Annotated in this window: 89 protein-coding genes and 1 pseudogene (1 of these 90 only partly in view); 44 read left to right on the top strand and 46 right to left on the bottom strand. The window is 61.0% G+C overall.

Annotation, left to right across the window (positions count from 1 at the left end; genetic code table 11):
- Positions 1-144: 144 nt before the first annotated feature.
- The 12 genes from catA to JJN09_RS12590 all read right to left on the bottom strand — a co-directional run bounded on the left by catA (position 145) and on the right by JJN09_RS12590 (position 11,664).
- Positions 145-1,059: a catechol 1,2-dioxygenase gene (gene catA, locus JJN09_RS12645; protein ID WP_249490432.1), complete on the bottom strand. Its 915-nt coding sequence runs from the start codon at positions 1,057-1,059 to the stop codon at positions 145-147.
- 41 nt (positions 1,060-1,100) lie between these two features.
- Positions 1,101-1,391 carry a muconolactone Delta-isomerase gene (gene catC, locus JJN09_RS12640; RefSeq protein WP_249490431.1) on the bottom strand — a complete coding sequence of 97 codons (291 nt, stop codon included), beginning with the start codon at positions 1,389-1,391 and terminating at the stop codon, positions 1,101-1,103.
- 18 nt (positions 1,392-1,409) lie between these two features.
- Positions 1,410-2,531 carry a muconate cycloisomerase family protein gene (locus tag JJN09_RS12635; RefSeq protein WP_249490430.1) on the bottom strand — a complete coding sequence of 374 codons (1,122 nt, stop codon included), beginning with the start codon at positions 2,529-2,531 and terminating at the stop codon, positions 1,410-1,412.
- A gap of 22 nt (positions 2,532-2,553) precedes the next feature.
- Entirely contained in the window at positions 2,554-3,315 is a 762-nt protein-coding gene (locus JJN09_RS12630) for a 1,6-dihydroxycyclohexa-2,4-diene-1-carboxylate dehydrogenase (protein ID WP_249490429.1), read from the bottom strand.
- Positions 3,316-3,341: 26 nt separating this feature from the next.
- Complete coding sequence (gene benC, locus JJN09_RS12625) at positions 3,342-4,349, bottom strand: benzoate 1,2-dioxygenase electron transfer component BenC (protein ID WP_249490428.1); 1,008 nt, start codon at positions 4,347-4,349, stop codon at positions 3,342-3,344.
- Positions 4,350-4,395: 46 nt separating this feature from the next.
- Positions 4,396-4,884 (bottom strand): benzoate 1,2-dioxygenase small subunit, encoded by a 489-nt coding sequence (gene benB / locus JJN09_RS12620; protein ID WP_011333747.1) that lies wholly within the window; start codon positions 4,882-4,884, stop codon positions 4,396-4,398.
- The gene (benA, locus tag JJN09_RS12615) at positions 4,881-6,239 is read right to left on the bottom strand and encodes a benzoate 1,2-dioxygenase large subunit (protein WP_249490427.1); all 1,359 of its coding nucleotides are present in this window, start codon (positions 6,237-6,239) and stop codon (positions 4,881-4,883) included. The genes benB and benA overlap by 4 nt, the downstream gene beginning before the upstream one ends.
- Before the next feature lie 142 nt (positions 6,240-6,381).
- Complete coding sequence (locus tag JJN09_RS12610; protein WP_249490426.1) at positions 6,382-7,338, bottom strand: AraC family transcriptional regulator; 957 nt, start codon at positions 7,336-7,338, stop codon at positions 6,382-6,384.
- Between the two features lie 201 nt (positions 7,339-7,539).
- Positions 7,540-7,917, bottom strand: coding sequence for a fe2+ zn2+ uptake regulation protein (locus JJN09_RS12605; protein ID WP_249490425.1), 378 nt, complete (start codon positions 7,915-7,917; stop codon positions 7,540-7,542).
- A 78-nt stretch (positions 7,918-7,995) separates the two neighbouring features.
- The gene (locus JJN09_RS12600; RefSeq protein ID WP_249490424.1) at positions 7,996-10,200 is read right to left on the bottom strand and encodes a TonB-dependent siderophore receptor; all 2,205 of its coding nucleotides are present in this window, start codon (positions 10,198-10,200) and stop codon (positions 7,996-7,998) included.
- A gap of 159 nt (positions 10,201-10,359) precedes the next feature.
- A complete protein-coding gene (locus tag JJN09_RS12595; RefSeq protein ID WP_085708451.1) occupies positions 10,360-10,761 on the bottom strand; it encodes a ParB N-terminal domain-containing protein in 402 nt (133 codons plus the stop codon).
- Positions 10,762-10,776: 15 nt separating this feature from the next.
- On the bottom strand, positions 10,777-11,664 hold the full coding sequence (locus tag JJN09_RS12590; protein WP_249490423.1) for a CoA ester lyase: 888 nt from the start codon (positions 11,662-11,664) through the stop codon (positions 10,777-10,779).
- Between the two features lie 610 nt (positions 11,665-12,274).
- On the opposite strand from JJN09_RS12590, the gene JJN09_RS12585 reads away from it, so the two are divergent.
- The 12 genes from JJN09_RS12585 (at position 12,275) to JJN09_RS12530 (ending at position 27,408) form a co-directional block, all read left to right on the top strand.
- The gene (locus tag JJN09_RS12585) at positions 12,275-13,669 is read left to right on the top strand and encodes a Y4yA family PLP-dependent enzyme (RefSeq protein WP_249490422.1); all 1,395 of its coding nucleotides are present in this window, start codon (positions 12,275-12,277) and stop codon (positions 13,667-13,669) included.
- A 14-nt stretch (positions 13,670-13,683) separates the two neighbouring features.
- Positions 13,684-14,727, top strand: coding sequence for a PLP-dependent cysteine synthase family protein (locus tag JJN09_RS12580; protein WP_096820696.1), 1,044 nt, complete (start codon positions 13,684-13,686; stop codon positions 14,725-14,727).
- Positions 14,728-14,755: 28 nt separating this feature from the next.
- Positions 14,756-15,904, top strand: coding sequence for an NAD/NADP-dependent octopine/nopaline dehydrogenase family protein (locus tag JJN09_RS12575; RefSeq protein WP_249490421.1), 1,149 nt, complete (start codon positions 14,756-14,758; stop codon positions 15,902-15,904).
- Positions 15,905-15,949: 45 nt separating this feature from the next.
- Positions 15,950-17,803 (top strand): IucA/IucC family siderophore biosynthesis protein, encoded by a 1,854-nt coding sequence (locus JJN09_RS12570; RefSeq protein WP_249490420.1) that lies wholly within the window; start codon positions 15,950-15,952, stop codon positions 17,801-17,803.
- Between the two features lie 13 nt (positions 17,804-17,816).
- Entirely contained in the window at positions 17,817-19,061 is a 1,245-nt protein-coding gene (locus JJN09_RS12565; protein WP_249490419.1) for an MFS transporter, read from the top strand.
- A 14-nt stretch (positions 19,062-19,075) separates the two neighbouring features.
- Entirely contained in the window at positions 19,076-20,260 is a 1,185-nt protein-coding gene (locus tag JJN09_RS12560; RefSeq protein WP_249490418.1) for an aminotransferase class V-fold PLP-dependent enzyme, read from the top strand.
- 84 nt (positions 20,261-20,344) lie between these two features.
- Positions 20,345-20,860, top strand: a complete 516-nt coding sequence (locus tag JJN09_RS12555; RefSeq protein WP_096820691.1) for a sigma-70 family RNA polymerase sigma factor — start codon at positions 20,345-20,347, stop codon at positions 20,858-20,860.
- Positions 20,861-21,838 carry a FecR domain-containing protein gene (locus JJN09_RS12550; protein WP_249490417.1) on the top strand — a complete coding sequence of 326 codons (978 nt, stop codon included), beginning with the start codon at positions 20,861-20,863 and terminating at the stop codon, positions 21,836-21,838.
- A gap of 93 nt (positions 21,839-21,931) precedes the next feature.
- Positions 21,932-24,349: a TonB-dependent receptor gene (locus tag JJN09_RS12545; protein ID WP_249490416.1), complete on the top strand. Its 2,418-nt coding sequence runs from the start codon at positions 21,932-21,934 to the stop codon at positions 24,347-24,349.
- 64 nt (positions 24,350-24,413) lie between these two features.
- Positions 24,414-25,601 carry an ABC transporter substrate-binding protein gene (locus JJN09_RS12540; protein WP_249490415.1) on the top strand — a complete coding sequence of 396 codons (1,188 nt, stop codon included), beginning with the start codon at positions 24,414-24,416 and terminating at the stop codon, positions 25,599-25,601.
- Positions 25,598-26,659 carry an iron ABC transporter permease gene (locus tag JJN09_RS12535; protein WP_249490414.1) on the top strand — a complete coding sequence of 354 codons (1,062 nt, stop codon included), beginning with the start codon at positions 25,598-25,600 and terminating at the stop codon, positions 26,657-26,659. The genes JJN09_RS12540 and JJN09_RS12535 overlap by 4 nt, the downstream gene beginning before the upstream one ends.
- Entirely contained in the window at positions 26,653-27,408 is a 756-nt protein-coding gene (locus tag JJN09_RS12530) for an ABC transporter ATP-binding protein (RefSeq protein WP_249490413.1), read from the top strand. Before JJN09_RS12535 ends, JJN09_RS12530 begins: the two co-directional genes overlap by 7 nt.
- 133 nt (positions 27,409-27,541) lie before the next feature.
- Here the strand turns inward: JJN09_RS12530 and JJN09_RS12525 are convergent, their stop codons facing one another.
- Together JJN09_RS12525 and JJN09_RS12520 are read right to left on the bottom strand one after the other, a co-directional pair.
- The gene (locus JJN09_RS12525) at positions 27,542-27,928 is read right to left on the bottom strand and encodes a hypothetical protein (RefSeq protein WP_249490412.1); all 387 of its coding nucleotides are present in this window, start codon (positions 27,926-27,928) and stop codon (positions 27,542-27,544) included.
- 60 nt (positions 27,929-27,988) lie between these two features.
- Positions 27,989-30,115 carry a TonB-dependent receptor gene (locus tag JJN09_RS12520; RefSeq protein WP_249490411.1) on the bottom strand — a complete coding sequence of 709 codons (2,127 nt, stop codon included), beginning with the start codon at positions 30,113-30,115 and terminating at the stop codon, positions 27,989-27,991.
- 143 nt (positions 30,116-30,258) lie between these two features.
- Here JJN09_RS12520 and JJN09_RS12515 point away from each other — a divergent pair, with 143 nt between their 5' ends.
- Complete coding sequence (locus JJN09_RS12515; RefSeq protein ID WP_249490410.1) at positions 30,259-30,687, top strand: hypothetical protein; 429 nt, start codon at positions 30,259-30,261, stop codon at positions 30,685-30,687.
- Positions 30,688-30,744: 57 nt separating this feature from the next.
- Here JJN09_RS12515 and JJN09_RS12510 read toward each other — a convergent pair whose 3' ends face one another.
- Both JJN09_RS12510 and JJN09_RS12505 read right to left on the bottom strand, forming a co-directional pair.
- The gene (locus JJN09_RS12510; protein WP_249490409.1) at positions 30,745-31,017 is read right to left on the bottom strand and encodes a DUF4189 domain-containing protein; all 273 of its coding nucleotides are present in this window, start codon (positions 31,015-31,017) and stop codon (positions 30,745-30,747) included.
- Between the two features lie 64 nt (positions 31,018-31,081).
- Complete coding sequence (locus JJN09_RS12505; RefSeq protein WP_249490408.1) at positions 31,082-31,852, bottom strand: AraC family transcriptional regulator; 771 nt, start codon at positions 31,850-31,852, stop codon at positions 31,082-31,084.
- A gap of 235 nt (positions 31,853-32,087) precedes the next feature.
- On the opposite strand from JJN09_RS12505, the gene JJN09_RS12500 reads away from it, so the two are divergent.
- The 5 genes from JJN09_RS12500 to JJN09_RS12480 all read left to right on the top strand — a co-directional run bounded on the left by JJN09_RS12500 (position 32,088) and on the right by JJN09_RS12480 (position 38,583).
- Entirely contained in the window at positions 32,088-33,719 is a 1,632-nt protein-coding gene (locus JJN09_RS12500; RefSeq protein WP_249490407.1) for an APC family permease, read from the top strand.
- A gap of 22 nt (positions 33,720-33,741) precedes the next feature.
- Positions 33,742-34,668, top strand: a complete 927-nt coding sequence (locus tag JJN09_RS12495; RefSeq protein ID WP_249490406.1) for a 4-hydroxyproline epimerase — start codon at positions 33,742-33,744, stop codon at positions 34,666-34,668.
- A 55-nt stretch (positions 34,669-34,723) separates the two neighbouring features.
- Positions 34,724-35,671, top strand: coding sequence for a dihydrodipicolinate synthase family protein (locus JJN09_RS12490; RefSeq protein ID WP_249490405.1), 948 nt, complete (start codon positions 34,724-34,726; stop codon positions 35,669-35,671).
- Between the two features lie 67 nt (positions 35,672-35,738).
- Positions 35,739-37,316, top strand: coding sequence for an aldehyde dehydrogenase (NADP(+)) (locus tag JJN09_RS12485; protein ID WP_249490404.1), 1,578 nt, complete (start codon positions 35,739-35,741; stop codon positions 37,314-37,316).
- Between the two features lie 4 nt (positions 37,317-37,320).
- Positions 37,321-38,583: an FAD-binding oxidoreductase gene (locus tag JJN09_RS12480; RefSeq protein ID WP_249490403.1), complete on the top strand. Its 1,263-nt coding sequence runs from the start codon at positions 37,321-37,323 to the stop codon at positions 38,581-38,583.
- Between the two features lie 55 nt (positions 38,584-38,638).
- Here JJN09_RS12480 and ycaC read toward each other — a convergent pair whose 3' ends face one another.
- Positions 38,639-39,271: an isochorismate family cysteine hydrolase YcaC gene (ycaC, locus tag JJN09_RS12475; protein WP_085708478.1), complete on the bottom strand. Its 633-nt coding sequence runs from the start codon at positions 39,269-39,271 to the stop codon at positions 38,639-38,641.
- 225 nt (positions 39,272-39,496) lie between these two features.
- Between ycaC and JJN09_RS12470 the strand changes: the two genes are divergently transcribed.
- On the top strand, positions 39,497-41,059 hold the full coding sequence (locus tag JJN09_RS12470) for a sensor domain-containing diguanylate cyclase (protein ID WP_249490402.1): 1,563 nt from the start codon (positions 39,497-39,499) through the stop codon (positions 41,057-41,059).
- A 12-nt stretch (positions 41,060-41,071) separates the two neighbouring features.
- On the opposite strand, the gene JJN09_RS12465 is transcribed toward JJN09_RS12470, so the two are convergent.
- Entirely contained in the window at positions 41,072-42,514 is a 1,443-nt protein-coding gene (locus JJN09_RS12465; protein WP_249490401.1) for an aldehyde dehydrogenase family protein, read from the bottom strand.
- A 124-nt stretch (positions 42,515-42,638) separates the two neighbouring features.
- Between JJN09_RS12465 and JJN09_RS12460 the strand changes: the two genes are divergently transcribed.
- Together JJN09_RS12460 and JJN09_RS12455 are read left to right on the top strand one after the other, a co-directional pair.
- A complete protein-coding gene (locus JJN09_RS12460) occupies positions 42,639-43,541 on the top strand; it encodes a LysR family transcriptional regulator (protein WP_249490400.1) in 903 nt (300 codons plus the stop codon).
- 69 nt (positions 43,542-43,610) lie between these two features.
- Positions 43,611-43,949: a hypothetical protein gene (locus JJN09_RS12455; RefSeq protein ID WP_249490399.1), complete on the top strand. Its 339-nt coding sequence runs from the start codon at positions 43,611-43,613 to the stop codon at positions 43,947-43,949.
- Between the two features lie 95 nt (positions 43,950-44,044).
- Here the strand turns inward: JJN09_RS12455 and JJN09_RS12450 are convergent.
- Both JJN09_RS12450 and JJN09_RS12445 read right to left on the bottom strand, forming a co-directional pair.
- A pseudogene (locus JJN09_RS12450) lies at positions 44,045-44,940 on the bottom strand (LysR family transcriptional regulator).
- Positions 44,922-45,116 carry a hypothetical protein gene (locus tag JJN09_RS12445; protein ID WP_249490398.1) on the bottom strand — a complete coding sequence of 65 codons (195 nt, stop codon included), beginning with the start codon at positions 45,114-45,116 and terminating at the stop codon, positions 44,922-44,924. Before JJN09_RS12445 ends, JJN09_RS12450 begins: the two are co-directional and overlap by 19 nt.
- Between JJN09_RS12445 and JJN09_RS12440 the strand changes: the two genes are divergently transcribed.
- Together JJN09_RS12440 and JJN09_RS12435 are read left to right on the top strand one after the other, a co-directional pair.
- Positions 45,106-46,095 (top strand): zinc-dependent alcohol dehydrogenase family protein, encoded by a 990-nt coding sequence (locus tag JJN09_RS12440; protein ID WP_249490397.1) that lies wholly within the window; start codon positions 45,106-45,108, stop codon positions 46,093-46,095. The genes JJN09_RS12445 and JJN09_RS12440 overlap by 11 nt on opposite strands.
- A gap of 41 nt (positions 46,096-46,136) precedes the next feature.
- On the top strand, positions 46,137-46,601 hold the full coding sequence (locus JJN09_RS12435; RefSeq protein WP_249490396.1) for a thiol-disulfide oxidoreductase DCC family protein: 465 nt from the start codon (positions 46,137-46,139) through the stop codon (positions 46,599-46,601).
- Here the strand turns inward: JJN09_RS12435 and JJN09_RS12430 are convergent.
- Both JJN09_RS12430 and JJN09_RS12425 read right to left on the bottom strand, forming a co-directional pair.
- Positions 46,584-47,075, bottom strand: coding sequence for a DUF2269 domain-containing protein (locus tag JJN09_RS12430; protein ID WP_249490395.1), 492 nt, complete (start codon positions 47,073-47,075; stop codon positions 46,584-46,586). The two genes, JJN09_RS12435 and JJN09_RS12430, sit on opposite strands and share 18 nt — an antisense overlap.
- Positions 47,076-47,077: 2 nt before the next feature.
- A complete protein-coding gene (locus JJN09_RS12425; protein ID WP_249490394.1) occupies positions 47,078-48,205 on the bottom strand; it encodes a saccharopine dehydrogenase family protein in 1,128 nt (375 codons plus the stop codon).
- Between the two features lie 184 nt (positions 48,206-48,389).
- Here JJN09_RS12425 and JJN09_RS12420 point away from each other — a divergent pair, with 184 nt between their 5' ends.
- Entirely contained in the window at positions 48,390-49,298 is a 909-nt protein-coding gene (locus tag JJN09_RS12420) for an alpha/beta fold hydrolase (protein WP_249490393.1), read from the top strand.
- Between the two features lie 22 nt (positions 49,299-49,320).
- On the opposite strand, the gene JJN09_RS12415 is transcribed toward JJN09_RS12420, so the two are convergent.
- The 8 genes from JJN09_RS12415 to JJN09_RS12380 form a co-directional block, all read right to left on the bottom strand.
- Positions 49,321-49,962, bottom strand: a complete 642-nt coding sequence (locus JJN09_RS12415) for a LysE family translocator (protein ID WP_249490392.1) — start codon at positions 49,960-49,962, stop codon at positions 49,321-49,323.
- 200 nt (positions 49,963-50,162) lie between these two features.
- Positions 50,163-51,365 (bottom strand): FAD-dependent monooxygenase, encoded by a 1,203-nt coding sequence (locus tag JJN09_RS12410; protein WP_249490391.1) that lies wholly within the window; start codon positions 51,363-51,365, stop codon positions 50,163-50,165.
- Positions 51,365-51,883 carry a MarR family winged helix-turn-helix transcriptional regulator gene (locus JJN09_RS12405; protein ID WP_249490390.1) on the bottom strand — a complete coding sequence of 173 codons (519 nt, stop codon included), beginning with the start codon at positions 51,881-51,883 and terminating at the stop codon, positions 51,365-51,367. The genes JJN09_RS12410 and JJN09_RS12405 overlap by 1 nt, the downstream gene beginning before the upstream one ends.
- Before the next feature lie 159 nt (positions 51,884-52,042).
- Positions 52,043-52,549: a peptide-methionine (S)-S-oxide reductase MsrA gene (gene msrA, locus JJN09_RS12400; RefSeq protein WP_249490389.1), complete on the bottom strand. Its 507-nt coding sequence runs from the start codon at positions 52,547-52,549 to the stop codon at positions 52,043-52,045.
- 122 nt (positions 52,550-52,671) lie between these two features.
- Entirely contained in the window at positions 52,672-53,232 is a 561-nt protein-coding gene (locus JJN09_RS12395) for a fasciclin domain-containing protein (RefSeq protein WP_249490388.1), read from the bottom strand.
- A 122-nt stretch (positions 53,233-53,354) separates the two neighbouring features.
- On the bottom strand, positions 53,355-53,810 hold the full coding sequence (locus JJN09_RS12390; protein WP_249490387.1) for a VOC family protein: 456 nt from the start codon (positions 53,808-53,810) through the stop codon (positions 53,355-53,357).
- A 76-nt stretch (positions 53,811-53,886) separates the two neighbouring features.
- Positions 53,887-56,091: an OsmC domain/YcaO domain-containing protein gene (locus tag JJN09_RS12385; protein ID WP_249490386.1), complete on the bottom strand. Its 2,205-nt coding sequence runs from the start codon at positions 56,089-56,091 to the stop codon at positions 53,887-53,889.
- A gap of 105 nt (positions 56,092-56,196) precedes the next feature.
- The gene (locus JJN09_RS12380; protein ID WP_249490385.1) at positions 56,197-57,126 is read right to left on the bottom strand and encodes a LysR family transcriptional regulator; all 930 of its coding nucleotides are present in this window, start codon (positions 57,124-57,126) and stop codon (positions 56,197-56,199) included.
- Positions 57,127-57,211: 85 nt separating this feature from the next.
- On the opposite strand from JJN09_RS12380, the gene JJN09_RS12375 reads away from it, so the two are divergent.
- The 12 genes from JJN09_RS12375 to JJN09_RS12320 all read left to right on the top strand — a co-directional run bounded on the left by JJN09_RS12375 (position 57,212) and on the right by JJN09_RS12320 (position 71,712).
- On the top strand, positions 57,212-59,179 hold the full coding sequence (locus tag JJN09_RS12375; RefSeq protein ID WP_249490384.1) for an alkyl/aryl-sulfatase: 1,968 nt from the start codon (positions 57,212-57,214) through the stop codon (positions 59,177-59,179).
- Positions 59,180-59,301: 122 nt separating this feature from the next.
- The gene (locus JJN09_RS12370) at positions 59,302-60,171 is read left to right on the top strand and encodes a GyrI-like domain-containing protein (RefSeq protein WP_249490383.1); all 870 of its coding nucleotides are present in this window, start codon (positions 59,302-59,304) and stop codon (positions 60,169-60,171) included.
- A 90-nt stretch (positions 60,172-60,261) separates the two neighbouring features.
- Positions 60,262-61,026 (top strand): hypothetical protein, encoded by a 765-nt coding sequence (locus JJN09_RS12365; protein WP_249490382.1) that lies wholly within the window; start codon positions 60,262-60,264, stop codon positions 61,024-61,026.
- Between the two features lie 28 nt (positions 61,027-61,054).
- Positions 61,055-61,492, top strand: coding sequence for a hypothetical protein (locus tag JJN09_RS12360; RefSeq protein ID WP_249490381.1), 438 nt, complete (start codon positions 61,055-61,057; stop codon positions 61,490-61,492).
- Positions 61,493-61,578: 86 nt separating this feature from the next.
- Positions 61,579-62,244, top strand: a complete 666-nt coding sequence (locus JJN09_RS12355; protein WP_249490380.1) for a response regulator — start codon at positions 61,579-61,581, stop codon at positions 62,242-62,244.
- Positions 62,220-63,569: an ATP-binding protein gene (locus tag JJN09_RS12350; RefSeq protein WP_249490379.1), complete on the top strand. Its 1,350-nt coding sequence runs from the start codon at positions 62,220-62,222 to the stop codon at positions 63,567-63,569. Before JJN09_RS12355 ends, JJN09_RS12350 begins: the two co-directional genes overlap by 25 nt.
- A gap of 195 nt (positions 63,570-63,764) precedes the next feature.
- Entirely contained in the window at positions 63,765-63,857 is a 93-nt protein-coding gene (gene kdpF, locus JJN09_RS12345; RefSeq protein ID WP_249490378.1) for a K(+)-transporting ATPase subunit F, read from the top strand.
- On the top strand, positions 63,854-65,626 hold the full coding sequence (kdpA, locus tag JJN09_RS12340) for a potassium-transporting ATPase subunit KdpA (protein WP_249490377.1): 1,773 nt from the start codon (positions 63,854-63,856) through the stop codon (positions 65,624-65,626). Before kdpF ends, kdpA begins: the two co-directional genes overlap by 4 nt.
- A 10-nt stretch (positions 65,627-65,636) precedes the next feature.
- Positions 65,637-67,715 carry a potassium-transporting ATPase subunit KdpB gene (kdpB, locus tag JJN09_RS12335; RefSeq protein ID WP_249490376.1) on the top strand — a complete coding sequence of 693 codons (2,079 nt, stop codon included), beginning with the start codon at positions 65,637-65,639 and terminating at the stop codon, positions 67,713-67,715.
- 12 nt (positions 67,716-67,727) lie between these two features.
- Positions 67,728-68,300 (top strand): potassium-transporting ATPase subunit KdpC, encoded by a 573-nt coding sequence (kdpC, locus tag JJN09_RS12330; RefSeq protein ID WP_249490375.1) that lies wholly within the window; start codon positions 67,728-67,730, stop codon positions 68,298-68,300.
- A 26-nt stretch (positions 68,301-68,326) separates the two neighbouring features.
- The gene (gene kdpD / locus JJN09_RS12325) at positions 68,327-71,026 is read left to right on the top strand and encodes a two-component system sensor histidine kinase KdpD (RefSeq protein WP_249490374.1); all 2,700 of its coding nucleotides are present in this window, start codon (positions 68,327-68,329) and stop codon (positions 71,024-71,026) included.
- Complete coding sequence (locus JJN09_RS12320) at positions 71,023-71,712, top strand: response regulator (protein ID WP_249490373.1); 690 nt, start codon at positions 71,023-71,025, stop codon at positions 71,710-71,712. The genes kdpD and JJN09_RS12320 overlap by 4 nt, the downstream gene beginning before the upstream one ends.
- A gap of 15 nt (positions 71,713-71,727) precedes the next feature.
- Here the strand turns inward: JJN09_RS12320 and JJN09_RS12315 are convergent, their stop codons facing one another.
- Complete coding sequence (locus JJN09_RS12315; RefSeq protein ID WP_249490372.1) at positions 71,728-73,569, bottom strand: potassium transporter Kup; 1,842 nt, start codon at positions 73,567-73,569, stop codon at positions 71,728-71,730.
- 299 nt (positions 73,570-73,868) lie between these two features.
- Here JJN09_RS12315 and JJN09_RS12310 point away from each other — a divergent pair, with 299 nt between their 5' ends.
- On the top strand, positions 73,869-74,762 hold the full coding sequence (locus tag JJN09_RS12310; protein ID WP_249490371.1) for a LysR family transcriptional regulator: 894 nt from the start codon (positions 73,869-73,871) through the stop codon (positions 74,760-74,762).
- A 6-nt stretch (positions 74,763-74,768) separates the two neighbouring features.
- On the opposite strand, the gene JJN09_RS12305 is transcribed toward JJN09_RS12310, so the two are convergent.
- The 8 genes from JJN09_RS12305 to JJN09_RS12270 all read right to left on the bottom strand — a co-directional run bounded on the left by JJN09_RS12305 (position 74,769) and on the right by JJN09_RS12270 (position 82,915).
- Positions 74,769-75,911 carry a carboxymuconolactone decarboxylase family protein gene (locus JJN09_RS12305; protein WP_249490370.1) on the bottom strand — a complete coding sequence of 381 codons (1,143 nt, stop codon included), beginning with the start codon at positions 75,909-75,911 and terminating at the stop codon, positions 74,769-74,771.
- A gap of 19 nt (positions 75,912-75,930) precedes the next feature.
- Positions 75,931-76,986 carry an alpha/beta hydrolase gene (locus JJN09_RS12300; protein ID WP_249490369.1) on the bottom strand — a complete coding sequence of 352 codons (1,056 nt, stop codon included), beginning with the start codon at positions 76,984-76,986 and terminating at the stop codon, positions 75,931-75,933.
- Positions 76,987-77,163: 177 nt separating this feature from the next.
- Positions 77,164-78,486, bottom strand: coding sequence for a cytosine permease (locus JJN09_RS12295; RefSeq protein WP_249490368.1), 1,323 nt, complete (start codon positions 78,484-78,486; stop codon positions 77,164-77,166).
- 111 nt (positions 78,487-78,597) lie between these two features.
- Positions 78,598-79,572, bottom strand: a complete 975-nt coding sequence (locus JJN09_RS12290) for a biotin-dependent carboxyltransferase family protein (protein ID WP_249490367.1) — start codon at positions 79,570-79,572, stop codon at positions 78,598-78,600.
- Entirely contained in the window at positions 79,569-80,441 is an 873-nt protein-coding gene (locus JJN09_RS12285) for an allophanate hydrolase subunit 1 (protein WP_249490366.1), read from the bottom strand. Before JJN09_RS12285 ends, JJN09_RS12290 begins: the two co-directional genes overlap by 4 nt.
- The gene (locus JJN09_RS12280; RefSeq protein ID WP_249490365.1) at positions 80,438-81,811 is read right to left on the bottom strand and encodes an acetyl-CoA carboxylase biotin carboxylase subunit; all 1,374 of its coding nucleotides are present in this window, start codon (positions 81,809-81,811) and stop codon (positions 80,438-80,440) included. The genes JJN09_RS12285 and JJN09_RS12280 overlap by 4 nt, the downstream gene beginning before the upstream one ends.
- A 10-nt stretch (positions 81,812-81,821) precedes the next feature.
- Complete coding sequence (locus tag JJN09_RS12275; protein WP_249490364.1) at positions 81,822-82,067, bottom strand: acetyl-CoA carboxylase; 246 nt, start codon at positions 82,065-82,067, stop codon at positions 81,822-81,824.
- Between the two features lie 89 nt (positions 82,068-82,156).
- Positions 82,157-82,915, bottom strand: a complete 759-nt coding sequence (locus tag JJN09_RS12270; RefSeq protein WP_249490363.1) for a 5-oxoprolinase subunit PxpA — start codon at positions 82,913-82,915, stop codon at positions 82,157-82,159.
- A 125-nt stretch (positions 82,916-83,040) separates the two neighbouring features.
- Between JJN09_RS12270 and JJN09_RS12265 the strand changes: the two genes are divergently transcribed.
- The 7 genes from JJN09_RS12265 (at position 83,041) to JJN09_RS12235 (ending at position 89,302) form a co-directional block, all read left to right on the top strand.
- A complete protein-coding gene (locus JJN09_RS12265) occupies positions 83,041-83,958 on the top strand; it encodes a LysR family transcriptional regulator (protein ID WP_119429207.1) in 918 nt (305 codons plus the stop codon).
- Positions 83,959-84,056: 98 nt separating this feature from the next.
- The gene (locus JJN09_RS12260) at positions 84,057-85,103 is read left to right on the top strand and encodes an NAD(P)-dependent alcohol dehydrogenase (RefSeq protein ID WP_249490362.1); all 1,047 of its coding nucleotides are present in this window, start codon (positions 84,057-84,059) and stop codon (positions 85,101-85,103) included.
- 193 nt (positions 85,104-85,296) lie between these two features.
- Positions 85,297-85,713, top strand: coding sequence for an NAD(P)/FAD-dependent oxidoreductase (locus tag JJN09_RS12255; RefSeq protein WP_249490361.1), 417 nt, complete (start codon positions 85,297-85,299; stop codon positions 85,711-85,713).
- A 450-nt stretch (positions 85,714-86,163) separates the two neighbouring features.
- Entirely contained in the window at positions 86,164-86,961 is a 798-nt protein-coding gene (locus JJN09_RS12250) for a hypothetical protein (RefSeq protein WP_249490360.1), read from the top strand.
- Between the two features lie 94 nt (positions 86,962-87,055).
- Positions 87,056-87,571, top strand: a complete 516-nt coding sequence (locus tag JJN09_RS12245) for a GNAT family N-acetyltransferase (protein WP_249490359.1) — start codon at positions 87,056-87,058, stop codon at positions 87,569-87,571.
- Positions 87,572-87,609: 38 nt separating this feature from the next.
- Positions 87,610-88,644, top strand: a complete 1,035-nt coding sequence (locus JJN09_RS12240) for a GSCFA domain-containing protein (protein WP_249490358.1) — start codon at positions 87,610-87,612, stop codon at positions 88,642-88,644.
- Positions 88,613-89,302 (top strand): hypothetical protein, encoded by a 690-nt coding sequence (locus JJN09_RS12235; RefSeq protein WP_249490357.1) that lies wholly within the window; start codon positions 88,613-88,615, stop codon positions 89,300-89,302. Before JJN09_RS12240 ends, JJN09_RS12235 begins: the two co-directional genes overlap by 32 nt.
- Before the next feature lie 43 nt (positions 89,303-89,345).
- Here the strand turns inward: JJN09_RS12235 and JJN09_RS12230 are convergent, their stop codons facing one another.
- The 7 genes from JJN09_RS12230 to JJN09_RS12200 all read right to left on the bottom strand — a co-directional run.
- Complete coding sequence (locus JJN09_RS12230) at positions 89,346-90,215, bottom strand: TauD/TfdA family dioxygenase (protein ID WP_249490356.1); 870 nt, start codon at positions 90,213-90,215, stop codon at positions 89,346-89,348.
- Positions 90,216-90,231: 16 nt separating this feature from the next.
- Positions 90,232-90,447 (bottom strand): MbtH family NRPS accessory protein, encoded by a 216-nt coding sequence (locus JJN09_RS12225; protein ID WP_249490355.1) that lies wholly within the window; start codon positions 90,445-90,447, stop codon positions 90,232-90,234.
- Complete coding sequence (locus tag JJN09_RS12220) at positions 90,440-91,108, bottom strand: hypothetical protein (protein WP_249490354.1); 669 nt, start codon at positions 91,106-91,108, stop codon at positions 90,440-90,442. The genes JJN09_RS12225 and JJN09_RS12220 overlap by 8 nt, the downstream gene beginning before the upstream one ends.
- Before the next feature lie 14 nt (positions 91,109-91,122).
- A complete protein-coding gene (locus tag JJN09_RS12215; protein ID WP_249490353.1) occupies positions 91,123-100,218 on the bottom strand; it encodes a hybrid non-ribosomal peptide synthetase/type I polyketide synthase in 9,096 nt (3,031 codons plus the stop codon).
- On the bottom strand, positions 100,215-104,327 hold the full coding sequence (locus JJN09_RS12210; protein WP_249490352.1) for an amino acid adenylation domain-containing protein: 4,113 nt from the start codon (positions 104,325-104,327) through the stop codon (positions 100,215-100,217). The genes JJN09_RS12215 and JJN09_RS12210 overlap by 4 nt, the downstream gene beginning before the upstream one ends.
- On the bottom strand, positions 104,324-113,332 hold the full coding sequence (locus JJN09_RS12205) for a non-ribosomal peptide synthetase (RefSeq protein WP_249490351.1): 9,009 nt from the start codon (positions 113,330-113,332) through the stop codon (positions 104,324-104,326). The genes JJN09_RS12210 and JJN09_RS12205 overlap by 4 nt, the downstream gene beginning before the upstream one ends.
- Positions 113,333-114,393: 1,061 nt before the next feature.
- A protein-coding gene (locus JJN09_RS12200) for an Ig-like domain-containing protein (RefSeq protein WP_249490350.1) crosses the window boundary here: on the bottom strand, positions 114,394-115,343 show its end. The gene runs 4,090 nt beyond the window's last position; the window shows 950 of its 5,040 coding nt (coding positions 4,091-5,040); the start codon falls outside the window, past its right edge; its stop codon occupies positions 114,394-114,396.

The following is a 115,343-nucleotide window of genomic DNA, read 5'->3' as shown; positions in this document are numbered from 1 at the left end:
AAGTTGCGCAGTACTGTGCAACTTCTTGCGCACTTGGCTGGAGGCCTTGATCGGCAAGGCCTGTAGCGGTTTTGACCGTGGTTTTATTACGGACAACTGCGCAACTTCTTGCGCAGCTCAACCAATCCGGTCAGCGCTCCGGAATCAGGATTCCTGCAACGCCCGTGGCCGTTGACTGCGCTGTTCGGCCGCCGAATCGGGCGCCTGTTGCAACTGGAAGTCAAACTTCAATTCGGCACGACGTCCCGCTGCATCCTCACGAAACTCGACTTCCCCGACCAACCCTTCACGGGTCGCGTAGGCGAAGTCATCCCACAGGTATTTGTCCCCCGACAGATTGATCTGTGTCGTCAAGTGTCGATGCCCGGGTGCGGAGATGAAGAAGTGAATATGAGCCGGGCGCTGGCCGTGGCGGCCGAGCAGGTTCAGGCATTCCTGGGTCGGGCCCTGGGGATCACAGCCATAACCGGAGGGCACGATGCTGCGGGCGCGATAGCGGCCTTCGGCGTCGGTGATGATCCGACGGCGCAGGTTGTAGTCAGACTGGCGCTGATCGAAGAATGAGTAGGTGCCCTTGGTGTTGGCGTGCCACAGGTCGACCGTGGCGCCGGCGAGCGGCTGGCCCTGCGGGTCGAACACCTGGCCTTCAAGAAACATCACCGTGGCGACGCCTTCCTCGCTGCCGTCGTCCATCCGACACTCACCTTCATACAGCGGCGCGCCGGCCACGTACAACGGACCTTCGATGGTGCGCGGTGTGCCGCCGGTCAAACCGATCTGCGCATCCTTGGCGTCCTGCAACAGGTCGAGGAAATGTTCGAGGCCGAGGCCCGCGACCAGCAGTCCGGCTTCGGAGCGGCCGCCCAGGCGGTTGAGGTAATCGACGGCCTTCCAGAATTCGTCTTCGCTGATGTCCAGGTCTTCAATGATTTTCGCGGTGTCCTGCAACACGCGCAGGATGATGGTTTTAAGGCGAGAGTTGCCGCCATCGTTGGCAAAACCAGCGGCTTCTTCGAAAAACTTCCGCAATTCGGCAGTGTGGGCAATGTTCACGGTCATGATGTTCACCTCATCTTGTTGTTGTGGGGTTGAGTCCGCGCTCAGCGGTCGTCGGCGTGGATCGACGAGGGATGACGGCAGAGGCCGTCGATCTCGATCTCCATGTAGGGAAACAGCGGCAACAGCATCAGGGTGTCGTGCAACGCCTCGACGCTGGGCACGTCGAACACGCTGTAATTGGCGTAGTGCCCGGCGATGCGCCAGAGGTGTCGCCACTGGCCTTCGCGTTGCAGGCGCTGGGCGAGTTCTTTCTCGTCGGCCTTGAGCTTTGTGGCAACGGCCGAATCCAGGTCGGCAGGCAATTTCACGGTCATTTTTACGTGGAACAGCATGGCGTTCTCCTTGGGGAATCAGTGCCGGCGAAAACGCGCCAGGCGCTCTTCATCCAGCGTCAGGCCCAGGCCTGGGGTACGTGGAATATGCAGGTGAAAGTCGAGGTACTGCGGGCGCTCGGTGACGATGTCTTCGGTCAGCAGCAACGGGCCGAACAGCTCGGTGTCCCACGTCAGTTGCCTGAGCGTGAGAAACGCGTGGGCCGAGGCCAGTGTGCCGATGGAGCCTTCGAGCATGGTGCCGCCGTACAGGGCGATGCCAGCGGCTTCGGCAATTTGCGCGGTGCGCAACACGGCACGCGGGCCGCCGTTCTTGGCGATCTTCAGGGCGAAGACGCTGGCGGCGCCGTCGGCAGCGAGGCTGAACGCGTCCTCCACGCTTTCGATCGATTCGTCGGCCATGATGGGTGCCGGGCTGCGCTGGTTCAGACGAATCTGCCCGGAACGATTGACCCGCGAGATCGGCTGCTCGATCAGGTCGATACCGTTATCGCCCAACACCTGACAGCCACGAATCGCCTGGGATTCGTCCCAGTACTGGTTGACGTCGACCCGAACGCTGGCGCGATCACCCAAGGCTTTTTTGATCGCAACCACGTGTTTCAGATCCTGCTCCAACGGGTTGGCGCCGATCTTCAGTTTGAAGATCCGGTGCCGCCGCGCTTCCAGCATCTGCTCGGCCTCGGCGATGTCGCGGGCAGTGTCGCCGCTGGCCAGTGTCCAGGCGACTTCGAGGCTGTCGCGCACCCGGCCGCCGAGCAGTTCGCTCACTGGCAGGCCGAGGCGTTTGCCTTGGGCATCCAGCAATGCGCTTTCGATTCCGGACTTGGCGAAGGTGTTGCCCTTGGCGATCTTGTCGAGCTTCTGCATCGCGACGTTGATGTTGCTCGCGTCCATGCCGATCAGCGCCGGCGCCAGGTGCGCGTCGATGTTGACCTTGATGCTTTCCGGGCTTTCGTAGCCGTAGGCCAGGCCGCCTATGGTGGTGGCTTCGCCGATGCCTTCGATACCGTCGCTGCAGCGCAGGCGCAGGATCACCAGCGTCTGGTTCTGCATCGTGTGCATCGCCAGTTTGTGCGGGCGGATGGTCGGCAGGTCGACGATGATCGTCGACAGGCTTTCAATCAGGGTTCGGTTCATTGAGGTGTCCATTCAATAGGGGTCAGCCGAGATCGCCGCCACCGACCGGCAGCGTCACGCCGGTGATGTAGGAGGCGTCGTCCGAGGCCAGAAACAGGATCGCACCGACCTGTTCGTCGAGGGTTCCGTAGCGTTTCATCAGGCTGCTATCGAGGGTTTGCGCGACGATTTCCTGATACCAGGCTTGCTCCTGCGCGGACTGTTCGGTGGTGTTTCGCGGAATGCGCCGGGGTGGTGCTTCAGTGCCGCCGGGCGCGGTGGCGTTGACCCGGATCCCGCGCTCGGCATTCTCAAAAGCCAGGCACGCGGTCAGTGCGTTAATGCCGCCCTTGGCTGCGCCGTACGGAACACGGTTCAGGCTGCGGGTTGCAATCGACGACACATTGATGATCGCGCCGCGCCCCTGCTTGAGCATGTACGGCAATGCGGCGTGGCAGCACCACAACGTCGGGAACAGCGAGCGGCGCACTTCGGCCTCGATCTGCTCGACGTCGTAGTGCTCGAACGGTTTGGCCCAAATGGTGCCGCCGACGTTGTTGACCAGCACATCCAGGCGCCCGAAAGCATCGATGGCGGCGCTCATCACCCGAGTGCAATCGGCGTATTGCTCAAGGTCGGCGGTCAGCGACAAAACGCCTTCGCCTTGCAGTTCGTGAACCAGTGCGGAGCGGTCGACGGCGACGACGTGTGCGCCCTCTTCCAGCAATCGCTCGCACACCCGGCGACCGATGCCCTGCGCCGCGCCGGTGACCAGCGCGACCTTGTTGGCGAATCTGTTGTTCATGACAACCTCTACATTCAGAAAGAAACTCAGGCCGCCGCGAACTTCTCGTAGTAGAAATTCGCCGGCGTGATGCCCTGCTCGCGGATGTACTGGCTGACCGCCTCGACCATCGGCGGCGGGCCGCACAGGTACACGTCGACATCGCCTTCATTAAGGTGGCGCGGCTCGATGTGCTGGGTGACGTAGCCCTTGAGCGGGTGCTGGCTCTGCGGGTTGGCCACACAGGCGCCGAAGCTGAAATTCGGGATGCGCGCGGCGAAGGCTTCGAGACGGTCAAGTTCAACCAGATCGAAATCGTTGGTCACGCCGTAGATCAGGTGAACCGGGTGCTCGCTGCCCTGCTCGGCGATCTTCTCCAACATCGCCGTAAATGGCGCCAGCCCGGTTCCGCCAGCGAGCAACAGCAACGGCCGCTTGATCTCCCGCAGGTAAAAACTGCCCAGCGGCCCGGCGAGATTCAGGCTGTCGCCGGCCTTGGCCAGCCCCGTGAGGAAGCTGCTCATCAAGCCGCCGGGGACATTGCGGATCAGGAAGCTGACCTCGCCGTTCTTCTGCAACGAGCTGAAGGAATACGCGCGGGATTGCTCGCTGCCCGGCACTTGCAGGTTGACGTATTGCCCCGGCAGGAACGCCAGTCTGCTCAGGGATTCGTCCTTGAGCGACAGCGCGATGGTGCTCTCGGAGAGCTGACGAACATCGCTGATCGACGCCTGGAAACTCGCCTGTTCGGTCTTGCACACCTGCGAGCCGACCGGCACTCGCACCACGCAATCGCTTTCGGCGCGCATCTGGCAGGTCAGCACATAACCCTGGGCCAGTTCATCTTCACTCAAGGCGTCTTCGATGAAGTTGTCGCCCATGTCGTATCGCCCGGACTCGGCGAAACATTTGCAGGTGCCGCAGGCGCCGTCGCGGCAGTCCAGCGGAATGTTGATGCCCTGGCGATACGCCGCGTCGGCAACGGTTTCGTGGCCAGAGGCCTCGATGAAACGGGTGACCCCGTCTTCAAAATTCAGTGCGATCTGGAAACTCATGGTGCACCTCGCTCACAGCGTCGAGCCCGGCTCGCCGCCGTCTCGATCAGATGTGGTAGATGTCGATGACCTGACGGACGTAATCGTTCTTCAGCACGACTTTCTTGGCCTTGATCAGCGGCTGTTCGCCGCGCAGGTCGAGGGTGTAGAAACTGGTGCCGAAGTAGCTGTCGGTGACCTGATAGCGAAAGCTCAGGGTGTGCCAGTTGAAGCGCACCTGGCATTGCCCCTCACCCTGCTCGACGATCTCGATGTTGCTCAGGTTGTGCGAGGTGCGGGTGTCGGGGATGGTCGCGCTGGAGCGCTCGGTCTTGATCCGGAATACCCGGTCTTCGAGGCCACCACGGTTGCCGTACCAGATCAGCGAGATTTCGCTTTGCGGGTCTTCGGTCAGGGTGTCGTGATCGTCCCAGGCCGGCATCCAGAAACTGGCGTCGGCAGCGTAGAGCTCCAGCCACTGATCCCACTGTCCGTCGTCCAGATAACGTGCTTCGCGGTAGAGAAAATCGCGCACGGTGTCGTAGAGGTTGCTCATTGCACAGCCTCCACGGGGATCAGGTTTTTATCGCTGGCGGCGGCCTTGAGCATGGTTTCCTGCCAGTACTTGTGTTGCAACACGAACAGCCCTTCGTCCTCGGTGCGCATGCCGGACAGCAAGGGCTTGAGGTCGATTTCCTCGGCCGCCGCGTCCGCGCCTTCGACCCAATGGGTCGCGCCACGGGACATGTCGTTCCAGCCGCGCCCGGCACCGTAGCCGGTCTGGCACGAGCGGAATTCTTCAAGGTCATCCGGGGTGGCCATGCCGCTGACGTTGAAGAAGTCTTCGTATTGGCGAATGCGTTTGGCCCGAGCCTCGGCGCTCTCGCCTTTGGGGGCGATGCAATAGATGGTGATCTCGGTCTTGTCGACGGAGATCGGCCGGGCGACGCGGATCTGCGAGCTGAACTGATCCATCAGGTAAACGTTGGGGTACAGGCACAGGTTGCGCGAGTTCTCGATCATCCAGTCGGCGCGAGCCTGGCCAAAGTCCCGGACCAGTTCATCGCGACGCTCGTACGCCGGACGGTCCTCGGGGTTGGCCCAACGGGTCCAGAGCAGCAGATGGCCGTGCTCGAACGAGTAGAAACCACCGCCCTTCTTCGCCCAGCTGCCGGCGCTCATGGTCTTGATTTCCCCGCCCGCGTCGCGCTGCTGGCGTTGGTTCTGGGTGGCGGCGTAGTTCCAGTGCACGGAGCTGACGTGATAGCCGTCGGCGCCATTTTCGGCAGTGAGTTTCCAGTTGCCTTCATAGATGTAAGAGCTGGAACCGCGCAGCACCTCCAGGCCTTCGGGGGACTGATCGACGATCATGTCAATGATCCTGGCCGACTCGCCCAGGTGCTCGGCGAGAGACTTCACGTCGGCATTCAGGCTGCCGAACAGGAAGCCGCGATAGGATTCGAAACGCGCGACTTTGGTCAGGTCGTGGGAGCCTTCGCAGTTGAAACCTTCGGGGTAGCCGGCCTCGCTCGGGTCCTTGACCTTGAGCAGTTTGCCGCTGTTGTTGAACGTCCAGCCGTGGAACGGGCAGGTATAGCTGGAACGGTTGCCGGACTTGTGCCGGCACAGCATGGCGCCGCGATGGCTGCACGCATTGAGAAAAGCATTGAGCACACCGGCCTTGTTGCGGGCGATGAAGATGGGTTGGCGACCCATGGTGGTGGTCAAAAAGTCATTGACGTTGGGGATCTGGCTTTCATGGGCGAGGTAGATCCAGTTGCCTTCGAAGATGTGCGCCATCTCCAGTTCGAACAGCCGCGGATCGGTGAACATCTCCCGTTTGCAGCGGTAGGCCCCCTTCTCGGGGTCCTCTTCAAGCATGGCATTGAGGTAGTCGATTCCCAGGGACATGGCCGGGGCCTCCATTGTTATTGTTCAGGCCAGGTCAGATTAGGGAGGCAACGCGGGAGGCAATATCCGAATCCTGCAGAGCGCTATCCGTTTTGTGCAGGACGGCGCGGCAGGTGCTTCAGATTGTTTCGGGGCGGGAATTTCAGGGGCGGCGTTTGAAGGTCACAGACGGCAACTCGCCGAACTGCTGGCGATAGCTTTCGGAGAAACGACCGAGGTGCAGGAAGCCGTAGTCCAGCGCCAGTTCAGTGAGGTTGCGCACCGGACAGCTCGGATCGCTGAGGCAGGCATGAATACGTTCCAGCTTGCGCTGGCGGATGTATTGCATCGGGGTCACGCCGAGTTGGCGTTCGAACAGCGCGTACAGGGAACGCAGGCTCATGTTCGCCTGTGTGGCCAGGTGTTCGGCAGGCAGATCCTGTTTCAAGTTGCGCTCTATATAGTCGAGGATTCGCTCGAAACTGACGCTTGGTGAACTCAGGCATTCACGGCTGACGTTGGTGCTCATCAGCGAAATCAGTTTGCTGCCGATGATCTGCGCGTAATGCTCCTGCACCCGCAGCAACGGATCGCTGGCTTCGGCTTCCTGGCAGATCATGCCCAACAGGTTGGTAAAACCTTCCAGTTCGTCGAGCCGGTAATGATTGCGCAGAAACCGGATGCCACCAGCAGGATGCAACCAGCGCTGCTCGTCGCACACCGACTCTAGGACGCTGACCGGCACCTTGAGGATGAATTTCTCGCAATCGTCGGAATAGGTCAGGTCGACCGGATCGTCCGGGTTGATCAACAACAATTCGCCCGGCACCAGATGATGTTCACGCTTGGGCCCGCGCCACAGGCAATTGCCTTGCAGCAGAACTTGCAGGTGATAGACCGTTTCCAGCGCCACTGAAGTGACGCGAACGCTGCCGCCATAGCTGATACGACACAGATCGAGGTCGGCGAGTTTGCGATGGTTGAGGCTGGCTTGGGGATGGGTAGCCCGGGACAGGCCGATGAAATGCTGGCCGACGTGCTGGTTCACATAGTCGGAGACGGCATACGGGTCAGCGTGGCGAAACACGCTGCTGCGGTCGCTCAGCAGGCGGTTGTCCATGGGCAAGGCACTCGATCTTCTATTTATTGTGTGATCACGGGTGGTTCACCGGTCACAGTACGCCGGAGTGTCGGGGTGGGCAATTGGACGAAGGTTTGGCTGTCCGGTGATCGAACGCTTTCATCGAATCGGGATTGACGGCCTCAAACGAAAAAACCACCTGCGAACAGGTGGTTTGATCCGGACAGCAAACGCAGTCATTCAGCGGTCGGCATGCTGCTCCAGCAAGGCATAGGCTTCACCGGTAAACCGGTAGCTCTTGTCAGGCTGAAACACGATGACGCCCTCCTCGCACAAACGCTTGAGCACTTCCCTGACGCTGATGAACTGAATGCCGCTGACAAACGCCTGCAGATACCCATGCACCCCGCGCCCGCCAACGGCGCGTCCATCGCGTGCTGCAACCAGCAAGGCATCGATCACCTTGATCCGGATCAGACTGGTGCGCAGCCCGTAATAATGCAGCAGCTCACGGATATGCTCATTGGTGCTGCGCTCGAAATCAAAGGCCCGCTGCCCCTTCGCCAACGGGAACTGCGATTGCTTGCCAGAGGACGTCGATGCCGGGCTGGTTAACATGCGAATGCTCCTTTTTATGATCAGCCGCTGTGCGTAGCTCTATATAGAAGAAGGCGCACTCAGCAGTGCGCCCCCCGATCAGAAGTCGACGGTCGCCGACAACTGCAACGTGCGCGGATAGCCCGGGGAGAACGCGCCGTAGGACGCCACACCCGACCAGTACTCACGATCAAACACGTTCTGCACCGTGGCGCGGAACGTCGTCGGCCGACCTTCGATCTTGGTGGCGTAGCGAGCGCCGGCGTCGATGCGGGTCCAGGAAGGCAGCTCCTGGGTATTGGCCTGATTGACGTATTGGCTGTCGGTGTAGATCGCGCCGCCGGTCAGGGTGAAACCTTCGACCCACGGTGTATCCCACTCCGCCCAGAGGTTGGCCTGAACATCCGGCACGCCCACCGGTTTGTTGCCACGGTTGGCGGCGGTGGCCGAGTCCGTCAGTTCGCCGTCCAGCAAGGTCACGCCGCCCATCAGGCGAGTGCCCGGCGCGACTTCACCGAACATGCTCAACTCGACGCCACGGTTACGTTGTTCGGCCTGCACCGAGAACACGTTGCCAGCGCCGATTTCGCCGCTCGGTTTCTCGATCTGGAACAGTGCCAGAGTCGTCATGAACGTACCGTGTTCGTACTTCACACCGATTTCATGCTGCTTGGATTTGTAGGGTGCGAACGTTTCGCCAGAGTTGGCTGCAGTGCCGGGGGCGATGTCGCCTTTGCTCAGGCCTTCGACGTAGTTGTAGTAAAGCGAAACGTCTTCCCATGGTTTGACCACCACGCCCGCCAGCGGTGTGGTCGCGCTGTCGTCATAACGAGAACTGACCGAGCCCGAGGCGTTGTAGTTACGCGATTCGATGTCCTGTCGGCGTACGCCGAGGGTCAACTGAATCCGGTCATCGAGAAAGCCGAGGGTATCGGTCAGTGCGACGCCAGACAGTTCCGATTCGGAAATGCGCAGCACTTTCGGCGAGCTGATGTACTGCTTGGGCACGTCCACCGGGTGGTAGATGTTCGAGCGGATTTCCGTGCCGTTGTTGATGCCCCGCGACAATTCGTCCTGATAACGGGTCGCCATGACCGTGGTCGTGTGGGTGACCGGGCCGGTGGCGAACAGTGCACGCATCCCCACGTCGGCCGTCGAACGGTCGACGTTGAATTTGTAGTAACCGGGAATGTTGCTGGTGTCGCCGGCGTCGTTGAGGATTCGCGGTACCTGGTCGGACATGCGCTTGACGTCGGAGCGACCGCCGCCCGCGTGGGCGAACACGGTCAGGTTTTCGCTGAGGTCATACTCGCCGCCGAGCAATGCCGACTGTTCCTTGGTGTCCGACCAGCCCCAGTCCTGCGGCAGGTTGGTGCGGCCGTTCGGCGCCGATGGAACCTTCACACCCGGTGCAATGGTGAACGGTCGCGAGGCTGCGTCGAAGCTCTCTTTCTGGCTGATGTAATCCAGGTTCAGGCGCAACCGCTCGCCCTTGTAATCGAGTGCGATGGCGCCGATGTTCAGCGCGCGTTCCTGATCGTTGATCGCGGTGTCGCCGCCCTGGGTGCTGCCGTTGAAACGGATGCCAAACTGGTTCTCGCTGCCGAAACGTCGACTGACATCCAAGTGGCCACCGACTTGCGAGTCAGACGCGTAAGTGCCGGTGAAGCGGGTCAGGTCTTCGTCCAGTGGCCGTTTGGGCACGATGTTGATCACGCCGCCGACGCCGCTGTTGGGGGAAATGCCATACATCAACGCGCCCGGCCCTTTCAACACTTCAACGCGTTCGGCGTATTCGGTAAACACCCGATAATTGGGCGCTACGCCGTACACGCCGTCGTAGGCCAACTCGCCGAGGTTGCCCTCGCCTATCGCAAATCCACGGATGAAAAACGAATCGACGATGCCGCCGGTCTGCCCGGTGGAACGTACCGAAGGGTCGCGTTCCAGCGCATCGGCCACGGTCACCGTTTGCAGGTCAGCGAGGGTTTTCGCGGTGTAGCTGGTCACGCTGAATGGCGTGTCCATGACGTCCTTGTTGCCCATCATCCCCAGCCGCGCGCCCCGTGCGACCTGGCCTCCGGCGAGTACTTCCGGCAAGGCAGTCGCGCCGTTGTAGCTGCCGGTGACGTTGGTGGTGTCCAGCGTCAGCCCTTCCGTGGCGGCGACGTCCTGTTGCTCGGATTGCTTGGGGTCTGCTGCCCAGGCAGTGGCGCTTCCTGCGGCCAGAATAGAACTCAGCATGGCGGTGCGAATAGCCAGCGTTAACGCGCGTTCACTGCAAGGTCGACGTGCAACAGACATGACGATGGGGTCCTTCTCGAATGGCTGAAAATGGTAATGACTCCTATTTGCCAGTCGACAATCGAAAAAGTATCAGCGTCGTTGAAATTTTTTTGCGAGCGGATTGCTCGGGAGAGAACGTCCGGAGGATGGGCTGCGAAACCCACCCTCCGGCGCCGGTCAGTCGTACAGGCATTGCAGCGGAATGGAGATCACCGGCAGCGCGGGGTCGAACGCGTGCCGGGTGGTCTTGTAGGGGAACAGTTCGCCGCGCTCGATGGTGGTGAAAATCCGCGCCACTTCGAACGCCTGCCCGGTTTGCCAGTGCCGTACACAGACACGTGGATCGGCGTAGTCGAGCTGGATGCACGGCACCCGTTTCAACCCCAGCGCCCGCGCCGCGTTGAACCGGTGATTGCCGTCCATCACGATGCCCCGGGAGCGCTCGACGATGATCGGTTCCAGCCAGTGCCCGGCCTGGATGATCGCCTCGCGCAGCCGCTGCACGTTGAGCGGATCGACCTGCTCGGATTGCCGCACGTCGCACAGTGGCCGCAGGGCAATCTGGTAACCATGTCCCATGATTCGTCCCCCGTTTCAGCAGGCATCCGCGTTGGCGACCAGCGCGTACTGGCTGGCCATGTCCCGCAGGCGTTGCGCCTGCTCGATCAGCGGCAGATCGACCATTTCACCGTCGACTTGCACCGCGTGGCTGCCCCCGGCCACGGCGTTCAGGACCCGATCCGCCCAAGCCAGTTGGCGGGCGTTGGGCAGGTAGGCTTTCTGCACCGTGGCGAGCTGCGAAGGATGGATACACAACTTGGCGCCGAACCCCAGCGACCGGGCGTAACGTGAGTCGCGCTCGACCACCGCCATGTCGCTGATGGCCGGGGTCACGCCATCGATCGGTGCCGGCAAACCGGCAACGCGTGACGCCAGCACGATGCGATTGCGGGCGAACAGAAACGCCTCAGGAATCTGGCTGCAATCGATGTCCAGGGAAAAATCCAGCGAGCCGAATGCCAGCCGTGCCAGGCCCGGAATCGCGGCAATTGCCTCGACCTGATGCAAGCCTTTGGCAGTCTCGATGATGGCGACGATTTGCAGGTCGGGGTTCCACGCCAGCAGGCGTTCGACCACGCGGGTCAGGCTTTCGGGACATTCGGCCTTGGGCAGGAAAATCCCTGCGCAGCGCTCGGGGTAGCGCATGTCGCCCAGCCAGGTCATGTCCTGGCGAAACAGCGAACTGCCGACGCTGTTCAACCGGATGTAACGCTGGCAGGCGGTTTCGGGCGTGCTCTGCTGCCAGGCCCAGATCGACGCCCGGGCCACGGCTTTGCTGTTCGGATGAACGGCATCTTCGAGGTCGAGGATGATCGCATCCGGCCCGGCTTCGACCGCTTTGGAAAAGCGCTCCGGCCGGTTGCCGGGAACGAACAGGTAGCTGATGGGAAGCGTGGCGTTGGTGCTGTGACGAACAGTCATCGGGACTCTCCTGAGCGTGCTTCAGTCGTGGGTTTTCAAAAAAAATTCGAACACCTGTTACAGGGGAAAAACCGAGTTGAATCCGGGTGTCTTGAATCAACCGCCAACACCTTGAATAACAAGGCGTTGACGGTTTTTAAAATCAACACGCGAGCGCTTACTTGAGCATGCGAATAAGCGGCTTCGCACTCCCCTGTTGTGTGTGTTCATTCAAAAATATTTGAAAACCTTACTTGATAATCGTTCCTGTTCGCAATATTGTTCGAGCCGCTGACAGGGTCAAGACTCAAATCAAGTCCTGAGATTTTGTTCACGGAAAGTTCGGCGCAATGATGTCATTTACATGTCAGGTAATGGCACTTCAAAAGAGGCAAGGCCATCAGTTATTGGCCTTCTCCTTGCCTGCCTGAGCCTTAAGGAGTGGGGTTCTCATGAAACAGTTTTGTGAAAATTTTATGAAAGAACATACCCCGTGTTTATTTGCAGAGCGGATCTGTCATCCGCCTCCACCTCTTTAAACACTCGTATCTGACGAGCAGCAAGAACACACAAATCGATAACGATTAGTTGTCGACCTGCACATGGCGATTATCGACGCCAGAGGTTTTCTATGCCTGAATTAATTGCGCCGCCAATTAAAGAAACAATCGAAACCCAATACCCAAAAGTGCTGAAACCGCTAATTGACCCTATTATCGATAATTTACTTCAACATTCCCCGGAAAAACTTGTTGAACTTATTAAACAACACGGATCCCCGCTGAATCTAGTATGGCCACATTCATTTGAGGCCAACGTCCAGGCGCTGCAATCGGTGTTGAAACGACACGACGTTGACTACGCGATTTTCTACGGTGCCAAAGCCAACAAGTCCCAATGCTTGCTGGCTGCGGCATCGGCTTCGGGCATCGGCACCGACGTGTCGAGCCTCTTTGAGCTGCAAGCTGCACTGCGCGCCGGAACTCCGGCGGAACATCTGTGTGCAACCGGGCCGGCCAAAACGGCAGAGTTTCATCGTGCGCTGGTACAAGGTGGATCGCTGATTTGTGTGGACTCACTGGAAGAGTTCAGCCATCTCAAAGCGCTGCTCGACACTTCGCAACCACCGGCCAAAGCCCGGATCCTGCTGCGTTACAGGCCGACAAGTTGCCCCTCAAGTCGCTTCGGAATGGGCGCGGATGATTTGTTTCAGTGCCTGCAATTGCTGACCGAACAGCGTGAGTCGTTGCACTTCGAAGGTTTCCATTTCCACCTCGGCGGTTACGGCTACGAAACCCGGGTACAGGCTTTCCGCGAAGTCACTGGCTTCATCGATGCAGCAAGGGAAATGGGGCTGGACCCGGTCATGATCGATATCGGTGGTGGCCTGCCGATGCGGTATGTAGACCCGCAGGATTACAACAGTTTTTTGCAGAACGACAACAATCCTGGTCATTATCAGAATCGTCGAGTGCCCAACGCTTATTACCCTTATGGCAGCAGTCTGACAGCTTGCCAGTGGCTGGAGTTATTCCTGGAGTCGGATCACTCTCCGGGAAAAACCATTGCGAGTTACTTGAAGGATAGAAATATAAAACTGGCACTGGAGCCCGGCCGAAGTCTGGTTGACCAAGCCGCCATTACCGTCTTTCGCGTAACCCAAACCAAACAACTGTCCGACAAAAAAGTTGTGATCTTTGCCGAAGGCAGCAGTTTCAGCGCGTGCGAAACATGGTTTTCATCTGAATACCTTGTCGATCCAATATTGATCACTTCGAAAGAGTCGAAGACTGTTCCGATACAAGCCTATATCGCCGGGCATAGTTGCCTGGATGATGATGTGATCACTCATCGACTGATCAACTTCGAAACCACACCACAAACCGGCGACTTATTGATCTACGCCAACACCGCTGGTTATCAGATGGACTTGCTGGAAAACGAATTTCATCGCCACCCGTTGCCGCAGCGGCTGATGGCGACGTGTTGTACGGAAGGTAACTACGCATTCACACCTGACTATTAAGGGAAGACGTCCAGATGATACTGAATAAAGTTTCGGATCTTATTGGCAATACACCAATGTTGGGCATTGATGTTCCGGATACCAACGCCCGGCTTTTGCTGAAGATAGAGAAGAACAACCCCGGCGGCAGTATTAAAGACCGTATGGCGCGAAACATGGTATTGGCGGCGCTCAAGTCCGGAAAGTTGAAACCCGGTGGCGTGGTTGTGGAATCGTCCTCCGGCAATACCGGCATCGGCCTGGCGATGGCGGCCGTGGAGTTCGACCTGCATTTCATTGCCGTGGTCGATCATCACGCAGCTCAGGACAAGATCGCGGTGATGAAGGCACTGGGGGCGGAAATCCGCTTCGTCGCCGGCACTTACCGGGAAGACGAAGTGGCCGTGGTCGAGCGCCAACGGCTGGCTGCCGAACTCGCGTCGCAGATCCCCGGCGCGGTGTTCATGAACCAGTCGGACAACGCAGCCAACGCCGGCGGTTACAGCGATTTTGTCCGTGAAACCATCGCCCAGGCCGGTGGCCACATCGGTGCCTATGTCGGTTGCGTTGGCACCGGCGGCTCGATGACCGGCATCGCCCGCGGTCTGAAACTGCACAACCCGGATATCGTGACAGTAGCCGTCGAGCCGGCCGGCTCCATCGTCTTCGGCCATCCCGGCTATCCGTATTACCAGTCGGGAACCGGCACCCCGGCCGGCGACACCGTCGGCCTGGTGCTCGACTACAGCTGCATCGACCTGGGCTTGCAGGTAACCGACTCTCAGGCGTTCGAAACCGCCCGCTACATCGCACGCAACCTGGCGCTGCTGGTCGGCGGCTCGACCGGCGGTGCGATCTTCAAGGCGCTGGAGCTGATCCACAAAGGCACGTTGACCGGCAACGTCGTGGTGCCGATTGCCGACGGCGGCGAGAAATACCTGCACACCGTATTCGATGACAACTGGCTGGAAGAACGGGACCTGCTGGACCCGGGCGTCGCACCGCAACTGGATCGCTGGCTGGGTAAGACTCGCTGGCTGGAATCCGACGCCACTCCCCTGCAATTGAGCGTCGCCTGACGCGTCTCCCACACAGGAAAGTCTCTGTATGAAACCGCTGAAAGTCGCCATCTGCGGCGCAGGCCGGACCGGGCATCTGAATGCCATCCTGTTTAAACAGTTGCCCAATGTTCAGGTCTCGATGCTCACCAATAACCAGGAAGTGGTCGACCGGCACCTCGCCAAGCTGCCGATGCAGGCGCTGATGCCGGACGGCTCGACGCTGAGCGCACGACCGGATCAGGTCAGCACCGATGCCAGCGTCGTGGTTGCCGACGCCGACATCGTGATCATCACGGTGCCGGCCCACGCACGACCGCAAACCCTGCAAGCCATCGCGCCGCATTTGAGTTCAAGCAAACCGGTGTACGTCGGCGCCATTCCGGGCTTCTGCGGCTTCGACTGGCTGGCGGAAGCCACACTGGGCGAACGTTCGAACGTGGTGATCTGGGGCATGAAGGACGTGCCACACACCGCGTTCGATCTGAAGCCGGGGGTGTCGGTGAAGATGGGCGGCGGCAAGAGCCAGCTATATGTGGCGATGCATGACCGGGAATCATCGCAGTCGCGGCAACACCTGGAAGAAATCCTCACCACGCTGTACGGCCCCTGCGTGACGATGCTCGACCACTACCTGGAAATCACCCTGACACCGGGCAATCCGATCATGCACAGTTCGGTGATTTACGGGTTGATCGGTCCCTACGGCCAGTGGCATCGCAAGATCTTCCCGCAACGCATGTGCTGGTGGACCGAGTGCCCGGAGCTCGGCGCCTATTTCCTGGAACGCATGGATCAGGAAAGTCAGGAGCTGTGCAGCGTGATCAGCCAGCGCATGGGCATCGACCTGTCGTCGGTCAAATCCCTCAAGCAGGAAATCGTCGAGGCCTACGGCGAGCAGATCCGCGATCAGAGCAGCATGTTGTCGATCCTGCGCACCAACCAGGCCTACAACGACATCCTCGCCCCGATGATTCCAGCCGATGACAACCGCGCCGGCTACGTGATCGAACGTGAAAGCCGCGCCTTCAATGAAGACGTCGCCTACGGCCTGGTGCTGCTGGTGGAAATGGCTCGGCGCTTCCAACTGAAAGTCCCCTACATCGAAGAAGTCCTGCAATGGAGCGTTTCCTACATGCAGGGCCTGCGCAACTCGGCGCTCGACTACTTCCCCAGCCAATGGCCGCGCACGGCGTGAGCGGGTTCAACACTTCATTAATTTCTCGACGAGCAGATAGCTGATATGGATGACTTCAAGACACTCATCGCCTACTCCCGCAAGAACGCCCTGCGACGGATGATCCGTTGCCTGTTTGCCGAAAACATTCTGGATCGCTCGGGTCTGCGCTTCTCCGCCGCAGGCAACGAGGCCACGTACGCGCTGAAAGACGGCCGTTCCCAAGTGTTCTTTTCCAACATCACCAAGGGCCCGGCGGACACCGTGGTCAATGACGGCGACGTGATTCTGATGACCGATGAAGGCGTACGCCAGGTGATCTATACCCATCAGGACCTGTTGGATGTGCTGCGCGACAGCTTCGATTTCGAACCGACCGATGAAGGCATCGCCGGGCTCAAGTCGGACATGGAAAACAGCCTGATGAACGACGCCCACGCTCGTCAGCATCGCCAGCAATGGAACGCACGACTGGCCGCTGCCGCCCAGGAACAGGGCCTCGACAGCCTGACCGATTACCTGCGCCAGCACGCCAGCACCAAGGACGCCGCGATCCTCCTCGACCAGTGGGGCTCGCTGGAAGGTCACCCGTATTATCCGACGTGGAAAGCCCGACCGGGCCTGAGCGATGAAGAAGTCGAGCAACTGTCGCCGGAGTTCAACGCCCAGGTGCCACTGCGCATTGCCGCGTTGCGGGCCGACATGGCGAAAAGCGAAAGCATGCCCCACGTCACCGACTACCACACCTGGTTCGCCAGCAACTTCCCGACTCAATGGGAGCAATGGAAAGCGTCGCTTAACGACAAGGGCCTGGACGAATCCCAATGGTTGCCACTGCCGATTCACTCATGGCATTTGCAGGCTTACGTGCAGAAGCACTTCGCGGCGGAAATCGCAGAAGGCATCCTGATCACCGACGGCCCGGACATCCAGACCCTGCCGACCATGTCGTACCGCACGATGATGCCGGTGCTCAAGGAAAGCGCGCCGCTGATCAAGTTACCGATTGCCGTGTGGATGACCAGCGAGCTGCGCAGCCTGCAAGCCAAGTCGATCCACATGGGCCCGCGCATCAGCACCGTCATCACAAAAATCCTCGAGGTCGAAAACGGTTTCGGGCAGCGTCTGGAAATCTTCCCGGAAGAGATCGGCGTGCGCTACAAGAACGCGATCACCCAGGACGACCACCCCGGCCGGCATCTGTCGGTGGTGTTCCGCGCCAGCCAGCAAGCGTTCGAGCGCACCGATGAGTGTCTGCCGATCACCGTGGCTTCTCTGTTCACTCGCTTGCCGGGCAGCGGCCGCCCGTTGTTCACCGACTTGATCGAGCGCGATGGGGTTCGGGCCAATGTCGCCCAGGTCGAAGACTGGTTCCGTCAGTACGCCAAAGTGGTCACCCATCCGGTGATTGCAATCTACTTGATGTACGGCATCGGGCTTGAGGCGCACCAGCAGAACACGATGGTGCTGTTTTCCCCGGATGGCAAAGCACGTAGTCTGCTGATCCGCGATTTCGGCGACGGCAGAACCTACGCGCCTTTACTGGAAGGACGCGGTTACACCCTGCAACCGCACGTGCAGCCGGGCATTCTGCCAACGGTGTTCGAGGGCGATATCGAACCGGTGCGCATGTTCGTGCTCGACGCGGCGTTCCTCACGCACCTGCATGAAATGGCTTTGTGGCTGACCAAGGAGTACGCGCTGGACAACAATCGGATGTGGGACATTCTGCGTGAAGAGACCGAGCAGGCTTTCGCAGCGGTGCGCGAGCGTGTCGCGCCGGATCTGTGGGAAGTCGAACGCAAGGCCTTCCTCAATGACCCGTGGCCGACCCGCTCGTTGTTGCGCATGCACATGATGCAGTACTCCAACTATCGGATTCAGCACACGCTGACCAACCCGCTCAATGTCGTTCAATAACCGAGGCTGACTCATGACCCATGCAGGTTCCATCGCGGGTTCGCGCGTAAGAGTCCTGATTTATCTTCTGTTCGCGACCCAGCTCATTTCGATGGGCGCGATGGAAATGAGCGGGCCGTTCTGGCCCGTCCACCTGCGTGGGCTGACGTCTTCGGACTCGCTCTTCAGTTTCGCCAGCATCGCCGTGTACGTCGGGCCGATGCTGGGCATTATTCTGACCAGTGCATTCTGGGGCCGTATCGGCGATCGCTACGGCCACAAGTTGATGATGATCCGCGCCCTCGCCGGCCTGTCATTGACCCAGCTTGGGCTGGCCCTGTGCAGTGACATCTGGGTGATCCTGATCCTGCGCTTCCTGCAAGGCGCCTTCGCCGGCTACATCGCCCCGGCCCAGGCGTATGGCGTGAGTATCGAAGCGCCTTCGCGGCGAGCGCGGCTGTTCGCGATCCTGCAGATTTCCACCAACGTCGGCTCGTTGCTCGGCGCCGTGGTCGGCGGCCTGATCCTCGATTACGCGACGTTCTTCTGGATCAACATGATCGCGGCGGTGCTGTGCGCCATCTGCACCGTGGTCGCGGCCGTGACATTGCCGGACGTGCCGCCAGTGAAGAAAGCACCGGTTGCCGATAAAGAAGCTCCGGTCAGCCACAACACCAGCGTCTGGCAAGGCACGCCCCTGCTGTCGCTGCTGGGTGTCATGGGCATTTTGCTGCTGGCGCGGATGCTGCCGCAGACGTCGTTCTCGCTGTATGTCAGCTCGGTGTTCGAGGTCAGCAACTCGGTGGTCGGGCTGTGTTATGGCTTGCTGGCGCTGGGTTTCATTCTGTCGGCAACCGCGTGGTCGCGTTACTTCGAACACCGTAGCCAGCAGGACACTCTGCAACGCATTACTTATGTCGTCCTCGGCTGTATTGCGCTGACGGCACTCGCCGGCGTCACGCGTAATCCGATCGTATTCGTCGGCGCTTACTTCATCTGGGGCGTATTGCTGGGCGCCACGACGCCGGTGCTGATGGCGCTGATCTCCAAGACCGCCGACAGCTCACGCCAGGGCTACGTGTTGGGCATTGCCCAGAGCACCGCACAGTTTGCGTCCATCGCCGGCATCTCGGCCGGTGGGCTGCTCAGCCAGGTCTACGGTTTGCAGTACACCTACCTGTTTGTCTGCCTCGCCTACATCCTCGCGCTGATACCCATCGTTGCGTTGCGCTACCGGCCCATGGTCATGCAACCGAGCCAGATCCCGCCGGGCGACTGATCAAGGAGTTTGCTTTGCACATTGAACAACTGCGCGCCGACACACCGGGTGTCGAGCAACTGATTCATTTCAACAATGCCGGCGCAGCGCTGATGCCAGACCCGGTGATCGAGGTGATGACCCGTCACCTGCAACTTGAAGCCCGGATCGGCGGTTACGAAGCCGCCGGGCAGCAATCCGTTGAAGTGGAAAATGTCTACGAGCAGATCGGTCAACTGATCAACGCGCGGCCCGAAGAAATCGCGGTGATCGAGAACGCGACCCGCGCCTGGGACATGGCCTTCTACTCATTGCCGCTGCGGCCCGGCGATGTGGTGCTGACGTCGTCCACCGAATACGCCGGCAACTACATTCCCTACCTGCAACTCAAGCAGCAGCGCGGGATCGAGATCAGGGTCATTCCCAACGATGAACTGGGTCAGGTGTCATTGCCGGCGCTGCGGGACATGCTCGGCGATGACCGGGTCGCCCTGGTGTCGCTGCCAGTGATCGCTACCAATGGCGGCCCGGTGCAGCCCATCGAACAGATCGGCGCCCTCGCCCGCGCGGCCGGGGTTCTGTTTCTGCTGGATGCCTGTCAGGGCGTCGGACAGATGCCGATCGATGTGCAGAAAATCGGCTGCCATATGCTCGCTGCCACCAGCCGCAAATACCTTCGTGGCCCTCGGGGCATGGGATTTCTCTATGTCGAAAAGACTTTGTGCGAAAACCTTGAGCCGGCGTTTCTCGACCTGCATGCCGCTTCATTGCTGACACCGGACACCTTCAGGATTCGTGGCGATGCCCGGCGCTTTGAAAACTGGGAATGCAACGTGGCAGCGAAACTGGGCATGGGCGCCGCGACCCGTTACGCCCTGACGCAAGGCATCGAGCCGATGTGGCAGCGCATTCAAGGATTGTCAGCTCACCTGCGCAATCGCCTGAACGACGTACCCGGCGTTACGCCGCAGGATCGGGGCGCGGTCAAGTCAGGCATCGTCACCTTCACCTGTAAGGACGCCAGCGCAGCACAAGTCCAGGCATGGCTGGCGCAGCAGGAAAAACGCATCAACGTCACCACCTCGACCTTCCGTTCGACCCTGCTCGACATGCAGCAACGGGACCTGCTGGAAGTCAGCCGCGCATCGCTGCACGCCTACAACACCGAGGCTGAAATCGACGCCATGGTAAACGCGTTGTTGAGAATGCCACGCGCCTGAAAACGGATGCTGATTCGCGCTTGCGTCGCGGGCTCTTTGTACACTAGCATTGGGAATACTTCTCAATTGCAAAACACTGCAGCCATGAGCGAAACCCTTCCCGCGAACAACGACAACCACCTGCGCGTGATCGAAGCGCTGTACAGCGGTCATCACGGCTGGCTGTACAACACGCTGAAGAAAAAACTGGGTAACGCCATGGATGCGGCGGATCTGGCGCAGGATACCTTCACCCGGATCCTCGCCTCCCAGGTCACGACCATCGAGCAGCCCCGGGCGTACCTGAGTTGCGTGGCGAAGGGCATCCTCATCAACTGGTATCAGCGCAAGGCACTGGAACGCGCCTACCTTGATGCCCTCGCACATTTGCCTGCGCCGGAAGTGCCCTCGCCCGAACTGCGTTTCGTGGTGCTGGAAACCCTGCATGAAATCGACGCCATGCTCGACACCCTTCCGCCACTGGTCAAACGCGCGTTCCTGCTGTCGCAGATCGGCGGTTTGAAATACGCCGACATCGCCGAGCAGCTGGACGTCTCGCTGATCACCGTCAAGCGCTACATGAAACAGGCTTTCGTGCAGTGCCTGATGCTGGTGGAATGAATGCTCACGCGTCGCAGTGAACCGCCGCTCGATCCGAAAATCCTCGAAGAAGCCGCCGAGTGGCTGATGCGCCTGAGTGAAAACGACCTCAGCGAAACCGAGCGCGCGGAATGGGAATACTGGAAAGTCAGTAGCCCCGAACGCAATCGGGCGTGGGCCCGCGCGCAGTTGCTGCAAAGCAAGTTCGGCGGCCTGCCACCGTCGCTGGCGATGTCGGCGCTGGATCGCCCAAGCAACCCGGAACGCCGCGCCGCCCTGGGCAAACTGGCCTTGTTGCTGGCAGCGGTGCCCGCCGGTTGGGGCAGCTGGAAACTGGCGCAATCGCAGCAATGGTCCGCCGATTACCACACCGCCGTGGGCCAGCGCCGCGAACTGACCCTGGCCGACGGCTCGCAAATCACCCTGAACACCGACACGGCCATCGACGTCCTGTTCGATACCCGTCAGCGGCTGATCAATCTGCGCGAAGGCGAAATCCTGGTACAGACCGCGCCGGACACCGCCACGCAACCTCGGCCCTTTCTGGTCAGCACCCGTCAGGGCCGGATGCAGGCGCTGGGCACGCGCTTCACCGTTCGTGAATGGCAGCCGCGCACCCAACTCGCAGTGCTCGAAGGCGCCGTGCAAGTCGAGTTGGCCGACAGCCCTCAGCGCACGCCGATCATCGTCAACGCCGGGCAACGCACCGACTTTTCATCTCAGGCCTTTGGCTCACTGAACCCGACCGACCGCAACGTCGGCGCCTGGACCCAGGGCATGCTGATGGCCGACAAGATGCGCCTGGCGGATTTCGTCGTCGAACTGGCGCGCTATCGCCGGGGTTTCGTGCGCTGCGACCCGGCCATTGCCGACTTGCGCATTTCCGGGGCCTTTCCCATCAGCGATACCCAACGTTCGCTGAACATGCTGGCGCAGACCTATCCCGTGCACGTCTCCGGGCACTTGAGCGGTTACTGGGTGACGCTCTCACCCGCCTGAGCAAAAAAATCACCTCGCAGGTGATACTTTTTTTGATCTCGGCTGGCAATGAAAGGAACAACCATTCCACCTCGTCCATAGGGTCACTCCCTCATGCTCGTTGCACGACCCTTGCCTTCGGATCGTCTGCTACTAAAGCCCGTTCTACGCAGTGTGTTGCTCAGCGTTGTGCTGGGCCTGGCCGGTGGCACGTTCGCTCTGGCTGCCGGACCGACGCAACTGGACGCGGTCACCGTTCGAGCCTACAACATCGCTCCCGGCCCGCTCGGTGTGACCCTGTCGAGTTTTGCCGTGGACGCCGGGATTGCCCTGTCGTTTCAGCCATCGATCACTGAAGGCCTCGTCAGCCCGGGATTGTCCGGCAGCTACTCGGTACAGGAAGCGGTAACCCGCCTGCTGGAGGGCAGCGGCCTGGAAATGGTCGCCCGCAGCGACGGCACCTGGACGCTGGTGGTGCGCCGGGTCACGTTGTCGGACACCACGATCGAAGGCACCGACAAGCGCACCGACAGCCTGCCATCGGTGCTCCCGGGCGGTCAGGTCGCTCGCGGCGGACGCCTCGGCATGCTGGGCAACCGCGACTCGATGGACACCCCGTTCAGCGTCAGCAGCTACACCTCGACGTTGATCAAGGATCAACAGGCTGTCACCGTCGGCGACTTGCTGGAGCGTGACTCTTCAGTGCGCTCCACGGGACAGGCCGGAGGGATTGTCGATTCATTCTTCATCCGTGGCTTTCCGGTCGGTGAAGGCAACCTCGGTGAACTGGCGTTCGACGGCGTGTACGGCGTGGCCTCCAACTACCGGGTGTTCACCGAGTACGCCGAACGCATCGAACTGGTCAAAGGCCCTGGCGCCCTGCTCTACGGCATGTCGCCCAACAGCGGTGTCGGCGGCGTGATCAACGTGGTGCCCAAGCGTTCTCTGGACGAAGACCTGACCCGCTTTACCACCAGTTATGCATTGAATACCCAGCTCGGCGGGCACCTCGATGTCAGCCGCCGCTTCGGCGAAGAACGCCGGTTTGGGGTGCGAATCAATGGCAGCGTCCAGCAAGGTGAAACGGCCATCGACAAGCAATCGAGGGAAGTCGGCATCGGCGCGATTTCCCTCGACTATCAGGGCGACCGCCTGCGCACCACCCTGGATCTGATCAACCAGAAAGAGAGCTTCGACGCCGCGTCCCGACCGTTTCTGATCGCCCCCGGCGTGGAGATTCCTTCGGCGGCCAACGGGCGCACCAGCGTCAGCCAGGAATGGGGCTGGTCGGAAACCCGCGACAAATCGGCGTTATTGGGTGGCGAATACGACCTCAACGACAACCTGACGCTGTTCGCCCATGCTGGCGGTGGCCGATCGGATGTCGCGCGCATGTCCGACCAGACACCAACCATCATCAATGAAGCGGGCGACACCTCGTCGATCCCCGGCTATTACAAGTTCGAAGTCCAGCGCTACACCGTCGATGCCGGCGCGCGGCTGCGGTTAGACACCGGGCCGATCAGTCACAGCACCGCCCTGCAGGTCACCCGTTACCGCGATAACTTGTCCCGGGGCATTATTTCCGGGCCGGCGATCCTGTCGAACATCTACCACCCGATCGACCGTCCGAAACCCGCGATCGCCAAACCGGATACGCCAAAGGTCTCCGAAAGCGAACTGTCGGGCGTGGCCCTCGCCGACACCCTGTCGATGCTCGACGAACGCCTTCAAGTCACGCTCGGCGTGCGTCAGCAAAACATCAAATCGGACAACTACAACCCGGCCGGCTTCGTCACCACACATTACGACAAGAGAAAATCCACACCGCTGTTCGGGGTCGTCGTCAAACCCTGGGATCATGTCGCGTTCTACTACAACTACGTCGAAGGCCTGAGCAAGGGTGACATCGCGCCGTCCGCCGCCTCCAACGCGGGCGAGATCTTTTCCCCTTATGTGTCCCGGCAGCAGGAAGTCGGAGTCAAGCTCGACTACGGCCGTTTCATGTCCACCATCGCCCTGTTCCAGCTTGAAAAGCCCAGCGGCGAATTGGCCTCCGGAGTGTTCGCGGTCAATGGCGAACAGCGCAACCGGGGCGTCGAACTGAACATGGCCGGCGAGATTGCATCGGGCACGCGCCTGCTCGGTGGCGTGACGCTGCTCGACGGCGAACTGACCCGTACCGGCGTTGCCGCCAATCGCGGCAATAAACCGGTCGGCGTTCCCGAGGTGCAAGCCAACCTCTGGGCCGAATGGGACGTCCCGAAAGTCGAAGGCCTGACGTTGACCAGCGGTGCGATCTACACCGGCAACCAATACGTCGATCAGGCCAACACCCAACAACTGGACGCCTGGACCCGTTTCGATGTCGGCGCCCGCTACGCCACGCGCATCGCCGAACGACCGACCACTTTCCGGGCCACCGTGCAGAACGTGTTCGACCGCGAATATTGGTCGGGCGTCGCCTCCTACGGTGCGTTCTCTCAGGGCGCGCCTCGTACCTTGTTGCTCTCGGCCACTGTCGATTTCTGAAACGTCCGGCCCGGTGCGGCGCCTGGCGTCGTGGTCCGATCCGGCTTTTGCAAAGGCATACACCATGGTTAACGTTTTTCGCCGCCGCCAGACCTTCGCCGCTCTGTTGTTCGCAGGGCTGCTGGGCTTGTCGTTTTCTTCATTGATGCCAAGCAGCGCGCAGGCTGCCGAGCCGGATCCGGCGCTGGGCACCGTGACTGACTTGCAGGGCCGCACGGTCAAGGTACATTTGCCGGTGCGCCGGGTCATTCTGGGTGAAGGTCGCCAGTTGTATCTGGTGGCCGCGTTGGATACGCAAAACCCCATCGAACGCATCGTCGGCTGGCGCAAGGATTTGATCCAGTCCGACCCGGACACCTATAACGCCTACCTGCGCAAATTCCCCGACATCGCGAAAATCCCGACCTTCGGCGGTTTCGAGAGCGGAACCTTCGACATCGAGCAGGCGATCTCGCAGAAGCCTGACGTGATCATCCTCAACATCGAAGCGCAGCACGCGACCGAGGATGCGCGCTACATCGAGAAACTCGACGCTTTGGGCATCCCGGTGGTGTACGTCGACTTTCGCAACAACCCGATGCAGAACACCGAGCCAACCATGCGACTGTTCGGCAAGTTGTTCGGCAAGGAACAACGCGCCGAGGCCTTCATCGATTTTCGTAACCAGCAGATCCACCGCGTCACCGACGTGATCGAGAAGCGCCACCCTGCCCGCCCCAGCGTGTTCATTGAACGCATCGGCGGCTACACCGACGATTGCTGCCTGAGTTTCGGCAACGAGAACTTCGGCCTGTTCGTCGACATGGCCGGCGGCAATAACATCGCCCGCCGGATCATTCCGAGCACCTTCGGGCAACTGAACCCAGAGCAAGTGATCGTCGCCAATCCCGACCATGTCGTGGTCACCAGCGCCGACTGGGAAGCCTTTGCGCCGGGCGGCCATTGGGTCGGCGTCGGCCCGGGCGCGGACTTGGCCGAAGCCCGGCGCAAACTGGCCTGGTACACCCAGCGCCCGGCCTACGCCGGCATCAAGGCGCAGAACACTCAGGCGTTTCATGCGATCTGGCACCAGTTCTACAACAGCCCTTACCAATTCGTGGCCATTCAGCAATTGGCGAAATGGTTCCACCCGGAACTGTTCGCCGATCTTGATCCGGATACCGCGTTTCGCGAGTTGCATGAGCGGTTTCTGCCAGTACCTTACGAACCGGGCTATTTCGTCAGCCTGCAAAAAACCGAGGCCAAACCATGAGTTCGCTGGGCGAAGCACCGATCGTGCAGAGCGTCACCTACCGTCGGCTGGTGCTGCGTAAACGGCTGATCTTGCTCGGGCTGAGCGTGTTGCTGATCTTCAGCGTGCTGCTCGATCTGGCCCTCGGCCCGGCGCAATACAGCCTTGGTGAAGTACTCAAAGCGTTGTTCTCACCGGACACCGCTTCGGCACAAGTCCGGGTGGTGATGTGGGACATCCGTCTGCCGGTGGCGCTGATGGCGGTCGCTGTCGGCGCGGCGCTGTCGCTGGCCGGTGCGCAGATGCAGACCATCCTCAACAACCCGCTCGCCAGTCCCTTCACCCTCGGCATTTCTGCGGCGGCCGGTTTCGGTGCGGCGCTGGGGCTGGCCTTTGGCGTGGCGCTGTTTCCACTGGCGGCGCAATACATAGTGCCGCTCAACGCGTTCATCATGGCGATGCTCTCGGCGCTGCTGATTCACTTCATGAGCATGCGTCGCGGGGTGACGGCCGAGACCATCGTGCTGCTCGGCATCGCGCTGGTGTTTACCTTCAATGCGCTGCTGGCGCTGGTGCAGTTCTTCGCCACCGAGCAAGCCGTGGCGGCCGTGGTGTTCTGGACCATGGGCAGCCTGACCAAAGCCACGTGGCCAAAACTCGGGGTGGTCTGCGTGGTGATCCTCATCACCCTGCCGATCTTCGCCAAACGCGCTTGGGCAATGACAGCCCTGCGACTGGGTGATGACAAGGCCGCCAGTTTTGGTATCAACGTGCGCAGCCTGCGCTTTCAGACGCTGATCATGGTCAGCCTGCTCGCGTCGTTTCCGGTGGCGTTCGTCGGCACGATCGGTTTTATCGGGCTGGTCGGGCCGCACATTGCGCGGATGCTGATCGGCGAGGATCAGCGGTTTTTCCTGCCGGCCTCGTTGCTGACCGGTGCGCTGATCCTGTCCGCCAGTTCGGTGGTCAGCAAGACGCTGATCCCGGGGGCGATTTTCCCCATCGGCGTGGTCACGTCACTGATCGGCGTGCCGTTCTTCATTTCTCTGATTCTCAACGGAAAGAAAAACTCATGGTGAAGATCCGGCTCGACAACCTCGGCGCCCGCTACGGGCAGCGCGAGATCATTTCCGGTGTCAGCACCGCGACGTTTACCGGCGGCCAGGTCGTGGCGGTGGTCGGGCCCAATGCGGCGGGCAAATCGACGTTGTTCAAACGCATGGCCGGGCTGATCGACGGCCCGGGCGAAGTGATTCTCGAAGGTTCGAAGAAAGGTACCCAAGGCATCAGCTATATGCCCCAGGGCCTGAACGCCAGCGCCCGGTTGACGGTGTATGAATCGGTGCTGCTGGCGCGAAAGCAACTGACGCCCAACTGGTCGGTTCACGACGATGAGTTGCAACTGGTGGACGAGATTCTGGAAGCGCTCGGGATCACCGAACTGTCGTTCCGCAACCTCGGTGAACTGAGCGGCGGTCAGCAACAGTTGGTGTCAATCGCCCAAACTTTGGTGCGCGAGCCGGAAATCCTGCTGATGGACGAACCCACCAGCGCACTCGACATGCACCGGCAGGTTCAGGTGTTGAACTTCATGAAAGCCCTGGCGCGCCGCCGTGAAGTGATCGTGTTCATCGCCATCCACGACTTGAACCAGGCGCTGCGATTTGCCGATCAGGTGCTGGTCATCGCTGGTGGCACGGCCCATGGCAGCGGGCCGAGCCATGAGGTCATCACCGAGCCGATGCTGCGCACGGTCTACAAGGTCGAGGCACGGATCGAGCAATGCAGTCGCGGGCAGCACCATATTCTGATCGACGATATTGTTTGAGGGTTACCCCGTCAGAGCGCAAAGGCAGGGATGCCGAAGCTGTTGGGTGACGGGTAAAAACTTCAGGCAAGCGAAAGCGGTCTTGGTACGCCATTGCTGGATGGCTGAACACTCTCCCGATCGCCGGCCCGGCTCAAATGTCCAGCTCTCGTGTCGCCTCTTTATCGGGTGGCAACACAATAAAATCCCGCCATGCCATCAAGGCTTTTTCAAAGGCTTCCAGACTTAGAAATTCACAATAATCGTCTTCCATCAGGAAATAGATCTTTACGGAGTCCTTTGAAAACTCTGATCCCCAATCTTCACGACCCCAGCTATCGAATTCGACCTTTGACTCCTTCACCGATTTGATCCGCGCCAGACCCACGTCTATCCACTCCAGCGAATGTATATGCCCGCAGCCCCCATCATCGGTCAGGATGCAAGACAAAGGGCTCGCACCATCGTCCTTCATGACGCTTGAACTACAGTGCGGAAACAAGTCGTCGAACGCTTCTTCCCAGGAGAATCGCAATTTCATTTTTTGGTTCCATGCACCAGAGATTACTGATCGATAGGGTTTGACACTCAAGCACCAGCCTCAAAGCAAACTCCACGACACCCCGACATACATCGCCATGCCCTCGCCCGGCGTTGAGCGTGCGGCATCCAGTCCTTTATCGTCATAGCCCGGCGTAACGGTAGCGGCGTAGTGCTTGTCGGTCAGGTTGCGCATGTCCAGCCAGGTCTGCCAGTCGCCTTTGGGTGCGTTGTAACCGAGGGTCGCGCCGAAGGTAGCGTAGGGATCGGCGTAGTAGCTGTTGGCGTAATCCACCGCCACTTTCGATACCAGTTGCGTGTTGACGGCGGCGAAGAAGCCCTGCGGGAAGTCGTAGCGCAGTTCGCCCTGGTAGTAATGCATCGGCAGGCCGGGCAAGCGGTTGTCGCCGAAGCGATCGTCGTCGCGGTAGTGGAAATCGCTGAAGGTATAGGCCTGGCGCAAGCTCAACTTGCCGCCATCGTTCGCTGACCACAGGTTGCTGTTGAGGCTGGCTTCAATACCTTGGTGCACGGTCGGGCTGGCATTGAGTTCATAAGGCGTGGTGGCGTTGGCGTCCGGCAATACCGAGAGCAATTCGTGGCGCACCTGGGCGTAATACCAGGCCAGGCTCCATTCGCCGAGTGAGCTGTCGCCACGGCCGCCGAGTTCCAGGGTGGTTGCGGTCTGGTTTTGCAGTTTAATGGGGTCGCGCTGGGTGCCGGTGGCGGCGCCGCTGCCGGCCGGGAAGCGAATGTTCGAGCTGTAGATCAGCGACCACGGATGCGGCGCTTCGACCGAGCGGCTGAGGTTAGCGAACAGTTGCAGGTCCGGCGTCACCTGATAACGCAGACCCAGACGTGGCGCGTAATCCCAGTCGCCGAGGCTGGTCTTGCCGCCGCCTTCCGGATAGGTCACGGCACTTTCGCGGCGGGTGTAGATCGCGGCGAGGCCGGTGGTCAGCCACAGGTCGTCGGCGATCTCCAGGTCATTGCCAAAGTGCAGAACGGTGTCCGAGCCTTGATAAGTGAAGTCGCGCATGTGCGTGCCCGGCGCGTAACCGGCGGTGTTGCCGGTGGGAATCCGCACCAGCTCGCTGGCCCCATCGTTGGGCAGGTGTTTGGTCACCCGCAGGCCCACGGTGCTGTTGCTCTCCATCCCCCAGAGGGTGTCGCGGCGCTTGTAGTCGAATGTGCCGCTGACATCGGTGTACGCGACCTTCAAACGGTTCGGACCTTCGCGCAGGTCCATCGGGTAATCGTGATAAACGAGACCGGTCTGGATGCTCGAATCGTCGTCGATGTAGTACGTGGTCTTGTTGCCGATGAAGGTGCTGCCGGGTTGATCGCGGCTGTCGTTGCGCGTCACGTAGGCCGGGTTGGCAGCACGCGGATCGTGTTCGATGGAGTGCTTGGTCACCCGTCCGGCGAGGTCGTTGTCGGTCTCGCGGTGGCGGATGTAGAAGCGGGTTTCCAGATTCGGATTGAAGCGATAGCCGAAGTTGGCAATCACACCCTGGCTCTTGCTCGCGGTGTGATCCTGATAACCGTCGGAGTGCGCATCGGTCATCGACAGGTAGTAATCGAAGTCGCCGAGCACCTGCCCCGAGCTGACTTGCCGCTGGGCATAGCCGTGGCTGCCCATGACGTAACGCACATTCAACAGAGGCGCGTCGTAGCCGGTGTGGCTGACGTAATCGACCGCCCCACCGAGGGCCAGCGCGCCGCGGTCGAAACCGTTGGCACCGCGCAGCACTTCAACATGATCGAGCCACAGTGGTTCCAGCAACTCATAAGGCGTACCGCCGGGGCCGGTCAGCGGCAGACCGTCGAGCATCGTGTACAGCCCCGACGCGTGAGCGCCAGGCGCCCGATTGATGCCCGAACCACGAATCGAGATTTTCACCCCTTCGTTGCCCGCCGACTGGGCATACACCCCCGGTTGATAGGCGAGTACATCCTGATTGCTTGCCACCCTCCCCTGCATCGGGCGGCGCATATCGACCACGTTGGTGCCGCCGGGCACCTGTGCCAACCGGGCCTTGGCCTCCTCCAGCGAAAGGTCTTCACCGTTCTGGTCCTCAGCCCCGATCAACACCTGCCCCAACTCCATGCCCTGAGAATCGGCTTCGACCGGACAAGCAAGGGCCAGCCCCAGCAATGCAGCGGGCAGTGTTTTGAGCGAGGGCATCGAGGGAACTCCAGACAGACAGTAACGGGCAGTGAGAACTGCGACGTATGAATGAACGAAGTAAACACATGGCGATTTTGTTTTTTGTCAGGTAAACAGGCGGCTGAAATTCTGGATTTTGATTAAACAAAGGAGATGCAGGGATGGCCGAAGCCGTATTGAAGTCGAAGATGGCCAATTTTCTGGTGACCGACGCCGAAGTGAACTACGAGGATGTGGGCGAGTTCTACGAAGTCGTCGGCAGCGGCAATGTCGGCGTGCTGGCCGGCGTGCTTGAAGGGTTCAGAAATCATTACGGTGGGTTGTGGGTGGGCGGCAAAGTGACCGTGACCCAGAACGCTGTTCACTTGAATGCCAATGCCATGAATCGCATGGCTCAGGACGGGACACTGGACGTCGAAGTGCCGATGACATCGATTCGCAAGGTCGTCGTTGAAGGCGGTTTCGTGACGAAAGTCGTTCGTCTGGACACCGACACGTACAGCGTTAAGTTTCGCTGCTACGGTGCCAAGGACGTTGCCTCGTTGATCGCCAAGCAGGCCCTTTCGCAGTCGTTGAAACGCGCGCGGTAACCCTGTCCTAAAGCCACCAGCGCCACTGATCTTCAATGTGGCGACTGGATCCCCTCGTCAATTCTTGCACTTGGACACCACCACCTGACAGGTACTGGGCGTGCCGCCGGAGCGGCCGGCGTAGCGCATGCAGTTGTTCATGGATTTTTTCTGTGCCTGGCCCAGGGTCGATCCCCAGGCCAGGCCACCCTCGCCCATCGTCGGCACCGCTTTGGCATAGCAGCGATCACCGGTGGTCGCGTAGTGAGCCTTGCTCGAACAGGACGCCGTCAACGTCAGCAGGATCGCGAACAGGCCATACGAGCATCGGCGTACCCAGGTTTCGCTCATCTCGTTTCACCTGCAGCAAGGGGAGTTGATGTGTTCAGTCTAGCCGCCATGACCCGGGAGCCGCTCATTGTTCCGTCGCCTGTCGATACTGACGCGGCGTGAATCCGGTCGAGGCCTTGAACTGGCGGGTGAAAGCACTGTGATCGGTATAGCCACATTGCAGTGCAACCTCGGTGATCGGCATGTCGGTGTGCAACAAGCGATGGGCATGCTCCAGCCGTACTTTCTGGATCATCTGCCGTGGCGTCAGGTGGAACACGCGTTTGCAGTAACGCTCCAGCTGCGCCACCGAGATACCGGCGATCCGGGTCAGTTCACCCAGCGTCACCCGGCGATTGAAATGCGCGCGGATGTGTTCGTCGACAGCGGCCAGTCGCTCGAAGGCCGGGTGAGTTTCGCTGGCTGATTGCAGATCCACCGAAATCCCTGCCAGGCCAATGATCGCGCCGTCGCGGCTGTACAGCGGTCGTTTATGCGTCAGGCACCAGCCCGGTTCGCGACTGCCGTAGAGGTGCAACTCCAGCTGATCCTCCAGCACCCACCCTTCTTCCAGCACCCGACGATCCTGCTCGGTGTAGCCCGGCCCCAGTTGCGCCGGGAATACCTGCGCACTGGTTTTACCGAGCAACGGTTTCAGGTCTTTCAACCCGCAGCGTTGCACCAGCGTGCGGTTGGCCATGACGTACCGCGCTTCGACATCCTTGATGAAAATCGCCGCGTTCGGAATCACATCCAGCATCGGCAACAGCGCCGCCACGCCGGCCAGCAGCGCTTCGAGGGTTTCGGGGCGATGACGTTCATCGCCCTGACACAGGATCGCAAACGCGCTCTGCATCGTCAGTTTTTCCTTCGCGGGTGGATCGGCCAACGACCTGCCGTGTGGCGTTCGCTTGCAGATTGCAACAACGTCCCCTGCCTGTCGAGGGCTGCCATCGCTCAGCGCAATTGTGCTGATTTCGTCATCCAGACCTGCGCAAAACATCAATCGCCCGACGCCTGATGAGTTCACTGTTTAGCCGTTCCAGTGACTTCACACCTGCCTATCCAATAACTCACAAGAAGGCGATGCCATGTCAGGCCAAGGCAAGTTCAAAAAACAACTTTCACTGATCGACCTCACCTTTATCGGGCTCGGGGCGATCTTCGGTTCGGGCTGGTTGTTCGCGGCCAGTCACGTCTCCGCGATTGCCGGGCCGGCGGGGATTTTCTCCTGGCTGCTGGGCGGTTTCGCCGTGTTGCTGCTGGGCATCGTCTACTGCGAACTGGGCGCGGCGTTGCCCCGGGCCGGCGGTGTGGTGCGTTATCCGGTCTACAGCCACGGCCCGCTGCTGGGTTATCTGATGGGTTTTATCACGCTGATCGCGTTTTCCAGCCTGGTGGCGATCGAAGTGGTTGCCTCTCGCCAATATGCGGCGGCGTGGTTTCCCGGCCTGACCAAAACCGGCAGTGGTGATCCGACGTTGCTGGGCTGGCTGGTGCAGTTCGGCCTGCTCTGCGTGTTCTTCCTGCTCAACTACCGCAGCGTGAAAACCTTCGCCAAGGCCAACAACCTGGTCAGCGTATTCAAGTTCATCGTGCCGCTGCTGGTGATCGGTGTGCTGTTCACCTTCTTCAAACCCGAGAACTTCCAGGTTCAAGGCTTCGCCCCCTTCGGGCTCTCGGGCATCGAGATGGCTGTTTCCGCCGGCGGCGTCATCTTCGCCTACCTCGGCCTCACCCCGATTATCTCGGTGGCCAGCGAAGTGAAAAATCCCCAGCGCACCATTCCGATCGCGCTGATCCTGTCGGTGCTGCTGTCCACCGCAATCTACGTGTTGCTGCAAACGGCGTTCCTCGGCGGCATTCCTACCGAACTGCTCGCCAATGGCTGGGCCGGAGTTTCCAAGGAATTCGCCCTGCCGTATCGCGACATCGCCTTGGCACTTGGCGTGGGCTGGCTGGCTTATCTGGTGGTCGCGGACGCGGTGATCTCGCCAAGCGGTTGCGGCAACATCTACATGAACGCCACACCTCGGGTGATCTACGGCTGGGCACAGACCGGCACCTTCTTCAAGGTCTTCACCCGCATCGATGAGAAGTCCGGCATCCCGCGCCCGGCGCTGTGGCTGACCTTCGCCCTGTCGGTGTTCTGGACTCTGCCGTTCCCGTCCTGGGAAGCGCTGATCAACGTGGTGTCTGCCGCACTGGTGTTGAGCTACGCCGTGGCGCCGGTGACCGTCGCCGCACTGCGTCGCAATGCGCCCGACATGCCGCGCCCGTTCCGGGTCAAGTGCATGGGTGTGCTGGGGCCGGTGTCGTTCATCATCGCGGCGCTGATCGTCTATTGGTCGGGTTGGGACACCGTGTCCTGGCTGCTCGGCCTGCAAATCCTGATGTTTGTCGTGTACCTGCTGTGTGGTCGTTTCGTGCCGACCCAACATCTGAGCCTTGCCCATCAAGTGCGCTCATCTGCGTGGCTGATCGCGTTCTATGCCGTGACCATCGTCCTGTCGAAACTCGGCACCTTCGGTGGTCTGGGCATCCTCGCCCACCCTTTCGACACACTGGTCGTCGCCGCTTTCGCCACCGGCATTTATTACTGGGGCGCCGCCACTGGCGTACCGGCGCATCTGCTGCGCCTGGAGTCCGAAGAGGATGAAAGCGAAGTCACTTCGACGTCCCCGGCCTCCGCTGCCAACCCGCGCGCTGCCGGCGCTTATTGAAATCTCTTGAAGGGACACGATCATGAAACGAGTACACGTCATTGATTCGCACACCGGCGGCGAACCCACGCGTCTGGTGATGAAAGGCTTCCCCGATCTGTCCGGCAACACCATGGCCGAAAAGCGTGATGCCCTGCGCAATCAGCACGACCGCTGGCGCCGAGCTTGTCTGCTAGAGCCGCGCGGCAACGATGTACTGGTCGGCGCGCTGTATTGCGAGCCGGTGTCGGCGGACGCCACCTGCGGCGTGATCTTCTTCAACAACGCCGGCTATCTGGGCATGTGCGGCCACGGCACCATCGGCCTCATCGCCTCCTTGCAGCACCTGGGGCTGATCGCGCCGGGCGTGCACAAGATCGACACGCCGGTCGGCCCGGTCAGCGCGACGTTGCATGAGGACGGCGCCGTGACCCTCGGCAACGTGCCGGCTTATCGATTGCGCAAACAAGTGGCGGTTGAGGTGCCGGGATACGGCCGCTTCCTCGGTGATATCGCCTATGGCGGCAACTGGTTTTTCCTGGTTTCCGAACACGGCCAGACGCTGACGATGGACAACGTCGAAACCCTGACCGACTTCACCTGGAAAATGCTCAAGGCCCTCGAAGACCAAGGCATTCATGGCGACGACGGCGCGGTCATCGACCACGTCGAACTGTTCGCCGATGACGACCACGCCGACAGCCGCAACTTCGTCATGTGTCCCGGCAAAGCCTACGACCGCTCCCCTTGCGGCACCGGCACCAGCGCCAAACTCGCGTGCCTGGCCGCCGACGAAAAACTTGCGTCTGGCGAGCGCTGGGTGCAGGCCAGCATCACCGGCAGCCAGTTCAAAGGTCGCTTCGAATGGGAAGGTGAACGCGTGCGCCCGTTCATCACCGGCCGCGCCTACATGACCGCCGACAGCACGCTGCTGATCGACGAAACAGATCCGTTCGCGTGGGGCATCTGAGCCGCCGCGCTGCTTTTCCAAACCTATCTGAATGACCGTTCCAAGGAGAACAATAATGAGCGACAACATCTTCACCGGCTGCATGCCCGCCTTGATGACCCCGTGCACCGCCGCACGCAAACCGGACTTCGACGCCTTGGTGGCCAAGGGTCGCGAGTTGATCGATACCGGCATGAGCGCCGTGGTCTATTGCGGTTCCATGGGTGACTGGCCGCTGCTCACCGAGGCCGAGCGTCAGGAAGGCGTGGCGCGGCTGGTGGCTGCCGGTATTCCGACCATCGTCGGTACTGGCGCCATCAACACCCGTGAAGCGGTTTCCCATGCCGCCCATGCCGCAAAAGTCGGTGCTCAGGGCTTGATGGTGATTCCACGGGTACTGTCCCGTGGCGCTTCGCTCGCCGCGCAAAAGGCCCACTTTTCCGCGATTTTGCAGGCCGCGCCGAACTTGCCGTCGGTGATCTACAACAGCCCTTACTACGGCTTCGCGACCCGCGCCGACCTGTTCTTCGAACTGCGCCGCGAATATCCGAACCTGATCGGCTTCAAGGAATTCGGCGGTGCCGCCGACCTGCGTTACGCCGCCGAAAACATCACCTCCAAGGACGATGACGTAACGCTGATGGTCGGTGTCGACACTCAAGTCGTGCACGGTTTCGTCAACTGCAACGCCACCGGTGCGATCACCGGCATCGGCAACGCCCTGCCCCGCGAAGTGCTGCAACTGGTGGCGCTGAGCAAGCAAGCGGCCAAGGGCGATGCCAAGGCCCGGCGCCAGGCGCGGGAGCTGGAATCGGCGCTGGCGGTGCTGTCGTCCTTCGATGAAGGCGCGGATCTGGTGCTGTATTACAAACACCTGATGGTGCTCAACGGCGACAAGGAATACACCCTGCATTTCAACGAGACCGATGCCCTCAGCGACTCGCAACGTCGCTACGCGGAAGCCCAGTACACGCTGTTCCGTCACTGGTACGAAAACTGGTCGGCGGAACAGAACTTCGCCTGACCGGCTGCTCGCTTCAGCCCGCCGCCCACACCCGCGGCGGGCCTTCATTCTTCTCCAGGAACCTGCCATGTCTCTTACGGGCAAACTGCTGATCGGTCAGCAAACCATCGCGGGCGATCGCGACATCATCCAAGGGATCAACCCGGCCACCGATACACCGCTGGAACCCGCTTACGCCGGCGGCTCCGCCGAGCATGTCAAACAAGCCTGTGCTCTGGCCTGGGCTGCGTTCGACCGCTATCGCGAAACCGCGCCGGACGCACGCGCCGAATTTATCGAAACCATCGCCAACGAAATTGAAGCCCTCGGCGATGAGTTGATCGAACGCGCCATGGCCGAAACCGGCCTGCCGCGCCCTCGCCTGTTGGGCGAACGCGGGCGTACCTGCCAGCAATTGCGGCTGTTCGCTCGCACTGTACGAGCCGGTGAATGGCTGGATGTGCGCGTCGACAGCGCCCAACCACAGCGTCAGCCAATGCCACGCTCGGATCTGCGTCAGCGTCAGATAGCACTGGGACCGGTGGCGGTGTTCGGCGCGAGCAATTTTCCCCTCGCCTTCTCCGTCGCTGGCGGCGATACGGCTTCGGCATTGGCCGCCGGATGCCCGGTGATCGTCAAGGCCCACGGCGCCCACCCCGGCACCAGCGAACTGGTCGGCCGCGCAGTGGCTCGGGCCGTCAAGGCGTGCGGTCTGCCTGAGGGCGTGTTCTCGTTGCTGTACGGTTCCGGGCGCGAAGTCGGCATTGCGCTGGTCAGCGACCCACGCATCAAAGCGGTGGGTTTCACCGGTTCGCGCAGTGGCGGCCTCGCGCTGATCAAAGCGGCTCAGGCTCGCCCCGAACCGATTCCGGTGTATGCGGAAATGAGTTCGATCAACCCGGTGTTGCTGTTTCCCGCCGCGTTGCACAATCGCCCGCAAGCGCTGGCCGAAGGATTTGTCGCCTCGCTCACGCTGGGCGCCGGGCAGTTCTGCACCAATCCCGGCCTGGTGATCGCCCTCGAGGGGCCGGCGCTGGACACCTTCATTGGCGCCGCCGCCGAACTCATCCAGCGCAGCCCGGCCCAGACCATGCTCACGCCCGGCATCTTCAATGCCTACGAGTCCAGCGTGAATGCACTGGCGGAAAACCCGCGCGCACGCCTTGCAGTGGTCGGTCAGAGAGGAACCGGTCCGAACCAGGGTCAGGCCCATGTCTTTGTCGCCGATGCTGCGGATTTTCTTGCCGATCACGCGCTGCAAGCCGAAGCCTTTGGCGCGGCGTCGTTGGTCGTGCAATGCGCCAGCCACGATGAGCTCAGTCAGGTGCTCGAACAGCTGGAAGGTCAACTGACCGCCACCCTGCATCTCGATGACGAGGATCTGGATCAGGCCCGTTCATTGCTGCCGACGCTGGAACGCAAGGCCGGACGCTTGCTGGTCAACGGCTGGCCGACAGGTGTCGAAGTCTGCGATGCGATGGTGCATGGCGGGCCGTTCCCGGCCACGTCCGATCCGCGCACCACGTCGGTCGGCACGGCAGCGATCCTGCGTTTCCTGCGCCCGGTCTGCTATCAGGACTTCCCCGACGCCTTGCTGCCAGCCGCACTCAAACAGGCAAATCCACTGGCACTGCGACGCCTGCTCGATGGCCAGAGGGAAGCCTGAAACCATGCCGAACATCACCCATGACATCGCCGTGGTCGGCGCCGGCATCATCGGCGTTGCCTGCGCACTGCGTCTGGCGCGACAGGGTTTGCAGGTGGTCGTGATCGACCCGCAGGAGCCGGGCCACGGCGCATCGTTCGGCAACGCCGGGCACCTGGCGACCGAGCAAGTGTTTCCGATTGCCGATCTGTCGATCCTCAAACGCTTGCCGACCATGCTCATAGACCCGATGGGGCCGCTGCGCCTGGACTGGAAATACCTGCCCCACGCCATGCCCTGGTTCATTCGACTGTTGCTGAATCTGCGATCGGCGCCGTTCCAGCGCACGGTGGCGGGTCTGCGAGCGCTCAATGAAAGCTCGCTGGAGGCCTGGCACCGGTTGCTCGGTGACATCCAGCGCCCCGACCTGCTGAAAGTGGAAGGTTCGCTGCTGGTGTTCGAACGTCCCGACTCGCGCCCGGCCATTGACGCGTTGCAGGCACGCTTGCGTCAGCAGCAGGTCCCAGTCGATTTATGGCAGGCAGCTGCGGTGCGTGACAGCGCACCGCAACTGAGCGAACACCTTCAGGGCGGGTTGTTTTTCCCGAGCACCGGGCACTTCATCGATCCGTACCGGGTGGTGTGTGAACTGGTCAGCGCCGCGAAGGCCAGCGGCGTGCAGTTTGTGAAGCAACGGGTCGAGGGCGGGCAACTGGATGCACAGGGCGTTTCGCTCAATACCGGAACCGGCAACATGAGTGCCCGTCGGGTATTGATCGCCTGCGGTGCCCACTCGGCAAAGCTGACGACAGCGCTGACCGGCAAGAAAGTGCCGCTGGACACCGAACGCGGTTATCACCTGATGCTGCCTCAGGAACACAACCGGCTGCCCTTCCCCGTCACATCACTGGAACGCAAGTTCATCATGACGCCGATGTCCGAAGGCTTGCGGCTGGCGGGCACCGTCGAGTTCGCCGGGCTTGAGGCGCCGCCGACCATGGCGCGCGCCTGGCAGTTGCATCGGTTGAGCAAGGGATTGTTCCGTAATGAGTTGAGTGCCGAGGCGGCCACACCGTGGATGGGCTTCAGGCCGTCGCTGCCGGACTCGCTGCCGATCATCGATCAGACAAACGACGGCAAGGTACTGCTCGCTTTTGGTCATCAGCATCTGGGGCTGACCCAGGCGGCGGTAACGGCGGAGATGATCGAGCGGATGGTTTCACCGCTGGCTGCGACTCGGAGTGTGGAACTGCCGAGTGTCGAGCCTTACAGGCTGGATCGTTTCTGAAAAAAAGAAAGGCCTGCTTTTGAGGGCAGGCCTTTCGATTTTTTGCAGTATTCGATCAACCCTGACGAGCCGTCAGCGCCGCGTAGCCATTCATCAAATTGCGGTAGTTCGGAATCCGCTGCGACAGCAGGTTGCCCAGCCCTTCAATGTCGTTGCGCCAGTCGCGGTGCAGCTCACAGGCCACCGAGAACCAGTTCATCATCTGAGCCCCGGCCTGGGTCATGCGGTTCCAGGCGGCTTGTTGCACGGTGGTGTTGAAGGTGCCGGAGGCATCGGTCACCACGAACACGTCAAACCCTTCCGCCAGCGCCGACAAGGTCGGGAACGCTACGCACACGTCGGTCACGACACCGGCAATGATGATCTGCTTGCGACCGGTGGCCTTGATGGCCTTGACGAAGTCTTCGTTGTCCCAGGCGTTGATCTGGCCCGGGCGGGCAATGTACGGCGCATCCGGGAACATTTCCTTGAGCTCCGGCACCAGCGGGCCGTTCGGACCTTGTTCGAAACTGGTGGTGAGGATGGTCGGCAACTCGAAGAATTTGGCCAGGTCGGCCAGTGCCAGCACGTTGTTCTTGAACTCGTTCGGCGAGAAGTCCTGAACCAGCGATATCAGACCGGTCTGGTGATCGACCAGCAGAACCACGGCGTCGTCTTTGTTCAGGCGGTTGTAGGTTGCAGTGCTCATGTTGAATCCCTTTTTAGTTGTGGAAGTTCGCTTGCGTTCAAGATGGGCACAGATTAATGACTCGCCTGAAAGTGATAAATCGCCTGCAAAGCGTTTAACCGTCAACTCAAACGAGACAATTCAGCCAAAGTAATGAGCAATGACAAGGCTGCTCCGAACTTCTTGCCGATCCTTGTCATAATATTCGCCAGCATTACGTTCAGAACGACATCCAAGGAAAAGTTGATGCTCGGACGCAACACGCAAGAGCCAACTGCAAACAAGGCGCAGCGCCCCGCCAGCAAGGCCGTGAAGGCCGGCACGACCTTTCGGCTGACCGTCAGCTTCATGCTGGTTGTGGTCGTCGCGTTTCTGGCGGTCGAGAGCTGGCGGACGTGGCGTGACTATCGGTCGGTCTTTGCATCCGCGCGCGATTCGGTGACCAACCTGGCCCGCGCCACCGCCCAACACGCCGAAGACACCATTCGCCAGGTCGATGTGGTCACCGCCGGGCTGGCCGAGCGCGTCGAAGGTGACGGTCTGCAGAACCTCGATGTCCCGCGCATTCACAAGCTGCTGGTGCAGCAATCGAAAATCATGCCGCAGCTGCACGGCCTGTTCATCTACGGCCCGGACGGCCACTGGATCGTGACCGACAAAGAGGTCACCCCGGACACGGCCAACAACGCCGACCGCGATTATTTCCAGTACCACCGCACTCATGAAGATCGACAAGTGCGCATCGGCCAGGTGGTCGAGAGCCGCTCGACCCATGACCTGATCATTCCCATCTCCCGCCGCTTGAACAACCCCGACGGCTCGTTCGCAGGCGTGCTGTTGGGGACGGTCAAGGTCAGTTATTTCGTCGATTATTACGGCGATTTCCGGATCGATGACAAAGGCGCGCTGGTACTGGCCATGCGTGACGGCACGATTCTGGTTCGCCGTCCTTTCATCGCCTCCGTGGTGGGCAAAAGCCTGGCGAACAGCGAGATCTTCAAGACTTACCTGCCCGCCTCCAACGAAGGCATCGCCCAGATCAGGGCCGTCGTCGATGACACCGAGCGCCTGTATGGCTATCGCGCCTTGACCACCTATCCGCTGGTGGTGGAAGCCGGCCTGTCGAAAGATTCCATCACCGCGCCGTGGCGTCGGGACTTGCTGAAAAACGGCTTCGTGCTGATTTTCCTGATTCTGGTCCTCGCCGGTTTCGGGCTGATCGTACTGAGCCAGTTGCGCCAGCGTATCGCGATGGAGCGGGAAATCCGTTCCGCGCACCAGGCCATGCGCGACATGGCTCTGACCGATAGCCTCACCGGCCTCGGCAATCGTCGGCGCCTGGACAACGCACTGGCGGACGAGATTCGCCTGGCCCGCCGACAGGGCTCGTCGCTGTCGTTGATCATGCTCGATGTCGACCACTTCAAACGCTACAACGACCGTTATGGCCACGCCGCCGGCGACGACTGCCTGAACGCCGTCGGACGCGCGATCCAGCAAGCGGTCAAACGCCCCGGCGACCTCGCCGTCCGCTATGGCGGCGAAGAGTTCACCGTGCTGCTGCCGAACACCGACAACGCCGGCGCCATTCAAGTCGCCGAAGACATCCTGCAAGCCATCCGCTCGCTGGAACTGGAACACACCGGACATCCCCTTGGTTACGTCACCGCCAGCGCGGGCATTGCGACCCGCCATCCGGTGGACGACGCGGTGACGCCGGCCATGCTGCTGAAATCGGCGGATACCTGCCTGTATCAGGCGAAGCGGTTGGGGCGTAATCGCTGGTGTTCGGCGGATGAGTCTGCGTGATAGAGGTAGCGGTCAGTCTTCGCGGTCAGATTTCGGAGCATTCGCGATTAGCGTCTTTGGTTCCAGATACGCGCTCATTCCCCACTTACCCATTTCGCGTCCCAGGCCCGAGTGTTTGAAACCACCAAAAGGGGCGCGCGGTTCATGGGCCAGAGTGTTGATAAGCACGCGTCCCGAATCGATCTGACGGGCGATATTTACACAGCGTTCGTGGCTCTTCCCGAGCACCAAAGCGCTCAGCCCATAATCCGTATCGTTGGCAATGCTGATTGCATCGGCGTCGTCCTCGTAGGGGATGATCGTCAGCACCGGGCCGAAGATTTCCTCCCGCGCGATACGCATCTGGTTGTTGGCGTCCGTAAAAACTGTGGGTTTGACGAACCATCCGGCGTGCAGGCCTGCCGGACGACCTTCGCCACCCGCCAGCAACCTCGCCCCCTCCTCCTGGCCGATTCGGATGTAGTGCTGTACCCGCTCCCATTGTTTCTGGCTGACCATCGGGCCGATATCGGTGTCGGCGTTGCGCGGATCGCCCGATTGAAACTGTGCGACGCCCTCCTTCGCAGCCTGCTCGAACTCTGCCAGCCGTGAGCGCGGTACCAGAATGCGCGTGCCCGCGATGCAGGCCTGGCCGCTGTTGAGAAATCCGGCGTGCAGTGCCAACGGCATGATCGCCTGGAAATCCGCGTCATCGAGTACCACGGTGGGCGATTTGCCGCCCAGTTCCAGGGTCACGCGCTTCAGGGTGTCGGCGCCGGTTCTGACCAGATGTTGACCGACAGCGGACGACCCGGTGAACGAAATCTTGGCAACGTCGGGATGGCGGGCGATTTCCTCGCCAACCACATCGCCCCGCCCGTTGACGATGTTGAAGACACCCGGTGGCAGCCCCGCTTCGTGCAACGCCCGGATCACGACCTGCGTCTGCAACGCGCTCATCTCGCTGGGTTTGATGACGGCGGTGCAGCCAGCCGCCAGTGCGGTGGCCAGCTTGTTGCAGATGAAGCCGGCATTGCTGTTCCACGGCGTGATCAGGCCAGTCACGCCCACGGGCGTCAGAATGACCTTGGCCATCCCGGCCTGCTCTTCGAAGTCGAACGCCTCCAGTGCCTCGATCGCTTGCGCAATCACATCCGCCGGATACGTCGCCATCCAGCGCCCGCGAACCGCAGGCGAGCCGTACTCCTCAAGGATGGCTTCCAGCAATTCTTCCTCTCTGGCCGCCACGGCCTTATGCATGCGCTGCAGGGCGGCGATGCGCTCCTCGCGCGAGGTACGAGACCAGGCCGGGAAGGCAGCCTTGGCGGCGGCGATGGCGCGCTGGGCGTCGAGTGCATCGCCCAGTCGCACCTGACCGATGACTTGCTCGGTGCTCGGGTTATGGAGGTCGAACCATTCCTGACCGTGTGGGAGGACGTACTCGCCGTTGATGTAGATGTGTTCAATGCGCTGCATGGCAATTCCTCGCTCAAAATGACTCGCTTGAAGCGAGCCTCGATGAAGCGAAGTCTAAGAAGGGTTGATTGTTCCGATAAGCTATCCTTTTGCTGATGAAGCATCCCTATTTTCAGGACAATCCATGCACAGAACAGGAATGACCGAGCTGGAAGTGGTTCTGGCCGTTGCCCGGCGCAACAGTTTTCGCGGCGCAGCACAGGAGCTGGGCATGTCCACCACGGCCGTGAGCAGCGCAGTGGCCGGCCTCGAAGCGCGCCTGAAGGTGCGCCTGTTCAATCGCTCCACACGCAGCGTTGCCCTCACCGACATTGGGCAGCGCTATGTGGAGCGCATCGCCCCGGCACTGGCGCAGATCAAGAGTGCCGGCGAAGAGGCCAGCGTCGGTCTCGACGAACCCAGCGGCACACTGCGCATCAACGCACCACACGGCGCGGCCTACCTGCTGCTGGAGCCGCTGCTGTATCAGTACGCTCGGCGCTATCCCGAGGTGCGCATCGACGTCGTCAGCGAGGCAAGCATGGTCGACATAGTCGCTGGGGGCTTCGACGCCGGGATTCGCCTGGCCGAGTCCGTACCACAAGACATGATTGCAGTGGCGCTGTCAGCCGACATCCGGATGCTCATGGTGGCAACGCCGGAGTACCTCGAACGCCATGGCGTGCCCGAGCACCCGCGGGATCTGCTGACCCACCAAAGCATCGGCATGCGCATGGCCCACGGTGGCCTCTATCACTGGGAATTGGAGCGCGACGGCGAGAAACTGCAGATGGATCTGCCGGCGCGCCTGGTATTCAACGAATTGCTGGCGATCAAACAGGCCGTGGTGCTGGGCCTGGGCATCGGTTTCATTTCCGAGTGGTTCATTCAGGAAGAACTGGCAAGCGGCGTGTTGGTGCCGGTGCTGATGCCGTGGTGTCCATCGTTTGGCGGATTGCGGCTTTATTACTCGGGCCATCGCTTCGTGCCGGCGCGATTGCGTGCGCTGATTGATCTGGTGCACGAGTTGCGGCCCAATCTGGTTTGATTCAGGCGATGAGTCGACACGGGGCAATGCCTGCCTCATTTAACGTAGAAACCGTATCTGGAATGCCTGATGGAAACTCGTCACCTGCGTCGTTTGCTCCAAGGACCCGCCCAGTGTGAATCCAATATCGAATCACTCATCCTCATACTTGAGGCCGCCGTCGAACTGGTGTCGATTCCGGATAACGACTTCTGCTGGTCGTCCTGGGCTGATGAGCTCGAAGCGAAAACGGAACTGCAAGCCCTGATTCACACCTTGAAGGCCGGCACTCTGCCGGAGCGATTGACGGTCGCCCTGCTGTTCGCACCGACCGGACCTTTGCAGGAACTCGGTATGAGCAGCGGATGGGCGGATACCTGTTTGAGGGTCGCCGATAAATTTGATGAAGTTGAAGCGTTGCTGTGGTGAGGCTGGCCAGAGGGTTTTCGGCTCGTGTGTCTCTTCTTTGCTAAATAAATCTGTCCCCTTTCTTTTGCTTTCTTTGCTTTCTTTGTCCTGCCCTATCACGCATCAGCGCCAAACGCTGCCCTGGCAAAATCCACGAAGCTTCGCAGCTTGGGCGTCAGCCGAGGGTCCGGTGCATACAGAAGATTCATCGGGGAGACCGGAACGTTGTAGTCCGGCAGAAGCCCGACCAGCGTTCCACTTCTCAGCGCATCCTTGACCAGCTCCAACGGCAACAGCACGACCCCCAGCCCAGCCCAGCCACCGCCGCTGACAGCAACGGGTCGGCCTGATTGATCGTCAATCTGCTTTTAATCGGCACGTCGATGCAACCGTCCGGCCCTTCGAGGCGAATGTGAGAGCGACCGTCCGAATAGGCAAACGCCAGGCATTCATGCTCCTGCAGATCCAGCGGCGTCGAGATGGGTGGCCGTCTGGCCAGATAGGCAGGCGCCGCGCACAGCACCATTTGATAAGGCTTCAAAGGCAATGCCTTCAGGCCGCTGTCGGACAGCTCACCGATTCGAAACACCACGTCATACCCGCCCTCCACCAGATCAACGAGTTCGTTGGACAGGGTCAGATCCACCGACACCTGCGGATACCTGACCATGTACTCCAGCAGCCGAGGCGACAGCGTGCTGACGCCAAAGGTGACCGGCGCGTTGATTCTGAGCCGGCCGCTGGGTACGCCTCGGGTCATCGCGGCCATTTCTTCCGCGGCGTCCATATCGGCCAGGATCAGCTTCGCCCGTTGATAGAACGTGCGGCCGAAATCGGTGAGGCTCTGTTTGCGGGTCGTGCGATTGAGCAGCGAGACGCCCAGATGCTGCTCAAGCATCTTGACCTGTTTGCCCACCAGTTGCGGGGACAGATTGAGCTCATCCGCCACTGCACTGAAGGAGCCAAGCTCCACCGCTTTGACGAAGACGGCCATCAAGGTGAGGCGATCCATTGGAAACCCTGTGTTTCTAGTGTTGCGCTATCGTAGGTCTTTATCTGGCGCAGGCCAAAGCCTAAATTGACGGCCATGGCAACGCCGCGCACGACTGCAACAAGCGCAATTTCACTCGAATTCCGGCCGGTCACACCGGCCTCATTGATCACAGAAGAGGTAAACATGGCACGCATTGTCAGGATTCATGAATACGGCGACGCAAGCGTTTTGAAACTGGAATCGGTCGATGTGCCGGCTCCGGCATCCGGCGAGGTGCAAATCGAGGTCAAAGCCTTCGGATTGAATCGTGCCGAGGTCATGTTCCGCAATCATGCTTATTTGCAGGAAGCGCAGTTTCCCAGCCGTCTGGGCTATGAAGCGGCTGGTGTGGTGGCTGCCGTCGGCGCCGGTGTCAGCGAGTTCAAGGTCGGCGATACCGTCAGCCTGATTCCGCCGCTGGACATCGCCAAATGGGGCACCTACGGCGAGCTGGCCAACGTGCCCGCCGAGCTGACGGTTAAACACCCGTCGAACCTGTCCTTCGAACAGGCCGCCGCTTCCTGGATGCAATACGTTACCGCGTGGGGCGCGCTCGTCGAACAAGCCAAACTGACGAAGAATGATTTTGTGCTGATCACTGCCGCTTCCAGCAGCGTCGGCCTGGCGGCCTTCCAGATTGCCCGAATGGTCGGTGCGACTTCGATTGCCGTGACCCGCACCCGAGCCAAGAAACAGGCCTTGCTGGACGCCGGCGCCGCGCATGTCATCGTCAGCGATGAAGAGGATATCGTCGCCGCCGTCATGGCCCTGACCGATGGCCAGGGCGCACGCGTGGTGTTCGATCCGATCGGCGGCCCCGCTTTCGAACAGCTCACCCAGAGCATGGCCAGGGGCGGTATTCTGCTTGAGTACGGCGCCTTGAGCTCCGAGCCCACGCCGTTCCCATTGTTCACCGTGCTGGGCAAATGCCTGACCCTCAAGGGCTACCTGTACGCGGAAGTCGTCGCGGATCCTGCCGCTCTGGCCCGAGCCAAGGCGTTTATCAGCGACGGCCTCGCATCCGGCGCGCTGCAACCGATCATCGCGAAGACGTTCGCCCTCGAAGACATTCAAGACGCGCATCGCTTTCTTGAAGCCAACCAGCAGGTCGGCAAGATTGTCGTGACCGTTTAAGGATATGATCCGGGAAACCAGGCCTCAATGGACCGATGTCTATGCCCGTTTCCCGGATTCGCCCTTCACCGGCTCCCCTGCTGAAACCCGGCGAGACAGTGGTGTTGTTCGATGGCGTCTGCAAGTTGTGCAATGGCTGGGCGAAGTTCCTGATTCGCCATGACCGCCATCAGCGAGTCCGGCTGGCAGCGGTGCAGTCTCCCGAAGGGCAGGCGCTGCTCGCCTGGGCAGATTTACCCCTCGATCAGTTCGACACCATGGCGGTCATCCGCGGCCGACACTATTGGGAACGCTCCGACGCCTTTTTCGAAGTCGTTGCCCAGTTGCCCGCCCGCTGGCGTCCATTGCAGTGCTTGCGCATTTTTCCGCGCGGGCTTCGGAACTGGGCCTACGATCGTATTGCACTGAATCGCTATCGGCTGTTTGGACAATATGACACCTGTCTTCTGCCTGATCCCGATCATGAGCAACGTTTTCTGAAGGCTTCGTTACAGCAACAGCCCTAGCACCTGCACGGGCGTCATCTTCGTCACCATCATCAAGACGATCACGAACATCCCCAGAAAACCGGCCACCCCCATCCAGAACCATTTCCGGTACACCGACCGATATTCATCCTCAAGCCGTCCTCCGGTCTCGATCGCACTCGAAGCCATCATGTACAGGCGCTTCTGAAGCACCAGCACCGGCAGCCAGAGCGATCCCACGCAAAGAAAGATGATCAACGACGTCAGCACCCACTCTGTGGTCAGCGGAAGGCCGACCAGCTTGATCAGCCCATAGCCCGATGCGATCTGAATGAAGCCTGCCGGGGTGGTGATCCAGGCGTCGAAGCGCACGACCATTCTCGCCACATGAGCAATCACCTGAGGGTTGGCGGTGCGGCTGGCGGCGATCAGGTAAAGGTAGGAACCCATGCCGAATCCGAACAGGAAAACCGCGGCGATCACATGAATGTACTTGAGGCACAGGTAAAGCATGGTCAGCGCTGCTCGTCAGAGAATTGCACAGACAGGCTGAGGTTTTCAGGGTCGTTGATCGCGGCCATGTATTCGTCGACGGTGATTTCGCCGACGCAGGGCCGGGCGCCGGATTCAGGCACATAGCCCTGGGCCATTTTGGCGGCCAGGGCAACAGCGGCGCAGCTCGGTATTTCCGGGCCCTTGTCATTCCACGCCGTCAGCTGAGCGGTCATGGACAGCGGTTGTCCTTCAACCCCGCTGCCTTGCACGTCGATGTACATCGCGCTTTTGCCGTCGCCGAGTCGCTCGAACCAGGTGCCCAGGCGATGCAGTCGCGCGGCCCAGGGCGCATGGTCGCGAATCAGCCCCGTCTTCTGGGCCTGGGCGAACAATGCATTGGCGACACCGCCGAGCTTGAGCCCGGCACCGGCCTTGAAGCTCAGTGTCCGGGCGCCATAACGACCGGCGAAAATGTCCATGTCCGGCACGTCGACGTTAGCCAGCAAGCGAGTGCCCAAGTGCGGCATCTTGCGCAGTGTCAGATCCTGCCAGCCCGGCACCTCGTGAACCCGGCCATCCTTGAGTTGCCTGATCGGTTTGCCCGCGTAGGCAAGCACACCCTCGACCGTAGAAAGCCCCGGCATCTTCGCGGAAGAGGAAATGCCATGCTCGATCGAGTCGATGCGCTGAAAGCGATACCGCTGCTGATCGATGATGGCTGACGATAGCGTCGGCACCGAACTGCAACCACTGAGAATCGCCACGCCCGCCTCTTTCGCGCGCGCATCGAGTACAGCGATACCGTTGACGAAGGTTCGGCAGTCGGACAGGTCGCAATAGTTCACACCGGCCTCGATGCAACTCTCGGCCACCGCATAGGACTGCCCCTGAAACGGGCCGCCGGTGTGGATGACCAGCTCAATCCCCATCGTACTCAATGCGGATTGGAACCCCGGCCCCATGGCATCGCCGCACCAACTTGCGCACGTTTTGCCTGACGCGGCTTGCAACGCCTCGACCTTGCGCTGCAACTTGTGCGGATCGCGACCCGAGATCGCCAGATCAACATCATGCATCGACGCCAGATGCCGGCAGACGATGCTACCGAAGTTTCCATACCCACCGACCACCAACACCTTGAACGCCATTCAACGCTTCCCTAACGATTCGATCGTACAGCCAACTTGCCCGAGACAGGATTCGCGGGAGCTTCCCCGATATCGGCGGGTCAGGCAAGTCGGGAACGAATGCCGATGCAAAATGCCCGGCGGCAAACGGCACCGCTCTCAAACCGGTCTACGCTCCACCCACCACACCTCTGGAGTCACCGTGATGATCCGCGCCTTGCTGACCGCTTCCTTGCTGGTGGCCCTGAGTGTTCCGGCCCATGCTGACGTAAAACCGTTCCCCGCGTCGTTCCGCACGCAAGACATTGCCGTGGACGGCGCGAAGATCCACACGCGCATCGGCGGCAAAGGCCCTGCGGTGGTGCTGTTGCATGGTTTTGGTGATACCGGGGACATGTGGGTGCCACTCGCCACCGATCTGGCGAAGGATCACACCGTGGTGATCCCTGATCTGCGCGGCATGGGGTTGTCGTCGATTCCCGACGGTGGCTACGACAAGAAGACCCAGGCGGGAGACATCCGCGCAGTACTGGCTTCGCTGGGCATTGAGCATTCGGTCGTCATCGGTCACGACATCGGCACCATGGTCGCGTTCGCCTATGCCTCGCGGTATCCACAACAGACCGATCGCCTGGTGGTGATGGATGCGCCGGTTCCGGGCATTGCGCCGTGGAACGACATCGTGCGCTCGCCGATGCTCTGGCACTTCGATTTTGGCGGCGCGGACATGGAGCGGCTGGTCGCCGGCCGTGAGCGCATTTATCTCGATCGGTTCTGGAACGAGTTCGCCGGCGACCCGAAAAAAGTCGACGAAGCCACCCGCCAGCATTACGCCAGACTCTACGCCCGCCCCGGCGCGATGCACGCGGCCTTCGCTCAATTCCGCGCGATTCGCCAGGACGCTGTGGACAACGAAGCGTCGTCAAAGAGCAAACTGACGATGCCGGTCCTCGCCGTCGGCGGTGAAAAGTCCTTCGGCAACAACGAAGCCATCGTGATGCGCAACGCCGCCGATAACGTCACCGAAGTGGTGATCGCCGGCGCGGGTCATTGGCTGATGGAAGAAGCGCCGGTGGAAACCACACAGGCGATTCGCAGCTTTATAACCCGCTGAGGCTGGAGGCGGACGCTGCCTCTCAGGCAGCCTGCCGGCGCATGGTCAGAATGGCGGCGCCGAAGCCGATAAACGTCGACCCCACCACCCGGCTGACCCAGCGCGAAAACGCCGGTCGGGTCAACACGCCCTTGGCCCGGGAGGCGAGCGCGGCGTATAGCGTCAGGGACGTCACCGACAGCGCCATGAAAATCGACGTCAGGATCAGGAACTGTGGCAGCAGCGTCGCGCTCTGGTCGATGAATTGCGGAAACAGCGCGGTGAAAAACATCGTCGCCTTGGGATTGGTCACGGCCGTCAGGAATGCCGACTTGTAAAGTTTCAGGCGCGTGGGCCGGGCTTTCTTCGAATCGTCCTGAGGACTGTCCTGAAGCATCGCGTCCTTTTTGAACAGTTGCTTGATCCCGAGATAGAACAGATAACCGGCGCCAATGATCTTCACCGCGTTGAACAGCATTTCGGAACTGGCGAGCAATGCCCCGAGCCCGAGCATCGCGGCAGCTGAAAGGCAGAACAGACCACTGGCATTGCCGAGCGACGACCAGATCGCGCTGCGCTGACCATGGGCCAGGCTGTTGTTGATCGCCATCAGCGTCGCGGGGCCTGGGCTTGCGATGGCAATAGCGGCGACCAGGGTAAAAGCCAGAATCGAGTGAGAATCCATTTTCCATGCTCGTTGGAGTGAGAGGCTGAATGGTACAGGAGCCGCTACCAATGATAATAAATCTGTCCCCATTGAATGCTCTCGCTCTACGTCCACTTTAAAAATGGGGACAGATTTATTTTTTATAATAAATTTGTCCCCTTTGAGTGAGTCCAAATCTGACGCTTGTCACGATCAGCAATCCCCACAAGCTGACACACCTACCCCCACTGCGGCTCGTCATACTCCGGCAATTCGATAGCATCTGCCTTCGGCGAAAGGAGCTTCCCGAACAGACGCTTGAACCCCGGCGCACTCGCCAGTCTCAATACAGCGTGACCAAGGGCGATGCCAAGGCGCGAATGCGGCGATGCCAGTCGGGGGGCAAACCCAGGCACGCTTTGGGCTTGGGCGACAAATGGCCGCATCAGTTTTTCGTAGGCCGCGAACGCCTCGGCGTGGTCAGCGTGGCGTCCCAGTTCACCGGCCAGCACATAGGCGCCGCACAGCCCCAGGCTGGTGCCCATGCCGCTGATGGGCGATGCGCAATAAGCCGCGTCCCCGACCAGCGCGATGCGCCCCCTGGACCAACGGGGCATCTTCACCTGCCCCACCGCGTCCAGATACAGGTCGGTGGCATCCTCCAGCGCAGCCAGCACGCGAGGTGTCTCCCAACCGGCGTCGGCGAATATTTGCCTGAGCAAGGACTTCTGTTCGTCCTGCGCGAGTTTTTCGTATCCACACGGTGCCTGCTGAAAAGACAAAAAGGCGCGGGTGGTGCCCAGATTGTCAGGCCGCAAACAGACACAGCGACCACCAGGAATATTGTGCCAGCGCATGACCTGGCCATCGCTTGGCTGTCGAGGCACGGTGAAATAAGCCGTATACAAATTGAGGGGACGACGCTGGACCTCGTTGCCGAACACCCGGTTGCGGGTCGTCGAACCAATCCCTTCAGCCACGATCACCAGATCGTAAACCTGCTTGCCACCCTGTTCGAAACGCACGTGAACCTGCTCGCCATCGTCTTCCATGGCTTCAACACTATCGCCGAATCGGTACAGGACACGGTCCTGGCTGTGCTGGATCAATAATTTGGCGAGTTCACCCCGCAGAATCTCAAGCTCAGCTATCGGCCCCTTCCCATCGAATGCATCGACACCCAGAAACGCCTTGGTCCGGTTGTTCTGGTCAACGAAGGCGATGCCCTGTTCCTGGGTCGTGTTCGCCCGAATCAAATCTTCCAGACCCATGCGCCGGACGACCTCACGCCCGGCGCCCCGCACGTCAATGGTCTGTCCGCCATCGCGAAACGCAGGCGCCCTCTCCACCACCGTGACGTCCATGCCTTGTCGGGACAGCCAATACGCCAGCGCAGGTCCGGCGATGCTTGCACCAGTCACCAGTACTTTTTTGGGGTTCATCATGCGTCCTGACTTTCAGACGTGGCCACAGCGCTGCCCGGCAACGTGGTGCGGTAGACCTCGATCACTTGACCAAGGAATGTTTCAACCACTGCGCGATCCTTGCCGTCGAGTGCTGCGAGTACGGCGCTCAGGCCATTGAGCATTGGCGCAATATGCCGATACGCCTGCGCCACCGAATCAGGAACCGGACACACCAACACCCGGCGCTTGTCATTGAGCTGCCGCTCGCGGACCACATGCCCCGCGCGTTCCAGCCGATCGATGACCAGCGTGATGCCGGCGGTGGTCACTGAAAGGCGCGTCGCAAGTTCAGTCGGCGGAAGAGGCCCGTCAGTGATCAAGTGCTCAAGCGCCGCCACGTCCGTCTGATTGATGCCCAGCACCGCGCCCAGATGGCTGGCAGACTTGCGCGTCAGGATGGCGATCTGTTGCAACTGTTGGCCGACAACATCACTGGCGATCTGCAGGTTGCGGGGGTCTTCGGCTGGATTTGGCGGTGATGAAGGTGACGTCATGTGCAGGATCGGTCCGGGCTGGTCGTGAAGAGGACGCGAAACTAACATATAGCTAACTTGCTTAGCTACCTTTCTGGAATTCGGTTAAAAAAGGGAACAGATCTACTTTTCAGATAGCAGACCTGTTCCCTTCGCTTTCGTACTGAAAGCTACTGAACCTCAGCCGCGCTTCGGAAGCTTCCAGTTCGGGCGGATGAAGTGGCAGGTGTAGCCATTCGGAATACGCTCCAGATAATCCTGGTGCTCCGGCTCCGCCTCCCAGAACGGCCCGGCCGGTTCGATTTCAGTCACCACTCGTCCAGGCCATAGGCGTGAGGCCTCGACATCGGCGGCGGTGTCTTCAGCGACGTCACGTTGCTGGTCATTCAGGTAATAGATCGCTGAACGATAGCTGGGGCCAAGGTCATTGCCCTGACGGTTGGGCGTGGTCGGGTCGTGAATCTGAAAGAAGAACTCAAGGATCTGCCGATAGCTGATAACGGCCGGATCGAAGACGATTTCGATGGCTTCGGCGTGATTGCCATGATTGCGATAAGTGGCATTCGGCACATCGCCACCGGTGTAACCGACGCGCGTTTGCAGGACGCCGGGATAGCGCCGCAACAGATCTTGCATGCCCCAGAAGCAGCCGCCGGCGAGGATGGCAGTTTCGGTTTGGCTGGTCATGGTCTGTCCTTCCCCTCGGGGATGTTGGAGGTAACCCTTGTTATAAGGGCACACTGGCCAATTCCAAGCCCCTTATTGGGGACAGATTTATTTTAAAAATAAATCTGTCCCCAATAAAAAGACTACTTCGGCATCAGCACCGTATCCACTACATGAATCACGCCATTGGACTGCATCACGTCCGCAATGGTGATCGCAGCCTTCCCGCCTTTGGCGTCCACCACCCACAACTTGCCGTCGTGCAGCATGACGGTCAGGGATTCGCCCTGAACGGTTTTGAGCATGACTTTGCCGCCGTGCATTTTGGCGTCATCCATCAGCTGTTTTGCCGTGTGAGTGCCAGCAACCACGTGATAGGTGAGGATCGTAGTCAGATCGGCCTTGTGCTCCGGTTTGACCAGCGTATCGACAGTACCAGCGGGCAATTTGGCGAACGCTTCATTGGTAGGCGCGAAGACCGTGAACGGCCCCTTGCTGTTGAGGGTGTCGACCAGCCCGGCCGCCTTGACCGCTGCAACGAGGGTCGTGTGGTCCTTCGAGTTGACGGCGTTTTCAACGATGGTCTTGTTCGGGTACATGGCCGCACCGCCTACCATCACAGTATCGGCGGCAAAAATCGATCCCGTACCGAAGCAGAGCAGCGTGAAGCAGGCGATGGCAATGCGTTTGATGAGCGAGTGCATGGTGTGTCTCCTGAATTCTTCGACCCTTCGAATGAGGGTGATGAATTTACGGAGCAGGCGGGCAATCGGATGCAAAAGGGGACAGATTTATTTTAAAAATAAATCTGTCCCCATTAAAAAACTCAGGAAAACGCCGATGCGATGAAAGCCTCCAGCGTCTGCTCTTCGAGGATCTCGATAGAGAAATGCCCGAAGCGCTTGGGCAGCCAGATGATGCGTGTCCCGGACGGTGATTGCAGGTTGGCGCGTTCCAGTGGCTGGCCGTTTTCGTCTTCGGGCTGCACGCCGGCGATCACCAGTTCGTCGTAGGCCTTCTCGATGTCCGGTGTCGAATAGCAGTGGCGATAGATCATCCCCTCCCCCGACGCGTCCAGCAGTTCCTTGAGGTTGCCCGCCAACGGCTGGACCAGCATGAAACGCTCCTGCCCGATCAGCGCAACCGCGTAGCGAACGTGCAGACCACCCCGTTCCCAGACGAGGGTTCTGGAGATTCTGGCTTTCAGAATCTGCGCATAGTAGGCGCAGGCTTCTTCGAGGTTATTGACCAGTACATCGACATGACTGAACTTCAAATCCATTGCATCGCTCCCTCTGACAGGCGTCCATCTTAAAAACAAAAAAGCACCCGAAGGTGCTTTTTTGTTGTCAGCGCTGTCAGCGAACCGAAGCCGTCACATTGGCCCGGGCCGCGTGCAGTTTCTTGTAGCTGTCGATCAGGCGCAGATGGCGGTCGAGTCCTTCCAGCTTCATGCTGGTCGGCGTCAAGCCGTAGAAGCGTACGCTGCCGTCCACCGAGCCGATCGCGGCGTCCATCCGTTCGTTGCCGAACATGCGGCGGAAGTTGGCTTCGTAGTCGGCCAGCTCCAGATCTTCGTCCAGTTGCATCTCCAGCACCCCGTTGACGGCCTGATAGAACAGCCCCCGCTCGACGGTGTTGTCGTTGTACTGGAGGAACATTTCCACTGCTTCCTTAGCCTCCTCGATTTGTCCCAGGGCGAGCCAGATCAGCAGTTTCAGTTCCAGAATCGTCAGTTGCCCCCACACGGTGTTGTCATCGAACTCGATGCCGATCAGCGTGGTGATGTCGGTGTAGTCATCCAGCTCGCTTTCGACCAGACGCTCGACCAGCGACTGGAGTTCTTCTTCGTTCAAGCGATGCAGGTTGAGGATGTCTTCGCGGAAGAACAGCGCCTTGTTGGTGTTGTCCCAGATCAGGTCGTCCACCGGGTAGATTTCCGAGTAGTCCGGCACCAGGATGCGGCAAGCGGTTGCACCGATGTGCTCGTAGACCGCCATGTACGATTCCTTGCCCATGCCCTTGAGGATGCCGAACAGGGTTTCGGCTTCCTCGACGTTGGAGTTTTCACCCTGGCCGGTGAAGTCCCATTCCACGAACTCGTATTCCGCCTGGGCGCTGAAGAAGCGCCACGACACCACACCGCTGGAGTCGATGAAGTGCTCGACGAAGTTGTTCGGTTCGGTGACCGCCTGACCTTCGAAGGTTGGCTGCGGCAGATCGTTCAGGCCTTCGAAACTGCGGCCTTGCAGCAACTCGGTCAGGCTGCGCTCCAGCGCCACTTCGAAGCTCGGGTGCGCGCCGAACGAAGCGAACACACCGCCGGTACGCGGGTTCATCAGCGTGACGCACATCACCGGGAATTCGCCGCCCAGCGACGCATCCTTCACCAGCACCGGGAAGCCCTGGGCTTCCAGGCCCTGAATACCGGCCATGATCGCCGGGTACTTGGCCAACACTTCCTGCGGCACGTCCGGCAGGGCGAATTCGCCTTCGATGATTTCGCGCTTCACCGCACGTTCGAAAATTTCCGACAGGCACTGCACCTGGGCTTCGGCCAGGGTGTTGCCGGCGCTCATGCCGTTGCTCAGGTACAGGTTTTCGATCAGGTTCGACGGGAAGTACACCACCTCGCCGTCCGACTGACGAACGAACGGCAGCGAAACGATACCGCGCTGTTCATTGCCGGAGTTGGTGTCGATCAGGTGCGAACCACGCAGTTCGCCGTCGCGGTTGTAGATCTTCAGGCAGTACGGGTCGAGGATTTCGCTCGGCAGCTCGTCATTGCTGCCCGGCTTGAACCAGCGCTCGTCCGGGTAATGCACGAACGGCGCATTGGCGAGGTCCAGACCCCAGAACTGATCGTTGTAGAAGAAGTTGCAGTTCAGCCGCTCGATGAACTCGCCCAGCGCCGACGCCAGCGCGCCTTCCTTGGTCGAGCCCTTGCCGTTGGTGAAGCACATCGGCGAGTGCGCGTCGCGGATGTGCAGCGACCACACGTTGGGCACGATGTTGCGCCACGAGGCGATTTCGATCTTCATGCCGAGGTCGGCGAGGATGCCCGACATGTTGGCGATGGTCTGCTCCAGCGGCAGGTCCTTGCCCGGAATGTAGGTGCTCGCGCTGGCGTTCGCGCCTGGCATCAGCAGTGCCTGGGCGTCGGCGTCGAGGTTTTCCACTTCCTCGATCACGAACTCAGGGCCGGCCTGCACCACTTTTTTCACGGTGCAGCGGTCGATGGAACGCAGGATGCCCTGGCGGTCCTTGTCGGAGATGTCTGCCGGCAACTCGACCTGAATCTTGAAGATCTGGTTGTAGCGGTTCTCCGGGTCAACGATGTTGTTCTGCGACAGGCGGATGTTATCGGTCGGGATATTGCGGGTTTCGCAATACAGCTTCACGAAGTAAGCCGCACACAGCGCCGACGAGGCCAGGAAGTAGTCGAACGGACCCGGTGCCGAGCCGTCGCCCTTGTAGCGGATCGGTTGGTCGGCCACCACCGTGAAGTCGTCGAACTTGGCTTCAAGTCGAAGGTTGTCGAGAAAGTTGACCTTGATTTCCATGGGGGACTACCAGAATAGCGAGCTGAACAGAATGGCCGCCATTATCCGGTTTTTCAGCGGGAAGTCTCGTGCTTTGGCGCATTGGCCGCTGACCGGAGCACCGGTTCAGGTCGAGACGTTGCGCTGCGCCATCTCGTCGACGATGGCGTCGATCACGCAGCGGGCGGTTGGTGACTGGCTTCTGTTGGGCAGGCTGACGACGCCGATTTCGGAATGCAGCCCGGGTCTGTCCACGACCTGCAGTTCGATCAGGTTACCGATGCGTAGGTCTTCAGCCACGGCGCCGTGAATCACGCCGAGGATGGTATCGGTCGAACAGGCCACCGTTCTGAGCAACGCCACATCGTCGCACTCAAGCGCAAGCGGCAAGGCCTGGCGAGTGGAAATGCCCAGGGTATGCGCAGTCTCTTCCTTCACCACGGCCGGCAGGCGCGTCGTTGCGATACCGTACTTTTCCAGGTCTCTCATCGTCACCGCGCGCCCGGCCAACGGGTGTTGTGGCCGGACGAAGAACCCCGCCGAGGCCTGACCCAGCGAGCGGATCAGCAGATCGGTGTCGGCCGAGAAGTTGCGAATGTCCGCGACGAAAAACTCGATCGCTTCATCCCGCAAACGGGCTTCAAGAATCTGCCAGTTGTTGATTTCTACCCGCAGGGTGACTTCCGGATATTCCCGACGCAACCGAGGCACCACCTGATGCATCAACATCGCCGCCGGAAACGGACCGACGCCGAACGCGAGGTTGCCGAGCCGGCCATCGCCGTAAAGTGCCAGATCACGCTCCAGCGAGCGTGCATCGAACAGCAGACGCCGGGCCCGCTCGATCAGGAACTCCCCGGCCGGCGTCGGGCGAACGTCGCCGGTGTCCCGGTCAAACAGACGCTGACCCGTTTCGCTTTCCAGCGCCTGAATGCTGCGGCTCAAGGCCGGTTGGCTGAGGTGCACGCGTTCGGCGGCGCGGCCGAAATGGCGTTCATCGGCCAGCGCCAGAAGATGTGTCAGTCGTTTGAGGTCCATGTCGCCGATGCTAGCCACGCATTGTCTGGATGTAAACAATGCATTGGATACATCACCCTCCTCTCCCTACTCTCTGCTGATTGATCATCGGAGAACAACAAGAATGAGATCGACCTGCCACACACTCATCGCGCTGGCGCTGGTATCCCTCGCCGGTTGTGACAAACCACCGAGCGTTGCCAATGGCGAAGCAACGCCAGCTACCGCAGCGGTGATCGAAGCCTCGGTCAAGGGCCTGGACCTCAATGACACGCGGGACATGGAAGACGCCCAACGCGGCCTCATCGCCCGGCCGACAGGCCAGATCCTCGGTTCCGACGGTTCTGTGCTGATCGATTTCGATGCGTTCCGATTTGTCGAAGGCAAGGCCCCCGCGACGGTCAACCCGAGCCTGTGGCGCCATGCGATGCTCAACGCCCAGATCGGTTTGTTCAAAGTCACCGACGGCATCTACCAGTTGCGCGGTTTCGACATCGCCAACATGACGCTGATCGAAGGCCAGACCGGGTGGATCGTGGTCGATCCGCTGACTTCAAAAGAAACCGCCGCCGCAGCCCTGGCATTCGCCCGCGCACAACTGGGCGACAAACCCGTGACCGCCATCATCTTCACCCATGACCACGCCGACCACTTCGGCGGTGTGCTGGGCATTACCTCGGTCGCGGAAGTGACTGAACGCAAGATTCCCGTAGTGGCCCCTGTCGGTTTCATGGAAGAAGCCACCAGCGAAAACGTGTTGGCCGGGCCGGCGATGTCTCGCCGTTCGATGTATCAGTTCGGCAAGAACCTGGCGCCGGGCGCAACCGGCATGGTGGATACCGGGCTGGGCAAAAACGTCGCCTACGGCAGCATCGGCATTCTGCCGCCGACGCAGATCATCGATCAGCCGACGCAGGAACTGGTCATCGACGGCGTGACCTTCGTGTTCCACAACATTCCAGGCGCAGAGGCGCCGGCCGAACTGACCTTTTCCATCCCCGAACGCAAGGCCTACGGCGGCGCCGAGCTGCTGGCGCAGACCATGCACAATCTTTTGCCGATCCGTGGCGCCAAGGTGCGCGACGCATTGCTTTGGTCTGACTACGCCCAGATCGCTCTCGATGAACTGGGCGACACCGAAGTCTATTTCGGCCAGCACAACTGGCCGATCTGGGGCAATGAGCGGATCCGCGAGTTCATCACCAAACACCGCGACGTCTACAAGTACATGCACGATCAGACCGTACGGCTGATGAACGCGGGCTACACGCCCAACGAAATCGCCGAGAAGATCCAGCTACCTGACTCGCTGGCCTCGTACTTCGGCACCCGCGGCTATTACGGCGACGTGCGACACAACGTCAAAGCGATCTACCAGATGTACCTCGGCGCCTATGACGGCAACCCGGCGCATCTGAATCCGCTCCCCCCCAGGGAGTCCGCCAGACGCTACGTCGAGATGATGGGCGGCAACGCCAAAGTGATCGAAGCCGCGCGCGTGGCCTATGACAAAGGCGAATATCGTTGGGTGGCCGAGCTGTTGGATCAAGCCGTCCTTGATCAGCCCAACGATAAGGCAGCCAAGGAACTGCTGGCCCAGACTTACGAACAATTAGGCTACCAGTCGGAATCCGCGACCTGGCGCAACAGCTACCTGACCGCCGCCCAGGAACTGCGCAACGGCCCGCCGGCCAAAGGCGTGAGACGTTCGGACCTGATCGAACTGATGCAGCAGACGCCCACCGAACGCTTCCTCGAAGCCATGGCTGCGAGCCTCGACGGGCCGGCGGCGGACGGCAAGAACTGGACCTTCAACCTGCAACTGACCGATACCCGCGAATCCTTCGTGCTTTGGATCGAGAACGCCGTGCTGCACTACCGAAAAGACCCGCCGGCAGCGAATGCCAACGCAACACTGACTGTCACCAAAGACTTGTTCGTCCAACTACTGGGCGGCACGGCGGGGTTCAAGGATGCCCTCACCTCAAAAGACTTGAAAGTCGATGGCAGCACGGTCGATCTGGTGAGATTCCTCGGATTGCTGGAGAAAGCACCGGGCAACTTTGCGATCGTCGCCCAGTCGCGCGATTGATTCGTGCACGGTCGTTCGGATGTAATGCCTGAAGAGGTCAAACCCTGAGCAAGTCCGGCTAGGTATCTGTACGCCGCTTTCGACGATTCTAGGGCCGACCGTTACTCCAGGAGCTTCATTCCGTGCCAGACGCACCGACGCAAACTGCCTACGCGAAGCGCTTCACCGTCGTACTCGCCTACATCGACGCCAATCTTGAAGGCGACCTGTCGGTGAAAGCGCTGAGCCAGGTGGCGAACTTTTCCGAGTTCCACTTTCACCGGCAGTTCACGGGATACGTCGGCGTGCCCGTCTCGCGCTATGTGCAGCTGATGCGCCTGCGCCGTGCCGCGCACCGTTTGAGCACCCTGCCCGACCATTCAGTGATGGAAGCGACGCTCGACGCCGGGTTCGAAAGTCCCGAAGCGTTTTCCAGGGCATTCAAGCGAGCCTTCGGCACTTCGCCGGGGGCGTTTCGCAAGGCTCCGGACTGGAGCGTCTGGCACACGGTCTTCGCCATTCCTCACTTTTCAAGGAGCATTACCATGCAGGTACGAATCGTCGACTTCCCCGGAATCCAGGTCGCAGCACTCGATCACCGTGGGCCACCGGGCCTTGTCAATCAAAGCGTGCAACGCTTCATCCAGTGGCGCCAGCAAAGCGGGCAGTCACCGGTGGCATCGAGCCGCACGTTCGGGATTCCTTACGGCAATCCTGACACGACGCCGCCGGAAGACTTTCATTTCGCGATCTGCGGCGAAATCCGTGAAGCGGTGGCGCCGAATGAATTCAACGTCCACGAGCTGAGCATTCCTGCCGGCCGCTGCGCCGTGGTGCGTCACACAGGTTCCACCGATCACATCGGTGAAACCATCTACCCGGTCTACCGCGACTGGCTGCCCGCCAGCGGCGAAGAACTGCGCGATCACCCGCTGTTTTTCGAGTACTTGAGCATCAGTCCCGAGATCCCGAAGGAGCAGTGGCAAACGGATATTTACGTGCCGCTGCGCTAACCATCGCGTGCCCCTCAGGCTCAGCTAAGTTTCCCTGGGTACCTTCTCTCCTGCGCACTTCCAGCGCTGCTCAGGAGAGGCATCCCATCCATGAAACCCGCCATAGCCGACTGGCTCAACAAAGTGCCCGAAGTGACGCTGTCCTTCTGGGTGATCAAGATCCTGTCCACGACCGTGGGTGAAACCGGTGCCGACTTTCTGGCCGTGGATGCCGGTTTCGGCGCGGGCCCGACCAGCCTCGGCATGGCCGCGCTGCTGGCCATCGCGCTGTTCACCCAGTTGCGTACCAAGGCTTACACCCCTTGGATCTACTGGCTGACCGTGGTGCTGGTGAGCATCGTCGGCACGCAGATCACCGACATCCTGACCGACATGCTGGACGTCAGCCTCTATACCAGCACCGCTGTGTTCTCCGTATTGCTGGTGGTGAATTTCCTGGTCTGGTACCGGACGGAACGCAGCCTGTCGATCCGCGAAATCGTAACCCCGCGACGGGAACTGTTCTATTGGGCCACGGTGCTCTGCACCTTTGCCCTCGGCACGGCCGCCGGCGACCTGGCGACCGAAGCACTGGGGCTGGGCTTCACCGTCGGCGCCGTCATCTTCGGCGCGCTGATCGCCGCCACCTTCATTGCCTGGCGATTGGGCGGCAACACGGTGCTGACGTTCTGGATCGCCTACATCCTGACCCGCCCCTTCGGCGCGTCCCTCGGGGACCTGCTGACCCAGGCCAAAACCTACGGTGGCCTCGGCATGGGCGCGACCTGGACCAGCGCGATCTTCCTCTGCGTCATCGTCCTGCTGGTCACCGTCGCGCAGATCAGCACCGGCAATCGCAAAGCAATCACTCAGTAAACCTTCAGACTTTCATCAAGGAATTATCATGCGCCAGATTCAAAACATCATTCGTCACGTCGCCATCGTCTCGTCCATCTGCCTGCTGAGCATTGCTGCCGGTTGCTCGAAACCTGCCGACAAGCCTGCTGCAAACGCCGCTGCGGGAGCAGTCAGCACACAAGGCCAAACCGCTTCAAAACTGGGTGATCTGTCCGAGTTCCGCAACATCGCCGCCGACGTCGCGGCGCTCGTCGACAAAAACGACCTGCCCGGCGCCAAGGCCCGGATCAAGGATCTGGAAACCGCCTGGGACTCTGCCGAAGCCGGGATCAAGCCGCGCGCCGCCGGCGACTGGCACATGCTGGACAAGGCCATCGACCGCTCGCTCGACACCTTGCGTGCCAGCACCCCGCAACAGAAAGACTGCAAGGCACGGATGGACGAGTTGCTCAAAGCCTTTGACTCGCTGAAGGGCAACGCCTGATCCGGGGCCGGACAAACCCTTGCACAGATGCTTCAATACAAGCGCGACGGCCCTGCCCGTCGCGCTATTTTTTTGGGGAGCGGGTCATGCGGATATTACTGGTGGAAGACGATCCGATGATCGGCGACGCCATCCAGGGTGCGCTGAACGACGCCAGTTACGCCACTGACTGGGTGAAAAACGGGCTCACCGCACTGGCCACGCTGGACACCCAGCACTACGACCTGGTGCTGCTGGACCTCGGCTTGCCCGGCAAGGACGGGCTGGACGTGCTCGACAGCATTCGCAGGCGCAACAACCCGGTGCCGTTGCTGATCATCACCGCCCGGGACGGTCTCGACGACCGCTTGCGCGGCCTCGACGGCGGTGCTGACGATTACCTGCTCAAACCTTTCGACATGGCCGAGCTGCTGGCGCGGATGCGCGCGGTGTTGCGGCGCAAGGGTGGCAGCGCCCTGTCGCTGCTCGACAACGGCGTGGTTTCGCTGGATCTGGTGTCCAAACAAGCCACCACTGCGGAAAACGCGGAGGTGCAATTGTCCAGCCGCGAGTTCGCCCTGTTACAGGCCTTGCTGATCCGGCCAGGGGCGATTCTCTCGCGCAGTGAACTCGAAGACCGGCTCTATGGCTGGGGCAACGAAGTGGAAAGCAATGCGGTGGAATTTCTGATTCACTCCCTGCGACGCAAACTCGGCAGTCACGTCATCAAGAACGTCAGGGGAATGGGATGGATGGTTTCAAAAGGCGCCTGAGGGATTCGGTGCAACTTCGGCTGTCGGTCACGCTGTCGCTGGCCATCCTGATCGTCGCGCTGCTGGCGGCGGTTTTTGCGTTTGTCTCGGCGCTGGACGAAGCCCACGAAATGCAGGACGAAACCCTGCGCCAGGTGGCGGCCCTCTACGACCGCCAGCAAATGACCCTGCACTACCCCGCCGCTCAGGCCGTGGACGACGACAACGAAGAATCGCGAGTCATCGTGCAATACCTGGCCGACGGCAGCCAAGCGGTCGGCAACGATGACGCCCTGCTGCCGCTGCCCTTCCCCACAACCCTGTCTGATGGCCTGTCGACCTTGAAGGTGAGCGGTGAAGACTTTCGCGTGCTGGTCAGAACCACGGCCCGTGGCGAGCGCATCGTCGTCGCCCAGGAAACCGGCGTGCGCGACAAGGAGGCCCGCGAAAGCGCCTGGCGCAGTCTGCTGCCGTTTCTGATTCTGTTTCCGGTGCTGTTGCTGGTGGTGGGTGATCTGGTGCGCAAGATGTTCCGCCCCATCGCCACGCTTTCGGCTGACATCGATCAGCGTGGCGAACAAGCCCTGCACCCGGTCGACGAAAGCCATGTGCCGAGCGAGATCCGACCGTTTGTAGTCGCCATCAATCGCCTGCTCGGTCGCGTATCCCAATCCGTGGACAACCAGCGGCGTTTCGTCGCCGATGCCGCGCATGAACTGCGCTCACCGATGACCGCCCTCTCACTTCAGGCCGAACGCCTTGCCGCCACGGAAATGCCGGCAGCCGCCCGCGAACGCCTGTTGCCGTTATCCCGAGGCATTGAACGCAGCCGAAACCTGATCGATCAACTGCTGAGCCTGGCCGCCGTGCAGTCGAGCTCAAGTGCAGCGCCGACCACTGTGTCAGTCCTGCACATCTATCGGCGGATTCTGGAAGACCTGCTGCCTCTGGCAGACCGCAAGAATATCGATATCGGCGTCGAGAGCAGCGAAGACGTGCAGGTCGACATCAATGAAACCGACCTGCTGATCCTGATCCGCAACCTGGTGGACAACGCCATCCGCTACACCCCACCCGGCGGACGCATCGACCTGTCGGTCAAACGGAAGCAAGCGACGGTCGTACTGCAAGTCAGCGACACCGGCCCCGGGATTGCCTTGGAAGAACAGGCGCGTGTCTTCGACCCGTTCTATCGCAGCCTGGGCACCGATGAGTCGGGCTCGGGGCTGGGTTTGTCCATCGTCAAGGCGATTGCCGATCGTACGGGGCTCATGGTTGATCTGGGGTTTACCGACGTCATCGAGAACAGCGGTCTGTGTGTCACCGTCAGCATCAAGCAACCCTGAGCCGCTTCCCGTCTTTATAGAACTTTTATTCTTTCGCTTCACATCCTTCTGACAACTTATTAGCGCACTCCCTAGGCTTCCCTCATTAGCAGGAGGGAATGCCATGGACATCGTTTTTGTTGTGCTGGGTGCGTTGTTCGTTTTCTGTCTCATTGGTCTGGCGCGCGGTTGTGCAGCGCTGAACAGGAGGCGGTCATGACTGGTTTCTATCTGATCGGCAGCCTGATCGCGGCGGCCTTGCTGGTCTATCTCGTCTGCGCGTTGCTGTTTCCGGAGGACTTCCTATGACTATTCAAGCCTGGGTCCTGCTGGCAGCCTTCCTGGTGGCGCTCGGCCTTTTGGCCTGGCCTCTGGGGATCTGGCTGACCAAGGTCATGGAGGGCCGCTTCAGCCTCGGATCGCGCATCGAGTCGCCGCTGTACCGACTGGCCGGCATCAAGGCCGAAACGCCGATGAGCTGGCTGCAATACGCGCTCGCGGTGATCGTGTTCAATGCGCTGGGTTTACTGGTGGTTTACGCGTTGCAACGGCTGCAGGGTGTGCTGCCTTTCAACCCGCAAGGCATGGTCGCGGTCACGCCGGATTCGGCGTTCAACACCGCCGCCAGTTTCGTCACCAACACTGACTGGCAGGGCTACAGCGGCGAAGCGACGATGAGCTACCTGACCCAGATGCTCGCGCTGACCGTGCAGAACTTCCTCTCCGCCGCCACCGGCATCGTGGTAGCGGTGGCGCTGATCCGTGGTTTCGCCCGGCACAGCGCGGACAGCATCGGCAACGCCTGGACCGACCTTACGCGCATCACCTTGTGGGTGCTGCTGCCGCTGTCGCTGATTTTCGCGCTGTTCTTTGTCAGCCAAGGGGTGATCCAGAACCTTGACCCGTACAAGGACGTCTCGACACTGGAGGTCCTGCAATACCAGGCGCCGGTGCTCAATGACGCCGGCCAGCCGACCCTCGACGCCCAGGGCAACCCGGTGCTGCAAAGCCTCAGCACCGACAAGCAGACCCTGGCCATGGGCCCGGTGGCCTCGCAGGAAGCGATCAAGATGCTGGGCACCAATGGCGGTGGATTCTTCAACGCCAACTCGGCGCACCCTTACGAGAACCCCACCGCCCTGACCAACTTCTTGCAGTTGATCGCGATTTTCCTGATCCCGACCGCGCTGTGTTTCGTGTTCGGGCACATCGTCGGTGACCTGCGACAAGGCTGGGCGCTGCTGGCGACGATGACCGTGATCTTTGTGATTGCGGTGGTGGCCGTCACCCACTACGAACAGCTCGGCAATCCGCAGTTTGCCTCGCTGGGCATCGATACGGCGGCGGGCAACCTGGAAGGCAAGGAGGTGCGCTTCGGCATCAACGCCTCCAGCCTGTTCGCCGCCGTGACCACGGCCGCCTCCTGTGGCGCGGTCAATGCAATGCATGACTCGTTCACCCCACTCGGCGGCGCGGTGCCGTTGATCCTGATGCAATTGGGCGAAGTGGTGTTCGGCGGCACTGGCTCGGGGCTGTACGGCATGTTGGTGTTCGCGATCCTCGCGGTGTTCATCGCCGGGCTGATGATCGGCCGCACGCCGGAATACCTCGGCAAGAAAATCGAGGCCTACGAGATGAAAATGGTCGCCATCGCCATCCTCGTGACGCCGCTGCTGGTGCTGTTCGGCACGGCCATCGCGGTCATGGCCGAGGCCGGAAAATTGGGGATCGCCAATCCCGGCGTCCACGGTTTTTCGGAAATCCTTTACGCCTTCACCTCGGCGGCCAACAACAACGGCAGCGCCTTCGCGGGTCTGTCGGCCAACACCCCGTTCTACAACACGATGCTGTCGATCATGGTCTGGTTTGGCCGGTTCGGCGTGATCGTGCCGGTGCTCGCCGTGGCCGGCAGCCTGGCCGCGAAGAAACGCCTGACGGTCAACGCCGGCACCATGCCGACCCACGGTTTGCTGTTCGTGGTGCTGTTGATCGGCACGGTGTTGCTGGTCGGTTTGTTGAACTACGTGCCGGCGCTCGCACTGGGCCCGGTCGTTGAACACTTCATGATGATCAAGTGAGATCACGGACATGACACGCAAAGCGTTCTCCTTGTTCGACCCGAAACTCATCCGCCCTGCCATCGTCGAGTCCGTGCGCAAGCTCAGCCCGAGGATTCAGTGGCGCAACCCGGTGATGTTCGTCGTCTACATCGGCGCCATCATCACCACCGCGCTGTGGGGCCAGGCCCTGAGTGGCAAGGGCGAAGCCAGCACCGGTTTCATCCTCGCGATTGCCCTGTGGCTGTGGTTTACCGTGCTGTTCGCCAACTTCGCCGAAGCCCTGGCCGAAGGCCGCAGCAAGGCTCAGGCCGCTTCCCTGCGGGACCTGAAAAAGGAGACCTGGGCCAAGAAACTGCGCGAACCGCACTACGGCGCCGAGTGGCAACTGGCGCAATCGAGCGACCTGTGCAAAGGCGACATCGTGGTGGTCGAGGCCGGGGATCTGGCCAATTCGGTGATCCCCGCCGACGGCGAAGTGATCGAAGGCGCGGCCTCGGTGGACGAATCGGCGATCACCGGCGAATCGGCCCCGGTGATCCGCGAGTCGGGCGGTGACTTCTCGGCGGTCACGGGCGGGACCCGGGTGCTGTCGGACTGGATCGTCATCCGCGTCACCACCAACCCCGGCGAAACCTTCGTCGACCGGATGATCGCCATGGTCGAAAACGCCAAGCGGCAAAAGACCCCGAACGAAATCGCCCTGTCGATCCTGTTGGTCGCCCTGACGATCGTGTTCCTCGGCGTCACCGTGACCCTGCTGCCCTTCTCGCTGTTCGGCGTCGCAGTGGCGAAATCCGGCGTGCCGGTGTCGATCACCGTGCTGATCTCGCTGCTGGTGTGCCTGATTCCCACCACCATCGCCGGCCTGCTGTCCGCCGTGGGTGTGGCGGGCATGAGCCGCATGATGGAAGCCAACGTGATCGCCACCTCGGGCCGGGCCGTGGAAGCGGCCGGTGACGTCGATGTGCTGTTGCTCGACAAGACCGGAACCATCACCCTCGGCAACCGCCACGCCTCGGCATTCCTGCCGGCGCCGGGCATCAAGGAAGCCGAGCTGGCGGACGTCGCGCAACTGGCGTCCCTCGCCGACGAAACCCCCGAGGGTCGCAGCATCGTGGTCCTGGCCAAGCAGCGGTTCAATCTGCGGGAACGGGACATCGGCGCACTCGACGCGCACTTCGTGCACTTCTCGGCGCAAACCCGCATGAGCGGCGTCAACCTCGGTGAGCGGCAAATACGTAAGGGGGCCGGTGAGGCGCTGCTCAAGCATGTACAGAGTCTGGGCGGCAGTTTTCCCGAAGCGGTGCAGACCGTTATCGAAGAAGTGGCACGCCGTGGCAGCACGCCGCTGGTGGTCTCCGACGGGGCCAAAGTGCTCGGCGTCATTGAACTGAAAGACATCGTCAAGGGCGGCATCAAGGAGCGCTTCGTCGAGCTGCGGCGCATGGGCATCAAAACGGTGATGGTCACCGGTGACAACCGGGTCACCGCTGCGGCCATCGCGGCGGAGGCCGGGGTCGATGACTTTCTGGCCGAAGCGACCCCTGAACAGAAACTGCAACTGATCCGCGACTATCAGGCCGAAGGCCGGCTGGTGGCGATGACCGGTGACGGCACCAACGACGCCCCGGCGCTGGCCCAGGCCGATGTGGCGGTGGCGATGAACTCCGGGACGCAGGCCGCCAAGGAAGCCGGGAACATGGTCGATCTGGACAGCAACCCGACCAAACTGATCGAGGTAGTGGAAACCGGCAAACAGATGCTGATGACACGCGGCTCGCTGACCACGTTCTCCATCGCCAACGACATCGCCAAGTACTTCGCCATCGTGCCGGCCGCGTTCGTCAGCACCTACCCGCAACTGGCGGCACTCAACATCATGGGCCTGACCAGCCCGAATTCGGCGGTGCTTTCGGCGGTGATCTTCAATGCGTTGATCATCATTTTCCTGATTCCGCTGGCACTCAAAGGCGTGAAGTACCGCCCGGTCGGCGCCGCTTCGCTGTTGCGCCGCAACTTGCTGATCTACGGGCTGGGGGGCGTGATCGTGCCCTTCATCGGCATCAAAGTGATCGACATGGCGCTGCTTGCCATCGGTCTGGCTTGAAGGAGCACTGACATGATTTCCCTACTTCGCCCCGCCTCGACGCTGTTGATCGCCCTGTCGCTGATCACCGGCCTGGCGTATCCGCTGCTGACCACCGGCATCGCCCGGCTGGTCTTTCCCTCACAGGCCGCCGGCAGCCTGATCGAACGCGATGGCAAGGTCGTCGGTTCGTCGTTGATCGGCCAAGGTTTCAGCGATCCCCGGCACTTCTGGAGTCGCCCGTCCGCCACCAGCCCGATGCCTTACAACGGCGCCTCGTCTTCCGGGTCAAACCTGGGCCCGCTGAACCCGGCGCTGGCCGATGCGATCAAGGGGCGCGTCGATGCGCTGCATGCTGCCGACCCCGGGAACACCGCCACGGTGCCCGCCGACCTGGTCTACAGTTCGGCTAGTGGTCTTGACCCGCATATCAGCGTCGCTGCCGCCCTGTATCAGGCAGACCGGATCGCCCGGGTACGCAACCTGCCCGTGGCGCGTGTTCGCCAGCTCATCGACGAACACGCCGAAGGCACGCTGCTCGGGTTTCTTGGCGAGCCACGGGTCAATGTCCTGGCACTGAACCTGGCACTCGATGCCACACATTGAGCAGCAATCCACATAGGGTGGGTTTGATGACCGACCAACGTCCCGATCCCGATCAGCTCCTGGCGCAGATTCGCGAAGACGAAGCGCAGGCCGCTCGCGGCCGGCTGAAAATCTTCTTCGGTGCCAGTGCCGGGGTCGGCAAGACCTACGCGATGCTGAGCGCAGCCCAGACCGCGCAGCAACAGCACATCGACGTCGTGAGCGGCGTGATCGAAACCCATGGCCGCGCCGAAACCCAGGCCCTGACCGCCGGCCTCGAGCAATTGCCCCTCAAGCAAGTCATCGACAAGAACCGCACCTTGACCGAATTCGATCTGGACGCGGCGCTCACCCGTAAACCCTCGCTGATTCTCATCGACGAACTGGCGCACTCCAACATCGTCGGCTCACGCCACCCGAAACGCTGGCAGGACGTCGAAGAACTGCTGGGTGCCGGCATCGATGTCTGGTCGACCATGAACGTCCAGCACCTTGAAAGCCTGAACGACATTGTCGGCGGCATCACCGGCATTCGTGTCTGGGAAACCGTGCCGGATCATGTGTTCGACACGGCCGATGAGGTGGTCATCGTCGATTTGCCGCCCGACGATCTGCTGCAACGGCTCAAGGAAGGCAAAGTCTATCTGGCTCACCAGGCCGAACGTGCGGTGCAGAACTTCTTCCGCAAGGGCAACCTGATCGCCTTGCGCGAACTGGCGCTGCGTCGCACCGCCGACCGGGTCGACAGCGAGATGCTGCAATACCGCACCAGCAGCGCGGTGAAACCGGTGTGGGGCACCCGCGACTCGCTGCTCGCCTGCGTCGGTCCCCATGAGCCGGGCGAAAAAACCGTTCGCTCGACCGCACGCCTCGCCGCGCAACTCAACGTGCCGTGGCATGCCGTGTACGTGGAAACACCCGCATTGCAGCGCCTGAACGAAACCCGGCGACGGCGCGTTCTGGCGACCCTGAAACTGGCTCAGGAGCTGGGCGCGCAGATTTCGACCCTGGCCGGTCAGGACATTGCCGAAACGCTGGTCAAGTACGCCCGCCAGCACAATCTTTCGAAAGTCGTGCTGGGCCGCGACGAACGTCCGCGCCGCCGCTTCTGGCATCGACCGCTGGCGGATCGAATGGGTGAGCTGGGGGCCGATCTGGATGTGATTCAGGTCTCCCAGCCGACCCACCCGCGAACACCCGCCGAAACCCATGCCGACAAAACCGAGAGTCCGCTGGAGTGGCGCGCCTACCTGTGGAGCACCGTGTTGTGCGGGTTGACGACGGTGCTGGTCATGCCGCTGGAGCATGTGCTGGAACAGGCCAACATCGTCATGATTTTTCTGTTGGCGGTGCTTGTGGTCGCTGTTCGTCTGGGTCGCGGGCCGGCGATTCTGGCGGCATTTCTGTCGGTGGCGTCGTTCGACTTCTTTTTTGTCTCGCCGCGTTTTTCGTTTGCCTTCACCGATGCCCAATACCTGGTGACCTTCAGCGTAATGCTGGTGGTCGCCCTGGTGATCGGCCAGATGACCGCCGGCCTGACTTATCAGGCGCGCGTGGCGCAACGGCGTGAAGACCGTATCCGGGCGCTGTACGACATGTCGCGACTACTGTCCGCCGCGCTGATGACCGAGCAAGTCGCCGACATCAGCGCACGTTTTCTCTCAACCGAGCTCAGTGCACGGTCGGCGCTGCTGGTGGCCGATGACCACAACAAACTGCTGGCGCCGATGTTCACCGGCGATGCGCCGCAGGTAGACATGGCCATCGCCCAGTTGTCCTTCGACAAGACCGAGCCGGCCGGTTACGGCACCGACACCCTGCCCTCCAGTACAACGCTTTATCTGCCGTTGTCCGCACCGATGCGGGTGCGCGGCGTGCTGGCCGTTCAACCCCGTGACACCAGTCGGCTGGTGGTGCCAGAACAACGACGTCTGCTCGATACCTGCGCATCCTTGCTGGCCATCTCGCTTGAGCGAATTCATTACATCCACATTGCCCAGGACACCACGGTGCAAATGGAGTCCGAGCGTCTGCGCAACTCGTTGCTGTCGGCCATTTCCCATGACCTGCGCACGCCGTTGTCGGTGCTGGTGGGTCTCGCCGAGGCACTCAAACTGACGACGCCGCCCCTGACCGACGAAGCCGCCGACATCGCCACGGCCGTGGGGGAATCGGCGCTGCGCATGAATACGCTGGTCAATAACCTGCTGGACATGGCCCGGCTCGAATCCGGCAAAGTGGTACCGAACCTGCAGTGGCAACCCATCGAGGATGTGGTGGGCAGTGCGCTGCGGGCCATTCAGCCGATTCTCGGTACGCGTTCGGTGCAGGTCGCTCTGGAGGAGGATCTGCCCCCGGTCAACATCGATGCGGTGCTGATCGAACGGATCCTCATCAACCTGATCGAGAACGCCATCAAATACACCCCACCCGGCACCCCGATCAGCCTGGGCGCCGGGGTGACACCTGACCATTTCGAGCTTTGGGTCGCTGACCAGGGCCCGGGGTTGCCCCACGGCCACGAAGCCGAGATTTTCAACAAGTTCATGCGCGGCAAGAAAGAAAGCACGATCCCCGGCGTCGGGCTTGGCCTGGCCATCTGTCGCGCCATCGCCCACATCCACGGCGGTTCCCTTTCGGGTGTCACACAGTCCGCGGGCGGTGCACGTTTCACGCTGCGCCTGCCCCGTGAGGACCCGCCAGACATCGACCCCTTTGCCCAACAAACAGACGAGGAGCAGCCATGACCGAATCGGTGCTACACGTCCTGATCATTGAAGACGAGAAGGAAATACGACGTTTCGTGCGCATGGCCCTGCAAGCCGAAGGCCTGGAGGTGCATGAAGCCGATACGTTTCACCGTGGCTTGATCGATGCCGGAACCCGCCACCCGGACCTGATCGTGCTCGACCTCGGCCTGCCCGATGGCGACGGCGTCGACCTTATCCGCGATGTCCGCAGCTGGTCAGCGGTGCCGATCATCGTGTTGTCTGCCCGAGGTGCGGAGTCGGACAAGATTCTCGCCCTGGACACCGGCGCGGACGACTATCTGGTGAAACCGTTCGGCACCGGTGAACTGCTGGCCCGGGTCCGCGCCTTGCTGCGCCGACATGTTAAGGACACCGAGCACCATGCGGTGCTGGCGTTCGGCGAGGTGCGGATCGACATGGAGCGGCGTGTCGTGGAGCGCTCCGGCGCCCCGCTGCACCTGACGCCGCTGGAGTATCGGCTGCTGATTCACCTGTGCTCGCACCCGAACCGGGTTCTGACACATCAGCAGTTGCTCAAATCGGTCTGGGGGCCTTCGCACACCACCGACACGCCTTACCTGCGCGTGTTCATGGGTGGCCTGCGCAAGAAAGTCGAAGTCGACCCCTCCCAGCCACGCCACCTGATCACCGAGACCGGCGTTGGTTATCGGTTTATACCTTGAGCGCCGGAGCGATCATCACATTTCGACCTGCGTCCCCAGCTCGATGACCCTGTTCAGCGGCAACTTGAAGTACTTCAGGTTGCTGTTGGCATTCTTGAGCAGGAACGCGAACAGGTACTCGCGCCACTTGGCCATGCCGATGCGGTGGGTCGGGATGACCGTTTCACGACTGAGGAAATACGTGGTGCGCATCGGGCTGAAATCCAGCTCGGCCAGGTGACACAGGCTCAGCGCCAACGGCACATCCGGCTCTTCGGTAAAGCCGAAATGCAGGTTCACCCGGAAGAAGCCGTCGCCGTAGGACTCGACGGCGAAACGACGATCCACCGGCACTCGCGGGCTGTCTTCAGAGACAACGGTCAGCAACACAACCTGCTCGTGCAGCACCTGGTTATGCAGCAAGTTGTGCAGCAGCGCGTGAGGAACCGCGTCGGCCCGCGCCGTCAGGAACACCGCCGTGCCCTGTACGCGATGAGGCGGCTGCGCACGAATGCTGCTGATGAACAACGGCAGCGGCAACGCGGTTTCATCCAGCCGCTCGACCATGATTTTGCGACCACGCTTCCAGGTGGTCATCAGGATGAACAGACCGATACCGGCGATCACCGGGAACGCACCGCCCTGCAGAATCTTCGGCGCATTGGCTGCGAAGTACAGGCCGTCCACCAACAGAAAACCGCACAACATCGGGATCGCCAGCCAGCGCGGCGTCTTCCACAGCAACAGGACAACGGCGGCGGACAGGATGGTGGTGATCAACATGGTGCCCGTCACCGCCACGCCATACGCGGCAGCCAGTGCGCTGGAAGATTCAAAACCAATCACCAGCAGCACAACGCCAACCATCAACGCCCAGTTGACCGTGCCGATGTAGATCTGGCCCTGCTCCTGAGTTGAGGTGTGCTGGATGAACATGCGTGGGACGTAGCCCAACTGGATGGCCTGACGCGTCAGGGAGAACGCACCGGAAATCACTGCTTGCGAAGCAATGATCGTCGCCAGTGTGGAAAGCGCGACCATCGGCAGCAGCGCCCATTCGGGAGCCAGCAGATAGAACGGGTTACGCACCGCTTCCGGGTTGCCGAGGATCAACGCGCCCTGACCAAAATAATTCAGGACCAGACCCGGCAGAACCAGCATGAACCAGGCACGGGCAATCGGCTTGCGCCCGAAGTGGCCCATGTCGGCGTACAAGGCTTCCGCACCGGTCAACGACAGGACGACCGCGCCCAGAATCGCCACGCCCATGCCCGGATGGACCGTAAAGAAGCGCACCGCCCAGATCGGGTTCAGCGCCTGCAACACCTCGGGGCGCTGCAAAATGCCATAAACCCCGAGCGCCCCCAACACCACGAACCACAGCACCATGACCGGGCCGAACAGGATGCCGATCCGCGCCGTGCCATGTTTCTGGATCAGAAACAGCGCCACCAGCACCACCACCGACAGCGGCACCACCCAGTGCTCGATGCCGTCGAACGCCAGCTCCAGGCCTTCTACCGCCGAGAGCACCGAAATCGCCGGAGTAATCATGCTGTCGCCGTAGAACAGCGCCGCACCGAACAGTCCGAGCAACACCAGCACTTTGCTCATGTGCGGGTAAGGCGCCGACGCGCGACGGGCCAATGCCGTCAGCGCCATGATGCCGCCCTCACCCTGGTTGTTGGCCCGCAGGATGAACAGCACGTACTTGATCGACACCACCCAGATCAGCGACCAGAAAATCAGCGACAGAATGCCCAGCACGCCGTCGTGGTTGAGTTGGACGCCGTAGTGGCCGGAAAAGACTTCTTTGAGGGTGTAGAGGGGGCTGGTGCCGATATCCCCGTAAACCACACCGACAGCGGCCACCAGCATGGCTGCGCCCGAGGATTTGGTTGGGGAATTTTCGTTGGTTTTACTCAAGGGTCGCGGCTCTCGAACGGCGGAAAGAAGTGGCATGCCATCCTTGGGCAATACGCGGACCGGGGCCTTCAGCAATACAAGGCTCAGGTGCGGTCAAAAAAACGCGGCCAGTATCGATGTGAACCCAATCCTCCACCGTAAAGAATGCGTAAAAAATCGAACTGACCCGAGCCGTCGCGCACGTTTTTAAGGTCGGCTGATTGTTATGGCTGATGGCATAATCGCCAGCAGTTCATGACAGGGGCGCATCAATGTCCGTTGAAAGCTACGATCTGCTCGCGATCTTTTCGGCGGTGGCGCAAGAGCGCAGCTTCACCCGTGCGGCGGCGAAACTGGGCATGTCGCAACCGGCCTTGAGCCGGGCGATGCGTCAACTGGAGGAACGTCTGGGCGTGCGGCTGCTCGCGCGCACCACGCGCAGTGTTTCCCCGACCCAGGCCGGCGAACACCTGTTGCGAGTGATCGCCCCCCGGTTCGAAGAAATCGATCACGAGCTCGCCTTGCTCAGCGAGTTTCGCGACAAACCGGCCGGCAAGTTGCGCATCACTGCTGGCGAACATTCCGCAATCACGATCCTGCAACCCGCCCTCGCCCAACTGCTGCCCGACAACCCCGACCTGAATGTCGAGATCATCGTCGACTACGGCCTGACCGATATCGTCGCAGAAGGCTTTGACGCCGGTGTGCGACTGGGCGAACAGGTGGCCAAGGACATGATCGCGATGCGCATCGGGCCGGACATGCGCATGGCGGTAGTCGGCTCCCCGGCGTACTTCGCCCGCCACCGTAAACCGCTGATTCCACCCGATCTCATGGAACACAACTGCATCACCCTGCGCATGCCGACCCATGGCAGCCTGCTGCTGTGGGAGTTCGAGAAGGACGGGCAAACCCTGAATGTGCGAGTCGAAGGGCAACTGGTGTTCAACAACATTGCCATGCGCCTGCAATCCGCACTCCAGGGACTGGGGCTGGCCTACATGCCGGAAGATCTGGTGCAGGAGCATGTCGCGCAGGGCCGGTTGATTCGGGTACTTGCCGACTGGTGCGAGCCGTTTTCCGGCTATCACCTCTACTACCCCAGCCGGCGTCAGAGTTCACCCGCCTTCACTTTGCTACGCGATGCACTGCGGTACGGTGGCTGACGCTGCTCAAGGTTGGGCCAGGTGTTTTTCCAGTGCTTCGCCGGCACGCCCCGCCGCTTCGACTTCTCCGTGCTGGGTCAGCACCTGCGTCAACTGACGCAATTGCGCGTTGCTCAAGCCCACCCGCAGGCTGGCCGCAATATGCGAACGCAGTTGCGATTCGGCGCCGGGCGTAGCGGCCAGGGCTGAAACCGTGGCCAGTTCGCGACTTTGCCAGTCCAGGTTGTCGCGTTCGAAGATGTCGCCGAACAGGTGCGTTTGCAGAAACTGGTTGATGACCGGCGCGAAGTCGAACAACGGCCCCTGAACCGGCGCCCCGGCGATACGGGTCTGATTGGCCTTGCCCGCTGCCAACAAGGCGTCCCCTGTCGCCACGGCGTGACCGGGTTCGCGCCCTGCTTCATCGTGGAGGCCGCGTTGTTTGCGCGCCTCGACCACTTTCATCAATTCGCCGAGCGCATTGAGGCTGCGTGGAAAACCGGCGTAGGCATACAACTGCACCAGGATTTCTTTTGCTTCGCTGACGGTCAGCCCGGCATCCAGCCCTTCGTTTAAAGCGCTGTTGAGACGCGGCATGTTGCTGCTGGCCATGGCCGCGCCGATCGGCACAATTGCCTGCTGCCTCGCGGACAGCACGTCGGAGACGACGACTTCTGCCGGCGGCACCGGCCGGTCTTCGGCGACTTTCTCCAGCCACTCCACATTCTTGCCGTTCACCGAGCCGGTCACGGCCAGATGGGTCATGGTGCTGTTGGGCGCGGCGCCGTGCCAATGCTTGACGCCCGGCGGGCAAACGATCACATCGCCGGGGTGAATATCCTGCACGGGCTTGCCCCATTCCTGGGTCTGCCCGACGCCGGAAATCACCACCAATCGTTGACCGGCAGGATGGGTGTGCCAGGCAGAACGGGCGCCCGACTCGAACGTCACGTAAGCGCCGGACGCATTGATTTCGCCCGTTTCATTGAACAATGGATCGACGCGCACACGACCGGAGAAATAATCTTCAGGCCCCACGAATGAAGCCTGAGAACCCGCACGACGGATCTGCTGCGCGCTCGACGTCTCACTGCCGCCGCCCGCGACTTCAGCAGCGCTGGCGAAAGGTGTGGCCGCGCACATGGCGAGGCCCAACAAGGTTTTGTTCACGGTGATGGTTTCCTTCGAGTCAGAGGGTTCGGGCGTAAAACGCCGTCAGCTGTTCCATGGCGACGTCGACGTAGGCCGGCACCCAATAGGTTTCGATGTGCGTGGCACCTTCGATCTTGAACAGGGTTTTGTCCTGAGTCCCGCTGGCCTTGGCAAAGGCCTGCTCCGACATGTACAGGCTGTCGGCCTTGCTGCCGGCGATCATCAGCAACGGCTTGTCGATCAGTTCGATCTGGTCGGTGGCGTCGAAACTCATCAGGTCCAGCAGGCTGCTGAGGGTGTAACGAAAGGTCGAGTTGGGATGTGCGTGGGTCTTGCCGTAATACTCGAAGCCCTGCCGGTACAGGTCGAACGGCAATTTGGCGATCTGCTCGTCGGTCAATTTGGCATCGCCGACGTAGAGGACTTCGCCGCCGGCGGCTTCCTGGGCGCGGGCGGCCGAGGCTTGCTGCAAGCGCTGCTGGATGGTGTCGCGTTGCGAGTCCTGATAACCGTTGCGGCGCACCAGCCCGGAATTGAACATGCTCACCGTGGCAATCGAGCGGAAGCGTTTGTCGGTCTGCGCGGCCTTCAACGAATAACCGCCACCGCCACAGATGCCGAGCAAACCGAGATGCGCACTGTCGACGCCGGGGTAGCTGGCGATGAAGTCGGCCATGCCATGAATGTCTTCGACACGGTTGGCCGGTTTGTCGATGTTGCGTGGTTCGCCACCGCTCGCGCCTTGATAGGCCGCGTCCGCCGTGATCGTGATGTAGCCCTGATCGGCCAGACGCTGAGCGTACAAACCGGCGACCTGCTCTTTCACACCGCCATTGGGATGCGCGACGACAACGGCAGGATAGTGCCGGGCCGGATCGTAGTTCGCGGGGGTGTAAACGTTGGCGGAAATGGCCAGGCCATTGAGCGTGTAGGTCACCGGGTGAATGTTGACCTTGCCCGGCTCGTTTCGGGTGATCGCGCCACCGTAGGTCAAGGTGAACGGGTTCTGCCGGTAATCGGCCGCTTCGACTTCAGCGCCGGACATTCCGATCATCGCGGCCAGCACCGCAGCCTTCATCGTGGTTCGCGTCATTTGCATTCTCCATTCCATCAATACGGTATGGAGATGCAAACTACCCTTCGGCGATTGATTGATAAACGGCACTAATTGGATAGCACTGATACCAGAATCACATAAGTCTAGCGCTCGACTTCGTAACTGTGGACTCGCGACGTTGGCCCGCAGTCGAGCGGGCCAACACCGATCCTCTTAAACTGCCCTCTGCCCTACCCACCGGTGCCGATAAGCCAGCCCCGCCTGCAAGCCGAACGCGAGCACCACCGTCGCCGGCGCAGAAAAACTGCCGGGAACACCGCCCACCCACATCAGCAACAACCCCAGCGCCGTGGCGGCGAACCACGCCATCAGGCCGACCGGGTTGAACGCCGGGCTGCGTTGGAGTGCGCCTTCGTCATTGCTGCCATAGACAATCTGCGCCAATGCCACACCGACCCAGGCGACCACAAAAATGCCCTGATAAGCCAATGCCTTGAGCAGGTAGGAAAACACGTCGGCGAGCATCAAGCCGTAGACGATCACCCCGACCACCAATGCCCACAGCAGATAGGAACCGCGTACGCCGAAACGGCCGAAGAATGCCTGCATGTTGAGGGTCGCCAGGTAGTAGTTGGCGGTGTTGATCCGGGTTTGTGTGGCCCAGACGAACAGCAGGCCCCACAACCCCATCAACTGCAGAATTGCCATCACCACAGAGACTTCGTTCAGCGTGCCTTCATGAGGAATACTGCTGACCAGATAGATGCCTGCCGCGCCGTTGAGCAGAAAAGTCACGGCATAGAACGGCATGCCGAAGTTCCAGCGACCGTGATACTCAGCATCCTGCGGCTTGCCGAAACGGGCGTAGTCGAAGGTAAACAGCATCAGGATCCAGACGCCCATGTACGCCACAAAGCAATCCCACCAGCCGAAGGTCGCGGGGGTTGCCGGGCCGAAATCGAGCCATTGCGGCTGGTAGCCATAACGGCTGATCGACAGCCCGACCGCCACCAGCAAACCGCCCAGGTACACCGGCAACAACACGCCGTTGAGCTTGTCCAGCCAGTGTTGCACGCTACCCAGAATCATCGGCACGCTGTACAGCACCACCAGCAGGGCCGCCAGTGGATAGACCAGTTCCGGGTACAGGTGATTGAGCGCCACGGCGATCACCGACCCTTCGAACACGGCGTAGTAAATCGCCGTCGAAAAGAAAATCAACGTGGCCAGGCATGCCCCCGTCCGGCCGAACAGCACGCTTGAAAACAACGCGACCGACCATCCGCTGCGCATGGCGAAACGGCTGAGAACGCTGTTGACCAGTCCATAACTGATCACCGACAGCACCATCCCGATCAGCGCATTGCGTGCGCCGAAAGACAAGGCCAGCGAAGCGCCGACCACGATGTAGAACATGGCGCTGCACACGGCCCACCAGGCCATGGTCAGAGACAGTCGGCCCATGCGGGCTTCGGCTGAAACGGGATGATGGGCCGGGTCTTGCCCGGTTTGACTCGATTGCGATAAAGCAGCCATATGCGTGTACTCCAGAACCAGTCAAAGGTTGAAGCGCGGGCAGCCTTCACCGCACCGAAGTGCGGCGTTGGCCTGGCGTGTGGCAGGGCCCGCGCGGTGCGGCGGGCAGAGTCAGGAAGGGAAAAGCTTGCTCAGGCAGCTGAGTTTTTTCTTGTAGGAGCGCCGTGCATCCAGGGCTTCTTCGAGGCTGACCGCCACAAAGCGAGCCTTCTGGTTGGGCTGCATCTGCCCGATCAGATCCAGGTCGGCACTGATGACGGTGCCGATCATGGCGTAACCACCCCCCGATACGGCATCGCGATGCAGCACGATGGGTTCGAGGCCGGCGGGCACCTGAATCGAGCCGATCGGGTAGCAGCTGTCAACGATGTTCGACGGATCGGAGCCTGCACCAAATGGTTGTTCTCGCGGCTGGAAGTCCAGCGCGCTGCCGCCCTTGAAGCGATAGCCGATGCGGTCTGCTTCCGATCCGACTGTCCAGGGTTCGGCGAAAAAGCTCTTCGCTGCCGTGTCGGTTAGGCGATCGTAATAAAGTCCCGGCACCACGCGCAGAGTGATCTCCCCGCCCAGTGACTGGCGCAGCGCCATCGGCAGACTGGCCCCGGCACGCCCCTTGCCGCTGGATTTGCCCACCGGCAATTCGTCTCCGGCGATCAAGCGTCGTCCGGCAAAACCACCCAACGCCCCGAGCGCATAAGTCGATCGACTGCCCAGCACCAGCGGCACGTCGATTCCGCCGGCCACCGCCAGATAAGCCCGGGCACCCGCCTTGGGAAAATCGAAACGCAGAACCTGGCCGGCCTTCACCGCGAACGCGGTGGCGTGATGCATTTCCACACCATCGAGTCGAGGTGCCATGTGCGCGCCGCACACCGCGACCAGTGCGTCTTGCTGAAATGCCAGCTCAGGGCCCAGCAACGTACATTCCAGCGCGGCGCAATCCGCCGCGTTGCCGACCAGATGATTGGCCGCACTCAGCGCATATTGATCGAGCGCACCGGAAGGCGGGATGCCGAGGTGGTAGTAACCTTCGCGGCCCAGATCCTGAACCGACGTGGCGAGACCGGGTTTGAGTACCTTGATCATGCCAACACCTCCTGCAGCGACACGGGATAACCGACCGGGTCGGCGAGAAACGCATCCAGTGAAAACTCCACTGGCCGGATCCGTAAATCGAAATGCCCGGCCTCCACGTCTGCAACGGCCTGGTCATACGCGGCGCGATCCATCGGCTTGAACTGCACAATGTCACCCGGGCGGAAAAACACCATGTGGTCCTTCAGGTACGCCAGTGATTGCTGCGGGTCGTAAATGGGAGCCGGAGTGACACCAAACATCTGATACCCCCCGGCACCGCGCACCGAGTAGATACAACCGAAACAACCACCGTGCCCCAGCGTCAGTTTCGGCGTGTCGGTACGTGGACGCAGATACTTGGGCACCTGCAACTGACGTTCGCGTTCGACCATCTGGAACATGAAGGGCAAACCGGCGACGAACCCCACCATCGAGACAAACCATGGCGCCCCGCTATGTGCAGCAATGAACGCATCGACATCCGCCAGGCCATTGATGCGCGCGGCGTATTCCAGATCCGTGGCGCTCGGGTCCTGATGCCGGTCGCGAAAACGCATGAGCGTTTCGTGGGTCCAGGGATCGTTGTACAGCACCGGAATTTCGATGATCCGGGTCTGCAACGTGCGTTCGGCAACGGCTTCTGCCTCGGCGCCCTGCACCGCCTCAAGCAAGGCCTTCGGCGCAATTCGATCGGGATCGAAGCGGATCTGGAAGGATGCGTTGGCCAGACACACATCGAGTACGCCATCGAGTTTCAACCGTTCCACGGCGCGGGTGACCGCCATGCCCTTGAAAAACGCCTCAAGGGACATGCTTTCACTAACCTCGGCAAACAGATGCTCATCGGCACCAAAGCTGTAGCGGATCGGACGACTCATGCTTCACCTCCGCTGCGGCGTGCGGACAGCCAGTTTTCCAGCGTCCCGGTATGAAAGTCGGCGGTTTGCAACCACGGTTGTTGCAGCAGTTCAGCGTGCAGCGACAAGGTGCTGGCCATGCCGGTCAGCAGGGTTTGCGCCACCGCGGTCCGGGCACGCGCCAGGGCTGTGGAGCGATCCGGCCCATGCACAATGAGCTTGGCCAACAGCGAGTCATAATACGGTGGCACCCGATAGCCTTCATACAGGTGGGTGTCCACACGAACGCCTTCGCCTTGCGGCCAGACCAACGATTCGACCAGACCGGGGCTGGGGAAAAAGTCCCGGGCCGGGTCTTCGGCATTCAAGCGCATTTGCAGGGCCGCGCCCTTCAGACGGATGTCACTCTGCTTCAGGCCCAGTGGTTCGCCACCGGCAATTCGCAGCATCGCCTGCACCAGATCGATGCCGGTGACCAGTTCGGTGACCGGGTGTTCCACCTGGATTCGGGTATTCATCTCGATAAAGAAGAACTCGCCGGTGACGTCGTCATACAGGTACTCCAGCGTGCCCGCCCCCTTGTAGCCGAGGGATTCGGTCAGGCGTACGGCGCTGGCGCAGAGTGTCTCCCGCTGCTGCGCGTCGAGTACCGGCGACGGTGCTTCTTCAAAGATTTTCTGACGCCGACGCTGTAGCGAACACTCGCGCTCGAACAGGTGCACGGCGTTTTTCCCGTCGCCCAGAACCTGTACTTCGATGTGCCGGGCCTTGCCGATAAAACGCTCCAGATACACCGCACCATTACCGAAAGCGGCCTGCGCCTCGCGCTGCGAGCGGGGAAACTCTTCACTCAATTGCGCGGCACTTTCTGCCAGACGAATACCCCGCCCGCCGCCCCCGGCCGAGGCTTTGATCAGCAACGGGTAACCGACCGATTCGGCCGCCCGAAGCGCCGACTCGACATCAAACAGCTCGCCCGGCGAACCCGGCACCACTGGAACCCCTGCCGCCTGGGCAGTACGCCGAGCCTCGGCCTTGTCGCCCATGCGCCGGATCGTGTCCGGGTCCGGCCCGACGAAAATCGCGCCGCTGGCAATCACGGCTTCGGCAAACCCCGCGTTCTCGGACAGAAAACCATATCCAGGGTGAACCGCATTGGCGCCCGTCGCTTGCAGGGCACCCAGCAGAGCCTCGATGTTCAAGTAGCTTTTATCGGCGCGGGCCGGCCCCAGAAGATGCACCTCATCGGCCAGGCGCGCTGCCTGAGAGTCGATATCTGCCTCGCTGCACGCGGCAACGGTGGGAATACCCAGGGCCTTGGCCGCACGGATAATCCGCACGGCGATTTCGCCACGGTTGGCGACCAGCAATTTACGAATAGGTTGAGTCATGTTCACGCCCTCACTCGCTATCAAGCGTAGCGACGACCTGACCCGGCTCCACCGGATCACCGTCTTCAACCTGAAAGGCACTGAGGCGCCCCGCCGTCCCGGCGGTCAGTTCGGAAAACTGCTTCATGACTTCGATCAGGCCAATCACCGTGTCGGCGCTGACAAGATCGCCGACCTCGACGTAATTCGCCGAATCAGGCGTGGCCTTTCGGTAGAAAGTCCCGGGTAACGGGGTGATGACAGTGTGTTCGGCCATGTCTGTTCCTCTTGGAATAGTTGTAGAAAGGCAGGCAAAAAATCGATGTTTGAACACCGGCGTCTGTGTGCCGGGTGTTTCGTTTTTATTCAGCGGGGGCGGCGCACCTCGATCCCGGCGGCATCGAGCGCATTGCGGGTGGCTTCGACCAGAGCCAGCGCCCCCGGCGTATCGCTGTGCAGACAGATGGAGTCGAACTCGATCGCCAGATCCTCCCCCTCGACGGTGCGCACCACGCCCTCCTGGCAAGCGCGCAGCACACGGGCGGCGACAAATCCCGGATCGTAGGCGCGAACATTGCGGGTGAAGACGATGGAGCCACTCAAGTCGTATTCGCGGTCTGCATAGAATTCGCGAACAACCGGTTGGCCGAGCTCTTTGGCGACACGCCAGATAACCGAATCCGGCATGCAATACAGCAACAGATCCGGTTCCAGCCGTTGCAGGTTTTCCACCAGCAGACGCGCTGCTTCTTCGTCCCGGGCCAGGTGCATGTACAGCGCGCCGTGAGGCTTGATGTGTTGCAGCGCCACGCCCTGCACCCGTGCCAGTTCGCGCAGTGCGCCCAGTTGATAAAGGATGTCGTCGACCAGTTCCTGAGCCGGTGCATTGATGTGTCGGCGGCCGAACCCCACCAGGTCGCGAAACCCCGGATGAGCACCGATGCCGACCTTCAGACGCTTGGCGAGCTCGACGGTGCGACGCATGGTGCCGGGATCGCCGGCATGGAAACCGGTGGCAATGTTGGCGGAACTGATGAACGCCATCAGTTCGTTGTCGACACCATCGCCGATGGTCCACGGGCCGAATCCTTCGCCCATGTCCGAGTTGAAATCTACTGCCTGCATAACCCTTGCTCCTGACACTTGTGACTTCATGCAGGCCACGTTAAATTCCCGCCAACCCCTTGGGAAGATCTATTAACAGATAGGGTATCTTCTGAAAAACAGATACCTGAAAAACAGGAACACCCATGTCGTTGACCTTGCGTCAGATTCGCTACTTCGTTGCCACCGCGGAGATCGGGCAGATATCCCAGGCAGCGATTCATCTGAATATTTCCCAGTCGGCGGTGACCACGGCGATCAAGGAACTGGAAGGCATGCTCGGCACATTGCTGTTCCAGCGTTCGGCTCAAGGCATGAGCCTGACGGATGCCGGTCGGCACTTCCTGAACCGCGCCTACGTGATCTTGCGCAGCGTCGACGACGCGCTGAACAGCCCGCTACCCGACATTCGCGCCAGTGGCCTGATTCGCCTGGCCGCGAGCTACACGGTGATCGGCTATTTTCTGCCGCATCATCTGCAACGGCTGGAACACTGGCACCCGGACGTCGCCATCGAAGTCCACGAGCAGGAACGGCAGGCCATCGAACAAGGATTGCTGGAAGGAAAATTCGATATGGCGGTGGTGCTTACCGCGAATCTCACGCACCCCGACATCGTTTCGGAAACCCTGTTCAACTCCGAACGCCGTCTGTGGCTGCCCAGCCACCATCCGCTCTGTGAGCGCTCGGCCGTCAGCCTTGCGGATGTCGCGCTGGAACCCTACATCCTGCTGACCGTGGATGAAGCTGAACAAAGTGCCATGCGCTATTGGGAAAACGCCCGCCAACAACCCAACGTGCGGGTGCGTACCAGTTCTGTAGAGGCTGTGCGCAGCATGGTCGCCAATGGCAGCGGCGTGGCGATTCTCTCGGACCTGGTGCACCGCCCCTGGTCGCTGGAAGGCAAGCGCATCGAGACCCTGACCATCACCGACAAGGTGACCCCGATGAGCGTCGGCCTGGCCTGGCACCGCGAGCGCGAATTCAGTCCGGCGATGCAGGCCTTGCGCAATTACTTCCACGATGCGTTTCTGGCCCCGCAGCAACTTTCTGCACGGCGCTGACGCACAGGATCAGGCAAGAATTCAGTAGAAATGCACTAACGGAATGCGGGTTCGGAGCGGGAGGATGGCTGTCCGACAGATCCATCGAGGACGTTCCCATGCTAGTTCAAGCCTACGGTGCCCACGCGGGCGACAAACCCCTTGAGCCGATCCAGATCAATCGCCGCGCCCCTGCGGCCCATGACGTCCAGATCGACATTGCCTTCTGCGGCATCTGCCATTCCGACCTGCACCAGGTACGTTCCGAGTGGGCCGGCACCCAATTTCCTTGCGTTCCGGGACACGAAATCGTCGGCCGCGTTTCGGCGGTCGGCGCTCATGTTTCCGAATACAAGGTCGGCGATCTGGTCGGCGTCGGTTGCATCGTCGACAGCTGCAAACACTGTGAAGACTGCGAAACCGGCCTGGAAAACTACTGCGACAGCATGATCGGCACCTACAACTTCCCGACCCCGGACGCCCCCGGCTGGACGCTCGGCGGCTACTCGCAAAACATCGTGGTGCATGAACGTTACGTGCTGCGCATCCGCCACCCCGAAGCACAACTGGCTGCCGTCGCACCGCTGCTGTGTGCGGGCATCACCACTTACTCGCCGTTGCGTCAGTGGAACGCCGGACCGGGCAAGAAAATCGGCGTGGTCGGGATCGGCGGCCTGGGCCACATGGGCATCAAACTGGCCCACGCGATGGGCGCGCACGTGGTGGCGTTCACCACGTCCGAGTCCAAGCGCGAAGCGGCGAAAGCACTGGGCGCCGATGAAGTTGTGGTGTCGAAAAATCCCGAAGAAATGGCCGCGCACACCAAGAGCTTCGACTTCATCCTCAACACCGTCGCCGCCCCTCATGATCTCGATGCGTTCCTGGTGCTGCTCAAGCGCGACGGCGCCCTGACACTGGTCGGCGCGCCCGCCTCACCGCATCCATCGCCGAACGTGTTCAACCTGATCATGAAACGCCGAACCATCGCCGGCTCGATGATCGGCGGCATTCCCGAGACCCAGGAGATGCTGGATTTCTGCGCCGAGCACGGCATCGTGTCCGACATCGAACTGATTCGCGCGGATCAGATCAACGAGTCTTATGAGCGGATGCTCAAGGGGGATGTGAAGTATCGGTTTGTGATTGATAACGCGACGTTGGGTTGAGCGATTTTCCCCACCCTTACGCGGGCTGTCAGGCTAAGCAGAGCAGTGCCACCAGTCAGTTTTCCAACTCCCTCCCTACTCGATCTATTGAATCGACTGCCTCGCCGCCATCGGCGAGGCAGGATGCATTCCGTTCGTGCCGTTGGCTCAAGACTCTTGTGTGCGTTGACAGCAGTGGCTCATCGATCCGTGATTGTTGGATACTCACCATCACCATCACCTCAAATCACAAAGCTCAAAGCTCAAAGCTCAAAGCTCAAAGATGAATACTCCCATTGCGATCGTCGGAGCAGGGCCTGAAGACTGGTTCGCTCGGCTGGATTTCTCCGATCCTGCCAAAGCCATGTCCACCCTCGCCGCAAAGTTCAAGGATTGGGCACCAGCACTGACCGCAATCATCACCGAATCGGATACCCCTCCCATACTTCGCCCGATCCGTGCCCTCCCCGTCGACCTTCAATGGAACCGTGTAGCGGGCGTTACACTGCTGGGGGACGCGGCACACCTGATGTCTCCGTTTGCGGGTGAAGGTGCCAATCTCGCACTGTACGACGGAGCCCGCTCGCAGAAGCGATCACAGCCTACCCCGGCGATATCGAAGCTGCACTGATTGCGTATGAAAAGGAACTCTTCCCCCGCAGTAAGCAAACGACTGAGGAAACGGACAAGAATGTGAAACTGTTTTTCGATGAAAACGCGCCACACAGCCTTGTCGATCTGTTCAACCGCTACCAAACAGGCCCATGAGTACTACTACTTTGCGGCGTGCCATCGACAGATGGCGTTGGCCCTTGTGTTCTTTCTGCCCTGGGAACAGGGTGTTCAAAGCTCCCTGCTCGATTGATGGCGGTGATCGTCATCATGCGTGATGTGCAACCCTTCTCGACAAACCTTGCTTCGATGGCCTGAGAACAGCCTTTCAACTGTCGGTCTGCGGCTACAGAAAAATCGGTATCGACTATTCCTGGCAATGGGCATTAACGTTATCGTCCTGCCACAGGCACACAGGTCGCCGCAGGCTTCGACCTGTCGAAAAGACTTCACTCAAAAGGAACTGAAATTGAACGGCAACCAAAAAACCGAGCCGACAATAAACAGGAAAACAGCCAGAGAGCTCGAACTGATCCAATTCAAATCCGGCTACGAAGACGGAACAATCATTGCCCAGCAACAACACATGAACTCTGTGCTTGGAGCGATATCTTTTGCATTTTTTCTTGCGCTATTTAGCGCAGGGCCGGATGCGTTTTCCAAACCAGCCCTTATAGTCTCGGAGATCTCTTTTTCGGCCAGCCTGGTTTCAAACATACTACTTTTCTTTTTTTACAAAACAGTTTCCGGAAAAAAAGATCTCGAGTACATCTGGGACTTTGAGCAAACGAGCTATGCAGAGATATTTAAAACGATCGCTTTGTTTGCACCAATAATTGGCACGTTCTCCTTGATTTTTCACTACTCAACGCTCGCCTTCATTTTTTCAGCCTTTATTGCTGTCGTTGGTTTTGCAACCTTCCTCTTGGCAAAAAACCAAATATCCTTGCGAGATTCATTACTAAGTGAGTATCGGTTATCCCTGCTTTACGCTGGACGCGACGAAGACTATTTCACTTTAAAAAAACACGAATTCAAACAAAAACCCTCAGCAGAAGAGCTCAAAATAAACAAATATGATTATTCCATTTGCAACCAGAAAAAAGAGCTGATTGGAGTTGTAACTCTCCATCATCAAGCCGTAGTGGGTGACATCATAGAAATCGCAGATTCCGAACCGCTTACAGTTCTGCGCATAATTCACAACGAGAGAGCTACCAAGCTCATTTGCAAGGAGTACACGGAAGACACCAGTGCTATCGACTGACTGTGTGCTTTTAGTCGAGCCTTTACTCATTGATCTTTCCCCCCACACCCAGTAAAAAACCCTCTCCCTTTTCCACCCTTGCAAGGAGCAGCGGATGCTCGAGCTATCCACGGATCGACTGGACCTGCGCACGATGGTCGAGTCCGACTGGCCGCTGTTCCTCAGGCTGCATTCCGAGCCGCAGACCATGCAGTACGTTTTCGGCGAAATTGCCGAGGAGCAGGTTCGCCAGGGTTTCGAACATCGGCTCCCGTCGTGGGGGCCTCAGTCGGAGCACTGGTTGTGCCTGGTGGTGAGCGACAGGGCCAGTGGGCAAGAGCTGGGTGTGACCGGTTTTCGCATTCTGTCGCCGGGGCATGCCGAAGTGGGATGCCTGCTGTTGCCGGAACATCAGGGCAAAGGCTTTGGTACCGAGTCGCGAAAAGCGATCATCGACTACGCCGCCGACATCGGGCTGGACTCGTTGGAGTCGACCGTGACCGACGGTAATATCGCGTCCTGCAAGGTGTTGGAGAAATGCGGCTTTGTGTTCGCACATCGTGTGCCGCAGGCCTATCAGATCGGTGATCGGTGGTTCGACGATCTGATCTATCACTATCAAATCCGCTGAGCCTTGCGCTCAACGACTCGCCAAGGAGGCCTCTCGTCGTGAATCCCTATCAATGCCTGCCACCCCGTTCCTTCTGGCGTACAGCCGTGGCTGACCAGCCCGCGCTGGACATCGGTGAGCTGTGGACACCGCAGTTCGAGATCGACAACAAGGACGCCATCGTCACCGCCGGCTCCTGTTTCGCCCAGCACATCGGCCGGGCGCTGGTTGCGCGCGGCATGAACTGGCTGGATGCGGAGCCCGCCCCGGATGCGTTGCCCGAGGCCGACTGGAAGGCCCACAACTACGGAGTGTTTTCGTTCCGCACCGGCAATCTTTATACCCCGGCGATGTTGTGCCAATGGCTCGAATGGGCGCTGGGCGTGAGCGCTCCGCCGGATGAGACCTGGGTTCATGACGGGCGTTTCTTCGATCCGTACCGCCCCGCCGTGGAACCGGACGGATTTGCCAGCGAGCAGGCGCTGTGGGAGTCGCGCGAAGCTACCCTGGACGCCATCCGCGAAGCGCTGCGCCGGGCCAAGGTGTTTGTGTTCACCCTCGGTCTGACCGAAGCCTGGCAACATCGACAAACCGGTCTGGTGTATCCCGTGTGCCCCGGCACCGTGCGCGGCACCTTCGATCCACAGCTCCACCGGTTCTGCAATTTCGGCTTCATGGACACTTATGGCGACATGGTCAGGGCGCTGGAGTTGATGCGTTCGATCAACCCGCAACTGCGCCTGCTGCTCACCGTTTCACCGGTGCCTTTGACCGCAACCGCCACGGGCCAGCATGTGCTGAGCTCGACGACCTATTCCAAATCGGTCCTGCGCGCCGTGGCCGGGCAGTTGTGCGAAGACCTGCCCGACGTCGACTATTTCCCGTCCTACGAAATCATCACCGGTACGCCGTTCAAGGGCGCGTTCTATCAGCCCAACCAGCGGGAAGTCACACCAGAAGGCGTGGCGTTCGTGATGCAGCAATTCTTTGCCGGACTTGAAGCCGTCCAGTCGGTGCAGGCGCCGAGCACCTCCACCCGTGTGTCCAGCGAGGATCTTGTCTGTGAAGACGCCGTACTCGATTACTACGCCTAGGTTTCTGCTGCTGGGCGACTCCCATGCCGGCGTCATCGGCAAGGCGGCGCAGGCTCGTGAGCTGCCTTTCGGCGGCGGTCCGCTGGGAACCGGTCGGGACTTCGCCGTCGATTTCTTCAGCCTGGCGCGCAATGACGTGGTCTTTCGGGATGGGGAAATGGATCGGCTGTATCGTCAGGCCCTCGACACGCTCGAAGTGCCGCAACTGGCGAAGGTCAGCGTGCCGCTGGTGAGCACTATCGGCCTGAGCCTGCACTACCTCGCCACCGCGCCGAACTGGACCTGCTACCAGAATGCGCACGGCGAGTTCGACGACGGTTTTCTCGCCGGGCCATTGTTCGAGGCGGTCATCGACACCCTGTCCCGCCCCGCGCTGGCCTTCTATGAGCAGGCCCTGGCGCTGAACCTCAAGGTGTTCGCTGTGCTGCCGCCGCAACGGGTGCCGGAGCTGTCCGACCCGCGCGTGTTCATGGCCGCGCAGTCATTGTTGATCGAGCGCCTGCAAGGCCTGGGCGTCGAGCTGATCGACGTGCGAGAGGCGGCGAACGATGAGCAGGGTTTTCAGCGTCAGGCGTACTGCGAAGTGGATGACCCGCTGCACGGCAATCTGGCGTTCGGTGAGTTGATCGTCGAGCAACTGATCCGTCACGGCATTTAAAAAAAGAGGGAGCACGTTGCTCCCTCTGATGTTTCCAATGCCATCAAGCCTTGGGCTGCGTCCCGAGGATCGTCACCCGCTCGCCATAACGTGAATGCGGGAAGTAATCCCAAATCGCGTGGTGCTGGGTGCAGCGGTTGTCCCAGAACACCAACGTGTTCGGCGCCCAGCGAACGCGGCAACTGAGGGACGGCTCCCGGGCGACCAGGTCGAACAGCATGTTCAACAGCACCTGACTTTCGCCACCGGACAATTGCACGATGTGCGACGTAAACCCGGAATTGACGAACAGTGACTTGCGCCCGGTTTCCGGGTGACGAACCACCACCGGGTGTTCGGTCTTGGGCAGGTTGGCCGGCGCTTCATAGCCCTTCCACGGAATTGCGCCGTCGTGAATCGCGGTCAATTCGCCGAGAAACTGCTGCATCGTCGGCGAGAGCATTTCGATCGCCAGGTGCATGTTGGCGAACAACGTATCGCCACCGGTGCCAATGGCCGGGGTTTCCTTGACGTACAGCATCGACCCCATGGACGGCGCCAGGTCAGCCGTGCCGTCGGTGTGCCAGGTTTCGCCGGCCACGTAGCGCGATTGCGCATTGGCGCGGATCACCACCAGTTCCGGGTCATCGCCGTCGATGTCTTCCACCGGCAACGCCCGCAGTTCACCGAACAGCCGGCCAAACGCCTTGTGTTCCTCTACCGTCAGATGCTGATCGCGAAACACCAGCACGTGGTTCTCCAGAAAGGCCCGGCGGATTTCCGCGAGCTGATCGTCATTCAGCGGTTGTGAAAGATCGACGCCGCCGATTTCGGCGCCGATGATCGGTGTGATCCGGTCGACCGTGATGCGCTGATAGGGCGCACGCTTTTCTGCGGCGATGCGCTCGATTGCCTTGAGTGCCAACTGATCCATGTTTCCTCACCCTTTTTTATTGGAACGACGCCGACGACGGCGACAGGTTTTCGCGCAGCGAACGTGGGCGCATGTCGACCCAGTGTTGGTTGATGTAGTCCAAACAGACCTGACGTTCGCCACGCATCCCGGCCGCGCTCCAGCCGCTAGCCATCGGCTTGCCCGCCGGCCACAGGGAATACTGACCTTGGGCGTTGATCACCACAACGAATTGCAGCTGTGCGTCATTCATGTCGTTCTCCTGTTGAATGGGATTGCAGCGCCGGCAGGTGCTGGATCAGCCCTTCGGCAAGCCTGTTGAACAGCACATTCCGTTGCTCGTCGGTCTGCGCACAGGCCCAGACGCAGACCCGCGCCGACGCCGCGCACACTTGCGCGTACGCGTCAGCATCGTCAGTCGCAAAGGCCCGAGACGAGATTTCAGCATTGGCGGCGGCATGAGCCTGAGCAAACGCCGTGGCACTGGCCTCGGTATTCAATTGCGCGTAATACACCGCAAACGCTTCGGCATCGCCAAAGTGCTCGGCGATCATCACGGTGTTGGTCGGCGCGAGGCCGTAAGTCATCGCACTCGCATGGGCCTGGGCGTACGCCGTCTCGTAGGCATAGGCCCGTCGATACAGCGCGAGCAACACCGGTTTGAGCGTGGCCCGCCATTCACCCTGACGCCCGGACAAGCCGAGCGCCGCCCGTTGATGCAGGCTTTGTAATGCGAGCAGCGCTGGCCGATGTTCCGGCAATGCCTCGCACAGCATCGGCAGCACCACGTCGGCATGCCAGCGATGAACCCGCCGCAGCGACTGCGGTTCATCGAACCTGTACATCCGCTGATGCAAGACTTCGGGCTGCCCTTCGCCCAGCACCTGCATCAATGTGAACAACCAGCGAGGCATTGAAATCGACTCATTCATATCGACAGCCCATCCGTGCCAATGACCTCGGCCAGCATGCGCGCCCAGCGACCCGCCACGATGCCGTAGTGATCGGTGTCCAGTCGCTGCCAGCTCTGCAACTGCGGCAGCAAGGCTTGCCAGTTGCGTTGCAGCTTTTCCATGTTCCAGTTGTTACCCAGCCCATAAGGATTGGCGTGTCCGGCGATGAACATCCGCACCGGGGTGGTGGTCAGCGCGGGCGGCTGAAAATCGACCATGCTGGTCATGTTGTTGCGACAGCACACCGTCAGCCGTTGCAGATAAGCCTTACGTTCCTCGGACATCGCCTGCCCTTCGACGCCGGGCCAGCGCTGGGCGAACTCACGCTGGAACACCTGCTCGATGGTCCGCTCGTCGATGCCGGCCAGTTCCGCACCGGCATCCGGCGCGGGTGGATCGATCAGGTACAGCAGCGGTTGCCTGAAACCGTCCGCCTGGGCTTGCTGACACAGCGCCTGCGCCACCCAGGCACCGAACGACCAACCCGCCAGACGCCAGGCGCAAACGTCCGGAATGTGAGCCTTGATTGCCTCCAGATACAACCGGGCGCGCTCGACAATGCTGATGTTCGGTAGCGCCGGCAGACGCAACGCGGGGTCCGAAATCACGCACACCCCCAGATCCGCCGGCAACGCCGAAACCAGTTCCCGGTAGGCCTGAACATCGCCGCCCACCGGATGGATCAGGTACAGCCACTCGCGACCGGCGCCGGCATGCCACTGATCGATCCGCACCGCGTCGTTCCAGTTGTGCGGCGCGTCCGCTGAAGCCTCTTCCGTGGAATCTGCCACCAGCCCCAACACTTCGCTCAGGCTAACCTTGTGGCTGAACTGCGATAACTGGAACACCTCGCCGGTAGCCGCTTGCAGTTCGTCGATAAGATCGAGCAACGTCAGCGAATCCGCGCCCAGGTCGTACAGCGAATCGTCGTCCTCAAGCTCAGCGACGCCGAGCCATTTGCACAGGCATTTACGCAGGCGCACGGAAAGATCCACGCCCTTCGGCGCCTCGGCCTGCGCACCCACAGCGCCATGGCGAACCGGATAGAAGCACCGCGCCGTGTCGATGCCGGTGGTGGAAACCAACAGCTGCGGCAACTGCGCTGCCATCGCCAGATCGAATACCCGACAACCCTCTTCCGCCGACAAGCCGACCGTCAGATGCTCCAGGTGCGCAGCGTCCCCGCCATTGCTGGTCGTGGCCATGCCGATGTCGCGCCAGATATCCCAGTTGATCCCCAGACGCAGGCAAGTATTGGTCGAATCCGCACGGTAATGAGTGAAGCCGTCGAGCACACCGCTGGCAGCTGAATAATCCAGATGCCCCGCGCCGCCGAACAGCGCCGACATCGACGAGCAGTACAGGACAAAACCCGGCGAAAGCTGTTCGATCACGGCTTCGACCGCCAGCATGCCGCGGGTCTTGGCGGCCATCGCCTCGGCCATCTGCCGGGGGGCGCGGTGACGAATCAGACTGCCCGCGCCGACACCTGCCGCATGAATGACCCCGGTCAGTTGACCGTAGCGTCGGGCCAGTTGATCGAGTACTTGCGGCCAACGCGACAGGTCAGCGATGTCCGCCTGAATGCAATCGATCCGCGACGCATAAGCCGTCAGATTTGCAGGCAATCGCCCCTGACGCGAGAGCAACACCACACGCCGCGCGGGCGCTTGCAGCAGGTGTTCACACAGGGTCCGACCGATCCCACCGGTTCCACCCAGGACCAGAAACGTGCCGTCTTCCGGCAGCAGGCTGGAAGTCGTGGTCGGCCCCGGCAATGGGTGAGCGATCAACCGTGGCTGCCACAGGTAACCGTCACGCACCGCCATCCGCCGAGGCAACACCGCCGGGTCTCCGAGCAACGCCGCCAGCTCCCCGGCCTGTGTATCAAGGTGCGGCGACGGCCAGTCCAGCCAGTGGCAACGCACCGGGTATTCCTGCGGCACCACTTCGCTGATCCCGGCCAGTGCCGCCAGTTCGGGACGCCGAACCTCACCATCCACCGGACACGCCTGCCACGACATCAACCACAGCCGCAGTCGCGTCGTGCGCGCGGTTTGCCCCCAGGCCTGCATCAGCGCGCTGACCGTGTCCAGACAGGCCCATTGCGCCAGATCCAGAGATTGCTCGTTGACTGCGCCTGACACCGCCAGTGGCAAGGTGTGCAACCAGTCGAGTTCGCCGAGTTCAGGTTCTACGACCTCGGTGAGCAACCGGCTCAAGTCTTCGATGTCCAGCGGATCCAGCTCGAAACGATCCGCACCGAGTTGCTTGAAGCCATTGCCGGCGCGCACTTGGACTACGCGTCGATATACCGCTCGCAGGTGCTCCAGCAACGTCGAGCTGGGCGCTTCATGACTGCAAAGGATCAGCGTTTCTCGTTTGGCATCCGATGCCTTCACGCTCAGGCGTTGGACACGCACCCACTGCCGCTGATGGAACCACTGCGCCAGCGGTTGCCGCTCAATGCCTGCCGAAACGGGGGCAACGATTTCGCCAGCGGGTTGAAACCGATAAGTCTGAAGATCGAACGACGATGGCTGCAAATCCCACGGCGGCGGTGCCGAGCGCTGCGACCACAGGATATTTGCGCCTTCGTACCACGCCTCCAGCACCGTTTGTGGTGAATGGTCCCGGGCTATCAGCTGTGTCCCCGAGGCAGTGACTTCCTTGATCGATGTCGGCTGCAAAGGAATTTCATCACCCGGCTGGCAGACCATCCCGAAGCGCCAGCGCAGTTGCCTGCGACCTGACTGCAAGTGCCGCAGCAACGCGGTGTGCTGCTCCGGGAACGTTTGCTGATAGTCGCGGATCGCCGCGATATCGCGCAGCAATTCCGTTCGACTGTGAGCCGAGATCATCAACAGTGGCAGCGTTTCCCCGACCACCTCCTGCACCTTGGGTGCAGCGCCGACAATCACATGAGCGTTGGTACCGCCAATCCCGAAACTGCTGACACCGGCCAGACGCCGCCGCCCCTCCGGCCATGGCCGCGATGTGGTGGGCACGTAGAACGGCGAATGCTCCAGATCGATCTGCGGATTGATCCGGCCAAACCCGAGGTTCGGTGGCAGCACGCCATGGAACACCGCCAGGCTCGCGCGAATCAGCCCGACCACCCCCGCCGCCGCGCCCAGATGTCCGATCTGGCTCTTCACCGAGGCCAGCGCGCAACTGCCGGCCGGCACCTCGCCGAACGCCTTGGTCAACGCCGCGACCTCGATCGGGTCCCCCAGCAAGGTGCCGGTGCCGTGGGCCTCGATGTAGCCGATGTCCGCGCCGGTCAACCCGGCGCGACTCAAGGCGTCACTGATGACCGCGCTCTGCCCGGCCACCGACGGCGCGGTGTAACTCATCTTGGCCCGGCCATCGTTGTTCAGCGCCGAACCTTCGAGCAACGCGTAGATCCGGTCGCCATCCGCACGCGCCTTGGCCAATGGCTTGAGCACCACCACGCCATAACCACTGGCGCCGATGGTCCCGCTGGCGTCGTCGCTGAACGGGCGGCATAGACCGTCGGCGGAAAAGATGTGCTGCGAACGGTGGCGATAGCCATCTGTCAGGGTCGGATCGATCAGCACACCGGCCGCGAGCATCACGTCACTGTCACCCTGGCGCAGCATCGAACTGGCCAGGTGCACGGCGATCAGCGAGCTGCCGCACGCCGCCTGCACGCTCAGCGCCGGGCCGTTGAGGTCCAGGTGAAACGCGGCTTTGGTCGCCAGAAAGTCCTTGTCGTGATGCAGCGCCATCTGGAAGCCGTCCGGCAGATCGCCTTCGGCCGTGTCACGCAACATCTGCTGGAAATACGTGGTTTCGCCGCAACTGGCGATCAGGCCGATGCGCGGTCCGTCCGCCGACGGGACAATGGCCGCATGTTGCAATGCCTGCACACAGCCCATCAGCAGATGCCGCTGTTGCGGGTCCATCAGCCGCGCTTCCTGACGGCTGATGCCGAAGTACTCGGGATCGAAATCGAGCATGCCGGCCAGTTGGCTGCGGGCGCCGATCAGGCCGTCTTCGGCGGCAAAGTGCTCGATGCCCAACTCGTTGCCTTGCACCATCGCCCAGAACTCGGACAGGTTCTGCGCCCCGGCCACATTGACCGACATACCGATGATCGCCATCGGTTGATGGCCTGCATCGGCTTGCCGTACGCGCTCCACGGCTGCCACCGGGGCGGTCGACAGATGCGCCGCCAGACGCCGTACTGTGACGTGCTCGAAGAGGTCGGCCATCGTCACCTTGTGCGGCAGTTCCTGGGCGTAGCGCGCGTGCAGGCGCATCAGGCCGAGGCTCGTGGCGCCGGCCTCGAAGAAGGTTTGCTCCGGTTCGATGCCCCGCCCGATCACTGCCTGGAACAGCTCGCTCAGCTGCCGTTCCAGTGCGGTCAATTGAACACCCGGTTGTGGCGTGCTGCGACGCTCAAGCGCTTCGCCCAGAGCCGGCAAGGCCTTGCGGTCGATCTTGCCGCTGGGAGTCCGTGGCCAGACGTCGATTCGTCGATACTCATCGATGCGCACATGGGCCGGAAGTCGTTGTGCGACCTGCCGATCCAGTTGTTGCGACGTCGCAGGTTCGCCATCGAGTTGCAGCCACGCGGTCAGTCGCGGTGGATCGACCTGAACCGCCACCACCGCGTTGACCACGTCCGGCACCTGCATCAGCGCCGCCTCGATCTGCCCCAGCTCCAGACGATGGCCGCTGAGTTTGACCTGCTGATCATCACGTCCCAGGTAATGCAGACAGCCTTGGGCGTCGGCCCACGCCAGATCGCCGGTGCGATAGAACAAGCGGCCCTCTGCCAACTCGACGAACCGCGCCGCATTCAACGCAGGATCTGCCAGATAACAACGCTCAACCATCGGCCCCGCCACCAGCAGGTAACCACGGCAGCCGTTCGGCACCGGGCGGTCGTGCTCATCGACCAACATCAACCGGGCATTCCCAACAGCATGGCCAATCGGCGCCCGCAACGGCCAGTCACGCGCCACGGCTGGCAAACGCAAGGCGCTGACCACATGGGTTTCGGTCGGGCCATAGTGATTGAACAATGAAGCTTGGGGCATGCCGCCGAACCAGTTGCGCAGCGCGTCGGTACAGAGCAATTGCTCCCCGGCGGTGATCACTTCGCGCAATGCCGACGGGTAAAAACCCCGGGCTACAGCGGTTTGCGCCAGATGCTGCAAAGCCACGTACGGCAGGAACAACCGTTCGATCCGCGCCTCGACCATGTAATCCAGCAACGCCTCGGCATCCTGACGCCAGCGCGGCGTAATGAGGTGATAGCTGCCGCCCCCGCACAGGGTGCTGAAAATCTCCTGAAACGACACATCGAACGACAGCATGGAGAATTGCAAGGTCACCGCTTTCGCCGGCAACTGCCCTTCGCTGCGCTGCCATTGCAGCAGGTTGCACAGGGTGCGTTCCGGCACTTGCACACCTTTGGGCGTGCCAGTCGAGCCGGAGGTGAACAGCGTGTACAGCGGTCGCTCACCAGTGTGGCGTGGACGCTCGAACGATCCGGCATCGGCGCGCAGATCGACCCGATGCACGGCGAACCGGCCGGCATTCAGATCATCGAGCGCGGCCGCCGTCGTGTCGCTGAACAGCACACAATGCGGCTGCGCCTGCTCCATCACCTGACGCTGGATCGCCATCGGGTAAGCGGGATCCAGCGGCACGGCCGTCAGGTTGAGTTTGGCCAGGGTCAGCAAGGCGATGATGTGTTCCACCGACGCGTCGAGAAACAGCACGACATGCAGCGGAACATTTCCGGCCGGCAACGGATGACGCTCGACCAAGTCAGCAGCCAGAGCGTCGGCCAGTCCATTCAGCTCGCCATAGGTGAGGCGGCGCTGACCTTGAACCAGCGCAACCGCATCCGGCGTGCAATGCACCTGATGCTCGAACCAGTCCGCGAGCGTAATGAACGGCAGTTCGCCCTTCGGCCCTTCACTGGCCGGGGCCAAACCGTGTCGATAAGGACCGAGCAGACTGTCGAGTGTAGTCGCCGGGGTTTCCAGCAACAGGTCCAGACCACGGCGAAACAGCGCGTTCACCGTATGCATCTGTTCAGCATCGAAGTAGCTGCACTGATATTCCCACCAGCATTCCAGCTGCGAACCGCTACCCACCATCAACAAGGTCAGCGGGCACTTCGCTTGCAGATGCTCGTTGAACTCCAGCGTGGCGCGCAGATTTGAATCGGCCAGCGCCGCGTAATCCGTGTTTTCCAGCACGAACATGAAATCGAACAGCGCGGTATTTGACGACAGCCGCAGGTCTTCCACCAGATCCGCCAGCGCCACGTCCTGCAACGCCAGCACCTCGCGCACGGCGGCGGTCTGCTTGCGCAACTGCTCGCCGAGGGTCAGTGCGTGATCAGAGGCGGTGGGGATCAGCACAGTGTTGGCAAACATGCCGACGCTGTCCTCGAATTCCGCCAGCGGCCGGTTGGCCACCGGGCTGGCGATCCGGGGCCGCTCGCACCCGGTCAACGCGTACAGGCTCCAGACGAAAACACTGAACAGCACTTCGAAACGGGTCAGTCGCTGTTGCGTGCAAAAGCGTTCGAGGGCGGTGCTGCGTGCGGCGCCTAACGGTTCCCGGTGTAACCGAGCGTCCGGGCTGATTTCGCGCATTGGCATCAATGCAGGTGACGGTTCCTCCTGCCGACGATGCAACTCGGCCAGGGCGCGACGCTGGTCGCGATAATACGGATCGACGCCCCACTGGCGCTGCCACTGGCCAAATTCCAGCGTCGTCAGATTTGCTCGCGATTCCGGGCTTTCGCGACCTTGCACTGCGTCGGTGTAGAGCTGCGTCAGGTCGTCGAACAGTAGGTTCACCGACCAGCCATCGACGATGATGTGATGCAGATTCAGCAGCAGCCGACAGCTACCATCGGCGAACGGCAACAGCCACGCCTGAAACAGGTTCGGCGTGGTCAGGTCGAACGGCGCGGCAAAGACCAGCTCCGCGAAAGCCTGCCAATTGTCCTCGGTGATATGCCCGACCGCGAAGGTACGGCACGCCGAGCCTTGGTCGGCGATCACCTGATCGAGGCCATCGGCACCGGGCACGAACGCCGTGCGCAATCCGGGATGACGCATCACCAGACGTCCCACGGCCTCGGACAGAGCCGCGACGTCGATACTCGCCGCCAGATGCAGAATCAGCGGCACGCTGTAAGCGGTCGAGGTCGGCGAACGTTGTTGCAACAGCCACAAACGGCGCTGTTCAGCGGTGGCCGGCAAGCGTATGGCACGACTGATCGCAGGCGCAGGTGGATAGATCGAATCGCCACGCTCACTCATCAGTTGTCCGGCCAATGATGAGAAAGACTGGTTGAGCAGAGTGTCGAGGGGGATCTCGCGCTGCCAACGGTTACGAATCGCCGAACGCAAACGCATGGCCTTGAGCGAATCGCCGCCACTGCCCAGCCAGTCATCCTGTGCACTCAGACTCCGTTGACCGAGCAGTGAACGGACCTGACTCAGCAACCAGTCCAGCTCCGGTGAAGCGTTGTCGTCTTCCATCGCCGCCAAAACTGGATGCCACGGACTCAGCCCCTGCGCCAGCAACCCCTCACGATCAATCTTGCCATTAGCCGTCAGCGGCAAGCGCTCCAGCAGAAACAATTGATGCGGTCGCATATACGGCGCCAGTTGTGCCCGCAGATGGGTTTCGAAGGCGTGATAGTCCAGATCCCCGCGCGGCACAATAAACGCCAGCATCTGATGATCTTCTGCCGCCTGACGCCGGGTGCAAACATACACCTGCGCCACGCCCGGGTGCTCCAGCATCCGTTGCTCCACCTCCCCCGGCTCGATGCGGAAGCCGCGAATCTTCACCTGACGGTCGACCCGTCCCAGACACTCCATCAAACCTTCGGCATTGCGCCGCACCAGATCGCCGGTGCGGTAATGGACGTATGCGCCACCATCGAGGTCGGGCAGTCGGACGAACTGACGGGCCGTTTCTTCGGACCGGTTGCGATAGCCACGGGCAACACCGCTGCCACTCAAATACAGCTCGCCCACTTCTCCCGCCCGCACCGGTCGTTGCTGCTCATCCAGCACGTGCACGCGGGTGTCCGGCAACGGGCGGCCAATGGGCACCGAGTCGCCGGTAAAGTCACGGCTGATCGGCCAGCACAGGGCAAACGTGGTGCATTCGGTGGGGCCATAGACGTTATGAATCCGGCACTGGCTCTCTGGATTGGCCCGATACCATGCACGAACCGCCGCAGCGCTGATCTGCTCACCGCCAATCAGCACCTGCCGCACGCTGGAAAAGCACGACGGCCATTCGGCAATCAAGGTGTTGAACAGCGACACCGTCATGAACAGGTTGTCGACCTGCGTCCGCTCCAGCAGTTCGGCGAGCCGCCGCGCATCCAGCACGTCCTCGTCGGCGATCATCACGCAGCAGCCACCGTTGAGCAGCGGTGCCCACAGCTCGAAACTGCACGCATCGAACGCCGGGTTGGACAGACAGGCGAAGCGGTCCGTCGGACGAATTTCGATATAGCCGTCGGTGTGCACCAGGCGCAGCAAGCCGCGCTCGCCGACCTCGACCGCTTTCGGCGTGCCGGTGGTGCCCGAGGTGTAGAACAGGAACATCACCTCGGCAAAGTCTTCAGCCAGCGCTTGCGGTGGGACGTCCGGTTGATCGAGCAAGGCCTCGACGCTGGTTTGCCACAGTGAAGGCGACCACAGCGATTCCTCATCCTGGGTAATCAGGCCGACACACGCCGCATCCGCCAGCATCAACTCACGGCGTTTGAGCGGACTGGCACGGTCCAGCGGCACCACCACCGCGCCAACTTTCAGCGCGCCAAGAATAGCCGCCAGCCACTGCCAGCAACGCGGCATGCACAACGCCAGCGATTGCCCGGGCTCGACGCCACGCGCCAGCAACCCTCGGGCGATGCGCTCGCTGGCGCTGGCCAGTTCCGCGTAAGTCAGGGTTACCGCTCCGTCGATGACGGCCGGAGCTTGCGGATTACGCTTCACTTGCTCGGCGAAACGCGCAAGCAACGTCATGTCTTTGGACGCACTCATCATTTCGCCTCCTGCGCGTCGAAGCGTTGCAGCTCCTGACGGATGATCTGCGAGACCCGATGGATTTCCGCGCTTTCGAGCATGTCCCAGTGCCCGCCGCTGACCAGTTTCGCCAGATAGCCGCTACCCGCGCGGTGACGCCAGAATCCGCGCAGTTCATGCAACTGATGGCTGCTGAAATCTTCCCGGGCCTGAATCAGCACCACACGCCGGGCTTGCGGCGCACATTCATAGGCCGCCATCGCCAGACGGTTGTGGTTGTAAATGTGGAAATAGCGCTCGACTTGCGCGTCTTCGATACCGGGGTACATGCCGTTGAAGCGCACCAGTTTGTCGCGGAACTCGGCCATGTCCACGGTGCCGATCTGCTCGCGGAAACCCGGTTCGTCGCTGCCCTGAGTATCGAGCAGCACCACCGTCACCCGACGATGCCCCGCCGCCGTCAAACGCCGCGCCATTTCATAGGCCACCAGCCCACCGAATGACAGTCCGGTGAGGATCAGCGGGTGCGTCGTCAGCGGTTCGATCAATCGCAGATACGCTTCGGCCATCGCTTCGACTGTCGGCTCGGTGCGCTCTCCCGGATTCAGCCCCGGTGATTGCACGCCGTAGACGCCGGCCTCATCTGGCAGGACTTTGGCCAGCGACAGGTAACAGAACGCCGTACCGCCCGCCGGATGAATGCACACCACATTGCTCTGACCCGTGCCGCGACGAAACTCAATCAGATTGCTCTGGGCCAGCGCCGGGTTGGCCCCGACCCGCAGCCAGCCGCCCAGCGCCTCAATGGTCGGGTAGCTGAGCACCACGCGCACCGGCATTTCAACGGCGAACACCTGGCTGATTTCATGGGCCATCTTGATCGCGGCGATGGAGGTGCCGCCGACGTTGAAGAAGTTGTCGCGAATGCCGATCTGCGGCACCAGCAGCAGGCGTTTCCAGATCTGGTACAGCGTCAGCTCGATGTGATCGCGCGGGCTGCTCAGGTTGACCTGGCGATTGACCATTTCCTCGTCCGCCAACGCTGTCAGCGCAGCACGGTCGACCTTGCCATTGGCGGTCAGCGGCAGGGCGTCGAGCCACAGATAACTGCCGGGGACGACGGCTCGGGGCAGCGTCGTCGCCAAATGGGCCTGCACCGCCGCCTCATCCATCGACTCGGCGACCACACAACAAGCCACCAGTCGCTGATCCTGTGCCGCTTCGCCGACCATCAGCACCACGGCGCTGCGAATGCCGGGAAACGCTTCGAGCCGGGCTTCGATCTCGCCGAGTTCCAGACGCACACCGCGCAACTTGACCTGGAAGTCGTTTCGACCGAGAAACTCCAGCTGGCCGTCCGGGCGATAGCGCGCCAGATCGCCGCTGCGATAGAGGCGATCGCCTGCCACGAACGGATTGTCGATAAAACGCTCGGCACTGAGCTGCGCCAGCCCCAGGTAACCCCGGGCAACGCCCACGCCACCGATGTGCAACTGCCCGGAGACACCCACCGGCACCGGCTCATCGCGGTCATCGAGTACGTAAAAACGGTTGTTGGAAATCGGCCGACCGATCGACAGTTGCCAGGCCGGTACTTCGGCGCCGGGCTCCAGGGTCCAGATGCTGTTGATCACCGTGGTTTCGGTAGGGCCGTAGACGTTGTGCAACCGCGCCAGGGGCAAGCGCTCCTGAAAACGCCGGGCCAGGGCTGGCGGCAACTCACCGCCGCCGCTGAACACATCGGTCAGAGAAGTACACCGGCTGACTTCCTCGACTTCCAAAAACAGCTGCAACATCGCCGGCACAAACACCAGCGCCGTGACCTGCTGCTCGCGCACCTCACGCGCCAGATACGCCGGTTCGTAATGCCCGCCGGGTCGCGCAATGATCAGACGCCCGCCAGTTGCCAATGGCCAGAACGTCTCCCACGCCGAGGCATCGAAACCGAACGGGATCTTGTGCAGCATCGCCCCCGCTTCACCGCAGACCTGCAAGCACCACAGCAGCAGATTGCTCAAGCCACGATGAGCGACCATCGCGCCCTTGGGCAACCCGGTGGTGCCGGAGGTGTAGATCACGTAGGCGAGATGATCAGGGGTGACGCCGACATGGCGCGGATCGAGATTGTCCGCCGGCAACGACGCCCAGTTCGCGGCATCTTTTTCGAGATCGAGAATCGGTGCTTCCCAGGTCGAACCTTGCACAGCCTGACGCAAAATCCCGTGCGCCGAGCCGAGGGTCAGCAGCACCGCCGGCGTGCTGTCGCCGAGCATATGGCTGAGGCGCCCCAGCGGGTAATCCGGATCCAGTGGCACATAGGCGCCGCCGGCCTTGAGTACTGCCAACAGTGCCACCGGCAACTCCAACGAGCGCTCGATGCACACCGCCACGCGCACGTCCGGGCCGACGCCTAGTGTGCGCAAATGCTGCGCCAGTCGGTTGGACCGGGCATTGAGTTCGGCGTAGCTCAGCGACTCGCCTTCAAAGACCACCGCAAAGGCCTGAGGGTTGCACGCGACCTGCGCTTCGACCAGCTGATGTACACATGACGCCGCTTGCGTCAGCGGCGCGGTGCAGTTGAAGTCGACCAGCACCCGCTGACGCTCAGCCTCGTTCATCAACGGCAAGGCATTGATCGGTTGCTTGGCATCGGCGGCGATCTGTTCGAGCAAATGACGGTAGTGCCCGCTCAGGCGTTCGATGGTCGCGACGTCGTAGAGGTCGGTGTTGTATTCCACCAGCAAGTCCAGCCGCCCTTCCCGTTCGACCCATTCGAACGCCAGGTCAAACTTGGCCGTGGCGCTGCTCGTGCTGTACGGCGCCAGTTCCAGACCGGACATCTGTACGCCGCTGCCGGGGGTGTTCTGCAGCACCAGCATCACCTGGAACAGCGGCGAATGAGCGGGATCGCGCTGCGGGTTGACGGCTTCGACCACGCGGTCGAACGGCACATCCTGATGGGCGTGGACGTCGAGCATCTGGCCACGCACCTCGCGCAGCAGTTCGGCGAACGTCTGCTGCGGATTCAGGCGCTGACGCAGCACCAGCGTGTTGACGAAGTGACCGATCAGCGGCTCGATTTCCGGGCGATTACGGTTGGCGAACGGCGTGCCGATGCACAGATCCTGTTGGCCGCTGTGGCGCCACAACAACACCGCCAATGCGCCCAGCAGCACGTTGAACAGCGTGCCCTGGGTCTGGCGGGCCAGCGCCGTGAGTTCGCGCAAGGTGTCGCCATCGACGGAGGAGCTGAAAGTGGCGCCGACATAGCGCTGCACCAACGGCCGCGGCCGGTCGCTGGGCAAAGTCGACAACAGTGGCGCGTCGTCCAGGGTGCGACGCCAGTAATCGAGTTGGGCGTCCAGCACGGCACCGCCCACTCTCTGTTGTTGCCAGCAGGCGTAGTCGGCGTATTGCACTGGCAGCGGCGCCAGGCTCGGTGTTTCGCCACGCAGATAATCGCCGTACAGCGTGGCGACTTCCTGCAGGATCACACCCATCGACCAGCCGTCGGCGATGATGTGGTGCACGCTGTACAGCCACAGGTATTCGTCGTCGTCCACACGCACTAACGACGCCCGCAGCAACGGGCCAGTGGCCAAATCGAATGGCGCCCGAGCGTCCTGCTCGACGGCGAATCGAACTTGTTGCTCACGTTCGGCGGTAGGCAACTGGCGCAGATCCGTTACCGACAACGACAGCGGCATCGACGAATGCACCACCTGACGCGGTTCGCCGTCCACGCTGCAAAACGTCGTGCGCAGGACTTCGTGACGGGCAACCAGTTCGTTCAGCGCCCGCTCCAGCAACGCAACGTTCAGTTGCCCTTTTAGCGTCACCGCCGTGGGCACGTTGTAGAACGGATTGCCGGGTTCCAGTTGATCGAGAAACCACAATTGCCGCTGCGAGAACGACAACGGCCACGCCGCTTGCTCGCCAACACGACGGGAAATCAATGCGTCATCGTGCCCGCTGAGCAAGGCAATCAATTCCTGTTTGTGACGCTTGAGCGCCTGGGTCAGCTCTTCTGTGAGAAACCCGCGAGGCGCCTTGCAACGCAGCTTGTCACCGTCCACCTCGAGCACCACGCCATGGCGAACGAACAGCGCCAGCAATTGATCGGCATTCATACTTCGAACTCCTCCATGTCTTCGTCGTCCAGTCTTGCGGTCACAGACTCGATGGCAAACGCCTCGACCGGCACGCGGTGTTGTTCATCGGCCGTACGTAACCCGCCGATCATCGAGTAGATCAACTCATGACTTGGCCCGAGGTCGAACAGCGCCGTCAGTTGCTGCTCCTCGACCGAGCCTATTCCACACAGGCCCAACCCGTGCTCGACGGCAGTCATGCTCAGTAACTGGGCCATAGCCCCGCTTTCGATATGGCAAAAATCACGGCTGCGCTCGCCATACAGCGGACGAATCGCCGCCATGTCGGCGATGAAGAACAGCGAGAACGCGGCGTCCTCATACACCGGCCGATTGACGAAATAGTCGTAGGTGTCCGGGTCGAGCAATCCGCTCTGGAGCGCCAGCAAACGATGCTGGCGGGGATCGTAGTAATACGCGCCACCGGGCACGCCGAGCACGCGATCCGGTTTGATGTAGAGGTACGCCTGAATCGGGTACAGGCCGCCCGCCGACGGGAACTGGTATTTCACCTCGCCGTCGAGTTGCCCCTGGGCCAGTGCGGCCAACAAATGCGCGAAGGCTTGGGTGGCGATCGGTTGCAGATCGTATTGACGCACTGAGCGGTAATCGCTCAAACGTCGGGTGAAGGCCGGGTCTTGTGGCAGTTCCAATGCCACTGCCGGCAGGGCTTGAGCAAAGTTACGACGGCCACGTTGTTCAGCCTTGAACTGCGCCCGCTGTTGCGGATCTTCGATGACATCCTGCGTTGTTTCCGGTGTCTGCTGAACGTTGCCGAGCAGCTCCTGGCGGGAAAGGTTCTGGCGGTACATGCCGAGCAGATGCAGCAACGTCGGCTGGGCCAGCAGCTGCGCCACATGCGGGCGGAACTGCAAGGCGCCGGACAAAGCGTTGCTGATCCGGACGATATCGATCGATGTTGCACCGAGGTTCAGCAGGTTGGCGTTGGCGGCAATGGATTCGCGCTTGAGCACGTCCTGCACGATTTCCACCAGCCGCTGTTCCTGCGGGCCCTCGACGTCCAGCGCCGGCCCTTGTTCTTCGATTTGTGCCGGTTCCGGCAGGCGTTTCTTGTCGACCTTGCCGTTGGAGGACAACGGCCAGGCTTCGACGAAGGTAAACGACGTCGGAATCATGTAAGCCGGCAGCTTGTCCGTCAGGTAGTCGGTGAAATCACTCGCCTGCAACGCTGGATCAGCCTTGAGCACATAGCCTGCCAGACGTTTCTCACCCAGCGTGCTGCCAAGAATTCGCACCACCGCGCTCTGCACGCCGGGATGACGATTGAGCGCGGCTTCGATCTCGCCCAGCTCGATGCGATAGCCCTGGACCTTGACCTGATTGTCTTCGCGACCGAGGAACTCGATGTTCCCGTCCGACAGCAAACGGCCCAGGTCGCCGGTGCGATACAGCCGTTCGCCGGTCAGTGGATGAGCGAAGAAACTGCCTGCGCTGAGTTTTTCATCGCGCCAGTAACCTTTCGCCAGACCTATACCACCGATGTACAGCTGACCCGCAACCCAGGTCGGGCGCACTTGCAGCGCTTCATCCAGCACGTAGAAACGCTGATGATCGAGGGCCTTGCCGTAGGGAATGCTGCGCCAGGCCGGGTCGACGTGCTTCACCGGATAATAGATCGACCAGATCGATGCTTCGGTGGCGCCGCCCAGGCTGATCAGTTGCAAATCTGGCTGCAAGGCCCAGGCCCGCTCGGGCAGGGTCAACGGAATCCAGTCGCCGGACAGCATCGCCACCCGCAGGCTGGCAGGCAACGCGCCGCCCTCGCCCTCCACGTACTCGACCAGCATGCCAAGCAGCGCCGGCACTGAGTTCCACAGGCTGACCTTATGACGCTTGATCAATTCGAGCCAGTGCGCCGGATCAAGGGTCAGTTGCGGGTCGAGGATGACCACCGCCGCGCCTACCGCCAGCGTGCCGAAGAAGTCATAGACCGACAGGTCGAAACTCAGCGAAGAGATCGCCAATACGCGGTCGTTCGGGCCGACGGCAAAGCGCCGGTTGATGTCGAGCAAGGTGTTGACCGCACCGCGATGATCGATCACCACGCCTTTGGGCTGGCCGGTGGAGCCGGAGGTGTAGATTACGTAGGCGAGGTCGCTTTCGTTCACTTGAACTGGTTGCAGTGGCAGTCCATCGTTTGAGACTTCATCGGTCACGGCAATGGCCGTGACCTGCGCCGGCCATTCGATTTTGTCGAGCAACTCCGGTTGGGTCAGGGCCTGGCTTGCCTCGGCCCGCTCCAGAATATGCCGCAACCGTTCCGCTGGCTGACTGGGTTCGATGGGCAGGTAGGCGCCGCCGGCATACAGAATTGCCAGGGTTGCGACTACTTGCTCCCAGCCGCGCTCCATCACCACCGCGACCAAGCGGTTCGGCATCACACCCTGCGCTTGCAGTCGGGCGCCGAGTTGCCGGGCTTCGCTGCGCACCTGGGCGTAAGTCAACTGTCGCGCGCCGATCACCGCCAGTGCATCCGGCGTGACAAGGGCCTGACGCTCGAACAGTTCGTGCATCAACGGCAACGTTTGCTGTTTGTTGACCGGCGCCGGCAAGCGCGCTTGCGGCAGCAGTTGTGGCGTGTTTGCGTTCCATGCTTGCGGCTCGCACAGGCGATCCAGCAGCGTGTTATAGGCGACGAACATCTGCTCGATCATGCCTTGCGGGAACAGTTCGTCGATGCTGTCCCAGTTGAACAACAGCCGTCCTTCCAGCTCCAGCAAGGTGTGGTCGAGCCATACCTGCGGGGTCTGGGTGATGCTGTGCATGTGTTTGGCGTTCAACGCGTCGGCCAGGTTGAACTCGGCCAGTTCCGGCGCTGCTTCCGACAGCGTGCTGTTGAACACGATCGGCATTGCCGTCTGCTGCACGCCCCGGGCCTGGGACAATTCGCGCAGCACCCGCACGCCGCTGACCACCGAATGATCGATGTCGCGCCAGAGCTGCGCCTGCACGGCGCGGGCCTTGTCGGTGAAGGTTTGAGTTCCGTCGATGCCGACTTCCAGCAGTACCAGCGAGGTGAAGTCGCCGATGATTTCGTCGATATCCGGGTGCAGCGGCATACGGTTGAACAGCGGCAGGCTCAGGGTAAAACGCGGGGTGCGGCTCCACAGCGCCAGCACTTCGCTGAAGGCTGTCAGGAGCATCACCGACGGCGTCACCGCAAACTGTTTGGCCACCGCCTTGAGTTTCGTCCATTGCGCGGCCGACATGTCGCGGTCGCGGCGGGTGAAGTGCGGGTTGGTAACGCTTTCGGGTTGGCACACCAGCGGCAGGTCTGGCGCCGGGGCCAGAGTGGTCACCCGTTCGCGCCAGTAACTCAGCGCCTGTTCGTAGCGGCGGCCGCTGCGCAGTTGCTGTTCGGCCAGCACGTAGTCGCGGAAGGTCAGGCCAGGTTCCGCCCGTTCCAGCGTCGGATCGACGTAGAACGCCATCAATTCGCGGGCGAGAATCTGCGTGCTCGCGGCGTCGACGATCAGCGCATCGAGGCTGATGTGAAGATGGGTGATGCCGTCATCGAGCAGCGACAGGCTGAACTCGAACAGCGGCCAGCGACTGGCGTCCAGCACTTGATGGGACTGGCGTTCGCGGGTCGTTTCCAGCGTGTGTTGCGCCACGTCGACAGGCAAACCGCGCAGATCGCTGCGGGGCATGCAGTAGGTCGGCACCTGCGCCAGCACCTGTTGCGTGCCGTCGCTGAGGAACACCACGCGCAGCATGTCGTGACGCAGGATCATGCGATTCAGGGCTCGTTCGAAACGCTCGGCGTCGAAGTCGGGAATCCGCAGTTCTTCGTAGCCGTGGGCGCTGACGCCACCGAGGCTGACCGTAGCCTCGCGACCGAACCAGTAGGCCTGCTGGATATCGGTCAGAGGGAATGGTTCATGTCGGGCGCCACGATCCGGCTCGATCTGGATGAACGCCGGCTCGATACTTTGATCATCACGCGAGGCCTGTGCAGCCAGATCCATCAAAACCGGCGTCTGGAACAGGCTGCTCAGGGACAGCTGGGCACCCATGCGCTGGTTGATCGCGTAGATCATCCGGGTCGCCAGCAGCGAGTGGCCGCCGAGGTCGAAGAAGTTGTCGTAGATGCCGACCCGCTCGCACTTGAGCACTTCGGCCCAGATCTCGGCCATTTGCCGTTCGGTGTCATTGCGCGGCGCCTCGTAGATTGCCCCGGCACTGCGCTCCGGTGCCGGCAGCGCTTGTCTATCGAGCTTGCCGTTGCGGGTCAGTGGCAATTGCGAAAGCCGAACCCAGGCACTCGGGATCATGTGTTCGGGCAACTGGCGTTGCAGTTCGGCACGCAGAAATTCACTGGTCGCGGAGCCGACCACATACGCCACCAGACGCTTGTCCCCGGCCACGTCTTCACGCAACAGCACGGCGGCTTCCTGCACGCCGGGCTGTTGATGCAGCAGGCTGTCGATCTCGCCGAGTTCGATGCGAAAGCCGCGCAGTTTCACCTGTTGGTCTATACGTCCCAGGTATTTCACGTTGCCGTCGGCCTGGAATTTCGCAAGGTCGCCGCTGCGGTACATCCGCGCGCCCGGTTCTTCGCTGAACGGGTCCGGCAGGAAGCGTTCGGCGGTCAGGTCCGGGCGGTTCAAGTAACCCCGGGCCAGACACGCGCCGGCGATGTACAACTCGCCCGCCACGCCGACCGGGACGGGATTCAGGTGTTCGTCCAGCACGTACAGCCGCACGTTGGCGATGGGCCGGCCAATGGGCGGCGCGTCCGGCCAGGATTCGGCCTCGCTACAGGCAAGACTGAACTGGCTGACCACATGGGTTTCGGTCGGCCCGTACTGGTTGTGCAACTGCGCCCCACCGAGCCCACGGACAAAACCGCGCAGCTCGTCATTGATTTGCAGGGCTTCACCGGCGGTGATGATTTCGCAGCCACCGGCCGGCATGGGTGCATCGGCCTCGCTCAGACCGGCGAGTTGCTGCAACACGGCAAACGGCAGGAACGCCCGCTGCACACCTTCGGCCACGAGCGTCGGGCGCAACGCGGCGAGGTCCTTGCGGCCGTCTTCGGTCATCAGCAACAGGCTGCCGCCCTGGGAGAGCGTGCTGCAGACTTCCTGGAAAGAGACGTCGAAATTCAGCGAGGCGAATTGCAGCACACGCCGTGGTGCCGTGGTTTGATCGAGTTGCCAGGCGATCAGGTTATTCAGCGCACGACGGCTGTGGGCCACGCCTTTCGGGCGGCCGGTGGAGCCGGAGGTGTAGAGCACATAGCCGAGGTTTTCCGGGCTCACCGAGACCTGCGGTTCATCAGTTGAGTGTTGTGCCCATTGCGATGCGTCAGTGTCCAGGCAGCAGACTTTCGCCTCGTGAGCCGGCAGTCCGGCCAAAAGACTGGACTGAGTCAACAGCAAGGTCGGCGCGGCATCGCTGAACATGAACGCCAGACGTTCGCTCGGGTAAGCCGGATCGAATGGCACGTACGCGGCGCCAGCCTTGAGGATCGCCAACAGGCCGATAACCATCTGCGGCGAACGCTCAAGACACAGGCCGACGCGATGCTCGGGGCTGACGCCTTGTTCGATCAGGTAATGCGCGAGACGGTTGACCGCGCGGTTCAGTTCGCCATAACTCAGTTGCTCGCGGTCGGCGAGCAGCGCCACGGCATCGGGCGTTTGCCGGGCCAGAGTTTCGAAACGCGCCACGCAATCGGGCAGCGACGCGGTATCCTGTGCGGTACGGTTCCAGTCATAAACGATCTGCTGGTGTTGCTCGGCGCTCAGCAGCTTGATCCTCACCAGCGACTGTTGGCTGTCCTCGACCATTTGCGTCAGCACCCGACGCAGGTACTCGCCGAACTGCTCGACGGTGCCGCGTTCGAACAGGCCTGAGGCGAACTCCAGCCCACCGACAATCTGCCCGTCCCGTTCACTGAGCGCCAGTTGCAGATCGAACTTGGCTACGTGATGACTGCTCTCGACCGGCGTGACTTCAAGCCCGGTCAGCAGCAGGTCGGAATCCTGATCCTGCTCCCAGGCAAACAGCACCTGGAACAACGGACTGTGGGCCAGACTGCGTGGCGGGTTGAGCAATTCCACCACTTGCTCGAACGGCAGGTCCTGATGCTCCTGAGCCTCCAGCGCAACCCGCCGCGCCTGTTGCAGCCATTGCGCTACTGACGGCGTACCCGATTGGGTCATGCGCAGGGCCAGGGTGTTGACGAAGAAACCGATCAACCCTTCCAGTTCCTGTTGCGGACGGTTGGCCGACGGCACGCCGATCACCACATCGCTCTGCCCCGACAGGCGCAACAACAGCAGCGAAAAACCGGCCAGCAAATTCATGAACAGCGTGGTGCCTTGCTGCATGCCCAAGGCTTTCAGGCGCGTGGTCAAAGCTTCGTCAACGATCAGTGGGACAAAGCCGCCGAGGTAATCCTGCACGGGCGGACGCTTGTGATCGGTCGGCAACTCGAGCAGCACCGGTGCGCCTGTGAGGGTTTCGCGCCAGTAACAGCTTTGCTGCTCCAACACGTTGCCGGACAGCCAATGCTTTTGCCACACGGCGTAATCCACGTACTGCACGGGCAATGGCGGCAGCGGATCGTCGCGATCCTGCAACGCCGCTTCGTATAGTTGCCCCAGCTCACGAGTGAGCACGCCCATCGACCAGCCATCGGAGATGATGTGGTGCTGGATCAGCAGCAGTACATGATCGTCCGCCGCCAGTCGCACCAGACTTACGCGCATCAGCGGGCCACGGCTCAGGTCGAACGGCCGGTCGCCCTCCTCGTCGATCAACCGTGTGAGAAGTTCTTGAGTATCGGGACCATGCAGATCGGTTACGGTCAGTCGAATGCTGTGCGCAGGTGGTGAAACCTGCTGCCGTCCTTCCCCTTCGACGGCGATGAACGTCGTGCGCAGTGCAGCGTGGCGCGCCACCAGTTGATTGAAGCTGCGCTCAAGTGCCGGCACATCCAGTGATCCACGCAAACGCAGGTTCAGGGGCATGTGATACGCCGCGTTGCCACCCTCCATCTGTGCCAGAAACCACAGGCGCTGCTGAGCAGACGACAACGTTTGCGCGCCAGACCGTTCAAGGGCCGCAATGGCTGGACGAGCCGCGACCTGACTGGCTTGCAGCCGTTCGGCGAACTGCTTCAGAACGGGGGCGGCAAACAGGGTCGAAGGCGCGGCTTCCAGCCCTAGCGTATGACGAACCTGCGCCAGCACACGCATCACCAGCAGCGAGTGACCGCCGAGGGCAAAGAACTGATCTTCACGCCCCACTCGCTCAACGCCGAGCACCTCGGCCCAGATCGCGGCGAGCGCAGTTTCCAAAGAGCCCTGTGGCGCCTGGTATTCCTGCTGATCGAATGCCTCGACGTCCGGCGCCGGCAAACCGGGCCGATCGACCTTGCCGTTGGCGGTCAGCGGAAACGCATCCAGACGCACGAATGCAGTCGGAACCATGTAATCCGGCAGGCTGATTTGCAGCTGTTCGCGCAATGAACGCGGGCTCAGCGTTGTGCCCGGTTTTTCGCAGTAATAAGCGACCAGTCGAGGTTCACCGAGGCCGTCCTGACGCAGCAGCACCACGCTTTCACGCACGCCTGCAATGTCCGCCAGCCGGGTTTCGATTTCCCCCAGTTCCAGACGCAGACCGCGCAACTTGGCCTGGGAGTCGTTGCGGCCGAGGAACTCCACTTGACCGTCCGTGCGGTAACGCGCCAGATCCCCGGTTCGGTAAAAGCGTTCGCCCGCCACGAACGGGTTGTCGATGAAACGCTCGGCAGTGAGTTGCGGCAGGTTCAGATAACCCCGCGCCACGCCGACGCCACCGATGTACAGCTCGCCGGCGACACCCTCGGCAACGGGCAATCCTTGCTCGTCCAGCAGGTAAATCCGGGTATTGGGCAGTGCCTGGCCAATGGGCAACACCGCGTCGACCTGACTGCCTTCGGTGAACTCGAAACAGGTGCTGTCGATGCTCGCTTCGGTCACGCCATAAGCCTGGACGATCTGCACCCGCTCACCACAGAGCCTGCGCAATTGCCGCGCACTGTGGGCAGTCCAGATGTCCGAGCCGCAGACCACGGTGCGCAGAAATGACAAGTCATGGCCGGTCTCTTCGACCCAGGCCAGCAAGGGATTGAGCAGCGCCGGGACGAAGTCGGCAAAGCCGATCTTCGCTTCCTGCATCAAGCGATACAGGGCCGGCGGGTCCATCAAAGTGTCCCGAGGGCACAGCACCAGCGTGCCGCCAAACCCCAACGCACGGATCAGATCGGCGCTGAACACGTCGAAGGAAAAACCGGCCATTTGCAGGTGATTGATCGGCTCACCCAAGGCATAGAGTTGTGCCCAGGCAGCGCTCACGGCAATCAGCCCGCGATGCTCGACCATCACGCCTTTCGGGGTGCCTGTCGAACCGGATGTATAGATAACGTAGGCCAGGTGTCGGGGTGTCAGGCCTGTCGCGTAAGGATCGGGATTGTCCGGTGACTGTGAAGCCCAATGTGTTGAATCACCCAGATCGAGTACTGTCGGTGCAGTGGCCGATTGTTCGAGCGCGGCCAACAAGACATGCCGCGCCTGACCGTGGGTCAACACCACCGGCGGCGCGCTGTCGGCCAGCATGTGCGCCAGCCGCGCTTGCGGATATGCCGGGTCCAGTGGCACATAAGCGCCTCCGGCCTTGAGCACTGCGAGCACGCCCACCAGCATCTCCAGCGAACGCTCGAGACAAATCCCCACCCGCACATCCGGCCCGACCCCAAGGCTGCGCAGGTGATGGGCCAGTCGATTGGCCCGGATATTGAGATCGCGGTAACTGAGCGCCTCTTCCTGCCAACGTACGGCAATGGCCTCGGGGTTGCGCAGCACGTGCGCTTCAAACAGGCCGTGCACGCACAGATCGGTGTCGAACGGAATCGAGGATGAAACGTCGGGCTGCACGGGATTCATCCCACGCAAGGAAGTGTTGTCTAGCATCGGAGGCTACCGTCCATGACTGCATTATTTTTGTGATCAGGCAGAGACAGCACGCGCCCCGCCAGTCAGGCTCCGGCATCAGATACCGGTTCGGTCATTCGAATTCAGGAAGATGGCGCGGCACGCGCATGCAGACTCGCGTCGCACGCAGGCACACACAGGAAACCGGGAGGAGAAAGGCTGGCGAAGAACACCGCGGCGCGGTCCGCGCAGGCAGCTGGGGAGATGACAGAATCGTTGACGACGTCCGTCGCCCTGCTCATTGCATCGTTGATTGCAAACCGCGTGATCAATTGAAACCTCGACTTCCATTTGAGGGTCAACGACGAGGAACAACCTGCGCGGGGGATGACAGCGCCAGGGTGGTCCCGATCGGCTGCGACTGCCGGGGTCTGTAGACAAACGGCAATCTTCTGACGCCGGGTTTGTGACCCGAAGCGCCGCCGGATAATAACCACGTTTTTTGCTGGAGAGGCAAACAAAATGTAGGAAACGTGCGAAATAAATATCGGACGTTTCTTACGCTGCTCAGACGATATCCGGCCAATACACCGCTGGATATCAGAAGTAGGACGCTCAGTCCCGATGGAACTGGCGCAATCGGTAGCCAAGCGCGTTCAGCACGGCATCGATGTGCCAGGTTTCAGGCCCAATGGGCCACTGCTCGTCCCCGTATAATGCGAAAGTAATGCCAGCACAAAGGCCTGCCATTTTGCCGGCTAAATAAATTCGAAAATTTTCGAAGCCAATTTTATATCCCATGCGCAAGCGAAGCTCCGCAATACGCAAAGCAAAAAAACAAGTCAGCCCGAGGCACTATTATTATCAAAGCCGGCAATACTGACCGGAAATAAATTCAACCACCTACCCAGTGCGCTCCGACACACCCTCATTGTTAGATTGTTCCCGGGATGATTCTGCTTTATGAAGGGACCGCCACCTGATGATAGTTGCAAGTCTGTACGCTAGCTGCCCAGGCTAATATACCGTTGTGAGATGCCTGCGACTCCGCTGCGGGCACTCTGAGTGCCCGAGCTATAAAAAGTCGAAGTTTACCGAGCTTACACCAGGTTAGTGGTAACCCCCTGTTGAACGAGCAACTCAGCATCCACCGCAGAATGGCCATAAACGTTGTAGATCACGCCGCCCACAGTCACGTCGCCTTGGGCCGACCAGTCACCGGGCGTATTGTTTCCCGATAGCTGATCATTCAAATTGACGACATCGCCAGCATTGCCATTGATCATTAACTGCACATGATCATCGTCGACAAACAAAGAAGTCTGACCCAACGCCAGAACATCGTTCAGCGAGAGTGTTAACGCATTGTTACCTGTTCCGGTTATGTCAACAATTTCAATTGACTCGAGCTTTCCGGCAATATTGTCCAGATTAAGAACTTGGTTTGTTCCTACAAGACTCAAAGTATCCCTGCCCTCACCGCCATTGACGATACTGCTGGCGTCATTCAAATGCGCCGTATTGTTTAACGCAAATACGTTGTCGGCATCATCGCCGTAGTAGGCACCCGTACCTTCGATTTGTTGGAGAGCTGGAGGATCTACATGATCGAAACTGCCATTGGAGAATTTGAAATTGTCGACCCATGTCCAGTCACCATCTGTTCCAGCAAACTCAACGGTGGTGAATGTCTTGCCATCAGGGAGCTGAAAATTGACTTCCTGAACACCTGTTGGTACTGAAGGCAACATCACTGTATGTACCAACTCACCACTGGCGCTCAAAAAGTTCAACGTAATAGGGCGAGAGGCGTCTCCAACCAGAAATGACATCGAACCTGCTTCAACTCCACCGTTAAGGGAGATCGAGGGGTTGGCGCGGGTGTTCGTCGTTACAAAACTGAGGCCAACGGACGGTGCATTGAAGCCGTCGATCAGACCTCCTTCAATGACTCCCAAGGGGCTGTTACTGGTAGTCCAGCCACCCCAATTGAAAGTAAAGGCGCCAAAATCCTTTACGCCTCCTGCCGGAATTCCTTCCCCCGTCGTCT

The sequence above is a fragment of the Pseudomonas sp. HS6 genome (genome assembly GCF_023375815.1).
GTDB lineage: Bacteria > Pseudomonadota > Gammaproteobacteria > Pseudomonadales > Pseudomonadaceae > Aquipseudomonas.
This window is presented reverse-complemented; position numbering and strand designations above follow the sequence as displayed.

What these genes read in the sequence shown, in the direction of transcription:
- JJN09_RS12470 (WP_249490402.1), top strand. Translation starts at nt 39,497, where the DNA reads ATGCTCGGACGCAACACGCAAGAGCCAACTGCAAACAAGGCGCAGCGC.
- JJN09_RS12570 (WP_249490420.1), top strand. Translation starts at nt 15,950, where the DNA reads ATGGATGACTTCAAGACACTCATCGCCTACTCCCGCAAGAACGCCCTG.
- JJN09_RS12275 (WP_249490364.1), bottom strand. Translation starts at nt 82,067, where the DNA reads ATGGCCGAACACACTGTCATCACCCCGTTACCCGGGACTTTCTACCGA.
- JJN09_RS12460 (WP_249490400.1), top strand. Translation starts at nt 42,639, where the DNA reads ATGCACAGAACAGGAATGACCGAGCTGGAAGTGGTTCTGGCCGTTGCC.
- JJN09_RS12575 (WP_249490421.1), top strand. Translation starts at nt 14,756, where the DNA reads ATGAAACCGCTGAAAGTCGCCATCTGCGGCGCAGGCCGGACCGGGCAT.
- benC (WP_249490428.1), bottom strand. Translation starts at nt 4,349, where the DNA reads ATGAGTTTCCAGATCGCACTGAATTTTGAAGACGGGGTCACCCGTTTC.
- JJN09_RS12265 (WP_119429207.1), top strand. Translation starts at nt 83,041, where the DNA reads ATGTCGTTGACCTTGCGTCAGATTCGCTACTTCGTTGCCACCGCGGAG.
- JJN09_RS12510 (WP_249490409.1), bottom strand. Translation starts at nt 31,017, where the DNA reads ATGAGCGAAACCTGGGTACGCCGATGCTCGTATGGCCTGTTCGCGATC.
- JJN09_RS12270 (WP_249490363.1), bottom strand. Translation starts at nt 82,915, where the DNA reads ATGCAGGCAGTAGATTTCAACTCGGACATGGGCGAAGGATTCGGCCCG.
- JJN09_RS12445 (WP_249490398.1), bottom strand. Translation starts at nt 45,116, where the DNA reads ATGCGTGCCATGTTTACCTCTTCTGTGATCAATGAGGCCGGTGTGACC.
- JJN09_RS12600 (WP_249490424.1), bottom strand. Translation starts at nt 10,200, where the DNA reads ATGTCTGTTGCACGTCGACCTTGCAGTGAACGCGCGTTAACGCTGGCT.
- JJN09_RS12290 (WP_249490367.1), bottom strand. Translation starts at nt 79,572, where the DNA reads ATGATCAAGGTACTCAAACCCGGTCTCGCCACGTCGGTTCAGGATCTG.
- JJN09_RS12435 (WP_249490396.1), top strand. Translation starts at nt 46,137, where the DNA reads ATGCCCGTTTCCCGGATTCGCCCTTCACCGGCTCCCCTGCTGAAACCC.
- JJN09_RS12565 (WP_249490419.1), top strand. Translation starts at nt 17,817, where the DNA reads ATGACCCATGCAGGTTCCATCGCGGGTTCGCGCGTAAGAGTCCTGATT.
- JJN09_RS12525 (WP_249490412.1), bottom strand. Translation starts at nt 27,928, where the DNA reads ATGAAATTGCGATTCTCCTGGGAAGAAGCGTTCGACGACTTGTTTCCG.
- JJN09_RS12360 (WP_249490381.1), top strand. Translation starts at nt 61,055, where the DNA reads ATGCGCCAGATTCAAAACATCATTCGTCACGTCGCCATCGTCTCGTCC.
- JJN09_RS12455 (WP_249490399.1), top strand. Translation starts at nt 43,611, where the DNA reads ATGGAAACTCGTCACCTGCGTCGTTTGCTCCAAGGACCCGCCCAGTGT.
- JJN09_RS12495 (WP_249490406.1), top strand. Translation starts at nt 33,742, where the DNA reads ATGAAACGAGTACACGTCATTGATTCGCACACCGGCGGCGAACCCACG.
- JJN09_RS12295 (WP_249490368.1), bottom strand. Translation starts at nt 78,486, where the DNA reads ATGGCTGCTTTATCGCAATCGAGTCAAACCGGGCAAGACCCGGCCCAT.
- JJN09_RS12635 (WP_249490430.1), bottom strand. Translation starts at nt 2,531, where the DNA reads ATGAACCGAACCCTGATTGAAAGCCTGTCGACGATCATCGTCGACCTG.
- JJN09_RS12350 (WP_249490379.1), top strand. Translation starts at nt 62,220, where the DNA reads ATGGATGGTTTCAAAAGGCGCCTGAGGGATTCGGTGCAACTTCGGCTG.
- JJN09_RS12225 (WP_249490355.1), bottom strand. Translation starts at nt 90,447, where the DNA reads ATGAATGACGCACAGCTGCAATTCGTTGTGGTGATCAACGCCCAAGGT.
- JJN09_RS12595 (WP_085708451.1), bottom strand. Translation starts at nt 10,761, where the DNA reads ATGGGACATGGTTACCAGATTGCCCTGCGGCCACTGTGCGACGTGCGG.
- JJN09_RS12315 (WP_249490372.1), bottom strand. Translation starts at nt 73,569, where the DNA reads ATGCTGGTGGCCGCTGTCGGTGTGGTTTACGGGGATATCGGCACCAGC.
- JJN09_RS12490 (WP_249490405.1), top strand. Translation starts at nt 34,724, where the DNA reads ATGAGCGACAACATCTTCACCGGCTGCATGCCCGCCTTGATGACCCCG.
- JJN09_RS12485 (WP_249490404.1), top strand. Translation starts at nt 35,739, where the DNA reads ATGTCTCTTACGGGCAAACTGCTGATCGGTCAGCAAACCATCGCGGGC.
- JJN09_RS12300 (WP_249490369.1), bottom strand. Translation starts at nt 76,986, where the DNA reads ATGACGCGAACCACGATGAAGGCTGCGGTGCTGGCCGCGATGATCGGA.
- JJN09_RS12415 (WP_249490392.1), bottom strand. Translation starts at nt 49,962, where the DNA reads ATGGATTCTCACTCGATTCTGGCTTTTACCCTGGTCGCCGCTATTGCC.
- benA (WP_249490427.1), bottom strand. Translation starts at nt 6,239, where the DNA reads ATGTCCCTGGGAATCGACTACCTCAATGCCATGCTTGAAGAGGACCCC.
- kdpF (WP_249490378.1), top strand. Translation starts at nt 63,765, where the DNA reads ATGACTGGTTTCTATCTGATCGGCAGCCTGATCGCGGCGGCCTTGCTG.
- msrA (WP_249490389.1), bottom strand. Translation starts at nt 52,549, where the DNA reads ATGACCAGCCAAACCGAAACTGCCATCCTCGCCGGCGGCTGCTTCTGG.
- catA (WP_249490432.1), bottom strand. Translation starts at nt 1,059, where the DNA reads ATGACCGTGAACATTGCCCACACTGCCGAATTGCGGAAGTTTTTCGAA.
- JJN09_RS12520 (WP_249490411.1), bottom strand. Translation starts at nt 30,115, where the DNA reads ATGCCCTCGCTCAAAACACTGCCCGCTGCATTGCTGGGGCTGGCCCTT.
- JJN09_RS12605 (WP_249490425.1), bottom strand. Translation starts at nt 7,917, where the DNA reads ATGTTAACCAGCCCGGCATCGACGTCCTCTGGCAAGCAATCGCAGTTC.
- JJN09_RS12580 (WP_096820696.1), top strand. Translation starts at nt 13,684, where the DNA reads ATGATACTGAATAAAGTTTCGGATCTTATTGGCAATACACCAATGTTG.
- JJN09_RS12530 (WP_249490413.1), top strand. Translation starts at nt 26,653, where the DNA reads ATGGTGAAGATCCGGCTCGACAACCTCGGCGCCCGCTACGGGCAGCGC.
- JJN09_RS12390 (WP_249490387.1), bottom strand. Translation starts at nt 53,810, where the DNA reads ATGGATTTGAAGTTCAGTCATGTCGATGTACTGGTCAATAACCTCGAA.
- ycaC (WP_085708478.1), bottom strand. Translation starts at nt 39,271, where the DNA reads ATGAGCACTGCAACCTACAACCGCCTGAACAAAGACGACGCCGTGGTT.
- JJN09_RS12555 (WP_096820691.1), top strand. Translation starts at nt 20,345, where the DNA reads ATGAGCGAAACCCTTCCCGCGAACAACGACAACCACCTGCGCGTGATC.
- JJN09_RS12365 (WP_249490382.1), top strand. Translation starts at nt 60,262, where the DNA reads ATGAAACCCGCCATAGCCGACTGGCTCAACAAAGTGCCCGAAGTGACG.
- JJN09_RS12285 (WP_249490366.1), bottom strand. Translation starts at nt 80,441, where the DNA reads ATGAGTCGTCCGATCCGCTACAGCTTTGGTGCCGATGAGCATCTGTTT.
- JJN09_RS12610 (WP_249490426.1), bottom strand. Translation starts at nt 7,338, where the DNA reads ATGGACAACCGCCTGCTGAGCGACCGCAGCAGCGTGTTTCGCCACGCT.
- JJN09_RS12355 (WP_249490380.1), top strand. Translation starts at nt 61,579, where the DNA reads ATGCGGATATTACTGGTGGAAGACGATCCGATGATCGGCGACGCCATC.
- JJN09_RS12500 (WP_249490407.1), top strand. Translation starts at nt 32,088, where the DNA reads ATGTCAGGCCAAGGCAAGTTCAAAAAACAACTTTCACTGATCGACCTC.
- JJN09_RS12405 (WP_249490390.1), bottom strand. Translation starts at nt 51,883, where the DNA reads ATGACGTCACCTTCATCACCGCCAAATCCAGCCGAAGACCCCCGCAAC.
- JJN09_RS12320 (WP_249490373.1), top strand. Translation starts at nt 71,023, where the DNA reads ATGACCGAATCGGTGCTACACGTCCTGATCATTGAAGACGAGAAGGAA.
- JJN09_RS12375 (WP_249490384.1), top strand. Translation starts at nt 57,212, where the DNA reads ATGAGATCGACCTGCCACACACTCATCGCGCTGGCGCTGGTATCCCTC.
- JJN09_RS12505 (WP_249490408.1), bottom strand. Translation starts at nt 31,852, where the DNA reads ATGCAGAGCGCGTTTGCGATCCTGTGTCAGGGCGATGAACGTCATCGC.
- benB (WP_011333747.1), bottom strand. Translation starts at nt 4,884, where the DNA reads ATGAGCAACCTCTACGACACCGTGCGCGATTTTCTCTACCGCGAAGCA.
- JJN09_RS12205 (WP_249490351.1), bottom strand. Translation starts at nt 113,332, where the DNA reads ATGCTAGACAACACTTCCTTGCGTGGGATGAATCCCGTGCAGCCCGAC.
- JJN09_RS12440 (WP_249490397.1), top strand. Translation starts at nt 45,106, where the DNA reads ATGGCACGCATTGTCAGGATTCATGAATACGGCGACGCAAGCGTTTTG.
- JJN09_RS12245 (WP_249490359.1), top strand. Translation starts at nt 87,056, where the DNA reads ATGCTCGAGCTATCCACGGATCGACTGGACCTGCGCACGATGGTCGAG.
- JJN09_RS12420 (WP_249490393.1), top strand. Translation starts at nt 48,390, where the DNA reads ATGATCCGCGCCTTGCTGACCGCTTCCTTGCTGGTGGCCCTGAGTGTT.
- JJN09_RS12310 (WP_249490371.1), top strand. Translation starts at nt 73,869, where the DNA reads ATGTCCGTTGAAAGCTACGATCTGCTCGCGATCTTTTCGGCGGTGGCG.
- kdpA (WP_249490377.1), top strand. Translation starts at nt 63,854, where the DNA reads ATGACTATTCAAGCCTGGGTCCTGCTGGCAGCCTTCCTGGTGGCGCTC.
- JJN09_RS12220 (WP_249490354.1), bottom strand. Translation starts at nt 91,108, where the DNA reads ATGCCTCGCTGGTTGTTCACATTGATGCAGGTGCTGGGCGAAGGGCAG.
- kdpC (WP_249490375.1), top strand. Translation starts at nt 67,728, where the DNA reads ATGATTTCCCTACTTCGCCCCGCCTCGACGCTGTTGATCGCCCTGTCG.
- JJN09_RS12535 (WP_249490414.1), top strand. Translation starts at nt 25,598, where the DNA reads ATGAGTTCGCTGGGCGAAGCACCGATCGTGCAGAGCGTCACCTACCGT.
- JJN09_RS12230 (WP_249490356.1), bottom strand. Translation starts at nt 90,215, where the DNA reads ATGGATCAGTTGGCACTCAAGGCAATCGAGCGCATCGCCGCAGAAAAG.
- JJN09_RS12260 (WP_249490362.1), top strand. Translation starts at nt 84,057, where the DNA reads ATGCTAGTTCAAGCCTACGGTGCCCACGCGGGCGACAAACCCCTTGAG.
- JJN09_RS12430 (WP_249490395.1), bottom strand. Translation starts at nt 47,075, where the DNA reads ATGCTTTACCTGTGCCTCAAGTACATTCATGTGATCGCCGCGGTTTTC.
- JJN09_RS12215 (WP_249490353.1), bottom strand. Translation starts at nt 100,218, where the DNA reads ATGATGAGTGCGTCCAAAGACATGACGTTGCTTGCGCGTTTCGCCGAG.
- JJN09_RS12280 (WP_249490365.1), bottom strand. Translation starts at nt 81,811, where the DNA reads ATGACTCAACCTATTCGTAAATTGCTGGTCGCCAACCGTGGCGAAATC.
- JJN09_RS12630 (WP_249490429.1), bottom strand. Translation starts at nt 3,315, where the DNA reads ATGAACAACAGATTCGCCAACAAGGTCGCGCTGGTCACCGGCGCGGCG.
- JJN09_RS12385 (WP_249490386.1), bottom strand. Translation starts at nt 56,091, where the DNA reads ATGGAAATCAAGGTCAACTTTCTCGACAACCTTCGACTTGAAGCCAAG.
- JJN09_RS12395 (WP_249490388.1), bottom strand. Translation starts at nt 53,232, where the DNA reads ATGCACTCGCTCATCAAACGCATTGCCATCGCCTGCTTCACGCTGCTC.
- kdpD (WP_249490374.1), top strand. Translation starts at nt 68,327, where the DNA reads ATGACCGACCAACGTCCCGATCCCGATCAGCTCCTGGCGCAGATTCGC.
- kdpB (WP_249490376.1), top strand. Translation starts at nt 65,637, where the DNA reads ATGACACGCAAAGCGTTCTCCTTGTTCGACCCGAAACTCATCCGCCCT.
- JJN09_RS12515 (WP_249490410.1), top strand. Translation starts at nt 30,259, where the DNA reads ATGGCCGAAGCCGTATTGAAGTCGAAGATGGCCAATTTTCTGGTGACC.
- JJN09_RS12545 (WP_249490416.1), top strand. Translation starts at nt 21,932, where the DNA reads ATGCTCGTTGCACGACCCTTGCCTTCGGATCGTCTGCTACTAAAGCCC.
- JJN09_RS12585 (WP_249490422.1), top strand. Translation starts at nt 12,275, where the DNA reads ATGCCTGAATTAATTGCGCCGCCAATTAAAGAAACAATCGAAACCCAA.
- catC (WP_249490431.1), bottom strand. Translation starts at nt 1,391, where the DNA reads ATGCTGTTCCACGTAAAAATGACCGTGAAATTGCCTGCCGACCTGGAT.
- JJN09_RS12425 (WP_249490394.1), bottom strand. Translation starts at nt 48,205, where the DNA reads ATGGCGTTCAAGGTGTTGGTGGTCGGTGGGTATGGAAACTTCGGTAGC.
- JJN09_RS12590 (WP_249490423.1), bottom strand. Translation starts at nt 11,664, where the DNA reads ATGACTGTTCGTCACAGCACCAACGCCACGCTTCCCATCAGCTACCTG.
- JJN09_RS12210 (WP_249490352.1), bottom strand. Translation starts at nt 104,327, where the DNA reads ATGAATGCCGATCAATTGCTGGCGCTGTTCGTTCGCCATGGCGTGGTG.
- JJN09_RS12550 (WP_249490417.1), top strand. Translation starts at nt 20,861, where the DNA reads ATGCTCACGCGTCGCAGTGAACCGCCGCTCGATCCGAAAATCCTCGAA.
- JJN09_RS12540 (WP_249490415.1), top strand. Translation starts at nt 24,414, where the DNA reads ATGGTTAACGTTTTTCGCCGCCGCCAGACCTTCGCCGCTCTGTTGTTC.
- JJN09_RS12410 (WP_249490391.1), bottom strand. Translation starts at nt 51,365, where the DNA reads ATGAACCCCAAAAAAGTACTGGTGACTGGTGCAAGCATCGCCGGACCT.
- JJN09_RS12465 (WP_249490401.1), bottom strand. Translation starts at nt 42,514, where the DNA reads ATGCAGCGCATTGAACACATCTACATCAACGGCGAGTACGTCCTCCCA.
- JJN09_RS12480 (WP_249490403.1), top strand. Translation starts at nt 37,321, where the DNA reads ATGCCGAACATCACCCATGACATCGCCGTGGTCGGCGCCGGCATCATC.